This is a genomic window from Nonomuraea sp. NPDC052634, assembly GCF_040678535.1.
Taxonomy (GTDB): Bacteria; Actinomycetota; Actinomycetes; order Streptosporangiales; family Streptosporangiaceae; genus Nonomuraea; species Nonomuraea fastidiosa.
Window position 1 is genome coordinate 2,312,269 of sequence record NZ_JBFATY010000001.1, and the last position, 115,343, is coordinate 2,427,611.

The 115,343-nt window shown below is 71.8% G+C and carries 84 protein-coding genes (1 of these 84 running past the window's edge); 60 read left to right on the plus strand and 24 right to left on the minus strand.

All coding sequences use genetic code 11. The features are described from left to right. Positions 1 to 1,658: 1,658 nt before the first annotated feature. The gene (locus AB0K67_RS10405; RefSeq protein WP_364056083.1) at positions 1,659 to 2,186 is read left to right on the plus strand and encodes an NBR1-Ig-like domain-containing protein; all 528 of its coding nucleotides are present in this window, start codon (positions 1,659 to 1,661) and stop codon (positions 2,184 to 2,186) included. A gap of 9 nt (positions 2,187 to 2,195) precedes the next feature. Here AB0K67_RS10405 and AB0K67_RS10410 read toward each other — a convergent pair whose 3' ends face one another. After that, positions 2,196 to 4,058 (minus strand): ABC transporter ATP-binding protein, encoded by a 1,863-nt coding sequence (locus AB0K67_RS10410; protein ID WP_364056086.1) that lies wholly within the window; start codon positions 4,056 to 4,058, stop codon positions 2,196 to 2,198. Positions 4,059 to 4,291: 233 nt separating this feature from the next. Here AB0K67_RS10410 and AB0K67_RS10415 point away from each other — a divergent pair, with 233 nt between their 5' ends. Further along, the gene (locus AB0K67_RS10415) at positions 4,292 to 5,452 is read left to right on the plus strand and encodes a hypothetical protein (protein WP_364056089.1); all 1,161 of its coding nucleotides are present in this window, start codon (positions 4,292 to 4,294) and stop codon (positions 5,450 to 5,452) included. Positions 5,453 to 5,552: 100 nt separating this feature from the next. After that, positions 5,553 to 6,074 (plus strand): snapalysin family zinc-dependent metalloprotease, encoded by a 522-nt coding sequence (locus tag AB0K67_RS10420; RefSeq protein ID WP_364056092.1) that lies wholly within the window; start codon positions 5,553 to 5,555, stop codon positions 6,072 to 6,074. A 258-nt stretch (positions 6,075 to 6,332) separates the two neighbouring features. Here AB0K67_RS10420 and AB0K67_RS10425 read toward each other — a convergent pair whose 3' ends face one another. After that, positions 6,333 to 8,936: a glycoside hydrolase family 3 N-terminal domain-containing protein gene (locus tag AB0K67_RS10425; RefSeq protein ID WP_364056095.1), complete on the minus strand. Its 2,604-nt coding sequence runs from the start codon at positions 8,934 to 8,936 to the stop codon at positions 6,333 to 6,335. A gap of 251 nt (positions 8,937 to 9,187) precedes the next feature. Between AB0K67_RS10425 and AB0K67_RS10430 the strand changes: the two genes are divergently transcribed. The 3 genes from AB0K67_RS10430 (at position 9,188) to AB0K67_RS10440 (ending at position 11,191) form a co-directional block, all read left to right on the plus strand. Beyond that, entirely contained in the window at positions 9,188 to 9,349 is a 162-nt protein-coding gene (locus tag AB0K67_RS10430; RefSeq protein WP_364056098.1) for a hypothetical protein, read from the plus strand. After that, the gene (locus AB0K67_RS10435; RefSeq protein ID WP_364056101.1) at positions 9,346 to 10,707 is read left to right on the plus strand and encodes a glycosyltransferase family 2 protein; all 1,362 of its coding nucleotides are present in this window, start codon (positions 9,346 to 9,348) and stop codon (positions 10,705 to 10,707) included. The genes AB0K67_RS10430 and AB0K67_RS10435 overlap by 4 nt, the downstream gene beginning before the upstream one ends. A gap of 85 nt (positions 10,708 to 10,792) precedes the next feature. Further along, positions 10,793 to 11,191, plus strand: coding sequence for a peptidase inhibitor family I36 protein (locus AB0K67_RS10440; RefSeq protein WP_364056104.1), 399 nt, complete (start codon positions 10,793 to 10,795; stop codon positions 11,189 to 11,191). A 73-nt stretch (positions 11,192 to 11,264) separates the two neighbouring features. Here the strand turns inward: AB0K67_RS10440 and AB0K67_RS10445 are convergent, their stop codons facing one another. From AB0K67_RS10445 to AB0K67_RS10480, 8 genes are all read right to left on the minus strand, one after another. Next, positions 11,265 to 12,971 carry an ABC transporter family substrate-binding protein gene (locus AB0K67_RS10445; RefSeq protein ID WP_364056107.1) on the minus strand — a complete coding sequence of 569 codons (1,707 nt, stop codon included), beginning with the start codon at positions 12,969 to 12,971 and terminating at the stop codon, positions 11,265 to 11,267. After that, the gene (locus AB0K67_RS10450; protein WP_364056110.1) at positions 12,968 to 15,037 is read right to left on the minus strand and encodes an ABC transporter ATP-binding protein; all 2,070 of its coding nucleotides are present in this window, start codon (positions 15,035 to 15,037) and stop codon (positions 12,968 to 12,970) included. The genes AB0K67_RS10445 and AB0K67_RS10450 overlap by 4 nt, the downstream gene beginning before the upstream one ends. Continuing rightward, a complete protein-coding gene (locus AB0K67_RS10455; RefSeq protein ID WP_364056113.1) occupies positions 15,034 to 15,876 on the minus strand; it encodes an ABC transporter permease in 843 nt (280 codons plus the stop codon). Before AB0K67_RS10455 ends, AB0K67_RS10450 begins: the two co-directional genes overlap by 4 nt. 1 nt (position 15,877) lies before the next feature. Continuing rightward, the gene (locus AB0K67_RS10460) at positions 15,878 to 16,855 is read right to left on the minus strand and encodes an ABC transporter permease (protein WP_364056116.1); all 978 of its coding nucleotides are present in this window, start codon (positions 16,853 to 16,855) and stop codon (positions 15,878 to 15,880) included. Between the two features lie 354 nt (positions 16,856 to 17,209). Beyond that, the gene (locus tag AB0K67_RS10465; protein WP_364056119.1) at positions 17,210 to 18,190 is read right to left on the minus strand and encodes an aminoglycoside phosphotransferase family protein; all 981 of its coding nucleotides are present in this window, start codon (positions 18,188 to 18,190) and stop codon (positions 17,210 to 17,212) included. Between the two features lie 174 nt (positions 18,191 to 18,364). Next, positions 18,365 to 20,017 carry a four-carbon acid sugar kinase family protein gene (locus tag AB0K67_RS10470; protein ID WP_364056122.1) on the minus strand — a complete coding sequence of 551 codons (1,653 nt, stop codon included), beginning with the start codon at positions 20,015 to 20,017 and terminating at the stop codon, positions 18,365 to 18,367. A gap of 132 nt (positions 20,018 to 20,149) precedes the next feature. Beyond that, positions 20,150 to 21,397 carry a RuBisCO large subunit C-terminal-like domain-containing protein gene (locus AB0K67_RS10475; protein WP_364056125.1) on the minus strand — a complete coding sequence of 416 codons (1,248 nt, stop codon included), beginning with the start codon at positions 21,395 to 21,397 and terminating at the stop codon, positions 20,150 to 20,152. Continuing rightward, positions 21,390 to 22,040: an aspartate/glutamate racemase family protein gene (locus tag AB0K67_RS10480; RefSeq protein WP_364056128.1), complete on the minus strand. Its 651-nt coding sequence runs from the start codon at positions 22,038 to 22,040 to the stop codon at positions 21,390 to 21,392. Before AB0K67_RS10480 ends, AB0K67_RS10475 begins: the two co-directional genes overlap by 8 nt. A 206-nt stretch (positions 22,041 to 22,246) precedes the next feature. On the opposite strand from AB0K67_RS10480, the gene AB0K67_RS10485 reads away from it, so the two are divergent. The 6 genes from AB0K67_RS10485 to AB0K67_RS10510 are packed head-to-tail and all read left to right on the plus strand — an operon-like array spanning position 22,247 to position 27,711. Next, entirely contained in the window at positions 22,247 to 22,963 is a 717-nt protein-coding gene (locus tag AB0K67_RS10485; RefSeq protein WP_364056131.1) for a FadR/GntR family transcriptional regulator, read from the plus strand. A 13-nt stretch (positions 22,964 to 22,976) separates the two neighbouring features. Further along, complete coding sequence (locus tag AB0K67_RS10490; RefSeq protein WP_364056134.1) at positions 22,977 to 23,741, plus strand: enoyl-CoA hydratase/isomerase family protein; 765 nt, start codon at positions 22,977 to 22,979, stop codon at positions 23,739 to 23,741. Between the two features lies 1 nt (position 23,742). Then, positions 23,743 to 24,933, plus strand: coding sequence for a CoA transferase (locus AB0K67_RS10495; protein WP_364056137.1), 1,191 nt, complete (start codon positions 23,743 to 23,745; stop codon positions 24,931 to 24,933). Next, a complete protein-coding gene (locus tag AB0K67_RS10500) occupies positions 24,921 to 25,955 on the plus strand; it encodes a hypothetical protein (protein ID WP_364056140.1) in 1,035 nt (344 codons plus the stop codon). Before AB0K67_RS10495 ends, AB0K67_RS10500 begins: the two co-directional genes overlap by 13 nt. After that, positions 25,952 to 26,656: an SDR family oxidoreductase gene (locus AB0K67_RS10505; RefSeq protein ID WP_364056143.1), complete on the plus strand. Its 705-nt coding sequence runs from the start codon at positions 25,952 to 25,954 to the stop codon at positions 26,654 to 26,656. The genes AB0K67_RS10500 and AB0K67_RS10505 overlap by 4 nt, the downstream gene beginning before the upstream one ends. After that, positions 26,653 to 27,711 (plus strand): aldose 1-epimerase family protein, encoded by a 1,059-nt coding sequence (locus AB0K67_RS10510; protein ID WP_364056146.1) that lies wholly within the window; start codon positions 26,653 to 26,655, stop codon positions 27,709 to 27,711. The genes AB0K67_RS10505 and AB0K67_RS10510 overlap by 4 nt, the downstream gene beginning before the upstream one ends. On the opposite strand, the gene AB0K67_RS10515 is transcribed toward AB0K67_RS10510, so the two are convergent. Next, positions 27,708 to 28,544 carry an amidohydrolase family protein gene (locus tag AB0K67_RS10515; RefSeq protein ID WP_364056149.1) on the minus strand — a complete coding sequence of 279 codons (837 nt, stop codon included), beginning with the start codon at positions 28,542 to 28,544 and terminating at the stop codon, positions 27,708 to 27,710. The two genes, AB0K67_RS10510 and AB0K67_RS10515, sit on opposite strands and share 4 nt — an antisense overlap. Before the next feature lie 202 nt (positions 28,545 to 28,746). Here AB0K67_RS10515 and AB0K67_RS10520 point away from each other — a divergent pair, with 202 nt between their 5' ends. Beyond that, entirely contained in the window at positions 28,747 to 31,161 is a 2,415-nt protein-coding gene (locus AB0K67_RS10520; protein ID WP_364056152.1) for a glycoside hydrolase family 95 protein, read from the plus strand. Here AB0K67_RS10520 and AB0K67_RS10525 read toward each other — a convergent pair. Continuing rightward, positions 31,137 to 32,486, minus strand: coding sequence for an FCD domain-containing protein (locus AB0K67_RS10525; RefSeq protein ID WP_364056155.1), 1,350 nt, complete (start codon positions 32,484 to 32,486; stop codon positions 31,137 to 31,139). The genes AB0K67_RS10520 and AB0K67_RS10525 overlap by 25 nt on opposite strands. A 161-nt stretch (positions 32,487 to 32,647) precedes the next feature. On the opposite strand from AB0K67_RS10525, the gene AB0K67_RS10530 reads away from it, so the two are divergent. The 9 genes from AB0K67_RS10530 to AB0K67_RS10570 all read left to right on the plus strand — a co-directional run bounded on the left by AB0K67_RS10530 (position 32,648) and on the right by AB0K67_RS10570 (position 47,381). Further along, on the plus strand, positions 32,648 to 33,919 hold the full coding sequence (locus AB0K67_RS10530; RefSeq protein WP_364056158.1) for an extracellular solute-binding protein: 1,272 nt from the start codon (positions 32,648 to 32,650) through the stop codon (positions 33,917 to 33,919). Between the two features lie 26 nt (positions 33,920 to 33,945). Further along, the gene (locus AB0K67_RS10535; protein ID WP_364056161.1) at positions 33,946 to 34,851 is read left to right on the plus strand and encodes a sugar ABC transporter permease; all 906 of its coding nucleotides are present in this window, start codon (positions 33,946 to 33,948) and stop codon (positions 34,849 to 34,851) included. Next, positions 34,848 to 35,654, plus strand: a complete 807-nt coding sequence (locus AB0K67_RS10540) for a carbohydrate ABC transporter permease (RefSeq protein ID WP_364056164.1) — start codon at positions 34,848 to 34,850, stop codon at positions 35,652 to 35,654. Before AB0K67_RS10535 ends, AB0K67_RS10540 begins: the two co-directional genes overlap by 4 nt. Positions 35,655 to 35,656: 2 nt before the next feature. After that, the gene (locus tag AB0K67_RS10545; protein ID WP_364056167.1) at positions 35,657 to 37,570 is read left to right on the plus strand and encodes a hypothetical protein; all 1,914 of its coding nucleotides are present in this window, start codon (positions 35,657 to 35,659) and stop codon (positions 37,568 to 37,570) included. 8 nt (positions 37,571 to 37,578) lie between these two features. Next, complete coding sequence (locus tag AB0K67_RS10550) at positions 37,579 to 38,346, plus strand: hypothetical protein (protein WP_364056170.1); 768 nt, start codon at positions 37,579 to 37,581, stop codon at positions 38,344 to 38,346. Further along, positions 38,343 to 40,163: a right-handed parallel beta-helix repeat-containing protein gene (locus AB0K67_RS10555; RefSeq protein WP_364056173.1), complete on the plus strand. Its 1,821-nt coding sequence runs from the start codon at positions 38,343 to 38,345 to the stop codon at positions 40,161 to 40,163. Before AB0K67_RS10550 ends, AB0K67_RS10555 begins: the two co-directional genes overlap by 4 nt. 177 nt (positions 40,164 to 40,340) lie before the next feature. Continuing rightward, on the plus strand, positions 40,341 to 43,307 hold the full coding sequence (locus AB0K67_RS10560) for a glycosyl hydrolase (RefSeq protein ID WP_364056175.1): 2,967 nt from the start codon (positions 40,341 to 40,343) through the stop codon (positions 43,305 to 43,307). A 170-nt stretch (positions 43,308 to 43,477) separates the two neighbouring features. Beyond that, a complete protein-coding gene (locus AB0K67_RS10565) occupies positions 43,478 to 45,358 on the plus strand; it encodes a DUF2075 domain-containing protein (protein ID WP_364056178.1) in 1,881 nt (626 codons plus the stop codon). 94 nt (positions 45,359 to 45,452) lie between these two features. Continuing rightward, positions 45,453 to 47,381 (plus strand): DUF2075 domain-containing protein, encoded by a 1,929-nt coding sequence (locus tag AB0K67_RS10570; protein ID WP_364056181.1) that lies wholly within the window; start codon positions 45,453 to 45,455, stop codon positions 47,379 to 47,381. 14 nt (positions 47,382 to 47,395) lie between these two features. Here the strand turns inward: AB0K67_RS10570 and AB0K67_RS10575 are convergent, their stop codons facing one another. After that, on the minus strand, positions 47,396 to 47,794 hold the full coding sequence (locus AB0K67_RS10575) for a hypothetical protein (RefSeq protein WP_364056184.1): 399 nt from the start codon (positions 47,792 to 47,794) through the stop codon (positions 47,396 to 47,398). A gap of 174 nt (positions 47,795 to 47,968) precedes the next feature. Here AB0K67_RS10575 and AB0K67_RS10580 point away from each other — a divergent pair, with 174 nt between their 5' ends. From AB0K67_RS10580 to AB0K67_RS10680, 21 genes are all read left to right on the plus strand, one after another. Next, positions 47,969 to 49,411 (plus strand): pectinesterase family protein, encoded by a 1,443-nt coding sequence (locus AB0K67_RS10580; protein ID WP_364056187.1) that lies wholly within the window; start codon positions 47,969 to 47,971, stop codon positions 49,409 to 49,411. Positions 49,412 to 49,428: 17 nt separating this feature from the next. After that, entirely contained in the window at positions 49,429 to 50,799 is a 1,371-nt protein-coding gene (locus tag AB0K67_RS10585) for a hypothetical protein (protein WP_364056190.1), read from the plus strand. A gap of 58 nt (positions 50,800 to 50,857) precedes the next feature. After that, entirely contained in the window at positions 50,858 to 51,763 is a 906-nt protein-coding gene (locus AB0K67_RS10590; RefSeq protein WP_364056193.1) for a nucleoside hydrolase, read from the plus strand. Between the two features lie 31 nt (positions 51,764 to 51,794). Next, positions 51,795 to 52,781: a TIM barrel protein gene (locus AB0K67_RS10595; RefSeq protein ID WP_364056196.1), complete on the plus strand. Its 987-nt coding sequence runs from the start codon at positions 51,795 to 51,797 to the stop codon at positions 52,779 to 52,781. Positions 52,782 to 52,806: 25 nt separating this feature from the next. Continuing rightward, on the plus strand, positions 52,807 to 53,721 hold the full coding sequence (locus AB0K67_RS10600; protein ID WP_364056199.1) for a transketolase: 915 nt from the start codon (positions 52,807 to 52,809) through the stop codon (positions 53,719 to 53,721). Between the two features lie 2 nt (positions 53,722 to 53,723). Continuing rightward, the gene (locus AB0K67_RS10605; protein ID WP_364057536.1) at positions 53,724 to 54,668 is read left to right on the plus strand and encodes a transketolase C-terminal domain-containing protein; all 945 of its coding nucleotides are present in this window, start codon (positions 53,724 to 53,726) and stop codon (positions 54,666 to 54,668) included. Beyond that, positions 54,655 to 56,238, plus strand: a complete 1,584-nt coding sequence (locus tag AB0K67_RS10610; protein WP_364056202.1) for an FGGY family carbohydrate kinase — start codon at positions 54,655 to 54,657, stop codon at positions 56,236 to 56,238. Before AB0K67_RS10605 ends, AB0K67_RS10610 begins: the two co-directional genes overlap by 14 nt. Next, positions 56,228 to 57,244 carry a sugar-binding transcriptional regulator gene (locus AB0K67_RS10615; RefSeq protein WP_364056205.1) on the plus strand — a complete coding sequence of 339 codons (1,017 nt, stop codon included), beginning with the start codon at positions 56,228 to 56,230 and terminating at the stop codon, positions 57,242 to 57,244. Before AB0K67_RS10610 ends, AB0K67_RS10615 begins: the two co-directional genes overlap by 11 nt. Before the next feature lie 738 nt (positions 57,245 to 57,982). Continuing rightward, positions 57,983 to 60,310 carry an Ig-like domain-containing protein gene (locus AB0K67_RS10620; RefSeq protein WP_364056208.1) on the plus strand — a complete coding sequence of 776 codons (2,328 nt, stop codon included), beginning with the start codon at positions 57,983 to 57,985 and terminating at the stop codon, positions 60,308 to 60,310. 21 nt (positions 60,311 to 60,331) lie between these two features. Next, positions 60,332 to 62,323, plus strand: coding sequence for an ABC transporter substrate-binding protein (locus AB0K67_RS10625; protein WP_364056211.1), 1,992 nt, complete (start codon positions 60,332 to 60,334; stop codon positions 62,321 to 62,323). Positions 62,324 to 62,333: 10 nt separating this feature from the next. Further along, entirely contained in the window at positions 62,334 to 63,332 is a 999-nt protein-coding gene (locus AB0K67_RS10630) for an ABC transporter permease (RefSeq protein WP_364056214.1), read from the plus strand. Positions 63,333 to 63,338: 6 nt separating this feature from the next. Then, positions 63,339 to 64,490 (plus strand): ABC transporter permease, encoded by a 1,152-nt coding sequence (locus AB0K67_RS10635; RefSeq protein WP_364056217.1) that lies wholly within the window; start codon positions 63,339 to 63,341, stop codon positions 64,488 to 64,490. Between the two features lie 38 nt (positions 64,491 to 64,528). Further along, positions 64,529 to 65,578, plus strand: a complete 1,050-nt coding sequence (locus tag AB0K67_RS10640; protein WP_364056220.1) for an ABC transporter ATP-binding protein — start codon at positions 64,529 to 64,531, stop codon at positions 65,576 to 65,578. Then, the gene (locus tag AB0K67_RS10645) at positions 65,575 to 66,615 is read left to right on the plus strand and encodes an oligopeptide/dipeptide ABC transporter ATP-binding protein (protein ID WP_364056223.1); all 1,041 of its coding nucleotides are present in this window, start codon (positions 65,575 to 65,577) and stop codon (positions 66,613 to 66,615) included. The genes AB0K67_RS10640 and AB0K67_RS10645 overlap by 4 nt, the downstream gene beginning before the upstream one ends. Continuing rightward, positions 66,612 to 67,652 (plus strand): sialidase family protein, encoded by a 1,041-nt coding sequence (locus AB0K67_RS10650; RefSeq protein WP_364056226.1) that lies wholly within the window; start codon positions 66,612 to 66,614, stop codon positions 67,650 to 67,652. The genes AB0K67_RS10645 and AB0K67_RS10650 overlap by 4 nt, the downstream gene beginning before the upstream one ends. After that, entirely contained in the window at positions 67,652 to 68,848 is a 1,197-nt protein-coding gene (locus tag AB0K67_RS10655) for a sialidase family protein (RefSeq protein ID WP_364056229.1), read from the plus strand. The genes AB0K67_RS10650 and AB0K67_RS10655 overlap by 1 nt, the downstream gene beginning before the upstream one ends. A gap of 8 nt (positions 68,849 to 68,856) precedes the next feature. After that, positions 68,857 to 70,296, plus strand: a complete 1,440-nt coding sequence (locus tag AB0K67_RS10660; RefSeq protein WP_364056232.1) for an extracellular solute-binding protein — start codon at positions 68,857 to 68,859, stop codon at positions 70,294 to 70,296. Positions 70,297 to 70,310: 14 nt separating this feature from the next. After that, positions 70,311 to 71,690, plus strand: coding sequence for a DUF5060 domain-containing protein (locus AB0K67_RS10665; RefSeq protein ID WP_364056235.1), 1,380 nt, complete (start codon positions 70,311 to 70,313; stop codon positions 71,688 to 71,690). Then, positions 71,687 to 72,688 (plus strand): DUF5605 domain-containing protein, encoded by a 1,002-nt coding sequence (locus tag AB0K67_RS10670; protein ID WP_364056238.1) that lies wholly within the window; start codon positions 71,687 to 71,689, stop codon positions 72,686 to 72,688. Before AB0K67_RS10665 ends, AB0K67_RS10670 begins: the two co-directional genes overlap by 4 nt. Then, positions 72,685 to 74,844, plus strand: a complete 2,160-nt coding sequence (locus AB0K67_RS10675; RefSeq protein ID WP_364056241.1) for a hypothetical protein — start codon at positions 72,685 to 72,687, stop codon at positions 74,842 to 74,844. The genes AB0K67_RS10670 and AB0K67_RS10675 overlap by 4 nt, the downstream gene beginning before the upstream one ends. Next, positions 74,832 to 76,169: a glycoside hydrolase family 28 protein gene (locus tag AB0K67_RS10680; RefSeq protein WP_364056244.1), complete on the plus strand. Its 1,338-nt coding sequence runs from the start codon at positions 74,832 to 74,834 to the stop codon at positions 76,167 to 76,169. The genes AB0K67_RS10675 and AB0K67_RS10680 overlap by 13 nt, the downstream gene beginning before the upstream one ends. A gap of 106 nt (positions 76,170 to 76,275) precedes the next feature. On the opposite strand, the gene AB0K67_RS10685 is transcribed toward AB0K67_RS10680, so the two are convergent. Then, a complete protein-coding gene (locus AB0K67_RS10685) occupies positions 76,276 to 78,162 on the minus strand; it encodes a beta-L-arabinofuranosidase domain-containing protein (RefSeq protein WP_364056247.1) in 1,887 nt (628 codons plus the stop codon). A 131-nt stretch (positions 78,163 to 78,293) separates the two neighbouring features. On the opposite strand from AB0K67_RS10685, the gene AB0K67_RS10690 reads away from it, so the two are divergent. Beyond that, positions 78,294 to 80,090, plus strand: a complete 1,797-nt coding sequence (locus tag AB0K67_RS10690) for a hypothetical protein (RefSeq protein WP_364056250.1) — start codon at positions 78,294 to 78,296, stop codon at positions 80,088 to 80,090. Then, positions 80,087 to 81,427: a GDSL-type esterase/lipase family protein gene (locus tag AB0K67_RS10695; protein ID WP_364056253.1), complete on the plus strand. Its 1,341-nt coding sequence runs from the start codon at positions 80,087 to 80,089 to the stop codon at positions 81,425 to 81,427. Before AB0K67_RS10690 ends, AB0K67_RS10695 begins: the two co-directional genes overlap by 4 nt. 47 nt (positions 81,428 to 81,474) lie before the next feature. Here the strand turns inward: AB0K67_RS10695 and AB0K67_RS10700 are convergent, their stop codons facing one another. Further along, positions 81,475 to 83,193, minus strand: coding sequence for an acyltransferase (locus AB0K67_RS10700; protein ID WP_364056256.1), 1,719 nt, complete (start codon positions 83,191 to 83,193; stop codon positions 81,475 to 81,477). A gap of 36 nt (positions 83,194 to 83,229) precedes the next feature. After that, entirely contained in the window at positions 83,230 to 86,154 is a 2,925-nt protein-coding gene (locus tag AB0K67_RS10705; protein ID WP_364056259.1) for a glycoside hydrolase family 2 TIM barrel-domain containing protein, read from the minus strand. A gap of 141 nt (positions 86,155 to 86,295) precedes the next feature. Between AB0K67_RS10705 and AB0K67_RS10710 the strand changes: the two genes are divergently transcribed. From AB0K67_RS10710 to AB0K67_RS10735, 6 genes are all read left to right on the plus strand, one after another. After that, on the plus strand, positions 86,296 to 88,356 hold the full coding sequence (locus tag AB0K67_RS10710; RefSeq protein ID WP_364056262.1) for a beta-galactosidase: 2,061 nt from the start codon (positions 86,296 to 86,298) through the stop codon (positions 88,354 to 88,356). Continuing rightward, the gene (locus tag AB0K67_RS10715) at positions 88,353 to 89,849 is read left to right on the plus strand and encodes an alpha-L-fucosidase (RefSeq protein ID WP_364056265.1); all 1,497 of its coding nucleotides are present in this window, start codon (positions 88,353 to 88,355) and stop codon (positions 89,847 to 89,849) included. The genes AB0K67_RS10710 and AB0K67_RS10715 overlap by 4 nt, the downstream gene beginning before the upstream one ends. A gap of 12 nt (positions 89,850 to 89,861) precedes the next feature. Then, on the plus strand, positions 89,862 to 92,408 hold the full coding sequence (locus AB0K67_RS10720) for a family 78 glycoside hydrolase catalytic domain (protein WP_364056268.1): 2,547 nt from the start codon (positions 89,862 to 89,864) through the stop codon (positions 92,406 to 92,408). Continuing rightward, a complete protein-coding gene (locus AB0K67_RS10725; protein ID WP_364056271.1) occupies positions 92,405 to 93,397 on the plus strand; it encodes a hypothetical protein in 993 nt (330 codons plus the stop codon). The genes AB0K67_RS10720 and AB0K67_RS10725 overlap by 4 nt, the downstream gene beginning before the upstream one ends. Positions 93,398 to 93,482: 85 nt before the next feature. Next, positions 93,483 to 94,859 (plus strand): glycoside hydrolase family 28 protein, encoded by a 1,377-nt coding sequence (locus AB0K67_RS10730; RefSeq protein ID WP_364056274.1) that lies wholly within the window; start codon positions 93,483 to 93,485, stop codon positions 94,857 to 94,859. A gap of 42 nt (positions 94,860 to 94,901) precedes the next feature. Then, positions 94,902 to 98,660, plus strand: coding sequence for a serine/threonine-protein kinase (locus tag AB0K67_RS10735; protein WP_364056277.1), 3,759 nt, complete (start codon positions 94,902 to 94,904; stop codon positions 98,658 to 98,660). 66 nt (positions 98,661 to 98,726) lie between these two features. On the opposite strand, the gene AB0K67_RS10740 is transcribed toward AB0K67_RS10735, so the two are convergent. From AB0K67_RS10740 to AB0K67_RS10750, 3 genes are all read right to left on the minus strand, one after another. Beyond that, on the minus strand, positions 98,727 to 99,362 hold the full coding sequence (locus tag AB0K67_RS10740; protein ID WP_364056280.1) for a hypothetical protein: 636 nt from the start codon (positions 99,360 to 99,362) through the stop codon (positions 98,727 to 98,729). A gap of 83 nt (positions 99,363 to 99,445) precedes the next feature. Continuing rightward, the gene (locus AB0K67_RS10745; protein ID WP_364056283.1) at positions 99,446 to 100,732 is read right to left on the minus strand and encodes an ArsB/NhaD family transporter; all 1,287 of its coding nucleotides are present in this window, start codon (positions 100,730 to 100,732) and stop codon (positions 99,446 to 99,448) included. Between the two features lie 224 nt (positions 100,733 to 100,956). Beyond that, a complete protein-coding gene (locus AB0K67_RS10750) occupies positions 100,957 to 101,412 on the minus strand; it encodes a CBS domain-containing protein (RefSeq protein WP_364056286.1) in 456 nt (151 codons plus the stop codon). A 170-nt stretch (positions 101,413 to 101,582) separates the two neighbouring features. On the opposite strand from AB0K67_RS10750, the gene AB0K67_RS10755 reads away from it, so the two are divergent. Both AB0K67_RS10755 and AB0K67_RS10760 read left to right on the plus strand, forming a co-directional pair. After that, entirely contained in the window at positions 101,583 to 102,605 is a 1,023-nt protein-coding gene (locus AB0K67_RS10755; protein ID WP_364056288.1) for a histidine kinase, read from the plus strand. Beyond that, the gene (locus AB0K67_RS10760) at positions 102,575 to 103,252 is read left to right on the plus strand and encodes a response regulator transcription factor (protein WP_364056291.1); all 678 of its coding nucleotides are present in this window, start codon (positions 102,575 to 102,577) and stop codon (positions 103,250 to 103,252) included. The genes AB0K67_RS10755 and AB0K67_RS10760 overlap by 31 nt, the downstream gene beginning before the upstream one ends. 178 nt (positions 103,253 to 103,430) lie before the next feature. On the opposite strand, the gene AB0K67_RS10765 is transcribed toward AB0K67_RS10760, so the two are convergent. Next, complete coding sequence (locus AB0K67_RS10765; protein WP_364056294.1) at positions 103,431 to 104,543, minus strand: FAD-dependent oxidoreductase; 1,113 nt, start codon at positions 104,541 to 104,543, stop codon at positions 103,431 to 103,433. Positions 104,544 to 104,636: 93 nt separating this feature from the next. Here AB0K67_RS10765 and AB0K67_RS10770 point away from each other — a divergent pair, with 93 nt between their 5' ends. Continuing rightward, positions 104,637 to 104,981, plus strand: coding sequence for a helix-turn-helix domain-containing protein (locus tag AB0K67_RS10770; protein ID WP_364056297.1), 345 nt, complete (start codon positions 104,637 to 104,639; stop codon positions 104,979 to 104,981). Positions 104,982 to 105,074: 93 nt separating this feature from the next. Beyond that, entirely contained in the window at positions 105,075 to 105,608 is a 534-nt protein-coding gene (locus AB0K67_RS10775) for a hypothetical protein (protein WP_364056300.1), read from the plus strand. 367 nt (positions 105,609 to 105,975) lie between these two features. Here the strand turns inward: AB0K67_RS10775 and AB0K67_RS10780 are convergent, their stop codons facing one another. Then, positions 105,976 to 106,869 (minus strand): MurR/RpiR family transcriptional regulator, encoded by an 894-nt coding sequence (locus AB0K67_RS10780; RefSeq protein ID WP_364056303.1) that lies wholly within the window; start codon positions 106,867 to 106,869, stop codon positions 105,976 to 105,978. A gap of 172 nt (positions 106,870 to 107,041) precedes the next feature. On the opposite strand from AB0K67_RS10780, the gene AB0K67_RS10785 reads away from it, so the two are divergent. From AB0K67_RS10785 to AB0K67_RS10800, 4 genes are all read left to right on the plus strand, one after another. Next, on the plus strand, positions 107,042 to 108,313 hold the full coding sequence (locus AB0K67_RS10785) for an MFS transporter (protein WP_364056306.1): 1,272 nt from the start codon (positions 107,042 to 107,044) through the stop codon (positions 108,311 to 108,313). Continuing rightward, on the plus strand, positions 108,310 to 108,732 hold the full coding sequence (locus tag AB0K67_RS10790; protein ID WP_364056309.1) for a GAF domain-containing protein: 423 nt from the start codon (positions 108,310 to 108,312) through the stop codon (positions 108,730 to 108,732). Before AB0K67_RS10785 ends, AB0K67_RS10790 begins: the two co-directional genes overlap by 4 nt. Further along, complete coding sequence (locus AB0K67_RS10795; RefSeq protein WP_364056312.1) at positions 108,729 to 109,946, plus strand: amidohydrolase family protein; 1,218 nt, start codon at positions 108,729 to 108,731, stop codon at positions 109,944 to 109,946. Before AB0K67_RS10790 ends, AB0K67_RS10795 begins: the two co-directional genes overlap by 4 nt. Before the next feature lie 362 nt (positions 109,947 to 110,308). Further along, positions 110,309 to 111,097: an alpha/beta fold hydrolase gene (locus tag AB0K67_RS10800; RefSeq protein WP_364056315.1), complete on the plus strand. Its 789-nt coding sequence runs from the start codon at positions 110,309 to 110,311 to the stop codon at positions 111,095 to 111,097. A gap of 218 nt (positions 111,098 to 111,315) precedes the next feature. On the opposite strand, the gene AB0K67_RS10805 is transcribed toward AB0K67_RS10800, so the two are convergent. After that, on the minus strand, positions 111,316 to 111,978 hold the full coding sequence (locus AB0K67_RS10805; RefSeq protein ID WP_364056318.1) for a GntR family transcriptional regulator: 663 nt from the start codon (positions 111,976 to 111,978) through the stop codon (positions 111,316 to 111,318). Then, the gene (locus AB0K67_RS10810; protein ID WP_364056321.1) at positions 111,975 to 113,096 is read right to left on the minus strand and encodes a CoA transferase; all 1,122 of its coding nucleotides are present in this window, start codon (positions 113,094 to 113,096) and stop codon (positions 111,975 to 111,977) included. Before AB0K67_RS10810 ends, AB0K67_RS10805 begins: the two co-directional genes overlap by 4 nt. 138 nt (positions 113,097 to 113,234) lie before the next feature. Here AB0K67_RS10810 and AB0K67_RS10815 point away from each other — a divergent pair, with 138 nt between their 5' ends. Further along, positions 113,235 to 114,398 (plus strand): acyl-CoA dehydrogenase family protein, encoded by a 1,164-nt coding sequence (locus AB0K67_RS10815; RefSeq protein WP_364056324.1) that lies wholly within the window; start codon positions 113,235 to 113,237, stop codon positions 114,396 to 114,398. Between the two features lie 3 nt (positions 114,399 to 114,401). Here AB0K67_RS10815 and AB0K67_RS10820 read toward each other — a convergent pair whose 3' ends face one another. Beyond that, positions 114,402 to 115,343: the 3' portion of a C45 family peptidase gene (locus AB0K67_RS10820; protein ID WP_364056327.1), read on the minus strand. It continues 132 nt past the right edge of the window; only the last 942 of its 1,074 coding nucleotides appear in the window; the start codon falls outside the window, past its right edge — the gene reads right to left on this strand; the stop codon is at positions 114,402 to 114,404.

The window sequence follows — 115,343 nt, forward strand, 5'->3', positions numbered from 1 at the left end:
CGACCGGTACGGCTACCCCACACTGGCCACCGACCATGCGGCCGATCCAGCGCCGGCCATGTCGGCTGTGCGGCTGATAGCGCGAGCCTCCGGGCGGCTGCTCAGGTCCTCCGGGCGGCTGCTCAGGTGGGGCCTGCCAGTCGTGCCAGGCCCAGTCCGCTGACCTGCACTTTCCTGCACCCGCTGCGCTACTGGAAATGCCCGCACAATTGCAGGACCGCCGACTCGCGCCGTTTACCGGAAGGCCGCTTTTCGACCAGCCGATTCGCAATCCGGAAGGTTTTACGGTCTGGCCATGGATGGAACGGTCCGAGCCGAAAATGTTCCGGAGCCGCCCTCAGAGGCGACACCGCATGCCCCAGTTCATCACTATAAGAGCAATTCATCCCTTTCTGCCGTTCCCCGATTGGGGCATTTCGTCCGCCGAAGGGCCTTTTGGTAACCTCCCTTGGTCTTGATGTGATGCGGCGATCGCCGTACATGCGACTGACCGAAATAGGGGTGGGATGGCGCAGTCACCTGGACATCAAGGCGAAGGCACGGCCAGCACGCGACGGGGGCGCAGGCCGATCCGTCCGGATCCGGCATCGGGGCCCGTCGCGCTCTTCGCACACCTTCTCTGGGAGCTCAAGAAGGAGGCGGGCGACCCGTCCTTCGCGGACATGGCCTCCAAGCTCGGCGCGGCGGCCTCCAAGTCGTCCCTGGCAGCGGCCGCCCGAGGGAAAGCGCTGCCAAGCTGGGAGACGACGTGGGAGTTCGTCCGCGTACTCGCCGTCGATCGCCTCGGCCGCGACCCTGACGAGGTACGCCGCGAGTGGCGCGCCCGCTGGGAAGAGGCCGGCCGGCCTTCGAGCCCTCAGAAACCGTCGGCCGCCGACGCCACGGCCGCGGACAACGCCGCCGCTCTCCCTGCACCGGCTCATGACAAGAACGCTCCCGACGAGGACGCGTTCGCCGAGCGTCCGGACGACAGCAGGAGCACGCCCACCGTGCGCCCCGACAACGCAGGCAACCCGGTGCCCGCGACCACTCCGTCCGGGGACGCACCCGCCGGAACTGCTGCTCCCGGAGACCACGCCGCTCCGTCTGAGAACGCTGCGGAAGCAGCCGCCTCCCCCGTCGACGTGGCCACCCAGGCAGACGACAGGCCCGCGTCCTCGAGCGGCACGCCCGCGCCCACCGCGCCGTCCGCGCACCCAACCCCTGCCCCCAACAACCCAGTCACCGCCCCAGACGCCACAACCACGCCTGCGGGCGGCACAATTGCGCCAACCACACCCTCCGCGCACGCAGTCGGCGCATGCGGAGAGGCGACCACTGCACCAGGCAACACGGCCGCACCCTCGGGCGACGCCACCACCGCCCAAGGGAAAACGACCGCCCCCTCCGGCGACACCACCACCGCCCAAGGGAAAACGACCGCCCCCTCCGGCGACACCACCACCGCCCCAGGAAACGCGACCGCACCTCCCGGACACACGACCACGCCCTCCGGACACGCGTCCGCGTCCACCGCGGACACGACTGCGGCGACCGCATCCTCGGCAGCCCCGGTCACCGCGCCCGAGGCCGCGACCGCGGAGGCCGCTTCGCCAGCCGACCCCCATCCGCAGCCCGACCCCCACCCGCAGCCGGTGCCGCGCCGCAGGACGGCGCTGGTGACCGCCGTCGTGGCGGTGGCAGGGGTGGCGGCCGTCGTCCTGGGGTGGCTGGTGCCGACGGTGGCCGGCGACCGGCAGGAGCACGCGGCCCCGCACGCCGCCCCGACCAGCACCACGCCGGACACCCCGATCCCCCCGACCGCGCCCGCCTCGCCGCACCCGGCCACACCGACCGTGCCCGCCTCCCCGCACGACGACTCCGCGTTCGAGCGGGACGTCACCTACCCCGACGGCAGCGTCGTACGGGCGGGCGAGCGGTTCGACAAGACCTGGCGCATCCGGAACGCGGGCAACGTGCACTGGCACGACCGCTACCTCACCCGCATGAACGACACCCCCTGCAAGGCCCCCAAGCGGGTGGCGATCGGCCCGGTACGTGCGGGCGAATCGGTGGACATCACCGTACGGGTGCGCGCCCCCGACTCGCCCGGCCGCTGCAAGATCTATTGGAAGATGACCGACGAGGACGGCGCGCCGCTGCTGGCCGACAAGCGGCCCATCTTCCTCGACGTCACCGTCGCCTGAACGCGGCGGTCATCGATAGGCGGCCGCCTGGAGGGTATAGAGGTCGGCGTAGAGGCCGTTCAGCGCCATGAGCGTGTCGTGGTCGCCTTGCTCGGTGACCTCGCCGTGGTCGAGCACGTAGATGCGGTCGGCGTAGCGCACGCTGGCCAGCCGGTGGGTGATGAGCAGCACCGTACGGCCGTCGGAGTGAGCGCGTACCCGCTCGAAGAGGGCGTGTTCGGCGCGGGCGTCGAGGGCGGCGGTGGGCTCGTCGCAGATGAGCAGGAGAGCGTCGCGATGGAACCCCCGGGCCACGGCGATGCGCTGCCACTGGCCGCCGGACAGCTCGTGACCGTCCTTGAATCGGCGGTCGAGCAGGGTGCGGTAGCCGTGGGGCAGCTCGGCGATGACCTCGTCGGCCCCGGCGACCGAGGCGGCGGCGTGGAGGGCGGGCTCGCCCTTGTCGGTGCCCATCGTGATGTTGTAGCGGGCGGCGAGCGGCCAGCGGGTGTGGTCCTGCGCGATGACGGCGGTGCGCAGGCGCAGCTCGTCGGGGCCGACCTCGCGCAGGTCGGTGTCGTCCCACCGCACGGTGCCGCTGTCGGGCTCGTAGAGCCCGGCGAGGATCTTGGCCAGGGTGGTCTTGCCGGAGCCGTTCTCGCCGACGAACGCGATCACCTCCCCCTGCTTGATCTCGACCGACACCCCGCGCAGGGCCGGGCCGTCGGCGCCGGGATAGGTGAAGGTGACGTTGTCGGCCGTGATGGCCGAGAAGCGGTCGGGGGCGGGCCGGGAGCGGGGGCGGGTGACCCGGCGTTCGGCCTCGGCGCAGAAGTCGAGGAAGTCGGTGAAGTAGAGGCCCTGCTCGTAGAGGTGGTTGGTGGCGTACATGAGGTTGGCCAGCGAGGTCTGGCCGGAACGGATGGCGAGGACGGCGGTGCCGGCGACGGCGAGCGGGATGGCGCCGATCGCCAGCAGGACGCCCAGCGCGACGTAGACGAGCGCGGTGCCGATGCCGCCGAGCGCGTCGCCGACCAGCCTGGTCACCGTCTGGCGGCGGGCCAGGCGCAGCAGGACGTCCTGCTGGGCGCGGGCCACGACGTCGTACATGCGCAGCAGGAAGCCGCGCATGGAGAACGAGCGCACCTCGGCGGCGCAGGACCGGCTGGCCATGAGATCGCCGATGATCCACTTGCGGCGGGCCACCGGGATCAGGGAGTACATGGCGGTGTAACGCATGCGGGCGCTGCGCACCGCCGCCCAGGCGTCGGGCAGGACGGCGAGCAGCAGCAGCGGGAGCAGAACGGGGTGGAGCACGCCGAGCACACCGGCGGCGGCGCCGATGCCGATGACGGCGGTGACGACGTCGATGGCCGAGCTGACCACGGAGCCGGGCACGGCCACGCCGCGCGATGTGGCGCGTTCCAAAGAGTCGTGGAAGTCGGGGTCGTCGTAGGAGACGAGCTCCACCCGGCTGGTCAGCCCGTAGAGGCGCTCCTCGGTGTGGCGGGCGATCTGGGGGGTGAGCCGGGACTGCGCCCAGCCCGCCCCCGCCTGGACGGAGCTGCGCAGCACCGCGGCGGCGCCGACGAGGGCGAGGCTGGGCAGCGCCGCCATGACGCGGTCGGGGGTGGGGCCCTCGCTGAACAGCGCGGTCAGCACGCCGGTGGTGGCCAGCAGGCCGAACGCGGTGAACAGGCCGCCGAGCAGGTTGAGCACGACGGTGGCCAGGGTGTCGCGGGGGCTCGCCTGCCAGGCCATGCGCAGGGCCTGACCGACGAGCGACGGCAGCCGTCTGGCGATGGTCAGGAAACCGACCTCCGCCATCTTGTCGGTGTGGACGCTCCAACTGGGGAGGGCTAGTTCGCCGATGTCGAGCGACTCGTTCTGCATGCTCCGAGTGTGCACGCGGCCACTGACAGTTTTCGATGACCGCAGAGCGCGGCTTTTGTGAGGAGATCGCCAGGAGTCAGAGGGCTTGTCATGTAAGTTTCACGCTCGGTTGACGGCCGATTTGAACGTTGTGATACTCCGTGCGATTCAACCCCCGTTCCACCCGCTTGCTGCCGAGCAAATGTGCAGGTCAGGAGCTTTGTCGCGAATGAATCGATTCATGGGAGCGGAGCATGTTACGCAGCAGCACGAGGAAACTCATCACGGGCCTCGCCGCACTCGCGCTCGCGGCGACCGCGCTGTCCGGCCCCGCCGCCGCGCAAACGCCCCCCAGTAAGGCGCTGGCCTGCGGCGACGGCTCGTACAACGCCGAGGCCGTGCTGAGCGGCGGCACCTGGACCGCGCGCAACGGCAGCAGGACCGTCTACACGGGAAGCAGCATGCTGTCGGCCATGCAGGCCGCCGTGAACAGCCTCACCGCCGGCCGCACCTCCAAGCAGCGCGTCGTCGTACGCGGCTCCGGCTCGATCAGCGCCGGCTCGCGGCTGTCGCTGCCGAGCTACACGGTGCTGGACGTCTGCGGCACCGTGAACGTGACCGGCTCCGGCTCCGGCGACCAGGCCGTCGTGTACGCACGAGGCGTCACCGACGTCGAGGTCCAGCACCTGAACGTCACCGGCACCCCGCTGTACGGCATCTTCGTCCGCAACGGCACCGACATCACCCTCGGCCAGATCGATCTGCGCCTGTCCAGCGGGCTCGGCATCCGCATCGACAACCACGGCGACCGCAGCGTACGGACCAGGAACGTACGCATCGACAACGTCTACGTCTCGGGCACCAGCACGCACGGCGTGGAGACGTACGGCGTGGACGGCCTCACCGTCGGCACCGTCGTCGCCCGCGACACCGGCCACTCCGGCCTGCTGCTGAACGACACCATCAACGCCACGGTCGACACGGTGGACGCGCAGAACGCCGGCACCGGCACCGGGTACGCCGCCTTCCGCATGGCCAACAGGAACGGCAGGATCGGCTCCGGCTATCCCACCAACATCCGCGTCAACCAGGTCATCGCGCGGGGCGGCGGCAGGGGCGTGTTCTGCGTCTCGGAGAGCGGCGGCGCCGTCATCAACCGGGTCGACATCGCCCAGACCGGCAACAACGCGATCCTCATCGAGAACTGCTACAACGTGAACATCGCCGCCCAGGGCGGCAGCGTCCAGGGCCCGGGCGACATCCGGATCGCCGCCCGCTCGGAGTTCCCCAACACCGCCGACATCACCATCCAGAACCTGACCGTCACGAACTCCGCCCTCGTGGAGAACCCGTGCGGCGTCAACATCACGTTCAGGAACAACACGCTGGTCAACAGCCGCCAGTCGATCTGCTGAGCGGGGCCATATCACGGTGATAGGAGCAACTTGGTACCTCTTCCGGGGGTTGGTGGTGCGCATACCGTCACAACACCCCCAACTTTCCGGAGGAGGCTCCGTGACCAAACGCCTTCGCATCGTCCTGTCCGCCGTACTCAGCCTGGCGTTCCTGCTCATCACCGCCCCCGCGCAGGCCGCCGCCCTCGTCACGGTCATCCGGTACGACGCGAGCCGCGCCGCCGAGTTCAGCGCCACCATCGATCAGGCGGCGCAGGTCTGGAACGCCAACGTGTCGAACGTACGGCTGGTCCGCGGCACGCCCGCCCACTTCGTGGTGATCGCCGACAACGGCTGGCCCCGCGCCCTGCCCACCAGCCTGGGGCGCGGCACCGTGTGGATGGGCCGGCAGGCCGTGGACCAGGGCTACTACCCCCTGCGCATCGCCACCCACGAGATCGGGCACATCCTCGGCCTGCCCGACCGGCGTACGGGCCTGTGCAGCGACCTGATGTCGGGCTCGAGCGCGCCGGTGAGCTGCCAGAACGCCGCCCCGAGCGCGGCCGAACGCGCCGAGGTCGACCGTAACTTCGCGGGTGCGACACCCCAGGTGACGTTCGGCACCCTCCACGTGGACCGCTGACCTTGCGGGTGGCGCGCCGCCCTCGGCGAACCGCTCCGCCGGTGGTGGCGCGCCGCCCGTAGCGGCGAGCGGACCGCTCCGCCGGGAGGGCGCGTCGCCCGGGACGACGAGCGAACCGCTCCGCCGGAGGCGGCGCGCCGCCGGAGGCGGCGCGCCGCCGGAGGCTCTCTGGGTTCGGCAACGCCAGCGCGCCCGGTTTCGGGCCCAGCGGCACAGCACCGGCTCCGCGGGCGGGACCCGGGCCCGGGGCGGCCCGGGTCAGCTGCAGGTGTACGACGTGGGCAGGGAGGTGTCGCCGTCGGGGCGGGTGGCCTGGAAGCCGAACGACGTGCTCTCCCCCGCCCCCAGCGTGCCGTTGTGCGGGGCGTTGCGGGCGGTGACGGTACGGCCGCTGACGCTCACCTCGGCGTTCCACGAACCGGTGATGGTGTGCCCGGCGGGAAGGGTGAAGGTGACCGTCCAGGACGTTCTGGAAGATGTGCCGGTGTTGGCGACCGTGGCCTGGATGACGTACCCGGTGCCCCACTGGCTCTGCGTGGACGGTGTGACCGTGCAGCCGGATCCGGTGCCGTCGCCGGACGTGGTGACCGTCACGGTGCCGGAGCGGGGTGAGCGGTTGCCGGCGGCGTCCCTGGCGTAGACGGCGAAGGTGTAGGAGGTGTCCGGCGACAGGCCGGTGATGGTGACGGAGGTGGAGGTGACGGAGGCCGCCGGTGTCTCGGCGGAGCCCTGTAAGCGGACCACGTCGTACCCGGTCACGCCGACGTCGTCGGTGGCGGCGGACCAGGTGAGGGTGGCCGAGGTGGAGGTGACGCCGGAGGCGGTGGGGGTGCCGGGCGCGGTGGGCGGGGTGGTGTCGTCCTCTCCGCCCGGCTCGTACGTCAGCCCGAACCCCTGCGGGAACAGCGGCGTCTTGCCGTCACCCGCGTTGATGGGCTGCTGGGAGGCGCTGTTCATCCAGGTCATGGGCAGCTTCCCGGTCGGCTGGACGACGCCGAACAGCACGTCGGCCACGCCCTGCCCCTCGGTGCCCGGCAGCCAGGCGGCGACCAGGGCGTCCCAGCCGGGGAGTTGCGCGGCGATGTCGAGGGGCCGTCCCGAGACGAGGACCACGACGACGGGGACGCCGGAGGCCCGCAGGTTGGCCAGGGTGTTCAGGTCGGTGCTGTCGAGGCCGAGGTCGCCCGGCCGGTCGCCCTGCGTCTCGGCGTACGGGGTCTCGCCGACGACCGCGATGGCGACCCGGTACGAGCCGTCGATGCCGCTGCCGTCGCGGCTGTAGGTGACGGTGGCGCCGGAGCCGACGGTGTTCCTGATGCCCTCCAGGATGGTGGTGCCGGGCGTGATGTCGCCGGAGGAGCCCTGCCAGGAGATCGTCCAGCCGCCGCTCTGGTTGCCGATGTCGTCGGCGCTCTTACCGGCCACGAAGATCTTCCCGCCGGTCCTGGCGAGCGGCAGCAGCCCGCCTTCGTTCTTCAGCACGACCTGCGACTTGGCGACGGCCTCGCGGGCCAGTGCCCGGTGCTCGGCGCTGCCCACGGTGGAGGTGTACGACCGGTCGGTCAGCGGCTTCTCGAACAGCCCGAGCTCGAACTTCTTGGTCAGGATGCGGCGTACCGCGTCGTCGATCCGTTCCATGCTGATGCGCCCTGCCTGCACCTCGGCGCGCAGCAGCTCGATGAAGCTCCGCCACTCGGTGGGCACCATCGCCATGTCGATGCCGGCGTTGATGGCGGTGCGCACGTCGAGCGCGGAGGTGCCGGGCGCGCCGTCGATCTGGTCGATGCCGTTCCAGTCGGAGACCACGAACCCGTCGAAGCCCAGCTCGCCCTTGAGCACGTCGGTGATGAGGTAGCGGTGGCCGTGCACCTTGGTGCCGTTCCAGCTGCTGAACGAGATCATCACCGAGCCGACGCCGCGCTCCACGGCCTCCTCGAACGGCGGCAGGTGGATCGCCCGCAGCTCGGCCTCCGACAGCCGGGTGTCGCCCTGGTCGACGCCGCCCTCGGTGCCGCCGTCGCCGACGTAGTGCTTGGCGGTGGCGAGCACGGAGGCGGGGCCGTTCAGCGCGTCGCCCTGCAACCCGGTGATGATGGAGGTCATCGACGAGGGCAGGTCGGGGGTCTCGCCGAAGGACTCGTACGTGCGGCCCCACCGGTCGTTGCGGGCCACGCACAGGCAGGGGGCGAAGTTCCAGTCGATGCCGGTGCCCGACACCTCCTCGGCGACGGCGCGGCCGATGCGCTGGACAAGGTCGGGGTCGCGGGTGGCGCCGAGGCCGATGTTGTGCGGGAAGATCGTGGCGCCGACGACGTTGTTGTGGCCGTGTACGGCGTCCACGCCGTAGATGAGCGGGATGCCGAGCGGGGTGGCCAGGGCGGCGTTCTGGAAGCCGTCGTACATGTCGGCCCAGGAGGCGGGCGTGTTCGGTGTGGGGGCCGAGCCGCCGCCCGACAGCACCGAGCCCAGCCGGTACGTGGTGATGTCGGACGCGCTGACCGAGCCGCGCTCGGCCTGGGTCATCTGGCCCAGCTTCTCCTCCAGCGACATCCTGGACATGAGGTCGTCGACCCGGGCGCCGACAGGGAGGCTCGGGTCCTGGTACGGCAGGGCCGCCGCCCCGGTCGCGGGGACCGTAGCCGCGATCGCCGTGGCGGGCACGGTCAGGGTCGCGGCGACCAGGGCGAGAACGGCGGCGAATCCCGTCCGTCTGCGGCTCGCCCGCCATCCGCCCGGCGGCGCGTCGCCCGGTGGCGGGTCGCCCGGTGGCGGGTCCGTCCGCATGAGGGCCCGCCGCAGACCGGTCCGCCATCGGCCGGCCCACGTCGGAACCGTCCGCTTCCTGCTCGGGTTGCTGCTCATCGCACGCTGCTCCGGCTGGCTCGAAGGGATGTGGGAGCGCTCCCAGAGGCACTGTAGGTCACGATCCCCGAGTTTCGCCGCCGCGTGCGAGGCGCCGCCCCGGCGAGGGCAGGCACCAGCGGAAACGGGCCGTACTCCGGTGAAACTTTCAGCTCCTCTTGACCGGCGGGGAGGTTGCCGCGCCCCGGATCCGGCGACATTCCCGCCGTCACCCCTCGCCTTCGTCACCCCTCGCCTTCAGGAGGCCCTTCATGGCGTACGGATCCCTCGCCGGCTACGGCGGCGGCGTGGCGGTGGCCGCGCTGGCCGGCGGGCACCCGTGGCTGGTCGTGCTCTGCGCGTCGATCGCGCTCGGCACGGCCTTCCTGGTACGCGCCCGCTTCCGCCCCGGCCGCGACCCCCTCTGCCCATGACGCGAGACGGGCGCCCCCGGCGGCTCCCATCCGCCGACTACGCCGCCGGTCCCAAGCTCCAAGCATGCGCCGCACTCCTCACCACCGCCGTCGCCGCCTGGGGCGTGACCCATGTGATGGCCGCCCTGCCGAACGGCGGCGGCGAGGCGGCCTGGCCGCTCGCCGCGATCCTGCTGTGGTGGCTGCCGCTGTCGTGGTGCGAGCGCCCGATCAGAGCACGGCGCGACGACCAGGCGAGGCTGGACGCGTTGCGGGTGACCGTACAGATCCCGGTCTACAACGAGGATCCGGAGGCGTTGCGCGCCTGCCTGCGCTCGGTGCTGGCGCAGAGCCGCCCGGTCACGCGGGTGCGGGTGGTGGACGACGGCTCGGACCTGCCGTACGACGACGTACGCACGGAATTCGAGCAGGAGGCGGCGGCGCGCGGCATCGAGACGACCTGGGACCGCACCCCGAACCGGGGCAAGCGCCACGCCCAGATGCACGCACTCGCCGGCGACGACGGGGACGTCTTCGTCACCCTCGACAGCGACTCGGTGCTCGACCGGCACGCCGTCAGGGAGGGGCTGGCCCCGTTCGCGGACCCGCGCGTGCAGTCGGTGGCCGGTCAGGTGCTGGTGCTGAACCGGGCCGATGGCGTGCTCGCCCGCCTGAGCCCCCTGCTGTACCTGCCGTTCACGCTCGGCCTGCGCAGCGCCACCTCGGCATTGAGGCAGGTGCGGCTGAACTCGGGCGCGCTGGCGTTCTACCGGGCGGGCGTGGTGCGAAGGTGCGCGGGCGCGTACGGAAGCGAGCGCTTCCGCGGCCGTCCGATGCAGATGAACGACGACTCGCTGCTCACCTTGCACGCCCTGCTGGCGGGGCGGACCGTGCACCAGCCGTCGGCGATGGTGTTCACGCTCGCCCCGGCCCGGCTCGGCCATCACGTGCGGCAGCAGGTGCGGTGGATGCGCGGCACGGCCGTACGTCATCTGTGGTGGCTGCGCTACCTGCCCCTGACCGGCGCCGCCTTCTGGACCGCGGTGGCCGAGCTCCTGCACCTGCTGCTGGTCGTGGCCGTCCCGGTGGCGCTGGTGGCCGGCCCGGACCACCGGGCTCACCTGGGCGCGGCGGCGGTCGCGACGGGGCAGGCCGCGCTGGCCATGAACTACGCGATGGCGCTGCGGCTGTTCACGGTGCGGCGCAGCGACGAGAGCACACGGGCGCGGCTGGTGCTGTTCGCGCTCGCCCCGCTGGCCGCGCTCTGGCGGCTGCTGGTGCTGCGCCCGCTCCTGGCGTACGCGGTGCTGACGTGCCACCGGGTGGGCCGCTGGGGCACCAGGGCGGGCGTGGAGGTCGGTCTGGCGGCGCGAAATTGATCCCTTTCCCTACAAGATCGCGCCGTGTATGTTCGGGGTGAAAGAAAGTTTCACCCTTGGAGGAAGTGTGGGCAAGAAGCTTCAGATGCTGGCGTTACCGCTCGCCGCCGCCGTCGTGGCCGCGCTCGGAACGCCGGCTCAGGCCGCCGAGGGCTACGACCGGTGCCAGGAGGGCTACTACTGCATGTTCTCCGGCCTCGACGGCACCGGGGACATCATCCAGATCAACGCCGACACCCCCGACCTGGCCGCGCTGGGCATGGCCGACCGCGCCAAGTCCGACTGGAACCGTACCGACTCGTTCATCTACCTCTTCTCCGAGGCGGACTACGACGGCTGCACCGCCGTCACCCAGCCCAGGGACAAGGGCAACTTCTTCCCCACCTTCCGCGACTTCTTCGACTCCGTACGCTTCGACGGCCCCGGCGGCCCGTCCTGCGGCATCACGCTCAAGGGCGGCGCGGCCGACTCGCACGGCGGCTGAAGACCTCCAGAAACGGGGCGACCCCCGGCCTGAGGAGTTCCGGCCGGGGGTCGCCCGTTCACGTGAGAGGGGCTCACTCGGTGAAGCCGACCTCGGTCCAGTCGTAGGTCTTGTAACCCTCAGCGCCCAGGTTGGCCAGCGTCTTCTTGGCCGCCTGGATGTCGGGACGCTGGTACAGCGGGATCGTGTGCACCATGTCCCAGATCATCTTGTCGGCGATGTTCGCCTTCTCGATGGCCTTCTGCGGGTCCATCTCGCCGACGGCATCGTCGATCGCGGCGTCGAGCTCAGGGTTCTCCGACTTCGGGAAGTTGCTCTCGGAGCCGGTCTTGTAGATCTGCGGCAGCGCGCCGAGCGGCAGCGGCGTGCCGATCCACGAGAACGGCACCAGGTCGAAGTCGCCCTTGATGATGTAGTCGGTGAAGAACTTGTCGTCCGGCACCGCGCGGATGTTGAGCTTGATGCCGACCTCCTGGAGCATCGCCTGGGTCAGCTCGCCCTCGGTCTTGGCGTACGGCACGCCGGCGGGCACCACGAAGGTCAGCTCGAACTCCTTGCCGTCCTTCTTGCGGGTCGCGCCCTCGCTCTCCTGCTTCCAGCCGGCCGCGTCGAGCAGCTGCTTGGCCTTCTCAGGGTTGTACTTGCCGAGGTCGCCGGAGTTGTCGACGTACCCCTTGTGGTTGTTCATGAAGACGTGGTTGCCGAGCGTCTGCAGCGGCCAGTCCATGTCCTTCAGGTCGGACTGCGTGATCACGTCACGGTTGATGGCGTACTGCACGGCCTGGCGGACCGACTTGTCCTTCAGGAACTCGCTCTGGTTGTTGACGGTGATGTGCCGCCAGTTGGGGCTGAGCGCCTTGCGGATGTCCGCGTTCGGGACCTCCTTGGCGCGCTTGAGGTCGGCGGGGCTGCCCGGCGGGATCTCCACCATGTCGAGCTCGCCGTTGGCGAAGGCGTTGACCTGCGCGGCGGGCGTCTCGATGGTACGGAAGATGACCTTGTCGAGCTTGGCCTTCCTTCCCCACCACTTGTCGTCGCGCACGACGGTCAGCGTCTTGGTGCCCTCGTCGATCTTCTCGATCTTGAAGGGACCCGCGGTGACCGGGACCTTCTGCAGGTAGTCCTTCTCGAACGCCTCGGGCGAGTCCATGTGCTTGGCCGGCATGAGCGGCGTGAACAGGCCCTGCCACTCCGGGTACGTCTTGGCGAAGGTGACGACGACGACCTTGTCGGAGTCGCCCTTCTCGACCGACTCGATGCGGTCGTAGCCGTCGGTGGAGGTCGGCTTGTACTTCTTGTTCTCGCCGTTGCTGGACTTCCAGATCGCCTCGAAGTCCTTCCACGTGATCGGCGTGCCGTCCGACCACTGGGCCTTGTCGTTGATCGTGTAGGTGATGACCTGCTTGCCCGACGACTGGTCGAGCTTGACGTCGGTCACGTAGTCCTTGTTCGGCGTGAAGTTGGCCTCCGCGTCCGACACCATCACCGACGGCAGGAAGGTGTCACGCATCTCCGAGGTGTCGGCCTGGTTGCCGTCGACGTGGTAGGGGTTCCACTGGCTCGGCCACTGACCAATCGGCAGGGTGAGCGTGCCGCCGTCCTTCACCTGCTCGTACGGGACGGGGTTGATGCTGATGGACGGGGTCTCCGCCATCTGCTGCTGGGCCTGCTGCGACTGCTCGGCGCTCGGCTGCTTGCTCTCCGAGCCGCCGCCGCCGCAGGCCGCCACTGCCATGGCCAGGACCGCGAGCCCAGCGGCCGCACGGTGATGAACCTTCACTCTTCCTCCTGATTGTCCGAGGCCGTGATGACCTCGACTTCCTCCGCGTAGTGGCAGGCGGCACCGTGGTCGACGGCGCTCGTCAGCCGGGCGACCGAAGGCTCCTCCTCCACACACCGCCGTCGCTCGGCCTCGCTGAGCCGGGCGAACTTGGGGCAGCGGGTGCGGAACCTGCAGCCAGACGGCGGGTCGGCCGGACTGGGCAGGTCGCCTTCGAGCAGGATCCGCTTGCGGGTGCGTTCCTTCTCGGGGTCGGGGAGCGGGATCGCCGACAGCAGTGCCTGCGTGTACGGATGCGCGGGCCGGTCGTAGACGTTCTCGACCGCGCCGATCTCGGCGATCCTTCCGAGGTACATGACGGCCACCCGGTCGGCCAGGTGCCGTACCACCGCCAAGTCGTGTGCCACGAACAGGTAGGACAGGCCCAACCTGTTCTTCAGCTCCTCCAGCAGGTTGATCACACCTGCCTGGATGGAGACGTCGAGTGCCGAGACGGGCTCGTCGAGGACGAGCAGCTTCGGCTCCAGGGCCAGTGCGCGGGCGATGCCGATGCGCTGGCGCTGACCGCCGGAGAACTGCTGCGGGTAGCGCTCGGCGTGCTCCGGTGCGAGGCCGACGAGCTGCAGCAGCTCGGCGACCTTGGCGGAGACGTCCTTCTTGCCGTGCGCGCGCAGCGGCTCGGCGATGATGTCACCGATCGGCATGCGCGGGTCGAGCGCCGCCATCGGGTCCTGGAAGACGATCTGCAGGTCGCGGCGGAGCGCCTGGCGCGCGGCCTTGTCCAGCTTGGCGCTGTCCTTGCCGAGCACCACGATGCGGCCGTCCTGCGGCGGCGCGAGCTGCATGATCTGCTGCAGCGTGGTGGTCTTGCCGCAGCCGGACTCGCCGACCAGGGCCAGCGTCTCGCCTTCGGCGATGTCGAAGCTGATGCCGTCCACGGCGTAGACCGTGCCGACGCGGCGCTTGAAGATGGCGCCCTTCATCAGCGGGTAGTGCCGCTTGAGCCCGTCCAGCTCCAGCACCGTGGGGCGCTGCTCGCGCGGCACGCGGACGACGTCGCTCGGCGGGATGACCGGGACCGGGAACACGTCCGCGCCGGTCAGGCCCTTGTGCTCGATCTCGTGCGCGCGGATGCAGGCCACGTGGCGTCCCCCGTCGATCGGGGTCAGCGGCGGCTCCTCCTCCTCGCACATGTCCACCTTCATCGGGCAGCGCGGTGCGAACGGGCAGCCCGGCGGCAGCGAGGCGGGCGAGGGCGGGTTGCCCTCGATGGGCACCAGCGGCCCCTCCTCGCCGTCCACCCTGGGGATCGAGGCGAGCAGGCCCATCGTGTACGGCATGCGCGGCCGGTAGTAGATGTCGTCCACCGAGCCCTGCTCGACCGGGCGGCCCGCGTACATGACGAGCACCCGGTCGGCCATGCCGGCGACGACGCCGAGGTCGTGGGTGATCATCACGATGCCGGCGCCGGTCTCCTGCTGCGCGGTCTTGAGCACCTCCAGGACCTGCGCCTGGATGGTGACGTCGAGCGCGGTGGTCGGCTCGTCGCAGATCAGCAGGTCGGGGTCGTTGGCGATGGCCATGGCGATCATCGCGCGCTGGCGCATGCCGCCGGAGAACTCGTGCGGGAACGCCTTGGCCCGCAGCTGCGGGTTGGGGATGCCGACCAGGTCGAGCAGGTCCACCGCGCGCTTGGCCGCCTTGTCCTTGGGCATCTTCTGGTGGATGCGGACGGCCTCGGCGATCTGGTCGCCGATCGTGTAGACGGGGGTGAAGGCGGACAGCGGATCCTGGAAGATCATGCTGATCGCCTTGCCGCGTACCTTGACCAGCTCGTCTTCCGGCATGCCGAGCAGCTCTTGGCCGTGCAGCTTGACCGAGCCGTCCACCACCGCGTCGCGCGGCAGCAGGCCCATCACGGCCAGCGACGTCACGGACTTGCCCGAGCCGGACTCGCCCACGATGCCGAGCACCTCGCCGCGCTCGACCTCGTAGCTGACGCCGCGCACGGCCTCGATGCCGCCGGGGAAGGTGACGGTGAGGTCCTTGACCTCCAAGATGCTCACGAGTTGCTCCCCGGGTCGAGTGCGTCACGCAGCCCGTCGCCGATCAGGTTCACGCTGAGCACCAACGCGACCAGCAGGCCGGCGGGGAAGGCGAACAGCCACGGGTAGCCGGTGGCGTTGCCGGAGCCGAGCGCGATCAGCGTGCCGAGCGAGACGTCGGGCGGCTGGATGCCGAAGCCGAAGAAGGACAGCGCCGCCTCACCGATGATCGCGCCACTGACGTTCAGCGTGGCGTCGATGATCAGCAGGGACGACAGGTTGGGGACGATATGCCGGAAGATGATCTTCCAGCGCGGGATGCCCATGTAGACGGCGGCCAGGACGTACTCGCGCTCGCGCAGCGAGAGCGTCATGCTCCGCACCACCCGCGAGGTGATCATCCAGGAGAACGCGGCCAGCAGCACCACGAACCACAGCCAGGAGGCGCCCTCCTTGAGCCGGGGCGAGACGATCGCGATGATCAGGAAGCTGGGCAGGACGAGGAGCAGGTCCACGCCCCACATGAGCACCTTGTCCACCCAGCCGCCGAAGTAGCCGGCGAACGCGCCGACCAGGGCGGCCAGGGCCGTGGAGATCAGCGCCACCAGCAGGCCGATGACGATCGACTTCTGCATGCCGCGCAGCGTGACGGCGTACACGTCCTGGCCGATCGAGGTGGTGCCCCACCAGTGGTCGGCGCTCGGCGGCTGCAGGAAGGCGAGGAAGTCCTTCTCGGTCCAGTCGTACGGGCCGAAGTACGGCCCGATGTAGGCCAGCGCCACCAGCAGGATCAGCGCGATGATCCCGTAGCGGGCCTGCTTGTTGCGGTAGAGGCGCCGCAGGACGACTTTCGATCGCATCTCAGCTCACCCGCACCCGTGGATCGAGGGCCGCCACCAGCACGTCCGACAGGAACGACGCGACGAGGACGCACACCGCGGCGAAGAAGGTCACCGCGGCCACGGAGTTGACGTCGTTCTGGTTGATCGAGTCGACCAGCCACGCGCCCATGCCGTGCCAGGCGAAGATCTTCTCGGTGAACGTGGCTCCGGTGAACATGGTCCCGAACGCGAACGCGAAGTACGTCGCCGACGGGATCAGCGCGGTGCGCAGCGCGTGCTTGATGAGCGCCGTCCTGCGCCGCAGGCCCTTGGCCATCGCGGTGCGGACGAAGTCCTGGTTCAGCACGTCGAGCATCATGTTGCGCTGGATCCGGCTGTAGAAGGCGATCGAGCCGAGGCTCAGCGAGATCGTCGGCAGGATGAGATGGTTCAGCCGGTTGAGGAACTGGTCCCAGCCCGACAGGCGCGGGTTGTACTCGCCGGTGTACTCGATCAGCGTGAACCCGAGCCCTCTGTTGAGGTTGTAGGTTGCGATCGCCAGCAGCGTGGCCAGCACGAACACCGGGATGGCCATGATCACGAAGGAGCTGACACCTATTAACCGGTCAGTGATCTTGTACTGCTTCACCGCGGATATCGCGCCAAGTGCCACGCCCACCGCGAACCCCAGCAGGGTGCCGATGAACAGGAGCCGGAGACTGACCATGATGCGGCGGCCCATCTCGTCGTTGACCGAACCGCCGTTCCAGGTCTTGCCGAAGTCTCCGGTGATGACCCCGGAAGCCCAGGTCACGTAGCGCTGCAGCACGGGAGTCTTGTCGTTCAGGTTGTAGGCGTCCAATGTGGCGTCGATGGTCGCCTCGGGGACCGGGGGCTGCCGCCCCTGGTACGACGCCCGCGGGTTCAGCGTGGTCGCCGCGAGCATGTACGCCAGGCTAGCCGCGATAGCGACCAAGATCACATTTATCGCCAACCTGCGGAGCAGGTACTTGCCCATCACTCTCCGTTCGCGCTGACCGAGGGCGCGAACTCCACGCGGAGCGGCGCCCCCTCAACGGAAAACCCATCTCACATCGCGAAATTCACGTGACGTCAAGATGACTGATCAACGCGCAATATATAAGGAAAGGGATAACAGTCAGAATCGCGGCATATAACGTTAAGGTCACTCGCAATAGATCGCCGGACGCGGCGCCCGGTCGCGGATTTCCCGGGCCCACCTGCGGAAACGCGGATGATCAGATGGCCGTCGCGGCGCCCGCGGGGTGCGCTTGTGTCACAGAATCCGGACATTAATTGACGGCTCAGGCCGGTGATCCACATCATATTCGGTGACGCCTCTGTGTGAGCGTCAATCGATCTCCGCGAGCGCGGCCGCCACGTCGTCATAGGAGCGGCTCACGCCGTCGGTCTGCCCGTGCCGGTGCCGCTCCAGCCGGATGGCGCCAAGATGGCGGATCTCGTAGATCACGGAGCGCCAGACCGCCGCGGGGGTGCGGTCCGGCTCTCCATACGCCTCCCAGAACGCCAGCCGCTCGTCCTTTTTGGCGTTCGCCATCCTGATCGTCCAGTCGGCGGCCGGGTCGCCCCACCACGTACGGTCCAGGTCGAGCACCCCCGTGAGCGTCGGCTCCGGCGCGTCCGCCGCGACCATCGTGTTCACCGTCCACAGGTCGCCGGTGAGCAGGCGCGGCTCGGTGATCTCGTCGAGTACGTCACTGCGGCTCTCCGCCAGCGCGGCGGCCTTGCGCAGGTCTGCGCCGTGCAGGCCGGCGTCCTCGGCGTCGGCGGCAAGCTCGTGCAGCGCGCCCGCCACGGCCTCGCTCCACGTGCGGTACGTGGGCGCCGCCACCGGGCCGAACCCCGGGCCGCGGATGTCGTGGACCGTCCTGGTGATCTCGCCGAGCCTGCGGAAGAAGCCTGTCCAGGTGGGGCGCGGGTAGCTCGGCAGGCGGTCGGGCGCGGGCACGCCGTCCAGGAACGTCTGCACCATGTAGTCGCGGCCGATCAGCTCGTGCGACCAGTCGGCGGCGATGATGCGCGGCATCAGCGGGGCGATCGGCGCGAGGTAGGGGGCGGTGGCGTACTCGTTGCGCATCAGCTCACGCTCCGAGCGGGCCTGACGGGCGGGGTCCGGCGCGAACCGCATCACCACCGGCCGGTCCCGCCCCTCGATCGTCACCTTGTACGTGGTGTTGTACATGCCGAGCCCCAGCTCGGCCGCCGAGACGGCGTCACGGCCGAAGACCCGGCGCGCGATCCGCTGGATGTGGTCGGGGGTCACGGACTGCTGGAATGCCTGGGCTGGACGGTCGATCGGCTCGAAGCGCATGCCGACCATCATCCCGCTTCCCCACGATCCCCCCATCCACGACCTTCCTCCCCGCCCCTTCCCGCCACCGGCGCTTCGGCCGGGCCGACGCCTCGGAGCAGCCCGATGCCGCAGAGCGGGCCGGCGCAGCAGAGCGGGCCGGCGCCGCAGGGCAGGCCGATGCCTCGGGGCGGGCTAGTGCAGGCGGCGCGCGGAGCCGGCGGCGGCGCGGAGGAAGAAGTCGTCGCCGCCCACCTGACCGCCCTTGAGCGCCACCTCCAGTCCGTCGAACGCGGGATCGTCGGCGGCGAGCACGCACACAGGCCCGCCCACCGCCAGGGAGGCGACCACGTCCAGCGCGTGCGCCCCGAGCGCGGTCACCACCTGCCCTGAGGTGTCGCCGCCCGCCACCACCAGCCGCCGTGTCAGCCCGGCAGCCACCGACGCGGCGGCCACCCGGCCGAGCAGGTCGCCGATGCCGTCCGGGTCGCGCTCCGGGCCCAGCGTGGTCTGCACGATGGTGTGGCGACCGGCGCGCAGGCTCACCTCGGCCGCCGCGATCGCCGCCATCCCCTCGGACGCGTCCACGACCGCCCAACCCGCCTCCGCCGCCGTGGCGATCTGCCGCGCGGTCACCGGAGACCGGCTCCCCAACACCACCAGTACGGGTCCCGCGGGCCCGAGTTCCGGTCCCGCTGGCACGAGCCCCGCATCGGCGGGCGCGAGTCCCGGCCCGGTGGGCGCAAGCCCCGGCCCGGTGGGCGCAAGCCCCGGACCGGTGAGCGCTGGTCCCGGCCCGGCGGGTCCGCGTTCCGGACCGGCGGGCTGGGGTTCCGGATCGGCGGGTCCGCGTTCCGGACCGGGTTCCGACCAGGCAGGCTCAGCCGGCGCTGCCGTACCCGACCGCCACCACGCCGCTGCCGAGGCCAGCGCCTGGCTCATCCCGCCGGACCCCACGCACCAGAGCACGCGTCGGCCGGCCCCGGAGGGTGCCCCGCCCGAAAGCGCCTCGGAGCCGGTGGAGGCCCCGGCCGGGTGAGCGCTCGCGGCGAAGGCAGAGCCGCCGGGAGCAGAGCCGCCGGGAAGCGCCTCCGACAGCGTGGAGGACCCAGCGCTCGCGACCGGAGACGAGCCCGCGGAAGACGCCGCGAAGGCCGAACGACCGGTGCCTCTAGCCCCTGACGCGGAAGGAGCACCCTCGGGCAACGTCGTCAGGGCATCGGCGAGGAGGAGGCGGCCGAGGGCGTGCACGTGGTCGTCCGTGGTGGCGTCGGCGACGAAGGCGGCGTGGCCGCGCAGCGCGAGGTAGCGGTCGCGGGTCGCCCCCGCGGGGAGCCGGCCGACCGGGCCCGCGCCCTGTTCGGCGAGCCGGATTCGCAGGTCGGCCTCCCTGGCGGGCGTGACGGGGTGGTCGCGGGCGGGCGGGTAGCGGTCGAGGCGGAGCACGTCGTCGCCGGAGCGGACGAAGTGGTTGGCGTACCAGGTGTAGCGGCCGAACTCGGGCTGGGCGGCCAGCACCGGCACCGGCCCGTCGGCGAGACCGGCGCGGTGCAGGGCGGCGATGACCGCGCCGATGCTGCCCCGCTCGGGTGCGGAGTCGAAGGTCGAGCAGATCTTGTACTGGACGGCGAGGGGGCACAGCGCCGCCACGGCCCGGAGCGCGGGGAGCGCGATCGGCACCGGGTCGTCCGCGGCCCTGGCGGTGGTGGCCAGGCCGATGACGTCGGCGCGATCGTGCAGGCGGCGCGCGTCGGTGACCAGCGACCCGGTCAGCCCGTAACGCCGGAACTGCCACAGCGCGTCCGTCGCCCCGGTGAAGTCGTCGGCCACGAAGGCGAAGAGCGTCACCGCCCGGCCTCGCAATCGCTCATCGGGTCATCACCGAACCGCAGCGCTCCCGGGCCGAGCCGGCTGCGTCAAGGGTCATCGGGCCACCGCCCAACCGGGAGCACTCCAGGGCGCCTCCACCTCCGTCAAGGGTCATCGGGCCACCGCCGTACCGAAGTGCTCCAAGGCGCGGGCCAGCTCGGGCGCGTCCACCTCGGAAAGCGGCACGCCCGCAGCCGCGGCCTGCCACGCCTGCCGGATGCTGGTGATGCCGGCGGCGGGCCCGTCGGGGTGGCCGAGCACGCCGCCGCCGGCCAGGACGAGCAGGTCGTCGGTCCCCGTACGGTCGAGGGTGACGGGCGCGGTCCCCGCCCACTGCGCCGACGACAGCACGGGCAGGCAGGCGAAACCGCCCAGCAGGGGCGCGCGGACGGCCGCGACCGTGTCGGCCACCTCGTCGTCGGTGACGTAGAACTTGCTGTGGAAGCCGCCGCAGTGCAGGTGGTCGGCCCCGGCGAGGCGGGCCAGCTTCTGGTACGCCACCAGCCCGATGCCGATCCCGGGATGCCGGGCGAGCGCGCCGACCCCGGCGAGGTGGCCGTGGATGGGCACCTCGGCGTGCCGCCGCAGCATGGCGACGGCGGGCAGGCCGACGGCGTTGAGGTTGACCATCACGCAGGTCCCGCCCGCCGCCACCACCAGGTCGTGGTTGCGCAGCATGCGGTCGGGCTCGTCGCTGATGTTGAAGGCGTACATGGGCCGCCGCCCGGTGCGGCGTTCGACCTCGTCGAGCGCGGCGGTGACGGCTTCGACGCGCTGGGCGAGCGGCGCGGGCGGGCAGTCGGCGTTGACCTCGTCGTCCTTGATGAAGTCGGCCCCGGCAAGCCCCAGCTCCCGCACGAGCGGGACGTAGTCGGCGGGGCGCAGCCCGACGTTGGGCTTGACGATGGTGCCGATCAGCACGCCTTCCGGCCGGCCGACGAGCCGCCTGGTGCCTTCGACGGCGTACGCGGGCGGCAGGTACGCCTCACCGAACGCGGCGGCCGGCTCCAGGTCGACGAGCTTGAGCCCGGCCGCCTCGCGCAGCTCGTAGAGGTTGCCCGCGACGACGGGCAGCAGGTTCGTCAGCGACGGCCCGGTGTTGTCCAGCGGGAACCCGATGCGGACGAGCGCGGCGCGCAGCGGCCCGTCGCCGCGCGCGCCGGGCAGCGGCTCGGTGATCGGCGGCGGGATCTCGGTGATGCCGAGCACGACGGCGGCGTGGCGGGCGCGTAGCTCGTCGGTCTCGCCGGCGACGCTGACGAACGTCCCGGTGCTCTGCTCGCCGGCGATCGCGCTGACGGCCCGCTCAAGCGGCAGCCGGGTGACGACCCGGTACGTGGCGACGGTCAGCTCAGCCATGCAGCTCCTTCGCCAGGTACTCCATGGCCAGCGGCGGGCTGGCGAGGATGGGGACGGGCGAGGGGACGGCGCCGGCGACCCTGGCCATGGACGCCTGGGCGAGCACGATGACGTCCACCTCCCCGGCCAGCTCGGTGAGCGCGGCGGAGACGCGGGCGTCGTGGGTGGCGGCGTCGCCGCTCATCAGCGCCTCGAACGCGCCCTCGCACAGCCGGGCGGTCAGCGCGATCTCGGCGCCCGCCGCTTCTGCGCGGCGGCGTACGAGGTCGGCGGTGGGTTCGAGGGTGGTGGCGAGGGTGGCGATGACGCCGATCCTGGCTCCGATGGCGACGGCGCGGTCGGCCATGGGCCGGTCGACGCGGGTGACGGGCACGCCGGTCAGCGGCTCGGCGGCCTCGACGGCGGCGCCGATCGACGAGCAGGTGACGAGGATGCGGTCGGCCCCTGCGGCCTCCGCGCTGGCGATGTGCCCGGCGACGCGGCGGGCGGTATCGGGGGTGAGCCGCCCGGCGGCGACGGTGTTCTTGATCAGGCTGTCGTCGACGATGTTGAACGTCTCGACGCCCGGCAGGTGCCGCGTGCACAGGTCGGCGAAGACCGGCACGAGCGTCGCCGAGGTGTGGATGAGTCCCAGGGTCGTCATGGCCGCTCCCTCGCGGGCGAGCAGGGGGTGGACGTGGGTCGAGGTCGGCAGGAGGTGGGCGGGTCTCTCGGTGATCGTCGCCGGCGGCGTCCCTGGGAAAGCTACTACCGTGCCGCCGCCCTGTGAAGACTTCATCTGATGAAATCCGAACTTCATCCGATGAAGGGTCTAGGAATTCCGGCGCGCTCGGGATACCGTGCGGAGCCGTGGCTACAGATCCCCGCAGTGACGCGGCCCGTCACGTCCAGGTCGTACGCGCACTCGGCGCCCGCATCGTCAACGGCGAGCTCGCCCCCGGCACGTCCATCCCCATCGAGGAGGAGCTGGTCGGCGAGCTGGGCGTGGGCCGCTCGGCGGTCCGCGAGGGCGTGAAGGTGCTGGCCGGCAAGGGCCTGCTGGAGACCAGGAGGAGTGCGGGCACCATCGTGCGCCCGCGCGAGTCGTGGAGCCTGCTCGACGCCGACGTGCTGAGCTGGCGCTTCGAGCCCGAGCCGCGTCCCGAGGACATCAGGGTGCTGGCCGACCTGCGGGTCGCGCTTGAGCCCGGCGCCGCGAGGGTGGCGGCAGAGCGGGCCGACGCGGCGGCCGTGCGCCGCATCGACGAGGCCCTGGCCGCGCTGTACGCCACGGCCGACGACCCCGAGCCGTTCATCGAGGCCGACCTGGCCTTCCATCAGGCGGTCTTCGCCGCCGCCGACAACGACCTGCTGCTCTACCTCTACGACATGATCAGCATCGCCCTGCGGTCGGTGCGCCAGGTGCACACCCGCTCGGTGGCGCACAACAAGGAAACGCTGCCCAACCACGAGCGCGTGGCCCAGGCGATCAGACGCCGCCACCACCGCAAGGCCGAAGAGGCCATGCGCACGGTGGTCGAGGTGGCCCGCGCCGACGCCGAACAGCACATACGTCTCTGCTGCTAGAAATGAGCCTCCCTTGGACGTCCTCCTCGACGTCGACGGCCCGGTCGCCGTCGTCACACTCAACAGACCCGCCAAGCTCAACGCCGTCACCCCCGACATGGCCGCCGCGCTGCGCGCCTGCCTGGCCCGGGTGGACGCCGACCCGGAGATCAGGGCGGCCGTCCTGACCGGCGCGGGCGAGCGCGCGTTCTGCGTCGGCAGCGACATCCGCGAGCTGGACGCGTACGACACGCCGTGGGAGTTCCGCAACCGCGACGACTACGGCGACGCGGTCCGCGCGCTGCGCAAGCCGATCATCGCGGCGGTCAACGGCTACGCCTATGGCGGCGGCCTGGAGCTGGCGCTGGCCTGCGACATCCGGCTCGCGGCCGAGACCGCCACGTTCGCCGCGCCGGAGATCAAGCTGGGCTGGATCGGCGGCAGCGGCCAGTCGGCGCTGCTCGCGCACGCGGTCGGCCCGAGCAACGCGGCCACGATGCTGCTGACCGGCGACCCGATCGACGCGGTCCGCGCCCTGCAGTGGGGCCTGGTCACCGCGGTCCACCCGCCCGGGGAGCTGGCGGCGGCGGCCAAGGAGCTGGCCGCGACCATCGCCAAGCGGGCGCCGATCGCCGCGCAGACCGCCAAGTCGAACCTCAGGGCGGCCTACTCGATGCCGCTCGATCAGGCCATCAGGTACGAGCGCGACCTGCAGACCGTCTGCTTCGCCACGGCCGACGCCGCCGAGGGCAGGGCCGCGTTCGCCGCCCGCCGCGAGCCGGTCTTCGAGGGGCGCTGACATGGGCGTGCTCGACGGCTACCGGGTGGTGGACCTGTCCATCGCGATGGCGGGCCCGCTGGCCGCGATGCGCCTCGGCGACCTGGGCGCGGACGTCGTCAAGGTGGAGCCGGTGACCGGCGAGTGGCAGCGGCACGCACCCGCGGGCGGCGCCACCGGCAACCGGATCAACGCCTCGTTCCTGTCGCTCAACCGCAACAAGCGCAGCCTCGCGGTGAACCTGAAGTCGGACGCGGGCCGGGAGATCGTGCACCGGCTGGCCGCGACGGCGGATGTGTTCCTGCAGAACTACCGGCCGGGCGTGGCCGAGCGGCTGGGCATGGACTACGAGACGATCCGCGGGCTCAACCCGTCCATCGTGTACGTCTCCATGTCCGGCTACGGCGAGACCGGCCCCTACGCCTCGCGCCCCGGCCAGGACCTGCTGCTGCAGGCGATGAGCGGGGCCATGCTGAGCACGGGCAGGGAGGGCGACCCGCCGGTGCCCGCCGGCTCGTACGCGATCGACGCCATCACCGCCTACAGCGCCTTCGAAGGCGCGCTCGCCGCGCTGCTGCACCGTGAGCGGACCGGTGAGGGCCAGCGGGTGAGCGTGAACATGCTCGATGCGGCGGTCGCCGTGCAGATGCAGGAGCTGTCGATCTTCACGGTCGGGGGGGTGCCGCAGCGGCGCGGCCGCGAGCCGCACGGCCACACCTATATCAGGGCCCCGTACGGCGTCTTCACCACCAAGGACGGCTACATCGCGCTCGGCATGCCCCGGCTGGACGGCCTGGCGGCGGCGATGGACCTGCCCGCCCTGGCCGAGATGGACGGCGACGCCGACGGCCACACCAGGCGCGACGAGATCACCGCGATGGTGGCGGCCAGGCTGCCCGAGCGCACGACGGCCGAGTGGCTGGAGATCTTCGCCCGTCACGACCTGTGGGCGGGCCCGGTGTACGGCTACGCCGACCTGGTGGCCGATCCGCAGGTGCGGCACAACGGCTCGTTCGTCACCTACGAGCACCGCACGGAGGGCACGGTGACCACGCCCGGCTTCCCGTACGGGCTGAGCGCCTCGCCGCCGCGGGTGCGCAGGGGCGCGCCGCTGGTGGGCGAGCACACCAGGGAGCTGCTGGCGGAGCTGGGCTATCCGGAGGAGCGCACCGCCGAGCTGCTGGCGGAGGGCGTGCTGGCATGCGAGGACTGACCTGGGACCACCCCCGCGGGTACGCGCCGCTGGACGAGCTGACCCGGCTCGACAAGGCGGGCGAGCATCCGTACGGGCCGGTGCCCGAGCCGATCGAGTGGGACCGGCAGCCCCTGGAGGGGTTCGAGTCTGAGCCGATCGCGAAGCTGGCCGAGACCTACGACGTGCTGGTGATCGACCATCCGGGGCTGGGCGCGGCGGTGGACGCGCTGGTGCCGATGGAGGAGCTGTTCGCACCGCACGAGCCGGCCGGGCTGCGGTTCGCGGGCCGCTCCTGGGAGAGCTACCGGCTGGACGGCCGCCAGTGGGCGCTGCCGCTCGACGCCGCCACGCAGGTCGCCGCCGCCCGCCCCGGCCTGCGGGCACCGGGAACCTGGCCGGAGGTCGCCGAGCGGGCGCGGGACTCGCGGATGGCGCTGTGCCTGGGCGGGCCGCACGCGTTCCTCATGTTCTGCGCGCTGACCTGCGGCGACTTCCTCGACGAGACGGCCGGTGAGCGGGCGCTCGAGCTGATGGCCGAGCTGCTCGCGCACGCCGATCGCGAAGTGTCGCTGCTCAACCCCATCGGCGTGCTGGACGCCATCGCGGCGGGCCGGGTGGACTGGTGCCCCCTGCTGTACGGCTACGTCACCTACCCGCTGGCCTTCTCCGACGCGCCCGCATGGCCGGGCCGCCCGCCGGGCAGCGTGCTCGGCGGGACCGGGCTCGCGGTGTCCAGACGCGCCATGGACAAGCGCGAAGCGGTGCGCGCCCACCTGCTGCGGCTGACGTCCGAGCCGGTGCAGACCCGGCTGTTCCCGGCCACCGGCGGTCAGCCCGCCGCCCGCTCGGTCTGGGAGGCCGGCGACGGCTTCTACCGCGACACCCGCACCACTCTGGAGGCCGCCTGGATCAGGCCGCGCTTCCCCGGCTACATCGCGCTGCAGCGGCGCTCGTCCGCGCTCGTCCGCGACGGGCTGCTGGCCGGCACGCCGCCCCGGCGCCTGCTGAACGACCTGCACGAGGAATGGAGGACGACATGACCACGGCGCTCGTCACGGGAGCCGCCGGGGCGCTCGGCCGCGCGATCGTCGGCCGGCTGACCGCCGACGGCCACCAGGTCGCCGCGCTCGACGTCGCGACCGACGGCCTGGAAGGCGCGCTCAACCTGAAGACCGACCTGCGCGACCCGGCCGCGATCGAGGCCGCGTTCGCCGAGACGGCCGAGCGGCTCGGCCCGGTCGGCATCCTCGTCAACAACGCCGCCGTCTACCCGGCACGGCCGTTCCTCGAGGTGCCGCAGGCCGAGTACGACGAGGTGGTGGCGGTCAACCAGCGCGGCTACTGGCTGTGCGTGCAGCACGCGGCCAGGCAGATGCTCGGGCTCGGCGGCGGCGCGATCGTCAACATCGCCTCGATCACCATGCACGGCGGCTGGTCCGACCTGGCCGCGTACGTCTCCACCAAGGGTGCCGCGGCGGCGCTCACCCGGGCGCTGGCCCGCGAGCTGGGCCCGCACGAGATCAGGGTCAACTGCGTCTCGCCGGGCGCGTTCGCCACGAAGGCCGAGGAGATCCACGAGGACCTGGAGTCCTACAACCGCATGGTGCTGGAGCGGCAGGCGCTGAAGAGGCGCGGCACGCCGGACGAGCTGGCCGCCGTGGTGTCGTTCCTGACCGGCCCCGACGCCTCCTTCGTCACGGGCCAGACCATCGAAGTCAACGGAGGGTGGGTGATGGCATGATGCCGAACCGCGGCCGGCTGGCCGAGCTGACGGGCGATCTGAGCGCGGCCGGCGGGGTCCGGCTGGTGACCCTGGGCGACGGCGTCGAGCGCGGCATCAGGACGCTGGAGTTCCGCACCGGCTCGGGGCTCGCGTTCGACGTGCTGGTCGACCGGTGCATGGACATCGGACACGCCGAGCACGCGGGGCGCGCGTTCGGCTGGCGCTCCCCCACCGGCTTTCGCCACCCGGGCCTGCACGAGAACAACGACGAGGACGGGCTGTCGTGGCTGCGCTCGTTCTCCGGGCTGATCGTGACGGCCGGGCTGGACCACACGCTGTTCGGCGGCGACGTGCCGGCCGGCACCTACCGGTATCCGCCGCGCACGTCCGTACGGCACGGGCTGCACGGCAGGGCGGGCAACCTGCCCGCCCGGCTGACCGGCTACGGCGAGCGGTGGGACGGCGAGCGCTGCGTGCTGTGGGCGGAGGGCGAGATGCGGCAGGCGGCGGTCTTCGCCGAGAACCTGCGCCTGGTCCGCCGTATCGAGGCCGACCTGGGCGGCGACGAGATCCGGCTCGTCGACACGGTGACGAACGCCGGGTTCGAGCCGACGCCGCACATGTACCTGTACCACATCAACCTGGGCTGGCCGCTGCTCGACGAGGGCGCGCGGCTGGAGGCCGACATCCGCGAGACGGTGTGGCAGAGCGACAGCGTCGCCGAGCAGAAGGCCGATCACATCGTGTTCCCCGGCCCGGCGCCGGGGTTCGTGGAGCAGGTGTACGAGCACGTGCTGGCCCCGGTGTCCGACGGGCTGCATCGGGTGGCCGTGGTCAACGACCGGCTCGGCATGCGGGTGACCGTCGAGTGGCGGGCGGCGGAGTTCCCGTACTTCTTCGAGTGGCTGAACCTGCGCTCGGGCAACTACGCGGTCGGGCTGGAGCCGTCCACCCACCACGTGTCGGGCGACGCGGCGGCCAGGGCGGACGGCAGCATGATCTGGCTGGGCCCGCAGGAGTCGCGCAGCTACCACACGACGTTCCGGGTGGAGGCCGTGCCCCAGAGTCCCTAGAGCTCCCCGAGCTTGTAGGCGCGGCGGGCGGTGCCGCCGAAGACGGCGGCGCGCTCGCTCTCCGACAGGCCGGCGCACAGCTCGTCGGCCGCCGCCACGACCTGGTCATAGCGGGCGGCGAGCAGGCAGACCGGCCAGTCGGAGCCGAACATCACCCGCTCGGGCCCGAACTCCTCCAGCACGACCTCGGCGTACGGCCGCAGGTCGGCGACCTGCCAGGCCGCCCAGTCGGCCTCGGTGACCATGCCGGACAGCTTGCAGAAGACGTTCGGGTGCGCGGCCAGCTCCTTGATCCGGCCGCGCCACGGCTCCAGCTCGCCGCTCGCGATCGGCGGCTTGGACAGGTGGTCGAGCACGAACGTCAGCTCGGGCAGCGCGGCCACCGTCCTGATCGCGGACGGAAGCTGGTGCGGCAGCGTGAGCAGGTCGTAGGCGAGCCCGGCCGCGGCCACGTCGGCCAGGCCGCGCCGCACGTCGGGGCGGTCGAGCCAGTCGGGGTCGGGCTCCGACTGCACGCCGTGGCGCACGCCCACGAGCCCGGGCGGCAGCTCGGCCAGCGTGTCCGCGACGCCGGGCGCGGTGAGGTCCACCCACCCGACCACGCCCGCGACCAGCTCGGACGCGGCGGCGATGGCGAGGAACTCGCGCGTCTCGTCCAGGTCGGCGAGTACCTGCACGAGCACCGTGCGCTCGACGCCGGCCGCCGCGGCCTCGCCCGCGAGGTCGTCCAGCGTGTACGTGCGCCGCACCGGCGCCATCGGCTCGGGGTCGAGCCAGGCGTGCGGGCGGGCCGCCAGATCCCAGACGTGATGGTGAGCATCGATACGACGCACGACTTACCTCCGATGTTTCAGCGAAATTACGTGAGGTCTGGACAGATATCGGCAGTGTGACGTAAAGATACATCCCATGTATAGGGCGTTTCGGCCCTTGGTTCGTGCTCACGGCAGTGCGCACCCGGCATCGGCCCGGGGCAGCCCGCTCGTCGCCCCCGGGCGAGCGCCATCCCCCACCCCCCTTCGAACAGGAGCAACCGTGACCAACGACGGCTACACGCGCCGAGGCGTGCTCGCGACCGGTCTGACCGCCGCGGCCGGAACCCTGCTCGTGAACGGCGTCTCGGCCGGCCCCGCGCGGGCCGAGGCCCGCGACGACGCCCTGACCCTCTGGTACACCCGCCCGGCCGCCGAGTGGCTGGAGGCGCTGCCCGTCGGCTGCGGCCGGCTGGGCGCGATGGTCTTCGGCGGCGTGACCTCCGAACGCCTCCAGCTCAACGAGGACAGCATCTGGGCCGGCGGCCCGCACACCTACGACAGCCCCGAGGCGCTGGAGGCGCTCCCCCAGATCCGGCAGTGGGTGTGGGAGGACAAGTGGAAGCTCGCCCAGAACCTCGCCGACGAGAAGTTCCTCGGCCGGCCCAGCGAGCAGGCGCCGTACCAGGTGCTCGGCGACCTGACGCTGACCTTCCCCGGCTCGGATGAGTTCACCGGCTACCGCCGCGAGCTGGACCTGAACACGGCCGTCACCTCGGTGAGCTTCGTCCGCGACGGCGTGCGGCACACCCGCGAGGTCTTCGCCAGCAACCCCGACCAGGTCATCGTGGTCCGGCTCACCGCCGACAAGCCGGGCTCGGTGACGTTCCAGGCCGCCTTCTCCAGCCCGCAGCAGACCACCGCGTCGGCGGCCGGGCGCGACACGATCGCGCTCGACGGCGTCAGCGGCGAGACCCAGGGCATGCCGGGCGAGGTGCGCTTCCGCGCCCTGGTCAAGGCGCAGGCCAAGGGCGGCGCCGTGCGCACCGACGGCGGCACGCTGTCGGTCGAGGCCGCCGACGAGGTCACGCTGCTCATCTCCATGGGCTCCAGCTACCGCAACTATCGCGACGTCAGCGGCGACCCCGATGAGGTGGCGGGGAAGTACCTGAAGCGGGCGAGCGGGCAGCCGTACGAGGTGCTGCGCCGCAAGCACGTCACCGACTACCGCAAGCTGTTCGGCCGGGTGGAGATCGACCTCGGCACCTCCGAGGCGGCCGCGCTGCCCACCGACGAGCGCATCGCCCGCCAGCAGCTCGACACCGACCCGGCGCTCGCCGCGCTCTACTTCCAGTACGGCCGCTACCTGCTCATCTCCTGCTCCCGCGCACCCGGCCACGCGGCGAACCTCCAGGGCATCTGGAACGACTCGATGACCCCCGCGTGGGAGTCGAAGTACACGATCAACATCAACCTGGAGATGAACTACTGGCCGGCCGCGCCAGGCAACCTCATCGAGTGCATGGACCCGCTCTTCGACCTCATCAAGGACCTGTCGGAGACCGGTGCGAAGACCGCGAAGACCCAGTACGGCGCGAAGGGCTGGGTGGCGCACCACAACACCGACGGCTGGCGCGGCACCGCGCCGGTGGACTTCGCCTTCTACGGCGTCTGGCCGACCGGCGGCGCCTGGCTCTGCCTCATCCTGTGGGAGCACTACCTCTACACCGGCGACGAACGGCGGCTGCGCGAGCACTTCCCGCTGATCAAGGGCTCGGTGGAGTTCTTCCTCGACACGCTGCAGACCGACCCCAGGACCGGCTACCTGGTGACGAACCCGTCGCACTCGCCCGAGGTCGGCCACCACGAGGACGACGACGAGAACGTCAGCATCTGCGCCGGCCCGACCATGGACATGCAGATCCTGCGCGACCTGTTCGGCGCGTTCGCCGAGGCGTCGAAGGTGCTGGGGCAGGACGAGGAGCTGGCGGCCAAGGCCACCGAGGCGCGCGGGCGGCTGGTGCCCAACCAGATCGGGCACCTCGGGCAGATCCAGGAGTGGCAGGAGGACTACCGGGGCGACGCGGCGCTGTCGCGCAGCCGGCACACCTCCCACCTGTGGGGGCTGTTCCCCGGGCACCAGATCGACCCGCGGCTCTCGCCCGAGCTGGCCGCCGCCGCGCGCCGCTCGCTGGAGCTGCGCGGCGAGGCCGGTGCCGGGTGGTCGCTGGCCTGGAAGATCAACTTCTCGGCGCGGCTGCTCGACGCCGCCGAGGCGTACAAGCGGCTGTCGAACCTGCTGGTCCCGGCGCGCACCGCGCCCAACATGTTCGACCTGCACCCGCCGTTCCAAATCGACGGCAACTTCGGCGGCACCTCGGGCATCGTCGAGATGCTGCTGCAGAGCCACGCCGATCAGGTGCACCTGCTGCCCGCCCTGCCCGCGGCCTGGCCCGCCGGGTCGGTCCGCGGGCTGCGGGCCAGGGGCGGGTTCGAGGTGGACGTGGAGTGGGCGGGCGGCGCGCTGCGGCGCGGCCGGATCCGCTCCGACCTCGGACGCCCGCTGACGCTGCGGACGGCGGGCCCGGTGACGGTCACCGAGCGCGGCCGTCCCGTCGAGGTCGAACGGCCGGAGGCCGGCGTGGTGGTGCTGGAGACCCGGCGCGGCGCCACCTACGAGATCGCGCCGTCGGCCTGAGCCGTCACACCGTCCGCCGCCCGGACCGTCACGCCGTCCGGATGAACCGGCACGGCGTCTCCGGCGTCCGTCAGGGCGTCTCCGGCGTCCGTCAGGGCGCCTTCGGTGTCCGTCAGGGCGCCTTCGGTGTCCGTCAGGGCGCCTTCGGTGTCCGTCAGGGCGCCTTCGGTGTCCGTCAGGGCGCCTCTGGCGTCCGCCGTGGCGCATTCCGCGCCCTCCGGGGCTCCGGCCGCCGCCGCGCCTCCCGTGCTCGCCGCGTTCTTCGGGCGGGTACGGGAGGCCTCGCCGCGGGCGTGCGCGGCGAAGAGCCGGGCCGCCTCGTCGGGGTCGCCCGCGGCCAGCGCCGCCACCAGGTCGTCGTGGTGGCCGGCCATCGCGCTCCAGTCGCCGTCGTAGAGGGGGTTGCCCACGACGTGCAGGCTCCACAGGTTCGACTCGATCGTCCGCCACAACCGCAGCAGGAAGGAGTTTCCGCAGGCCGCGCAGACCCGGCGGTGGAAAGCGAGGTCGGCGTCGCGGAAGGCGCCGATGTCGCCGTCCTTCGCCGCCTTGCGCATGGCCAGGACATCGGCCGAGAGCTGGCGCAACGTCTCAGGCTGGATGCGGACGGCCGCCCGGCGTGCGGCATACTCCTCCAGCAATACCCTGATGTCGCGAACCTCCCGGGCCTGCTCGTCCGAGATCTCGGCGACATAGCTGCCCCGGTTCGGATAGGAGATGACCAGGCCCTCGTGCGCCAATCGTTTGATCGCCTCGCGTGCCGGCGCCTGACTGGTGCCGACCCGGCGGGCGATCTCGGCCTCCACCAGGCGCTGCCCGGCCTTCAGCTCGCCGGAGACGATCCAGCCGCGCAGCAGCGCGTAGACGCGGTCGGAGAGCAGCTCCCTGGGCAGCACGCGGGCGGCGGGCGGCGCGATCTGGTGCTCCTGCCAGATGCGCGCGACCGTGGACTGCGACAGCCCGAGCTGGGCGGCCATCGTCCTGGTGGACGGCACGGCGGCGCCGCCGGCCGCGGCGGCGATCACCCGCTCGGCCTCGATGCGCTCGGGACTGCGGGGGCGGCCCGGCCTGGGCGCGTCGGCGAGCCCGTCGAGCCCGCGCTCGACGAAGCGGGCCCGCCACTTGGCCACCGTGGCGGGGCTGACGCCGAGCCGGGCCGCGACCTCCTTGCGCGGCAGCCCCTCGGCACAGGCCAGGATGATGCGGCTGCGCAGCGCCATACCTCTGCCCGGCCCCTTCGCCGGCTCGCGCGCGGCCCACTCGCGCAGCGTGGCGAGCTCCTCGTCGCCCACGACCAGCCGCTTGTCGTCATCGGGTGCGTTCACGGGCTTACTTTAACGTACTTATGACTCAGTAAGCCGCTGGAAACGTATTTGTAGCACCACATATCCCCTTGACGACCCCATGTGACCAACGTATTAAATAATCGCTAATCGAGTACCGACCCATTAAAAGGCGTCGCAAATCTCGCCCCCTTGGAGGTGCGATGCGTTCCCCCCGACCGTCCCTCGCCCTATCGGCCCTCGGCTGCCTGCTCGTCCTGACCGGCTGCGGCGGGGGCGGCTTCGCCGGCGACTCCCAGGCACGCCAATCCGAGGGCGGCAAGGTCACCGTCCGCATGCTGGTCAACATCAGCCCGAACCTCACCCAGACGTACTGGGAGGGCCTGGTCAAGCCGTTCGAGCAGGCCAACCCCGGCATCGACGTCAAGATCGAGGCGCCCACCGGCAAGGGCGTGGCCGACACGCTCCCGCAGCAGCTCGCCGCCGGCAACGCGCCCGACGTGGTCGAGACGCTGATGGCCGACGAGACACTGGCCGAGCAGCTGCTCGACCTGACCGACCAGCCGTGGGCGAAGGACACGCCGCTGGCCGAGCAGGCGAAGCTGGGCGGGAAGATCTACACGGTCGGCGTGGGGGTGCAGGCCCAGTCGCTGGTCTTCTACAACAAGACCGCCTTCGACAAGGCCGGGATCAAGGAGCCGCCGAAGACGTTCGACGACTTCGACGCCGCCATGGCCAGGCTCAAGGACGCGGGCTATCTGCCGCTGCAGACCGGCGGCGACTTCCTCACCGGGCTGCAGGTGCTCCAGCTGTCCAATCCGAGCAGGGCGCAGCTCTACCCGAACTGGCAGCAGGACGTGAAGGCGGGCAAGCTCAAGGCGGGCGAGTCGCTGCTGCCCTACCTGGAGCGCTACCGCACCTGGATCGACAAGGGCTACGTCGACAAGAACGCGCTCGGCATGAAGTACGCCGACGCCGAGACCGCCTTCCTGTCCGGCAAGTCCGGCATGTACATCACGGGAAGCTGGTTCACCGCCTCCGAGGCCAAGGCGAAGAAGGACTTCGAGGTCGGCGTCTTCCCCGCCCCCGTCAACAAGGGCCAGACCTACCCCGGGCCGCAGGGCGAGACGCTGGCGGCCCCGTACATGATCCTCAAGTCCACCCCCCACAAGGACGCGGCGCTCAAGCTCGTCCAGTGGCTGGTCACCGACCCCGAGGCGGTCAAGAGCCAGCTCGCCCAGGACGGCAACTTCCGCTCCGGCGTCGAGCGCGACTTCACCCCGCTGGAGAAGGAGGTGCAGAAGATCCTCGACGAGGCGCCACAGGGCGTCCCGCAGGGTGAGGGCTACGGCGACGCCACCCTGCCCAAGGGCTTCAACGCCGCGTGGAACACCGAGGTCCAGGGCCTGTACGTGGGCAAGTCGCCCAAGGAGGTCGCCGAGGGCGTCGACCGCTGGCTGGCCGGCAAGTCATGACGCTCACCCGGGAGGCACCCCCCGCGGTGCGACGCCCCCTCGTACGCGAGCGCGTGAGGCGCCGCCACGAGGGCCTGGCCACCACGCTGATGGTGGCCCCGGCCACCGTCCTGTACGTGGTGATGCTGATCGTCCCGGTCTGCCTGGCCTTCTGGCTGAGCCTGACCGACTGGGACGGCTTCAGCGCCGACCCCGCCTTCGTCGGCGCCGCCAACTACCTCGACCTGCTCGACGATCCCGAGCTGCGCCGCGCCGCGCTGGTGACCCTGCTCATCGCCGTGGCCGGCACCGCCGGGCTCAACCTCTGCGGGCTCGGCTTCGCCCTCCTGGTGAACGGCTCCTCCCGGCTCAACACGTTTTTCCGGATCGTGCTGTTCTACCCGCACGTGCTGAGCGCCCTCGTGGTCGGCTTCCTCTGGTCGGCCATCCTGGGCACCACCGGCGCGGTCAACAACCTCGTCACCACGTGGGGCGGTGAGGTGCTGCCGTTCCTGTCCGACCCGGCCTGGGCCACCGTCACCATGATCGCGGTGCTGGTGTGGGCGGGCTTCGGCGTCAACGTCGTGCTCTACCTGGCCGGGCTGCAGGCGGTGCCGCACTCGCTGATCGAGGCGGCCCGCATCGACGGGGCCACCCGGTGGCAGGTGTTCAGGAACGTCACGCTGCCCGCGCTCGGGCCGTCGGTGACGGTGAACATCGTGCTGTCGCTGGTGACGCTGCTGAAGACGTACGACCTGGTCGTCTCGCTGACGGCGGGCGGCCCGGCCGGTCAGACGCAGACCGTCGCCTACCTCATCCTCTGGAACTCCTTCCACGACGCCAGGCTCGGCTTCGGCTCGGCGCAGTCGGTGATCCTCATGCTGGTCACAGGCGCGCTGGCGTTCGTGGTGACGAAGCTGCGCAGGCGCGGAGAGCTGGCGGTGCACCAGTGAGAAAGACGTTCCTGTGGGCGGCCACCGCCTTCATGCTCATCCCCCTGTACGTGCTGACCGTCAACGCGTTCAAGGGCCAGCAGGACATCCTGTCCAGCCCGTTCGGCCTGAGCGGGCTGACCCTCGAACCGCTCGGCAGGGCGCTCACCAACCCGAACTTCAACGTGGCCAAGGGCTATGCGATCACGCTGCTGTTCGTGGTGGCGGTCAACGTGCTGTCGGTGGGGCTGGCCGCGCCCGCCGCGTACGTGATCGCGCGCAGCCCCAAGCGCCGCTTCCGCGTCCTCATGCTGTTCTTCCTCGCCGGCACCTTCATCCCCGGCCAGGTGCTGGTCATCCCCGTCGTGTACGTGCTCAAGACCCTCGGCCTGATGGGCACCATCCGCGGGTTCGTGCTGTTCGAGACCACGCTCACGCTGCCGTTCTCGATCTTCCTGTACGCCGGCTACATCGCCACCATCCCCGCCGTGCTCGACCAGGCGGCGGCGGTGGACGGAGCCGGCCGGCTGCGGACGTTCTGGCGCATCGTCTTCCCGCTCATGCGGCCGGCGGTCGCCACGATGGTCATTCTCAACACCTTCTCGGTGTGGAACGACTTCGTGAACCCGCAGATCATCCTCGGCCCGGGCAGCGGCCTCTACACCGTCACCACCGGCGTCTACGCGGCGGTCAGCCAGTACTCCACCGACTACTCCGTGGTCTTCCCGACGCTGCTGCTGGCCATCGCTCCCCTGCTCGTCTTCTTCGTCTTCATGCAACGGCACATCATCAGCGGCCTCACGGCAGGAGCTACGAAAGGGTGACCATGCGCGAGATCAGAGCGACCGTACCGCTCGGCGCGCCCCCGGCCTGGGCGGTGCTGGAACGCCGGCTGTTCGACGCCCTCGACGAGGCCTGGCGGGCCTTCGCCGCCCGCTACTGCGCCCCGGACGGGCGGCTGATCTACCACGGCCCGGCCGCGGACCGCGACGGAGCCGACGACTTCTACGAGGCGTTCTTCAACTGGCCGACCCTCTACCAGCTCGGCGGCGCCGACGACCTGCTGGAGGCCGCCAAGCACCACTGGGAGGGCGTCACCGCCCAGCTCACCGAGCTGGGCTACCTGGTGGACGAGTACGAGCGCGGCTACGACTGGTTCCACCAGGGCGAGTCGATGCTGCTGTTCTACGGCATCTGCGCCGCCGACCCGCGCGACGAGCGGTTCGCCGCGCGCGCCCGCCGCTTCGCCGAGCTGTACCTGCCGGGCTCGGCCAACTACGACTCCGAGCACGACATCATCCGCGCCCCGCACAACGGCGCCGTCGGCCCCCGCTACGGCCTGCAGTGGGAGTGGGCGTCGTACCACACCGACCTGGTCAGCATGCGGCCGTTCGGCCTGCCGCTGCGCGACCTGCCCGGCATCACCCGCTGGGAGGACCTCGCCGACCCGTGCAACGCCGCCCGCATGGGCGCCGCCATGCGCGAGCGCATCGGACGGGGCGACGTGGCCGTCAACCTGGCCGCGACCAGCCTCGCGGTCAACGCCTGGCTGTACGACGGCGAGGACCGCTACCGCGACTGGGCGCTGCGCTACATCGGCGCCTGGCAGCGCAGGGCCGAGGCCAACAACGGCGTCATCCCCGACAACGTCGGCCCGTCCGGCATCGTCGGCGAGCTGCACGGCGGCCGCTGGTACGGCGGCAACTACGGCTGGCAGTGGCCGCACGGCCTCTACAGCGTGGGCGCCGCCGCCGCGATCGCCGCCGTCAACGCCCACCTGCTGACCGGCGACGACGCCGCGCTCGCCATCGGCCGCGACCCGCTCGAGGCCGTGTACGAGCACGCCAGGCAGGCCGCCGTCACCGAGACGGAGATGAGCATCAGCGACCGCTGGCTCGCCGAGCTGGGCGACGAGGCGGGCAAGCCCACCATGCTGGTGCCCAACCGGCACGACGACTCCGGCTGGTTCGACTTCCAGCCGCCGCAGCTCGGCTTCCCCGTCTGGCTCTGGCACCGGTCGCTCGGCCGGCCCGACGCCGACCGGCTGGAGCGGCTGCGCCGCGCGTCCGGCTACGACTGGACGGTCGTGCGGCCGTTCCGCAACAAGGAGGAGGCCGGGCACGAGGCGCCCTGGCTCGAGTACCTGCGCGGCGCCAACCCCGCCTACCCCGAGCGGATGCTCACCACCGCGCTCGGGCAGGTGCAGCGGCGCATGGCGCTGATCGAGGCCGACGACGCCGACCTCGCCACCATCCACGTGCACCACTGGCAGCGGCTCAACCCGGTGCTCACCGAGGCGCTGCTGCAGCTCGTCACCGGCACCCCGCAGGTGCTCTACAACGGCGGCCTGCTGCCCACCCGCCTGGCCTACTTCGACGCCGACAAGCACCGCCCCGGCCTGCCGCCCGACGTGGCCGCCCTGGTCGGCGCGGTCCGCGCCGACGGCACCGAGCTCGAGCTGGTCAACCTCAGCCTGAGCAGGACCAGGCGGGTCGTGGTGCAGGCGGGCCAGTTCGCCGAGCACGACTTCGACCACGCCACCGTCACCGCCGCCCCGGCATCCGGCGACGGATACCCGGGCGATCCCCGCGACTACACCGCACCTCCCATCCACGAAAGCGAGCAGGAGGTGGCTGTGCACGGCCCGCGGCTGCTCGTGGAGCTGCCGCCCGGCCGCCGCATCCGGCTCGACCTGCACACGACCGCGCGCGTTCGCACGCCGTCCCACCAGCACTACTGAGGAGTCACATGGACGAGGCCATCTGGGATCTCCCCGTTCGCGGGTCGCTGCCCGCCGACCCCGATCCCGCGCTCGTGGCGGGGCTGTCCCGGATCAGCTCGGCCACCGCCTGCGCCAAGCTGCACGCCCAGGGAATCCGGCGGACCTTCATCGAGGGGCCGCGCCCCATCGCCGCCGGGCAGAAGATCGCCGGACGGGTCCGCACGCTGCAGTTCATGCCGCAGCGCGAGGACATCGCCTCCGGACTCGGGCAGGAGTACGTCGAGCGGCACACGGCCCTGTGGCACGTGCTCGAGGACATCCGGCCCGGCGACGTGCTCGTGGTGCAGGCGTACGGCAGCGCCTACACCGGCTGCTTCGGCGACATGCTGGTCCGCTACTTCAAGCGCAGGGGCGGCGCGGGCATCGTCGTGGACGGCCGGATCAGGGACCTGCCGCGCGTGAGCGGCATCGGCCTGCCGATCTGGTGCACCGGCGCCACCCCGCACTACGCCTCGCAGGCCGAGCTGTTCCCCTGGGCGTACGACGTGCCGGTGGCCGTGGGCGGAGCGCTCGCGCTGCCCGGCGACCTGTGCGTGGCCGACGACGACGGCGCGGTCATCGTGCCGCTGCGCCGGGCCGCGAAGGTGCTGGAGGCGGCGGCCGACCACGAGCAGTGGGAGCGCTACAGCAGGGCCCGCATCGAGGAGGGCGGCGCGCTGTCCGACTACTACCCCCTCACCCCCGAGACCCGCGCCGAGTACGAACGGTGGCGGGAGGTTAAGGAGAGCCAGTGATCCTCAGGTCCATCGGCGCCGTCGCGTTACTCCTGGGCGGCCTGACCGCCCCCGCGACCACGTCCGCCACCGCCGGCGCCAAGACGTGCGACTACTACGTGGCCACCGACGGCAGCGACCGCGGCGACGGCAGCGCCAGGAACCCGTGGAAGTCCATCGAGCAGGCCCGCGACCAGCTCAGGAAGCCGAACTACCGCAAGAACTGCGACATCGTGGTCAACATCAAGGCCGGCGACTACGTGGTGGACAAGACGATCGAGTTCACCGACGCCGACTCCGGCCCGGACGGCCACACCATCACCTATCGCAGCGCCGACGGCCCAGGCAAGGCCCGCCTGGTCGGCGCCCGGCCGCTCACCGGCTGGGAGAAGTACAAGGACGACATCTACAAGACAAAGGTCGACCGCACCTTCTACACGCTCTTCGAGGACGGCGTACGCGCCACCACCGCCCGCTACCCCAACAGGACCGCCGACGACCTGTGGTCGCCGTACCTGTTCTCGGTGACCCCAGAGGCCGAATACCAGGCCGTGCACAACTGGCTGTTCTTCGACCCCGAGGACATCCCGCAGGAGTGGGACCCCGACTTCGACAAGAACGCCCAGATGGTCGTCTGGTCGGGCGGGTCGTGGAGCTGGTTCACCGACCACGTGCCGCTCGGCGGCGCCGACTTCCGCAAGCACTTCTTCACGCTCAACCACGACGCCCGCTTCGCCCTGGTGAACAGCCGCAGCGGCTCGCGCTACTTCCTGCAGAACACGCTGCGCTTCCTCGACCAGCCCGGTGAGTACTACTTCGACTTCGAAAACAGCGAGGTCTACTACTGGCCGAAGACCTCCATCGACAAGGTCATGGCCCCCACGGTCAAGACGATCATCTCGCTGCACGGGTCGTCGCCTGACAAGCGGGTCGAGCGCCTCGCCTTCGACGGGCTCGCGCTGCAGTACTCCGATTTCGTCGAGTGGTACCGCTACGGCTGGAACTCCTCCGGCGACTCCGGGTACGAGCACAAGTACCCCATCTACGACCGGCAGATCGAGATGCCGCGCAACCGGTTCGGCATGATCACCCTGGAGAACACCCGCGACATCGACCTGACCAGGCTGCACATCTCCGACACCGGCTTCACCGGCATCTTCATGCTGTTCGCCAACGAGCGCGTCAAGGTGGCCGACAGCCTGCTCGCCAACCTCGGCGGCGACGGCATCAAGGTCGAGGGCGGCTACCCCGGCGAGGGCGACATCTCCGGCCACCACACGATCTCCAACGTCTACATCGACCACGTCGGCGAGATCGTGCCCGGCGACGCCTCCGGCATCGAGCTGATGAGCACCGGCAACAACCAGGTCAGCAACGTCGTGGTCAAGCACAGCGCCCGCTACGGCATCAGCCTGGAGGTCCGCCCCGAGATCGCCAACGCCGACAACTACGCGAGGAACAACCGCTTCTCCTACATCCGCCTGGAGGAGACCGGCCTCGACAGCGGCGACATGGGCGCGTTCTACACCTACGGCGTGCACAACACCGAGCCCCACGCCATCGACAACTACGTGGACCAGATGGTCATCGGCGACGTGCTCAACGACCCCGCGGGCCAGATGCCCGACTCGGGGACGCGCGGCGTGCACATGGACGCCGGCGGCTGCGGGTTCGCCATCTCCAATGTGGAGGTGGGCGAGGTCAGCGACGACAAGTACCAGGCGTACCAGTGCAACGAGGTGACCAACGCCAACTGGCAGGACGGGTTCGACCGCTCGAAGATGGAGTACGACAAGATCGGCGTGACCAGCGCGTTCCCGTACCCCGTCCCCGCCTGACCGATCAGGGATCCCGGCCGGTCCCCGCGTGGGGCCGGCCCCGCAGACCGGGGCGCCGGTCCCGCCGGCCCGGCGCCCCTTCCAGTCCCGCGCCTGTCCGCAGGACCTCGCCCTGGACGGGCGGCTCGCCGTCCCCCTCCGCACCACCCCCGCAGGACCTCGTCTCCTGGAGCGCCCGTGCCCGCATCCACCCCCCACGGCAACCCTCCTCTCCCCCGCTCCCGCCCGGCCGCCTCCGTGACGCGGCGCGGGTTTCTCGTGCTCTCCGGGGCCGCCACCGCCTCGGCCGCGCTCGCCGGACGCCCGCTCATCTCCCCCGCCGTCGCCGCCCCCGTACCGTCGGCCGGCTGGTTCGCCGAGCCCGGCGCGGCCGCGCGGCCGATGGTGCGCTGGTGGTGGCCGGACGCGCTGGTGGACCCGGCCGAGATCCGGCGCGAGGTGGACCAGCTCGCCGACGCCGGGTTCGGCGGCGCGGAGATCGCGGCCGTGCACCACAGCATCGCCGACAAGTCCGTGCTCGACCCCGAAGGGCACGGCTGGGGCACGCCCGCATGGAACGCGGCCGTCGCAGCGGCGCTCGACCAGGCGGCGAGGCGCGGCCTCACCATCGACCTGACCATCGGCCCCGCCTGGCCGGCCGCCGTACCGACGATCACGCCCGAGAGCGAGGCCGCCTGCAAGGAGCTGGCCTACGGCTCGGTGGCGGTGGCGGGCGGCACGACGTACCGGGGGCCTGTGCCGCCGCCCGCCGTGCCCGGACGTGCGGCGCGCACGCTGCTGCTCGTCCAGGCGGCCAGGGTCGAGCCCGCGCACTCGACCCGCGACGAGACCGGCCTCGACCCCGCCTCCCTGCGGACCGTCCCCGTGGACGGCGAGACCGTCACCTGGACGGCGCCCGGCGACGGCGAATGGCTGCTGATCTCCTACTGGCAGCGCGGCTCCGGCCAGCGGCCCGAGTCCGGCCCGCACACCGCTCCCGAGTCGTACGTCGTTGACCACTTCAGCCGCGCCGGCACCCAGGCGGTCATCGGCTTCTGGGAGTCACGGCTGCTCACCCCCGCCATCCGCGGACTGCTCAAGCGGGCGGGCGGCGCGCTGTTCGAGGACTCGATCGAGATCGAGAGCGACGCGCTGCCGTGGACGCCCGAGCTGCCCGCCGAGTTCGAGCGACGGCGCGGATATCCCCTCACCGACGTGCTGCCGGTGGTCGTGCTGGCCGACGAGGACCCGGTGTTCGCCTTCGACCCCGTGCTGACCAGGCACGCCCGCAAGGACTACTGGGACACGGTGTCCGAGCTGTTCAACGAGCACCACTTCACGGCGCTGCGCGACTGGGCCCACTCGCTGGGACTGCGGCTGCGGGCGCAGCCGTACGGGCTGCAGACCGACGCCATCGAGGCGGCGGCCATCCTCGACGTACCGGAAGGCGAGTCGCTCGGCTTCAAGAACCTCGACGACTACCGCTGCCTGGCCGGGGGGCGGGACATGGCGGGGCGCGAGGTGCTGTCCTGCGAGGCGGGCGCGTACGCGGGCGGCGCCTACACGACCACGTGGCGCAAGCTGCTGCTGACGATGGGCGGCGCGTACGCGGCGGGGCTCAACCAGACGGTGCTGCACGGCTTCTCGTACGCGAGCGCGCCGGGCGCGGCGTGGCCGGGGTTCGCGGCGTTCACGCCGTACGGCGGGTCGGTGGGGTACTCGGAGTCGTGGGGGCCGCGCCAGCCCACCTGGGAGCATGTCACCGACATCTCCCGATATTTCGCGCGAATTCATCTGATCATGCGGCAAGGGGTGCCGCGGGTGGACGTGGCGGTGTTCCGGCAGACCGGCTACACCAAGACCGGCATCGGCGCCACGTGGTTCACCGGGACCGGCGTGCCCTCCGGCTGGACCCACCAGTTCGTCAGCGGGCCGCTGCTCGGCCTGCCCGGCGCCCGGGTCACGGACGGGCGGCTGGGGCGGCCGGCGTACAAGGCGCTGTTCGTCGAAGGCGACCGCTTCGGCGGCAACGAGTGCACGATGACGCTCCACGTCGCCGAACGGCTGCTCGGGTTCGCCCGCGCGGGGCTGCCGATCGTGCTGCTCGGCGCCTGGGAGTCGGCCTCGGTGCCGGGCGTGCCGCGCGACGGCGAGAACGACCGCCTGCGCGCGCTCGTCGCCGACCTGCTGGCCGAGCCCACCGTACGCAGGATCGACAGCGCCGACGAGGTGCCCGGCGCGCTCGAAGCGCTCGGCGTCCGCCCCGACGTCCGGTACGCGGCCCCGTCCACCCTGCTCACCATGCGCCGCGTGGCCGGCCGGGTGGACTACTACTACCTGTGCAACGGCAAGCACCAGGAGAACGTCAAGCCGCCGGTCACCGCCATCGACCACGAGGTGACGCTGGCGCGCACCGACCGGGGCGGAGTGCCGTACCTGCTCGACCCGTGGACCGGGCGGGCCGAGCGCATCGCCCGCTACATCGAGGACGGCGACGCCATCCGGCTGCGCGTCACGCTGCGGCCCGGGCAGGCCCGCATCGTCGCCGTCGGGCGTCCCGGGCTGTTCGGCGACCGTACGGGAAAGCGCCCGCACGCCACCGCCACCACCGCCGACCTGGTGCGCTACGAGGACGGCCGGCTCGTCGTCCGCGCCACCGCGCCCGGCACGTACACCACCACCCTGTCCACCGGCCGCACCGTCACCAGCCGCATCGGCCCGCTCCCCGAGCCCGCCGAGCTGCGGGCCTGGCGGCTCACCGTGCGCGACCGCCGCCCGGACGGCGAGCGGACTCACACGCTCGACCTCGACGGGCTCGCGCCGTGGCACGACCTTCCCGGGCTTGAGGACGTCTCCGGTGTGGGGACGTACGCGGCCACGGTGGAGCTGGACGGGCCCGCGTACCTGGAGCTCGGCGAGGTCACCGACACCTGCAGGGTCCGCGTCAACGGCCGCGCGCTCGACCCCGTCGACCTGCTGCATCCCGTCGTGGACCTCGGCCCGCACGTCAAGCGCGGCAGGAACACCATCGAGGTGGAGGTCGCCACCCCGCTCGGCAACCGCCTCCGCCAGTCCGACCCGTCCGTCTACGGCTCGCTCCCCCGCCAGCCGTACGGCCTCCTGGGCCCGGTCCGCCTGGTCCCGTACGGCGAGGCGCGGATCTAGCACATCGCCATCGAAGCCTTGTATAGGGCGCCCTTCCAGCCGAGAACGTCGGTCGATCGAGGTAATCTGCCTGTCGTAGTCATGCGGCCCGACGGGCTTCCGCAGATCATCTGAGCTCCGGACACGCCCCCACACCGCACGAGTCCTTCGTGCTGCCTGGGGGTAGGTCTGTGACGGCATTTCGGTGCCCCGCCGAAGAACTGGCCAAGCTCGCGAGCTGCGGTTCGCTTCCGGAGCAGCGACTCAGCCAAGCCATCGCCGAGCATCTCGGGAGGACCGCGCGCATCAGTCCCTCCGCAGCGGAGCGGCGATCGTGGGATCGCAGCCTTCCGATGCTCGCCCGCGACCTGGTCGACGCCGGGTTGGGTGACGTCGAGATGCTGGTCGAGTTCCAGCTTCCGCTGACTAGCAAGCGCGCCGACGCCGTACTCGCGGGAGTGGACCGGCTCACCGGGCACGACGCGTACGTGGTCGTGGAGCTGAAGCAGTGGAGCCGGGCGGAGCTCTATGAGCACGACCCCGATCTCGTGCTCGTTGAAGGCGTCCCGCATGCGCCGCGGCTGCACCCGGCGGTGCAGGTGCGCACGTACCGCGACTACCTCGCCGACTTCATCGAGGTGCTGGACGACCGGAGCGACGTCGTGGACGGCGTGGCGTACCTGCATAATGCAGCAGATCCCGACATCCGCGACCTCTACTCCACAGCGCGCGGCAAGCATGTTCACCTGTTCGGCAGGACCCGGCGTGCCGCCTTCCTCGACTACCTCCGGAATCGTTTCGCACCCAGGCCGGGTTTCGACGCCGCCGAGCGCTTACTCGCCAGCGCGATCCGCCCGTCCAAACAGCTTCTCGCGCTCGCAGCACGGGAGATCAAAGAGCGCGAGCAGTTCGTGCTGCTCGATGAGCAGCGCCTGGCGTACGAGATCGTCCTGCACAGTGTCGACCGTGCCCGGAAGGACGGCACCAAGGAGGTCGTCATCGTCACCGGCGGGCCCGGCAGCGGCAAGAGCGTCATCGCGCTTTCGCTGCTGGGAGAGCTGTCGAGGCGAGGCCGCGCGGTCCTGCACGCCACCGGCTCCCGCTCGTTCACCGAGACGCTGCGCCGGGTGCCCGGGAAGGGCTCGTCGAAGGTGAAGAGCCTGTTCAAGTACTTCAACAGCTTCACACAGGCCCAGCCCGACGGCCTCGACGTCCTCATCTGTGACGAAGCGCACCGGCTGCGGGAGACCTCCCAATACCGCTTCACCCCGGCTCATCTGCGCAGCGACCGTCGCCAGGTCGACGAGTTGATCGACGCCGCGCGCGTCCCCGTCTTCCTCCTCGACGAGCATCAGGTCGTACGGCCGGGAGAGATGGGTACGGTCACCGCCATCAGGGCCCACGCCCAGGCCCGGGGCATCCGCGTGCGGGAGATCTCCCTCAACGAGCAATTCCGCTGTGGCGGCAGCCGCGCTTACGAGTCCTGGGTGCTGCGCCTCCTCGGCCTGGGAGGAGGCGCACCCGAACCGTGGGAGGGCGACGATCACTTCTCGGTCGCCCTGGCCGGATCTCCGGAGGAGCTCGAAGCCGTGCTCCGCTCGCAGCTGGGCCTGGGGTATTCCGCCCGGATCACGGCCGGGTTCTGCTGGCCATGGAGCGAGCCCAGGAAGGACGACACGCTCGTCCATGATGTCCGGATCGGTGACTGGAGCCGACCCTGGAATGTCAAAGGCGAACGGGCCGTCGGGCAAGCCCCCGCGAGTGCCTTGTGGGCGACCGCTGACGGCGGTTTCGAACAGGTCGGCTGTGTCTACACCGCCCAGGGTTTCGAGTACGACTGGAACGGCGTGATCATCGGCCCCGACCTGGTCGCCCGTGACGGCCGGCTGGTCACTGTCCGGGCGGCGAACAGGGATCCTGCGCTCACCCGCGGTGCCGACGACGAGGAAGCGGACAGGTTGATCCGCAATACGTACAAGGTCCTTCTGACTCGCGGCATGGCCGGCACCGTCATCTACGCGGTGGACGCCGAAACCCGGCAGTTCCTGAGCCGGCTGCTTCCACCTCTTTAGTTCCGCACCACCTGTCAGATCGCGGTCCGACGGGCTTCCGGGTCACCGGACACGCCCCCACACCGCACGAGTTCTTCGTGCCCTGGGGGTATGCATGGCCAAGCAGCACGGCCCCGCGTTCGTCGGGTCTGTGGAGACGCTCTTCGCGACGCTGTCCGCGCCCGCATCGGAGATGGAGAAGTCGTTCACCGCGGCGCTCGCAGAATCGACCAAGAGGGCGACGGGACGGCCGGTCGGCAAGAGCCAGATGCGGGCGTGGACCAACAGCCTGTCCGCGCTGGCGCGTGACCTGCGCGAGGCCGGCCTGGACCACATCGCGGTGCTGGTGGAGTACCCGATGCCGCACAACAAGGCGAGTTCGGCCGATGCCGTGCTCGCCGGTCAGCACCGCCGCACGGGCAGGGACCTGTTCGTGGTGGTCGAGCTGAAGCAGTGGAGTGAGGCGGAGCTCTACGAGGACGACGAGAAGCTGGTGACCGTACCGGGCAGCAGGAAGGAGTACGAGACCCATCCCGCCATCCAGGTGTCCAACTACTGTCAGAAGATCATCGAGAATTGCAGCGCCGTCGACGGGCACCCCGAATCCGTCGAAGGGATCGTCTACCTCCACAACGCCACGCGGCAGAGCGTGGCAGGACTGTTCGAGCTGACCCTCGACCACAACGTCAAGCTGTTCACCAAAACCGAGCGCAGCGCGTTTATCGACCATCTCCGCGGCCGCTTCGGAGACGAGGAAGGACGGCACGCGGCGGAACGACTGCTCAACGGACGTATCCAGCCCAATGAGCCGCTGCTCAGGAAGGCGGCGAATGTGCTCAAGGGCCGGGACACGTTCATCCTCCTCGATCAGCAGCAAGAAGCGTTCGAGACCGTCCGCCACGCCGTCGAGAGCGCCTTCGCCGCGAATACCAAGCGTGTGGTCACCATCACCGGCGGCCCCGGCAGCGGCAAGACCGCCGTCGCCATGGAGCTGCTGCGCTACATGACTCAGGCTCGGCGCCGCACCTGGTACGCCACCGGCTCCAGGGCTTTCACCGAGACGATGCGGCGTTTCGTCACCGGCAGCGACAAGGAGTTGAAGAACCTGTTCAAGTACTTCAACGACTTCGCCAACGCCGCGCCCAACGAGGCGGACATCCTGATCGCTGACGAAGCCCATCGTGCCCGGCTGAAGTCCTTCGACCGCTTTCGCCCGCACAAGTCCAGCGACCGGCCGCAGATCCAAGACCTCATCAACGCGGCCCGGGTCCCTATCTTCTTTCTCGACGAGCACCAGGTGGTCAAGCCCGGTGAGGTCGGCACCCTTGCCGCGATCAAGTCGTACGCGCAGCAACTGAACGTACGTCACCATCACGTGCCGCTCGACGGCCAGTGGCGGTGCGGCGGCAGCATCGCCTATGACCTCTGGGTCAAGCGGCTTCTCGGCTTGGGCAGCGAGGATGCCGAATGGGACGGGGACGCACCGCCGGTGCCGTGGGAAGGCGACGAGACCTTCGAGGTGATCGTCGCGGAATCGCCCGCGGCCATGGAAGCCATCCTCAGCGACAAGCTGGCCGAGGGCTGGAGCGCCCGGATGACCGCAGGCTACTGCTGGCCGTGGAACAGCCCCGGTGCCGACAAAAGCCTCCCGCTCGACGTGGAGATCGGCGATTGGCGACGCCCGTGGAACGCCAAGAGCACCGCCAGGGTCGGTGACGCGCCTCCCAGCCACATCTGGGCTATATCACCCGGCGGCTTCGGTCAGATCGGGTGTGTGTACACCGCGCAGGGCCTGGAGTTCGGCTGGGCCGGGGTGATCATCGGCCCTGATCTGCTCGCTCGCGGCGGCCGGATGGTCACCAATCGCGAAGGCAGCAAGGACAGAGACCTGACGAAGTCCACCGTCACCGACGAGCAGTTCGACCGCCTGGTACGCAACACGTACAAGGTCCTGCTGACGCGAGGGCTGGCCGGCGTGGTGCTGTACGCGGTGGACGCGGAAACGCAGGAGTTCCTGGCGGAACTGGTCAGCCCGCGAGCCTGACTCCCCTGCTGCTCTCAGCCGCGGTGCTGAGACGGGATAGCCGGGGCTCCGCTCCTGACCCTCAGGAGCGGAGCCTTCTCCATCCGCCTGGTGACCCCCGCCTCTGCCACGGACGCCTTGTCGATCCGGCGACAAGCCGTCCAGGAGGCTCCGTCGCCGGAGTCACGCGGCGACGGCCGTGCTGCGGCGGACAGAAAACACTGCTCGACCTCCCCCTTGAACGTTTGCCCCAGCGGCCCGGCCGCAGCGATGGCGGCCACGTCCGAGGCGTCCATGCGGACCGTCGTGGTGATCTCCAAGCCGGTGACGGTGATCGGCGCGCCGGAGCCGAGGACGAGCGCGGCGGCCTCGGGGTCGCTTGTGAACTCGTGCTCGGGCGGGCGTGTCAGCCCGCCCTGCCCGACGGCGACCACCGCCGCCGCTGCCGACCGGGCGCGCCTGCCCGCCCCCTACGCCCTTGCCCTGGGCGTCACCCGCCGCGGACGGAGCGGTGGGGGGACGACGGTCATCACACTTGACCGAGGGTTACCCGAGGTCTACATATATATTCACAGCCAACTATCCATTCGCGCAGAGAAGGGCCGAATGTGAAGGCATCGATCCCGGTTCTCGCCGCCGTCACCGCACTCGTCTTAGGCACCGTCCCAGCCGCCGCAACGGAGGCGGGCCCCCGGTTCTCCGTCCCCGGCCGTACCGGCGCGACCTGCGTGGACGCGCCGCTGACGATCACGTTCCCCGAGCCGGTGTCACTGGGCACGTCCGGGGCGATCGAGATCCGCACGGCCGACGGCACGCTCGCCGACCGCATCGAGGCGGCCACCGCCAAGGACGACAGGAAGAACATCGGACAGGCGGTCTCGGACACGGGCCTGCCGCACGACTTCTCGTACGAGTCGATCATGGTGGAGGGGAACACCGCCACCGTCTACCCGCACCACCGCCTCGACTACGGCCGCACGTACACGGTGACCGTGGAGGCCGGGGTCTTCCCCGGTCACGGCCCCGCGAGCTGGCGCTTCACCACCACCAAGCGCCGCCCGCACGACCAGCGCAGGCTGGCCGTCTCCGCCAAGGGGACCGGCGACTTCTGCACGGTGCAAGGAGCCATCGACGCCGTGCCGCTCGGCAACGACCGGCCGGTGACCATCGACGTCAAGCCAGGCGTCTACACCGAGATCGTCTACGTCCGCGAGGACCGCCCGCACATCACCGTCAAGGGCGCGGGCCCCGGCCGCACGGTGATCCAGTACCCGAACAACGACGTGCGCAACGGCGACAAGGCGCTGAGCGACGGCGGCCCCGAGGACGTGTGCCCGCGCCGCGTGCTGGAGACCTCAGACCTGCACAACTGCTGGCGGCAGACGTTCGGCGTGGACGCGGCCGACTTCCGGCTGACCAACCTCACCGTGCACAACACCACCCCGGACGGCGGCTCGCAGGCCGAGGCGTTCCGCGGCAACAACGACCGGATCGTGCTGGACCGGGTGCACCTCGTCAGCTTCCAGGACACGCTGCGGCTGCAGGGCAAGGGCTTCGTCACCCACAGCAAGATCAGCGGCGACACCGACTTCGTGTGGGGCACGGGCACGGTGTTCATTCAGGACTCGGAGCTGCAGTCCACCGACCGCGGCTACATCTCGCAGAGCCGCAGCGACGAGACGCGGCCCGGCTACGTGTTCGTGCGGACGAAGCTGACCAGGGCCCCCGGCGTGCCGGACGCGTCGGTGGTGCTCGGCCGCACCGCCGTGTGGCGCTTCACGCACAGCCAGACCGTGTTCATCGACACGAAGATGGACGCCCATGTGGCGCCGGTCAGCTGGCAGATCGACCCGGACGACTGCGCGCAGGCCCAGACGGCCGAGTTCTGGGAGTACGGCAGCACGGACCTGGCGGGCAACCCCATCGACACCTCGCAGCGGCTGGCCTGCTCCCGTCAGCTCACCCCCGAGGAGGCGGAGCGGTGGCGCGACCCGGCGTTCGTGCTGGGCGGCTGGAACCCGCTGCGCGACCGCCCGGCCGGGACGTCATGAAGGAACGGAGAGGCGAGATGACGGTACGGGACGCGGGCATGGAGCCTTCACACGACCCCGGTGCCCGAGCAGACGCCAGGCACGACTCCGGCACCCGCGCAGGAAGAGCGGGGCAGAGCAGGCGTGCGGTGCTCGGCGGCGTGCTGGGCGGCATCGGCGTCGCCCTCGCGGCGACGGGCCCGGCCGCGGCGGCGCCCACCCCGGGCGGCGATCCGGCCGGCTCCGCAGGCGGCACCCCGGCTGGTTCTTCAGGCGGCGTAGCGGGGGCGCGGGCGAAGGCCAGGCCGGTGGCGCCGGTGAACGCGGAGGTCGCGGCGAGGTTCGGCCCCGAGTACAAGACGCTGCCCGCCGCCGTGGCAGGCGTGGACATCGAGCCGCTCATCGGCATCACCAGCACCGAGGACATCGCGGCCCGGCGGCAGCGGATGATCGACTTCATCTGGAAGGGCGCCGGCCTGCCGCAGGGCCTGCCGGCCGTCGAAAAGGGCGTGGACGCCGCCGAGTTCGCCTCGCTCACCGGCGTGCGCAGGATCGACCTGCTGACGGTGCCGCTGCGCTACCGGATCTCCGCCAAGGTGTACGACCTGCTGCCCCGCAAGCCGTGGAACCGCCGCCTGGCCCTCTACCACAACGGCCACGGCGAGCCACCGGAGACGATGCTCCGCACCGTGCAGGCGCTGCTGGATCGGGGCTACCGGGTGATGGCGTACGCGATGCCGTTCCACCACTGGAACGGCGGCCAGCAGATCGAGGACCCCGCGAACCCGGGCACGATGCTGCCGAGCCCGTCGCACCGGGAGCTGGCGCCGTGGGAGAGCGAGTCGTTCTCGACGCTGGCGTTCTTCCTGGAGCCGCTGGTCGTCACCCTCAACTACGCAGAGGCGACCTACCGCCCGGCCTCGGTCGAGATGCTGGGCCTGTCGGGCGGCGGCTGGACGACCACCGTGTACGCGGCGCTCGACCCGCGCATCAACCACAGCTATCCGGTGGCCGGGTCGCTGCCGTTCTTCCTGCGCCCCGCATCGCCGAAGCCGAGCCCCACGGTGGGCGACTGGGAGCAGACCAAGGAGTCGTTCCCCGGCTTCTACTCCTCGATCACCGCCGGCACGGCGGACGACTACCTGCAGATGTACGTGATGGCCTCGATCGGCGAGAACCGTGGCCAGCTCCAGATCCTCAACAGGTTCGACGACTGCTGCTTCAACGGCGTGAGCCATCGGGTGTACGCGGCGCCGCTGCGCGACCGGGTGCGGCTGCTCGCGGGCGGGCGGCCGGAGCACGGCCGCTGGGACCTGCTGGAGGACGCCACCCATGGCGATCACACGATCTCGCCGTACGCGCTTTCCGTCATCCTCTGGGATCTTGACAGCACAAATGTCACAACCTAATATCAGAATATAGATACATTAGCGAATAAATATTCACCGGCCATTTGTGGAGGGCCGCATGGCGGGCAGGATTTTCTCTCACCGGCGCCGCGTCATCATCAACAGCGATGCGAAGAACGAAGCGGACGACCAATTCGCGATCGTGCACGCCCTGCTCTCTCCGAGCCTCGACATCAGGGGCCTGATTCCCGCGCATTTCGGCAACCGCCGTACCCGGCACAGCCTTGAGGAGAGCCGCGCGGAGATCGAGCTGCTGCTGCGGCTGATGAAGCTGGATGGCCAGGTGCCGGTGGCGGACGGCGCGCCGTACGCGCTGCCCGACGCCGGCACCCCGGTCCCCTCGCCGGGCGCCGAGCTCATCATCGAGGAGGCCATGCGCGAGGGCGCCGAGCCCCTCTACGTCGCCTTCCTCGGCCCGCTCACCGACATGGCCTCGGCCCTGCTGCTGGAGCCGCGCATCGCCGAGCGGGACGTCACCGTCATCTGGATCGGCGGCGGCGGTTACGACGGGCGCGGCCCCCAGGACGGCCGTCCCGAGTTCAACCTGTCCAACGACATCGTGGCGGCCAACCTCGTCTTCTCGTCGGCGCTGAAGGTGTGGCAGGTGCCCGCGCCGACGTACCGGATGATGGCCGTCGGCTACGCCGAGCTTGACGCCAAGGTCGCGCCGTGCGGCGAGATCGGCGAATACCTCGTACGCCAGCTCGTCGAGTGGAACGAGCGGCGGCACCGCGGCTCCATCGAGTTCCGCGTGCTCGGCGACTCGCCCGCGATCGGCCTGATGCTGCACCCCGACTGCGGCACCTGGGTCGAGCGGCCGGCGCCGAACTTCCGCTACGACGGCACCCTCGACTTCTCCAGCGCCAACCGGCCCATCCGCACGTACGACTCCATCGACGCGCGCTTCATCCACGAGGACTTCTTCGCCAAGCTGCGCGCCTTCGCAGACGGCGCGGGCCGTTGAGCACACCCATCAGAGCAGGAGGCGATGCGCCATGAGTGCGCTGACGTTCGGCGCCGGGATATGGGCGTTCGGGCAGATCGTGGACCGGTACGCCACGGACGGCTACGGTCCGGCGAGGACGATGACCGAGATGCTCGATCTCGCGGCCGCCGTTGACGGGCTGGAGTGCCTGGACGTCAACGTGCCGTTCGCCGAGGGCGTCACCAAGGCGTCGGAGGTGGCCGGGCTGCTGGCCGAGCGCGGGCTGCGGGCCAGGGCGATCACCCCGCACGTCTACACCAGGGAGTTCGCCAGGGGCGCCTTCACCAACCCCGACCCCGCCGTACGCCGGAAGGCCGCCGAGCGCGTGCACGAGGCCGTCGCGGTCGCGCGCGAGCTGGGCGCCGACTACGTGAAGTTCTGGCCCGGCCAGGACGGCTTCGACCTGCCGGGGCAGGCCGACTACGCGCGGCTGTGGGACCTGACCGTGACCGCGATCAGGGAGCTCGCGTCCGCCCACCCCGACGTGCAGTTCGCGATCGAGTACAAGGCCAAGGAGCCGCGGGTGCGCATCACGCTCGCCGACGCGGCCCGCACCCTGCTGGCCATCGAGGAGGCCGGGCAGCCGAACGTCGGCATCGTCATGGACTTCGGCCACTCGCTGCTGGCCGGCGAGACGCCCGCCGAGGCCGTGCAGCTCGTGCACCGGCGCGGGCGGCTGGTCTCGGTCGAGCTGAACGACAACTGGCGCGGCTGGGACGACGACCTGCCGGTGGCCTCGGTGCACCTGTTCGAGACCATCGAGTATGTGCTGGCCGTGCGGCGCATCGGCTGGGACAAGCCGATCCTGCTCGACCAGTTCCCGTACCGGGAGGATCCGGTGCGCGCGCTGTCGCAGAGCATCCGGACGATCAGGATGCTGGAGGAGGTGTGCGACCGGGTCGATCTGGACGCGCTCAGGGACGCGCAGGAACGGCAGGACGCGCTGGCCGCGCAGGCGGTGCTCTGGTCGGCGATCGGGACGGCACGTGCGACCTAGCGACACCACACTCCCCCACCCGCCGGTGAGCACCGGCGCCGAGCTGCGCCCCGACCATCAGGCCATCGCCGAGTGGCGGCGGCTGCGCGAGCGGCTGGCCCGCGCCGACCGCGCGGGCCGCGCCGCCGCGCTCGCCGCGCTGGCCGGCGGCATCAGGCGCACGGTCATCGGCACCATCGCGGACGCCGGTCTCGGCCACACCGGCGGCGACCTGTCGGTGACCGACATCCTCACCACCCTGTACGCCGCCGTGCTGCGCCTCGACCCCGCCGACCCCTCCTGGCCGGAGCGCGACCGGCTCATCCTGAGCAAGGGCCACTGCTCGGTCGCCCTCTACACCACGCTCACGACCTGCGGCTTCTTCCCCGCCGAGCACCTGAGCACGTTCGCCGCCCCGCTGTCGCCGCTCAACGGCCATCCCAGCCGCCGCTCGGTGCCGGGCGTGGAGACCAGCACGGGTCCGCTCGGCCACGGCCTGCCGGTCGGCGTCGGCGTCGCGATCGGGCTGCGGCTGCGCGGGTCGGCGGCGCGGACGGTGGTGGTGCTGGGCGACGGCGAGCTGCAGGAGGGCAGCAACTGGGAGGCCGCGATGACGGCGGGCCACCGGCGGCTGTCGTCGCTGACGGCGATCGTGGACCGCAACGGGCTGCAGCAGGGCGCGCGCACCAGCGACACCAACGACCTGGAGCCGCTGGCCGACAAGTGGCGGGCCTTCGGGTGGGAGGCGGTCGAGGTGGACGGGCACGACCACCTGGCGCTGCTCGACGCCGTCACGGCACCGCGCGACGAGGGCCGGCCGCGCTGCGTGATCGCCAGGACAGTGAAGGGACGGGGCGTTTCGTTCATGGAGGACCGGGTGGAGTGGCATCACCGGGTGCCGGACGCCGAGCAGACCCGCGCCGCGCTCGCCGAGCTGGCCGAGTCAGGGGACGCACGTTGATCGTGAAAGCGGCGCACGACTGCCGCGACGCCTTCGCCGACGAGCTGGTCGGCCTGGCCCGCGCCGACGACCGGATCGTGGCCGTGTGCAACGACTCGGTCGGGTCGAGCAAGCTGGCCGCCTTCGCCGCCGAGTTCCCCGACCGGCTGGTGAACGTGGGCATCGCGGAGCAGGACATGGTGGGCATCGGGGCGGGCCTCGCCAACGCGGGACTGGTGCCGTTCGTGTGCGGGGCGGCGACGTTCCTCACGGCCCGGGCGTTGGAGCAGATCAAGGCGGACGTGGCCTACAGCGCGGCGAACGTCAAGCTGTGCGGGATGAGCCCCGGGCTGTCGTACGGCGCGCTGGGGCCCACCCACCACTCGACCGAGGACCTGTCGTGGCTGCGCGCCATCGCCGACCTGCCCGTCGTGGTGCCCGCCGACCCGGCGCAGACGCGCGCGGCGGTGCGGTGGGCGGCGCGGACGGCCGGCCCGGCGTTCCTGCGCATCGGCAGGTTCCCGGTGCCGGACGTCTCGCCGCCGGACGGGCCCGCGTTCACCTACGGGCGGGCGGCCCGGCTGCGCGAGGGCTCGGACGCGACGATCGTGGCGACCGGCACGCTGGTCAGCCGCGCGCTCGAGGCCGCGGAGCTGCTGGCCGGGCGCGGCGTGCAGGCCAGGGTGGTGAACGTCTCGACCGTCTCCCCGCTGGACCGCGAGGAGATCGCGGCGGCGGCCACGCAGACAGGGGCGGTCGTCACGGCGGAGGAGGCGGTGCCCACCGGCGGGCTCGGGGCGGCGGTGGCGGAGGTGGTGCTGGAGACGCGCCCGGTGCCGATGCGGCTGCTCGGCCCGCGTACGTTCGCGCCCACCGGCGAGCCGGAGTTCCTCCTCGAACACTTCGGGCTCACCGCGGACGGCATCGCCCGCGCGACGCTGGAGGTGCTGGGCCGTGCCGGCGCGTGACGTGCGGGCGGGACCGCCGCCCGGTCTGAACGCCGGGGACGCTCGCGGCGCGCCCGTACGGCGGGACGCCGGAGAGGGCTCGGCCGGGCCGTTCGTCCTGGGCGTCGATCAGGGCACGAGCGCGACCAAGGCGATCCTGGTCGACGCGGCGGGTGAGGTGGTGGCGCGGGCGTCCGCGCCGCTCGCCCGGCGGGACCCGGGTCCCGGGCTGGTCGAGCAGGACGCCGCCGAGCTGTGGCGGAGCGTCCTCGACGCGGTCGCGGCCTGCCTGCGCGACGCGCCGCCCGGCCGGGTCGCGGCCGTCGGGCTGAGCGTCCAGCGCGAGTCGATCATGCTGTGGGACGGCGGCACGGGCGAGCCGCTCGGGCCGCTGGTGAGCTGGCAGGACCGCAGGGGCGGCGAGCTGTGCGCCCGCCTGGCCGGCGCCGCCTCCCTGGTACGCGAGCTGAGCGGCCTGCCGCTCGACCCGATGTTCTCGGCGTCCAAGGCGGCCTGGCTGCTCGACCGGCACGGCAGGAAGGGCGTGCGGCTCGGCACGGTGGACTCCTGGCTGCTGTACAGGCTGGGCGGCGGCCACGTGATCGAGGCCGGCTGCGCATCGCGTACCCAGCTTCTCGACGTGCGGCGGCGGGCGTGGAGCCCGGAGCTGTGCGAGCTGTTCGGGATCCCCGATGAGGCGCTGCCCGAGGTGGTGCCGTCCACGGGGGCGCACGCCGGCGCGGGCGCCCTGCACCCCTCGCTGGCCGGGGTGCCGGTCGCGGCCGTGCTCGGCGACTCGCACGCCGCCCTGTACGCGCACACGGCGGGCCGCCCAGGCGGGGTGAAGGTCACCTACGGGACGGGCTCGTCCATCATGGCCCTGGCGGGCGCCGACATGTGCGAGAACACGGCCCGTGAGGCGGGGCTGTGCCTGACGATCGCCTGGGACGACGGCGCGCCCGCGTACGCGCTGGAGGGCAACATCCTGGCCGCCGGCGCCACCGTCACCTGGCTGTCCGGGGTGCTCGGCGTCGAGCCTGACGAGCTGGCGCGGCTCGCGGCCCGCGGCGAGCGGGGTAGGCTGCACATCGTGCCGGCGTTCGGTGGTCTGGGCGCGCCGTGGTGGGACGACGGAGCAGAAGCGATCATGACGGGTTTCGGCCTGGGCACGCGCAGGGAGGACCTCGCGCGGGCCGCGGTCGACTCGATCGGCCTGCAGGTCGCCGACGTCGTGGCGGCCATGCGGCGGGCCGCGGGGCCCGTCACCGAGCTGCTGGCCGACGGCGGGCCGGCGGCCAACACCGACCTCATGCGGTGGCAGGCCGACATCACCGGGCTGCCGGTGCGGGTGGCGGCGCGTCCCGAGCTGTCCGCGCTGGGTGCCGCGCACCTGGCCGGGCTCGAAACCGGTGTATGGTCCCGCGGGGAGCTGTCGGGGCTGCCGCGCCACGGCCGGCGACACCCGCCCGTGCTGCCGGTGTGCGAGCGGCGCCGCGCGCTAGCACAATGGCACTCGGCAGTGGCCCGGGCTCGCCACCGGACCAGCAGGAGCGGCGAAGCCGAAGCGGAGGCCAGCGATCGTGGGAGCTGACAGTGGGTTCGACAAGGGCCGCGCGGGCGAGGTGAGGCTCGGCGGTCGCCGGCTCGGCCAGGAGTCCGAGCGCATGCGGCTGCTCGTCCGCGTCGCCCGGCTCTACCACGAGCACGGCGTGCGCCAGCCGCAGATCGCCGCCCAGCTGCGCATCTCGCAGCCCAGGGTGTCGCGGCTGCTCAAGGAGGCCGCGGAGATCGGCATCGTGCGCACGGTGGTCGTGGTGCCGTCCGGCGTGCACGCGCTGCTGGAGGAGGACCTCGAGCGCAAGTACGGCGCGGAGCAGATCATCGTCGTGGACGCCGCGGGCGAGAACCACGACGTGGTGGCCGCGCTGGGCTCGGCCGGGGCGACGTACCTCGACGCCACGCTGATCGGCGGCGAGCACCTCGGCATCTCCTCGTGGAGCGCGAGCCTGCTGGCCACGGTCGAGGCGATGCAGCGCCGTCCGGTGCGGGTGGCCGAGGAGGTCGTGCAGCTCATCGGCGGGGTCGGCAAGGGCTCCGCGCAGGTGCAGGCGACCCGGCTGGCCGCTCATCTGGCCGACCTGACCGGCGCCGAGCCGGTCTTCCTGCCCGCTCCCGGGCTCGTGGGCTCGGCGGTGGCGCGGCAGGCGCTGGAAGAGGACCACGTGGTGCGGCAGGTGATCGATGCCTGGTCGCGGCTGACCACCGTGCTGGTCGGCATCGGCAGCCTCAACCCGTCGCCGCTGCTGCAGGAGAGCGGCAACGCGATCTCCGAGGACGAGCTGGAGACGCTGCGCGGGCTCGGCGCGGTGGGCGATGTGTGCCTGCGCTTCTTCGATGCCGAAGGCCGGCTGATCGACTCGCCGCTGGAGGAGCGCATCCTCGGCATCCCCGCCGCCGACCTGCGGCGGGTGCCGCGCCGCATCGCCATCGCCGGCGGACGCCGTAAGACCGCCGCCATCAGGGCCGCACTCAAGGGCGGCTGGGTCAACACCCTCATCACGGACGTCGGCGTCGCCGAGGAGCTCCTGAAGGACTGACCCGGCCCTCCTGGCAGAGAAAGCCTCCCGCAGGACGACCGGCCTCCTCGCCGAGGAGCTGAGGAACTTTCCTCGCCGAGGAGCCGGGGACCTCTCCTCGCCGGGAGCCGGGGAACTCTCCCGGAGGACCGACCGGCCGAGGAGCTTCTTTCCAGGGCCACCCTCGGTTCTCCTCGTCAAGGAGCCGCTCAGGGCTGCCCCGAGCCTCCCCGCCACCACGCCCGTGCCCCGGCGCCCGGATGCCGCGCCGACGTGCGGCGGATGCCGCACCCACCCGGCCGGCGAGGTTCTGCGCCGGCACACGCGAACCTCGCGGGCCCCGCCCGCTCCTCCAGGCCCCCGCACCCCACCCAGCTCCCCCACGCTCCCCGCCCGCCGCCGGCTTCCATGTGCTCTCCCACCGCCGCCGCGCGTTCGGCGTGGCGGCCGTCGTGCCTTCGCGCGGGCGGCCGTCGTGCCTTCGCGCGGGCGGCCGTCGTGCCTTCGCGCGGGCGGCCGTCGTGCCTTCGCGCGGCGGTCTTCGTGCCGTCCCGTGGCGGTCTTCGCGCGTTCGCCGGAACTCGAAAGATGACCGCCGGAGAAACCGCTCTTGACAGTCACATCCGTGTCGTTCACGATGTGATGAATCCACTCCATTCATGCCTGAATAAAAATTCTCACCGACAGCAGCGTGGTCCGGAGTGTGCCGATCAGACGGCACGGCCCTGCCTATTCCCGGGGCGGAAAGAGAGCGTTTCGATGACCGAGGCCCTTGGCTTCGATCCCCAAAGATCAGGATTCGGCCGCCGCGCTTTACTGCGCTCGGCGGCATTGGTCACACCCGCCGTGGCCTGGGGGCCGGCTGCGGGTCATGCCGCCGCTGCGGCGGTGCCCACGCCGTCGCCGGCACCGGCTCAGACGGCGCAGGCCGCCGCGAAGAAGGTGCCCGCCTTCCCCGGCGCCGAGGGCGCGGGCATGTACGTCACCGGCGGCCGCGGCGGCAAGGTGTACGAGGTGACGACCCTCGACGACGACGGCCCCGGCTCGCTGCGCGCGGCGGCCGCCAAGTCGAACGGCACGATCGTCTTCCGGGTGGCCGGCACCATCAGGCTCAAGAGCGGGCTCGACATCACCGGCTCCAACCTGACGATCGCCGGCCAGACCGCGCCCGGCCACGGCATCACCGTCATCGGCAACGAGACGGCGATCAAGGGCAACAACATCATCCTGCGCCACCTGCGCTTCCGCGGCGGTGACGAGCTCGGCACCCCCATCGACACCTTCGCCGCCAGGGGCGTGCGCGACGTCATCATCGACCACTGCTCGTTCAGCTGGGGCGTGGACGAGTGCTTCTCCGTCTACGGCAACGCCAACGTGACCGTTCAGTGGTGCGTCATCTCCGAGGGCCTGGTCAACTCGGTGCACGACAAGGGCCGGCACGGCATGGGCGGCCTGTGGGGCGGCGACACGGTCACGTACCACCACAACCTGCTCATCCACCAGAACGGCCGTAACCCGCGCTTCAGCTTCGAAGAGGGCATGGCGCTGGTGGTGGACCACCGCAACAACGTGATCTACAACCCGGGCATCACGTCCTGCTACGGCGGCGAGTGGTCCAACGGCATCAACCTGGTGGGCAACTACTACAAACCGGGCCCCAACACGCTGCCCGGCATCGCCAGGGAGATCGTCGCCCCCGGACGCTTCGGCCAGTGGCACGTCAGCGGCAACGAGATCGAGGGGCACGCCGACGTCACGGCCGACAACAGCAAGGGCATCACATTCCCGGTCGGCGGCATCACGCTGCTGCCCAGGCCGGTGGAGTTCGACAACGGCATCACCGAGCAGACGGCGCGCGAGGCGTTCGCGACGGTCCTGGAGCAGGCGGGGGCCACGCTGCCGCGCCGGGACGCCATCGACGCGCGGCTGGTGAACGAGGCCCGCACCGGCACGGGACGGCACATCAACTCGCAGAAGGACGTGGGCGGCTTCGTGCCCCTGCCCACCGAGGTGGAGCCCCCGGCAGACGGCGACCACGACGGCATCCCCGACGAGTGGGAGACCGCGAACGGCCTCGACCCCGCCGACCCCGAGGACGCGCAGACGGCCGGCCCCGACGGGTACACGAACCTGGAGCGCTACCTCAACTCCATCCAGCGGGCCGGCGCCCGCAACCCGGAGGTGGCGATCACCTCCCCCGCGATCGACCAGGTGTTCGCGGCGGCCAAGAACAAGCAGTCCATCACGATCACGGCCGACGCCAAGGCGCTCGACGGCGCGACGATCGCGAAGGTCGAGTTCTTCCACGGCGACACGAAGATCGGCGAGGCGACGGCGGCGCCGTACACGGTGACGTGGGAGGGGGTCAAGGACGGCAGCTACTGCCTGACGGCCAGGGCCACCGACAGCACCGGATCGGCGACCACGTCCTCGCTGGTGCCGATCCACGTCAACCGCACCAGGACGCACAGCGGCTGGCAGGTCAGGGACATCGGCGAGGTGCCGATCCCCGGCAACACGGCGCTCAAGGACGGCGTCTTCACGATGAAGGGCTCCGGCAAGATCGCCGGCTGGAACGACTCCTTCCACTTCGCGTACAAGGCGGTCGGCTTCAGCAGGCGCGGCGAGGTCCTGGAGATCACCGCCCGGCTCGACGGCATCAGCAGGAACCACATCGGCGCGGTGGCCGGCGTCATGGTGCGGCAGGACCTGGAGCCGGACTCGCCGTTCATGCTGGCCGGCATCGGCTACTCAGCCAGCAGTGAGGACGGCTCCGGCCGGCGGGCGATGGCGATCAGGGTCGCCTCGCACGGCACCCGGCCGAGCGTCGGCGAGTGGCCCGACGGCCTGGGCGAGAAGCCGTACTGGCTGCGCCTGGTCGCGAGGAGCCTGCCGACCGGCAACGACACCGAGTTCGAGGCGTTCCTGTCGGACAACTCCCTCAACTGGGACCGCATCGGCTACGAGCGCATCGCGATGCGCACCAGCCGCTTCTACGTCGGTCTCGTCGTGGACGGCAACCAGGAGGCCAACGGCGTCCACAACTACATCACCGCGACCTTCAGCCAGGTCAAGGTCAATCGTTAGACCCCCGGAAACGGAGCACCGATGACAGAGCACGCCTTCACGAGGAGGAGCCTGCTCCGCGGCGGCGGAGGGCTTCTGCTGCTGGCCACGGCCGGTGGCTGCGGCTTCTTCGACACCAGCCCCGCCAAGGACGCGGGCGGCCCGGCGGCGGCCGCCGACCTGTCGGCCAAGGAGGCGCCGCAGCTGGCCGAGCTGGTCAAAGCCGGCAAACTGCCGCCGCTCGAGCAGCGTCTGCCGAAGAACCCCATGGTCGTCACGCCGCTGAAGGAGCCCGGCCGCTACGGCGGCACGTGGGCCTCGGCGATCGTGGGCGAGGACGACTTCGACTGGCTGTACTACTCGCTCGGCTACGAGCCGCTGGTCCGGCTCAAGCCCGGCACCAACGGGCAGAAGGGCCCCGACGACATCGTCCCGAACGTGGCCGAGTTCGAGGTCCAGGACGACGGCCGGGTGTACGTGTTCCGGCTGCGCGAGGGCCTGAAGTGGTCCGACGGCCAGCCGTGCACGGCCGACGACATGCTGTTCGCCTTCGAGGACGTGGCCACCTACCACGACCTGCACACGACCGGCGTCTACGACCTCTACCTGGAGAACGGCACCACGGACGAGCTGGTCAAGGTGGAGAAGGTGGACGAGCGGACGGTCCGCTACGTCTACAAGCAGCCGAAGGCGGGCCTGCTGTTCCAGATCGCGGTCTCGACGTTCGAGCGCGGCGGCGCGGCCGGGTTCCTGCTGCCCAAGCACTACCTCAAGCAGTTCCACAAGAAGTACAACCCGGACGCCGACAAGCTGGCCAAGGAGCGGCAGCTGGAGGACTGGACCCAGCTGTTCATGAACAGGAACGACGTCGCGCACAACGCCGACATGCCGACGCTGCACCCGTGGAAGATCACGAACCCGGTCGGCAAGGGCACGGCGGTGGTGGCCGAGCGCAACCCGTACTACTGGAAGGTCGATGACAAGGGGCGGCAGCTTCCGTACATCGACCGGTTCAGGGCCGAGGTGCTCGGCGACGTCGAGGTCGAGCTGCTGAAGATCATGAACGGCGAGATCGGCCTGCAGCTGCGCAACTTCAACACGCCGGAGAACAAGCCGCTGATCGCGCAGAACGCCGAGAAGGGCAAGTACCGGCTGTTCGACGTGCCGAGCCGGCTGAGCAACACGATGATCCTGCAGTTCAACCAGACGATCAAGGACGACGGACTGCGGGAGCTGTTCCAGAAGAAGGACTTCAGGATCGGCCTGTCGTACGCGATCAACCGGCAGGAGATCATCGACGGCGTGTACGCCGGCCAGGGCGAGCCGTGGCAGGCCGCGCCGTCGAAGAACAACGCGCTCTACGACCCGGAGTTCGCCAAGCAGTACACCGAGTACGACGTCGCCAAGGCCGACGAGTTCCTCGACAAGGCGGGCCTGACGGAGAAGGACTCCGACGGGCGGCGGCTCGGCCCCGACGGCAAGCCGCTGATCATCACGGTCATGGCGAGCACGGAGTTCCCGCACCACGTCGAGGCGCTGGAGTTCGTCAAGAAGGGCTGGGAGGCGGTCGGCGTCGGGCTGCGCGTGGACCCGGTCGCGGGCACGCTGTTCACCGAGCGCACGATGGGCAACCAGCCGCAGTGCTCGACGTACACGTGCAGCGACTTCGACGTGATCACCGGCACCGGCGGCGACCACTACTACGTGCCGAGCAACTCCGGCAGCGCCCGCTACGCCATCCGCTGGGCGCAGTGGTACGGCAGCAAGGGCAAGAGCGGCGACGAGCCGCCGGCCCCGGTGCGCGCGCAGCTCGAGGCGTTCACCAAGATGCGCACGGAGCCGGACTTCACCAAGGCGCTGGAGCACGCCAAGGAGGTGGTGAAGGCGGCCAAGGAGCAGTTCTACGCGATCGGCATCAGCTCGTACCCGGACGAGTACGGCATCGTCTCCACCGCGTTCAAGAACGTGCCGGACTCGATGGCGTCCGCGCCGGTGAACCCCGGGCCGACCCAGCCCGAGCAGTACTCGCTCTGAGGGGCACGGCGTGCTGGCTTACTTCGGGCGCCGCCTGATCTACGTGGTGGTGACGCTGTGGGCGATCTCGATCGTCGCGTTCGTCATCATCAACCTGCCGCCGGGCGACTACGTCTCGACACTGGTCGCGAACGCGCAGGCGGGCGGCGAGGGCATCACCCCCGCCGAGATCGCGAACCTGCGGCAGCGCTATGGGCTCGACGATCCGCTGCTCGTGCAGTACTGGCGCTGGTTCTCCGCCATCCTGTTCCACGGCGACTTCGGTCAATCGTTTGCCTGGAACCAGGCGGTCTCCACGCTGATCGGCGAGCGCATCGCGCTGTCGGCGGTGCTGTCGCTCAGCTCGCTGCTGATGGTCTGGGCGATCGCGTTCCCCATCGGCATCTACAGCGCGGTCAAGCAGTACTCCTGGGGCGACTACGGCTTTTCGTTCCTCGGCTTCATCGGGATGGCGGTCCCGGAGTTCATGCTGGCGCTGGTCCTCATGTACATCGGGTTCCGCTACTTCGGGCAGAGCGTGGGCGGGCTGTTCTCGCCGGAGTTCCAGGACGCGGCCTGGAACCTCGGCAAGGTGCTCGACCTGCTGAGCCACCTGTGGGTGCCGATCGTGGTCATCGGGGTCTCCGGCACGGCCGGCATGATCCGGGTGACCAGGGCCAACCTGCTGGACGAGCTCTACCGCCCGTACGTGGTGACCGCCAGGGCCAAGGGCCTGCCGGAGTGGAAGCTGCTGCTGAAGTACCCGGTGCGGATGTCGCTCAGCCCGTTCTTCAGCACCGTCGGCTGGCTGCTGCCCGGCCTGATCGGCGGCGAGACGATCGTCTCGGTCGTCATGAGCCTGCCCACCGGCGGCCCGCTGCTGCTCAGCGGCGTGCTGAACCAGGACATGTATCTCGTCGGCAGCTTCGTGCTGATCCTCAGCACGCTGACCGTGATCGGCACCGTGATCAGCGACCTGGCGCTGGCCTGGTGGGACCCGCGAATTCGCAAACGGTACAAGAGAGAGTAGCGCCAGATGTTCCTCAGGCGACCGACGGCGAGGGAAGCAGGGACGCTGCCGCAGTGGCGGCTGATGTGGCGGCAGTTCCGCCGGCACCGGCTCGCGATGGTCGGCGCGGCGATCCTGATCCCGGTCTACTTCGTGGCGATCTTCGCGGAGTTCTTCGCGCCGATGTCCAGCTCGACGGCGAACACGCAGATGACGTACGCGCCGCCGCAGGTGCTGCGCATCTCCGCCGAGCACGGCCTGCACGTGTACGGGTACACCAGCGAGCGCGACCCGCGCACGTACGCGCAGACCTACACCGAGGATCCGTCGCAGGTGATCGAGGTCGGGCTGTTCGTGCACGGCGATCCGTACAAGCTGCTGGGGCTGATCCCGTCCGACATCCACCTCATCGGCCCGGTGCGGCACGGCGATCCCTTCTACCTGCTGGGCACCGACCAGAACGGCCGTGACCTGCTGTCGCGGCTCATCCACGGCGCACGCGTGTCGCTGTCCATCGGGCTGGTGGGCGTGGCGGCGAGCTTCCTGCTCGGCATGCTGATCGGCGGCGTCTCCGGCTATTTCGGCGGCGGTGTCGACAACGTGGTGCAGCGCGTCATCGAGTTCCTGATGGCGATACCGACGCTGCCGCTGTGGATGGCGCTGTCGGCGGCGCTGCCCACCGACTGGGGGCCGCTCACCCGATATTTCGCCATCACGGTGCTGCTGTCGCTGATCGGGTGGACGGGTCTGGCCAGGGACGTCCGCGGCCGGTTCCTGGCGCTGCGCGAGGAGGACTTCGTCACCGCGGCCAGGCTGGACGGCGTGGGCCGGCTGTCGATCATCTTCCGGCACATGATCCCCTCGTTCGCCAGCCACATCATCGCCTCGTTGTCGCTGGCCATCCCCGGGATGATCCTCGGCGAGACCAGCCTGAGCTTCCTCGGGCTCGGCCTGCAGGCGCCCGCCGTGAGCTGGGGCGTGCTGCTGGAGGGCGCCCAGAACGTGCGCGTCGTCGCCAACGCCCCGTGGCTGCTCGCGCCCGGCGTCGCGGTGGTGGTCGTGGTGGTCGCCATGAACTTCTTCGGGGACGGGCTGCGCGACGCCGCCGACCCGTACGGAGCGGCGAGCGGAGGCCGGAGAAGGAAGCCGTTCAGGCGTAACCGCGTAGGCCGACAGTGAGCGCGACCATCAACACCGCAATAAGGGGGTGGGCAGGCGTGGCCGCAGGCGACGTGCTGCTTGAGATCGAGGACCTGCACACGCACTTCCACATGGACGACGGCGTCGTGCACGCCGTGGACGGCGTGGACCTGCGGATGCGCAAGGGCGAGACGCTGGCCATCGTCGGCGAGTCCGGCTGCGGCAAGAGCGTCATGGCCCGCTCGATCCTGCACCTGGTGGACCCGCCGGGCCGGATCGAGGGCGGCAAGGTCACCCTGCACCGCCCCGACGGCCCGGTGGAGCTGGTCGGCGCGCACAAGCGGCTGCTGCGCCAGGTCAGGTGGAAGGACATCGCGATGGTCTTCCAGGAGCCGATGGCCTCGCTGAGCCTGGTGCACACGATCGGCAGCCAGATCATCGAGGCGGTGCGGCTGCACGAGAACGTCGGCAAGGCCGAGGCCCGCAAGCGCGCCATCGAGATGCTGGACCGGGTCGGCATCCCGATGCCGCAGCGGCGGGTGGACGCCTACCCGTTCGAGCTGAGCGGCGGCATGCGGCAGCGGGCGATGATCGCGATGGCGCTGTCGTGCCGGCCGAGCCTGCTCATCGCCGACGAGCCGACCACCGCGCTCGACGTGACCACGCAGGCGCAGATCCTGGAGCTGCTGCGCGATCTGCAGGACGAGCTGGGCATGGCGATCATGCTGATCACCCACGACCTCGGCGTGGCCGCGCAGGTGGCCGACACGATGGCGGTGATGTACCTGGGCCGGGTCGTCGAGTACGGCTCCGCCGAGCAGGTGCTGTCGCAGCCGCGCCACCCGTACGCGCAGGCGCTGCTGCGCTCGATGCCCCGGCTCGGCCAGGCCAGGCAGCGGCGGCTGGCGGCGATCAGGGGCTCGGTGCCGCCCCCGTACGCGCGGCCCGAAGGCTGCTCCTTCCACCCGCGCTGCGACCACGCCGTCGAGGGGCGGTGCGACGTGGTGACGCCGCGCCTGACCGAAGTGGGCGGCCGCGAGGTGGCGTGCCTGCTCTACCAGGACGAGCCGGAACCGCAGCGGGGCGGCGCCCCGGACGACACCCCGGATGACAGGGAGGAATCGTGAGCACGGAGCCTCTGCTCCGGATCGAAGGGCTGACCAAGCACTTCCCCGTCCGCAGCGGCCTGCTGGGCCGGCAGGTGGGCGCGGTGCGCGCGGTGGACGAGGTCGATCTGGACATCGCCCCGGGCAGCACGCTCGGGCTGGTCGGCGAGTCGGGCTGCGGCAAGACGACGCTCGGCCGGTGCATCGTGCGCGCGCACGACCCGACCAGCGGCCGCATGCTCTACCGGCGGCCCGACGGTTCGGTGATCGACGTGGCGACGCTGAAGGAGAAGGAGCTCAAGCCGTACCGGGCCGAGGTGCGGATGATCTTCCAGGACCCGCACTCGTCGCTCAACCCGCGCAAGACGCTGCGCGAGATCATCGGCGAGCCGATGCGGGTGCACGGCTACGGCACGCCGGACGAGATCGCCGAGCGCGTGGGCGACCTGCTCGAACGGGTGGGCCTGCGCCGCGAGTACGCGAGCCGCTACCCGCACGCCTTCAGCGGCGGCCAGCGGCAGCGGGTCGGCATCGCGCGGGCGCTGGCGCTGTCGCCCCGGCTGGTGGTGGCCGACGAGGCGGTCAGCGCGCTGGACGTGTCGGTCCGCGCGCAGATCCTCAACCTGCTCATGGACCTGCAGGAGGAGTCGGGGCTTGGCTTCCTGTTCGTCAGCCACGACCTCGGCATCATCGAGCACGTCGCGGACGTGGTGGCGGTGATGTACCTCGGCCGGGTGGTCGAGCAGGCCCCCACGGAGGAGCTGTACCGGCGGCCGCTGCACCCCTACACCGAGGCGCTGCTGTCGGCGGTGCCCGACCCCGACCCGGCGGCCAAGCGGCACCGGGAGCGGATCAAGCTGCTCGGCGACATCGCCGACCCGGCGAACGTGCCGCCGGGCTGCCCGTTCCACCCCCGCTGCGTGTACGCCAAGGACGAGTGCCGCGCCGACCGGCCGCCGCTGCGCGAGGTCGGCGGGCGGCGGGTGGCCTGCCACTTCGCCGAGGATCTCGACCTGCGCGGCGTGCCCGGCCCCGAGATCCGGGAGGTGACCGCGTGAGCGACCCGCGTTTCGACGGCGTCGTACGCCCGTCCGCCACGCTGGAGGACGCCGAGGAGGCGCTGCTGCCGGCCCCGCACGGCGTCGACAACCACGCCGCCAACCTGCTGCGCACCTCGTCGGGTGAGCTGCTGTGCACCTGGTTCAGCGGCCCGCAGGAGGGCGACCCCGGCACGAACGTGGTGGTGTCGCGGCTCGCGGGCGGGCGCTGGGAGAAGCCCGCGCTGGTGGCCGCCGACCCCGAGCGCACCGAGCAGAACCCGGTGCTGTTCGAGGTGGACGGGCGGGTGTGGCTGCTGCACACCTCCGGCGAGCCGCACGACCAGACCAGCGCGCACGTGGTGGCCCGCACCTCCGGAGACGGCGGCCGTACGTGGAGCGCGCCGCGCGTGATGCTCGCCAAGCCGGGCAGCTTCGTCCGGCACCCGCCGCTGGTCCTGGACGACGGCACCTGGCTGCTGCCCGCCTACCACTGCGCGCCGACGGGCGACCACAGCGTGGTCCACCTCAGCGCGGACGGCGGCGACACCTGGACCGCGCACGACGTGCCGGACAGCGCGGGCCTGGTGCAGATGACGGTCGTGCCACGGCCCGGCGGCGGGCTGCTGGCCTTCTTCCGCGACCGGCGGGCGGGGCGCATCCACGCCTCGTTCTCGGCCGACGGCCGTAGCTGGTCCGCGCCGGAGCGGACCGAGCTGCCCAGCAACGACTCCTCCGTCCAGCTCACGAGGCTCGGCGACGGACGGCTCGCGCTCGTCTACAACGACGCGAGCCTGGAGCGCGACCGGTTCCGGTGGGTGACCAAGAACGGGAAGCCGCGTAAGAAGGCGCTGCGCACCCCGCTGTCACTCGCCCTGTCCGAGGACGGCGGTGCGACCTGGCCGCACCGGCGCGTCCTGCAGGAAGCCGACTCCGAGTATTGGCAGAACGAGCTCGGCTACTCGTATCCGAGCGTGATCGACGGCGGCGGAGGCCGGGTCCACGTCGCCTACTCCTACCTGCGCAAGACCATCAAGTATCTAGAGATTGGCGTGTGATGAAAGTACGGCAGAGCCTGTTATACGGCGCTCTGGCGGTGGCGGTCGCGGTGCCGTCGTACGTCGCGGGCGACCGCGACGCCGCCGGCGGCGACAGCGGCACGGTACGGGTGCAGCCCACCGGCGCGTACGCCTGCCGCCAGGACGTGGCACCGCCCGACCCCGACGTGCCCAAGGTGCACGCGGCGACGATCGCGCAGGCCCCGCAGGGCGACCTGCTCACCGTCTACTACGGCGGCGCCACCGAGGGGGCGCCGGACCAGGCGCTCTACATGTCGCGGCTGGCGGCCGGCGAGCACACCTGGTCGGAGCCCGAGGTGGTGTTCGACGAGCCGGGCAAGGCCGACGGCAACCCGGTGCTGTGGTCGGACGGCAAGCGCCTCTACCTGTTCTTCGTCACGATCGAGGGGCACGGCTGGGAGCAGGCGCCGATCCGGCTGATCACCTCCGACGACGGCGGCCACGCCTGGAGCGAGCCCGTCACCATCCGCAAGGAATGGGGGTGGATGGTCGGCACCAACCCGATCCGCATGTCGAACGGCGAGGTGCTGCTGCCCATCTACGACGAGGGCGGCTCCCGCTCCGGGTTCTACGTCTTCAGCGAGGACATGAGCTCGTGGCAGGCGTACCCGGAGAACACCGAGGACTGGATCAGGACGCCGCGCGGCTCGATCCAGGCGAGCGTGGTCGAGGTGGAGCCGGGGCGGCTGGTCGCGTACGTGCGCACCGGTGACGCCGCGATCTACACCAGCCAGTCCACCGACTTCGGCCGCACCTGGAGCGAGCCGGTGGCCGAGCCGATCGGCAACCCGAACTCGCGGGTCGCCGCGCTCAAGCTCGACACCGGCAAGCTCGTGCTGGCCTACAACCCGTGGGTGGAGCACCGCTCCCCCATGCGGCTGTCGCTCTCGCCCGACAAGGGCCGCACCTGGGAGCACTCGGTGGACGTCGAGGCGCAGTCGGGCCCGCAGTTCACGTACCCGATGCTGACGCAGAGCGCCGACGGCTTCATCCACATGGTCTACAGCTACAACCGCAACAACATCCGGCACGTCGTCTTCAACGAGCAGTACCTGCGTGACGCCGTGGGCCTGCTGTCGAACTACCCCGAGCACACGATCACCGAGTTCAAGAACGGCGTCCGGCGCAACGTCGTGCGTCAGTGCCACTACACCCCCGCGAAACAGCCCCGCTGAGGAGAGAGATGCACAAGGTGCGCGGTATCGCGCTGCTCGCGCTCGCGCTGTCCCTGACCACCGTCCCGGCCCAGGCGTCCGTCGCGGCGGAGACCGCTGCTTGCAAGGACGTGCCGAACAAGTACAACCAGCCGTTCCAGGTCTGCGACGACGAGCTGTTCATCTTCGCCGCCAACTACAAGCCGTTCGAGTCGACCGTCGACGAGCAGCGGCAGGGCACCCGCGTCTTCGACGAGATCATCGGTAACAGGCTGCGGGCGGCGTTCCCCGGCGTGAAGATCAAGTACGCGACGTGGGACCTGCCCATCCGCTACGAGGACCTGAAGAACGCGGGCGTCACGCCGGACATCGTCATCGAGGACCCGAAGTCCCGCATCGACCGCGACCTCGAACCGCTGGGCTGGGTCGGCGACATGACCGCCGACATCGAGCGGGCCGGCATCGACCTGAGCACGCTCAACAAGGCCGCCGTCGAGCTGACGAAGTCGCGCTCCGACGGCGGGATCTACGGGGTGCCGATCTTCATCGACGAGCACGTGCTGCTCTACAACAAGAAGATCTTCGACAAGTTCCGGGTGAAGTACCCCAAGCCCGGCATGACGTACGACGACGCGTACAAGCTGGCCAAGAAGCTCACCAGGGACGACGGGCTGGACCACTACAAGGGGTACATGCAGCATCCCGACCAGTACCTGGAGTTCAACCAGCTCGGGCTCTACCCGTTCCAGCCGACGACGAGCGAGGAGCCGGAACCCGAGGAGGTCAAGGTCGATATCACGGGTGAGGGGTGGAGGGAGTACACCGAGAACCTGTACCGCTTCCTGATGATCCCGCGCAACGGGTTCACCACCGTCACCGACTTCCTCAAGGGCGACATGAGCCGGCCCGGCCACCTGGCCATGGCGGTGGAGACGCTGTCGCGGCTCACCATGTACGCCGGCAGCGAGCTGTTCATCGAGGACGGCGACGAGGACTCGTTCGCGCAGTACCGCGAGAGCGTCGACATCGGCGTCAGCGCGCTCCCGGTGTTCGAGCGCGGCTCGAAGACCATCTACCAGCCGAACACCAGGGCCGCGTTCGTCCCGCCCGCCGCCCCGCACCGCGAGCAGGCGCTGCAGGTGGTGAAGTGGCTGGTGTCGGAGGAGGCGCAGACCGAGATCTCCCGCCACGGCATCAAGGCCGTGCTGCAGACCGACGAGGTCGTGGAGAGCTTCGGCAAGGCCATCCCCGAGCTGGCCGGCATCGACACCTCCGCGGTCTACTGGGGCGAGAACGCCACCATCGGCGACTACGAGAACACCGAGTTCTGGGACCTGCCGCTGTGGACGGTCTTCCGCCAGCACGTGCTGCGTGACGGCATGACCCCCGAGCAGTCGCTGACCGTGTCCCAGCAGGAGGACATCCCCGCCTACATCAAGGCGCAGGCGGACGCAGGGAAGGACTGGTAACCCTGACTTCCACCGTGGAACGCTGGGGCGTCCACGAGATCGAGCTGGCCGGGCCGGCCGGCGGCAACCCCTTCGCGGAGGTTCGCCTGGCGGCCCGGTTCCGCTTCCGTCACCGCATCGTCGAGGCCGGCGGCTTCTACGACGGTGACGGCGTCTACCGCGTCCGGTTCATGCCGGACGCGGTCGGCTCGTGGACCTACACCACCGTGAGCAACGTGCCCGAGCTGGACGGCGTGACCGGGGAGTTCACCGTGACCCCCGCCACGCCGGGCAACCACGGCCCGGTGCGCGCCGAGGGCACCGGCTTCGTGTACGCCGACGGCACGCCGTACCTGCCGTGGGGCACCACCGCCTACCACTGGACGCACGACCTGGACGAGGAACGGGAGCGGCGCACGCTGCGCACGCTGGCCGCCTCGCCGTTCAACAAGCTGCGCATGTGCGTGCTGCCCACCGGGGCCATGCGGCCGCCGCTGGTGCCGTTCGCCGGCACCGACCCGGACGGGCTCGACTTCACGCGCTACGACCCGGCCTTCTTCCGCCACCTGGAGTCGCGGGTACGCGACCTGCGCGACATCGGCGTCGAGGCCGACATCATCCTGTTCCACCCGTACGACGGGGGCCTGCGCGGCATCGAGGACATGGGCCGCGAGGCCGACCACGCCTACCTGCGCTACGTCATCGCCCGCCTGGCGGCCTTCCGCAACGTGTGGTGGTCGGCGGCCAACGAGTACGACTTCAACAAGGCGAAGACCGTCGAGGACTGGGACGACATCCTGCGCACGATCGCCAGGCTGGACCCGTACGAGCATCTGCGCTCGATCCACAACGGGACCCGCATGTACGAGGTCGCCTCGCTCTACGACTTCACCAAGCCGTGGGTGACGCACCAGAGCATCCAGCACTGGGACGCCACCCCCACCGACGCCTGGCTGCGCGCCTGCCCCAAGCCGGTGGTGATCGACGAGATCTCCTACGAGGGCGACCTGGGCAAGCGTTGGGGCAACGTGACCGGCCAGGAGCTGGTGGACCGCTTCTGGGAGGGGGTGACGCGGGGCGGCTACGTCGGGCACGGCGAGTCGCTGATGGGCCACCAGCCGCGCGCCTGGGTCAGCAACGGCGGCGAGCTGTTCGGCGAGAGCCCCGCCAGGATCGCGTTCCTGCGGCGCGTGGTGGAGGAGAGCCCCGCCGGGTCGTTCCTGCGCTACCTGGGCCGGCGGCAGCAGGCCCACGTGACGGTGGAGCTGCCGGACGACGGCGCGTACCGGGTGGAGCTGATCGACACCTGGAACATGACCATCAGCCCGGTGGACGGCGAGCACAAGGGGCGGGTGCGGGTCGCGCTGCCGGGCCGGCCGTATCTGGCGCTGCGGATGACGAAGGTGACTTCATGATCGACAAGGGGTTGGCGACGACCGCGCTCGGCTGGCACCTGCACGACGAGCGGCGGCGGGCGCGGACGCTGGCCACGCTGAAGTCGTCGCCGTTCGACCGGGTGCGGATGGCGGCGCTGGCCTCCCGCTGCTCGCTCGACGCGCTGGAGGAGCGGGTGGAGGAGCTGGCCGGGATCGGCGTGACGGCCGAGCTGGTGCTGCTGCGGCCGGGCGAGGGCATCGAGGACGTGGACGGCGCCGCCCGCTACCTGAGCGAGGTCGTGCCCAGGCTGGCGCCGCATCAGAACGTGTGGTGGTCGCTCACCGACGACCCCGGCGCCTTTCCCGCCTTCACCGAGCACGACTGGGTGAGCCTCGGGAACCTGGTCGCCGAGGAGGACCCGCTGCACCATCCGCTGTCCATCACCGTCGATGCCGGCTCGCCGCTGCTGTGGCGGCGGGTGTGGACGCACGGCAGCGTACGGGCGCGCAGCCCGCGCGACGCCTGGGTGCGGACGCGCCACCACCACAAGCCGGTGCGGATGGACTTCTGCGGGTACGAGGGCGACGCCGACGACCCGTGGCACAGCCTGACCCCCGAGGAGGTGGTGGTCCAGGCGTGGGACGGCGTCGTGCGGCGGCGCTGCGTGACGCACGGCGAGTCGTACGCGGGCGACGACGGGCTGACCTGGTCGCAGGACGGCGGGACGCTGAAGGGGGCCGCCGTGCCCAGGCTCGCGCTGCTGCGCCAGGTGCTCGCGGCCATCCCCGACGAGGCCGCATACCGCGACAGGGACGCGCCGATGCTGGAGCTGACCGGGGAGTTCTACCTGGAGTTCTGCGGCGAGCACCGGTTCCCCGAGCGGTCGTTCGAGGTGCCGGACGGGCGGTACGAGGCCGAGGTGATCGACACGTGGGAGATGACCGTGACGCCGCTCGGCATCATGAAGGGCCCGGCGGTCACGGTGCCGCTGCCCGGCACGGTCGGCCAGGCCATCCGCCTGCGCCGCGTCCCATGACGGCCCGCCACGGCACCGGCCCCCGGCGCTCCGATGCTCCGGGCGAGCGGCCGGTTCCGCCGCTCGCCCGGCTGGCCGGCCCGGGCGGGAAGCTGGTCGAGATCGTGAGCGGCGCCGGAGTGGCGGGCGATCCCCCGGTGGGCGGCGCTCCAGTGGGCGGCGCTCCAGTGGGCGGCGCTCCAGTGGGCGGCGCGGAGGTGCGGCTCGGGCGTGACGGCGCCGCCGAGCCGCACCTCCGCGTGCCGCTGCACGTCCTGTTCACCGCCTCGACCGGCCGTCCCTGGCGGTTCCGGCCCGCCGACCCGGCGAGCGTGCGCGTCCTGCCGCCCGGCTCCGGCGGCGACGGGATCGTGGCGACGGCGCGGGCCGGGGAGCTGAGCGTGCGGCTGGAGCTGGGCTTCGGCCGGGAGGGCATGCTGGAGCTGCGCACCACCTGGCGCAACGACACCGGCGAGCGGCTCGTAGACGTGGCGGCCGGGCTGCTGCTCCCGCTGCCGGTCCAGGACGCCTGCCTGACCATGCCGGGCGTGCTCTACAACGACAACCCGTCATCCGACCCGGCCCGCGAGGTGCCGCACATCGGCTTCGTCTGCGAGGAGCACCGCCTGCCCATCCCGGCCGTCAACGCCGCGTGGGACGGCCGCTACCTCAGCCTCTTCGCGCATCCCGGCCCGGTGCGCGACGAGGAGGACGGCTCGGTCGCCTACGGCTCGCTCGGCGCGGTCCGCGCGCCCGGCCTGGCGGTGACGGCGATGACCGGCGTGATCGCGTTCAACGGCCGGCCTGACGTCTGCTACGTCAGCAAGGCGGAGACGGCCGGCCGCCCGCTCGGCTACCGCGACCTCGCGCCGGGCGCGGAGATCACCACCCGGCACAGCCTCGACTGGGGCGAGGTCGCGCCGCGCGGCTTCGGCTTCAGGACGCTGGTGCACACCCGCCTCTACCGGGACGAGGGGGCCGCCCCGCTGAGCGTGGACGAGATCGTCCGGCTCAAGACCGACGCGATGGACTCCCGCTGGAACGGCGACGGCCACCTCGCCTACGAGGGCGTGCGCCACGGCCGCCCGCGCTCCTACCTGTACGGCTGGACCGGCCAGGCCATGAAGCTGGCCCTGTGCGAGGCCATCCTGGGCGTCGAGGACGGCCAGGACGAGCGGATCGAGCGGGCCCGCCGCGCCGCCGACTTCTACGTCCACGGCGGCAGGACGCCCGTGCGCGGCCTGCACGCCGCCCGCTACCTGGTGGACGAGGACCGCTGGGAGTCGTTCCGCAAGGACGGCTGGGGCGACTTCGTCTCCAGCCGGGCACACGGCGAGACCATCACCGACCTGGCCGCGCTCGCGCTGCTGTTCAGACAGGCCGGGCTGGAGGTGCCGCACGCCTGGGAGGAGGCGGTGACGGACGCCGCCTCCGTCTTCTGGCACACCAGGCTGCCCGAGGGCGTCGTGCCCGTCGGCTGGAGCCCGTGGGGCACGCCGGTCTCCGGCATGGTCAGCGCGGCCGGGGTGGCGTGCGTCCTCGCGATGCTGGGCGCGTACCGGCTGAGCGGGGAGCGGGTGTGGCTGCTGCGCGCCGAGGAGGTGCTGGCCGCCTACCACCGGGAGCACGCGGCCACGTACGAGCGGCCGTTCGCGCACGCCACGCTCGACGCCTCGGGCGAGGACAAGGAGGCCGGGATGTACTTCTTCCTGGCCGCGTACGAGCTGCACCGGCTGACCGGCGACGAGCGCTACGCCGGCTGGGCGGAGGCGGCCGCCGACTGGCTGCTGACCTTCGTGTACGTGTGGTCGCCCGAGTTCGCCGCGGGCAGCACGTTCGCCCGGCGCGGCTTCAAGGCGGCCGGCTGGCCGGCGGTCAGCGTGCAGAACCACCACCTCGACGTGTTCTTCCCGACGTCGGAGCTGCTGGAGTTCGGCCTGTCCACGGGCCGGCCGCGCTACGCCGAGCGGGCCGTGCGGATCCTGCACGCCATGGGCCAGGGCATCTGCCGCGAGCCCGGCGACTGGGGGTTCCGGACGCCGGGCGAACAGGGCGAGGGGTTCTTCCAGACCAACTGGCAGCGCACGGGCGAGGCGAACACGTGGAACCCGTCCTGGGTGATCGCGCTGCCGCTCTATCACGCGCTGCGCATGAGGAAGGTGAGATGGACAGGCTGACCGAGCCCATGACCGAGCCCATGACGGAGGCCGCGGCGTGGCGGTACGCCGACGAGCTGCGGGAGCGGGTGCGCCCGCCGGAGTTCCCCGACCGCTGGTTCGACGTGACCGAGTACGGCGGCGGCGACGGTCTGTGGACGGAGGCGTTCCGCGCGGCGATCGCCGCCTGCCACAAGGCGGGCGGCGGGCACGTGCGGGTGCCGCCGGGGACGTATGACACGGGCGCCATCCACCTGCTGAGCAACGTGGACCTGCACGTCGAGGAGGGGGCCGTGATCCGGTTCTCCACCGACCCCGCCGACTACCTGCCGGCCGTCTACACCCGGTTCTCGGCCATCGAGTGCTACAACTACTCGCCCTTCATCTACGCCTACGAGCAGGAGAACATCGCGATCACCGGCGGCGGCACGCTCGACGGCTCCGCGGGGCCCGAGCACTGGTGGCCGTGGGTGGGCACGCCGGAGTTCGGCTGGCGGCCGGGCACGCCGCACGAGGCCGCCGACTGGGAGGCACTGCAGCGCATGGCCGCCGACGGCGTGCCGGTGGCGGAGCGCGTGTTCGGTGCCGGGCACTACCTGCGGCCGAACATGATCCAGCCGTACCTGTGCCGCAACGTGCTGGTCGAGGGCGTGCGGATCGTGCGCTCGCCGATGTGGGAGATCCACCCGGTGCGCTGCGAGAACGTCCTGGTCAGGAACGTGTCGATCTACTCGCGCGGCCCGAACAACGACGGCTGCGACCCCGAGTCGTGCCGCGACGTCGTCATCTCGGGCTGCGTGTTCGACGTCGGCGACGACTGCATCGCGATCAAGGCGGGCCGTGGCCCCGACGGCCGCCGCGTCGGCGTGCCGTGCGAGAACGTGCTGATCGAGGACTGCGACATGCGCTACCGGTACGGGTCCGTCGCGATCGGCACCGACACGACGGGCGGCATCCGCAACGTGTTCGTGCGCCGCTGCCGCTGGGGCGGCCCCGGGCTGTACTTCGGCCTGTACGTCAAGACGAACTCGGTGCGCGGCGGCTTCGTGGAGAACGTCTTCGTCAAGGACGTGACGATCAGCGAGCTGACCAAGGAGGCCGTCTCCATCGACCTCTACCACGGAGACGGCCACAACGGCGACGACCCTCCCCCGATCCGCAACGTGCACGTGTCGGGACTGCGCAGCGACCGGACGCGCAGCGCGTACCTGCTGCGCGGCTACCCCGAGCAGCCGCTGCGGGACATCGCGATCAGGGACAGCACGTTCGCGCACGTGCTGCGCTCCGACGTGGTGAGCGACGTCGAGGGGCTGTCGGTGACCGGAGTGCGGATCGGCGGCGGCTGAGGCTCTGAAAGAGATGGCCGCTGAAAGGGGGCCCGAGGGGGTGCGGCCCGCCGCACAGCCCACCTGAGGGGCCGCAGCCGAGGGGGTGCGGCCCGTGTCGCGGTGCTCAGTGCATCGGGGTCCAGATCGTCATGGGCCCCAGGTCGCGGTTGGCCCAGGCGTAGTACGGGATGAAGGTCAGATCGACCGGGCCCTCGTGCTCCGGCTCCAGCGGGGCGGCTGCGGTGCGGTAGGGGTATCCGCCGTCCTCCTCGCGGTGCACGTGGACCCGGCCGCGCGCGTGGACCGGCACCACCTCGGCGGGCAGGCCGGTCAGGGGCCTGCCGTCGGTCAGCTCGGCACCGGCGAGGCACAGGTCGTCCACGCCGGCGTCCGGGTGGTCGGCCTGTTCCAGGCAGTAGACGAGCGGGCCGCGCTCGACGGCGACCTGGCCGCGGGCCACGTCGAGCCGGGGCACGGCGGCGGTGAGCCGGGGGCGTACGGCGAGGTCGAGCACGACGCGGTCGCCCGGCCGCCAGGTGCGGCGGGCGCGGTAGTACGAGCCGGGCCGCGCGGGCAGGCCGGTGCCGGACAGGCCGTCCACGGTGGCGCCGTCGGCCCACGACGGGATGCGGGCGGCGAGCGTCCACGGAGTGCCGGGGGTCTCGACGACGGTGATCTCGACGCGGCCGTCCCACGGGTAGCCGGTCTCGACGCGCAGCACCACGTCACCGGCCCTGAGGGTGCCGGGGGCGTACAGGTGGAGCTGGACGCCGCCGCCGTCGCGGGTGACGAGGTAGCGGTCGAGCGAGGACAGCAGGCGCATGACGTTGGGCGGGCAGCAGGCGGTGCCGTACCAGTCCTGGCGGCCGCGCGCGGCGGCGCGGCGGTCGTCGGGGTTGGCGCCCGCGCGGACGCGCAGCGCGTTGACGTAGAAGAAGCGGTCGCCGGAGAGCGAGACGCCGGGCAGGACGGCGTTGTAGAGGGTGCGCTCCATGAGGTCGGCGTAGGCGGACTCGCCGGTGGCGAGCAGCATCCGGTACGACCACTGGACGCTGCCGACGGCGGCGCACGTCTCGCAGTAGGCGGTCTCGGGCGTCAGCTCGTACGGGCCGCCGAACTGCTCGCCGTACCAGACGGAGCCGAGCCCGCCGGTGAGGTACGTCTTGGTGGCCACCATGTGCCGCCACTGCCGGGTGAGTGCGGCGAGCAGCTCGCGGTCGCCGGTCTCGGCGGCGACGTCGGCGGCTCCCGCGGCGAGGTACATGGCGCGGACGGCGTGCCCCTCGACGGTGGTGGCCTGGCGCAGCGGGACGCGGTCCTGGCGGATGCCGGGCCCGTGGTGGCCCTTGAGCGGCAGCGTCTCGTGGCCCCTGCCGTCGATCATGCGGGTGGCCAGGTCGAGGTACGCGCGCACGCCGGTCTCGCGGTAGAGCTCGACCAGCGCGGTCTCGATCTCGGGGTGCCCGTCGAGCGCGTCCGGCGGCAGGTCCTTGACGAGGTGGTCGGCGAAGCGGCCCGCGACGCTCAGCAGGCGTTCGTCGCCGGTGGCGCGGCGTCCTGCGACGGCGGCCTGCATGAGGTGGCCGGCGCAGTAGAGCTCGTGGCTGGATGCGAGGTCGCTGTAGCGGGCGCGGCCGGTGAGCTGGGTGTGGGTGTGCAGGTAGCCGTCGGGGGCCTGGGCGGCGGCGACGAGGGCCGAGGCGTCGTCGTACGCGCGGGCCAGGTCTGCGGACGGCGCGCGGCCGCGCTCCCAGGCGAGGGCTTCGAGCCACTTGTAGACGTCGGAGTCGGCGAAGACCTTGCCGCGGTGCCGCCCGCCGCCGCGTGCGGCCTGTTCGAGATTGGCGAAGGCGCCGGACTCGCGGATGCGCTCGCCGCCCAGGGGAATGGTGACCTCGCGGTTGACCCGCTGCCGTGCTGCCCAGAAGCCGCCGTCGATCCGCATGCCGGGGGCGGGTCGCAGGGTCACGGCGGCTTCCGGGCGGGGTCGTACCACCGAATCATCGCTCATGCGGACATCCTGCCTCAGTGTTTATATATCCAACAAGATACGAATATCTATGCTCACCTTGACGCCACAGGAGAGGCGTCGGAGGCTGGGGTGCAAGGTTTATGCGCGCGTGAATATTTATGAGGGGAACGATGCCTGAGATTCCCGACACGGTCGTGCTCGAAGAGCGGGCCGCGCTGGCGATGAACGCCGTGGCCGGGCTGCCGGACGAGAGCATGGGCGGCATCCCGTACTTCAGCGCCGACCTGCTCGCCCGCCCTGCGGTGCTGCGGCACGGCGACTGGGACTGGGGCTCCAGCCACGGACGGCTGCTCGACGCCTGCGTGCTGGCCAGGCACATGACGGGCAAGGACACCTGGCGGGAGGTCGAGGACGGCTACCGGCGGCGACTTGCGACCTTCTTCGGCCCCGACGGGCTCAGTTACCGCCAGGCCCGCCCCGAGGCCGGCTGGCCGGCCAACGCCAACCTCATCGACCAGCGGGCCGTGATCCTCTCCCTGACCACCTCGTACCTGTCGGACGGCGACCCCGAGGTCAGGAAGCTGGCCGACGCGCACGTAGCCGCGCTCAAGCGCATCGCCATCAAGGAGCGCGACGTCTGGTTCTATCCCGCCTCCGAGTACACCCCCGACGGCTGGCCGTCCCCCAACGCGATCGCGCTGCACCTCGCCCCCGACCCGGCCTCCTTCAGCGGCCGGCTCATCATGCCACTGCTCCGCTACCACCAGGCCACCGGCAACGACGACGCACTGGAGCTGTGCGGCTGGTTCGCCCGGCTCATCGTCGAGAAGAGCGGCGTCTACCTCGAGGACGGCGGCTTCAACGCCGCCCGTGCCTACCGCAGCGGCCACTTCCACACCCGGCTCGGCACCCTCGAAGGGCTCGCCAGGTACGCCCTGCACACCTGCGACCACGAGCTGACCGCGTTCGTGCGCCGCTCCTACGACTGGGCGCTCGGGCAGGCCACCGCGTTCGGCTGGACCCCCGGCGACCTCGCCGACCAGCGGTACGAGCACGAGAGCTGCTCCCTGGTCGACCTCATCGGCCTCGGCACCACGCTGGCCCGCGCCGGGCACACCGGCTACTGGGGCGTCGCCGAGCGCTTCCTGCGCAACCACCTCGTCGAGTCGCAGCTGCTCGACCTGAGCTGGGTCGAGTCCGCCCCCGACGACTCGCTCGACGAACCCGGCTGGACCACGCACGTACGGGTGGGCGAGCGCGTCCTCGGCGCCTTCGCCGGGTACGGCGCGCCCAACGACTTCGTCTGCGACGTCGAGCTGGGCCGTGGCCACACCGCCGACGTGCAGGCGTGCTGCGTGGGCTCCGGCGTGCGCGGCCTGTTCTGGGGCTGGAACAACGTCGTCACCGCCGACGACCGGGTGACCCGCGTCAACCTGCTGCTCAACCGGGCCACCCGCCAGGTGACCGTGCTCAGCCACCTGCCGCACGAGGGCCGCGTGGACCTGGAGGTGCACGAGGACCTGCGGGAGCTGCGGATGCGGGTGCCGGAGTGGGCCGGTTACGCGAAGGTCCGCGTCACGCGCGCATTGGGCGGCTCGGGGGGCTTGGGGGGCTCAGGCGGCTCGGACGGCGCGGACGGCTCCGCGGCTCCCGACGGCTCCGAAGACCCCGGAGCCGTGGAGACCTTCGACGGCACCAGGACCGGGGCCTGGGCTCCCGACGGTTACCTGTCGATCCCCGCGCCGCGCCGGGGCGAGCGCGTCACCGTCACCTTCCCCGTCCCCGAGACGACCAGCACGGAGGTGGCGGCGGGCCGCGAGTACCGGGTGCGCTGGCGGGGCGACGACGTGATCGGGATCAGCCCCGAGGGCACGGCCCGGCCGATGTACAGCGGCCGACGGGTGCATCCGGTGGCGCCGCGCCGTACGTACGAGCTGAACCGGCCCGCCACCGAATGGACGTGGTGACGGCCTGGTCGGCCGCATCCGAGGCGCTCGGCGGTGACCTGTGCGAGGTGACGGTGCGCAACGTCGTCCGTCCCGTCGTGAGCGGGACCGGGCTGCGGGTGCGGCTGACCAACGCGCTCGGCGACCGCACGGTGCATTTCGGCCACGTGTACGTGGGCGTGCCCCGCGAAGGCCCGGCCCTGGAGCCCGGCTCGAACCGCCTGGTCACCTTCTCCGGCTCCCCGGAGGTGCGCCTCCCGCCTGGGGCGACGGCACTCAGCGACCCGATATCCGAGGCCGCACCCCAGGGCACGTCCCAGGACGTGCCGCACACCACCGCCCGGAACACGATCGCCCGAAACATGATCGCCCGGAACACGATCGCTCGCTACACGGTGCGAGGTCCGACGCCGCACCCAGGACGGGATCCCGGACAGACCCCGGCCTCGGACCTGGTGCGGGCCGGGCGCCGGCTCGCCGTCAGCGTCTACCTGCGCGGCCCCGGCGGCGTCCTGACCGGCCGCAACCGCGCCACCGCCCCCGCTCATCCGCCTCCCACGCTCCCGACCGGGGTACGGGAGACGGCCGGTGTGCAGGAGGCTGCCGGTGTGCAGGAGGCGGCCGGTGTGCGGGAAGCGGCCGGGATGCGGGAACCCGCAGGGGCGCCCTCCTACCGTTCGGTGCGCGGTGACCACGCCGGGGACGAGAGCGGAGAGGCGTTCGTCGAGGAGACGACGGTATGGCACTGGCTGGACGCGCTGACCGTGGTCCCCGCCGAGCCACCGGTGCGGGTGGTGGCGGCGCTGGGCGACTCGATCACCACCGGCGTCGGCTCGCGGACCGGCCACGGCTGGCCCGACTTCCTCTCAGCCGGTACGGGGCTCGCCGTGGTGAACGAGGGCGTGTCCGGCGGGAAGGTCCTGACGGCGGGGACCGGACGGCCGGCGGAAGCACGGCTGACCGCCGAGGTGCTGATCAAGCCGGGCATCACCACCGTCATCGTGCAGGCCGGGATCAACGACCTCGGCGCGGGCGCTCGGGCGGAGGACCTGATCGCCGCGTACCGGCGCATGGCCGCAGCCGCCCGCGCCGCCGGGGTGCGGCTGGTCGGCGGCACGATCACGCCGTACGAGGGCGCGGAGTACCACACGGCGTCCGGCGAACGGGCCCGCCAGGAGGTGAACGCGTGCCTCCGGCGAGGCGGCGTGTTCGACGCGGTGGCCGACTTCGACGCCGCCCTCCGCGACCCCGCCCACCCGGCCCGCCTCCTCCCGGCTTACGACAGCGGCGACCACCTCCACCCCAGCACCGCAGGCCACCACGCCATGGCCACCGCCGTCCCCCTGCCTCACCTCTGACCACCCCGCCCGCCGTGACACCTCCCACCACCTCACGCGGCGGCGCCTCAGCCCACCGGGTACGTGATGGCGGGTTCGGGGCGGTGGACGCCTCGGGGGCGGTAGCCGAGGGTGTCGGAGAGGCCGAGGTAGTCGGCGAGCAGCCAGATGATGGCGAGCCACATCTCCGTCCCCTGGAGGCCGGGCGTGCGGGTCGCGCCGGTGCCGCTGGTGAGGGCGAAGCTGAGGCCGGCGCCGTCGTGCCAGCCGCCGAGCGCCCGTTCCAGGTGCTCCCGCGCCCAGGCCTCACCCTCGGCGCGCCGGTGCCGGGTCTGGCGTCCGGCGAGCCAGAGCGGGTGGATGACGTCGAGCACGTTGCAGGCGTTGCCGGTGTCCGGGCCGAAGTAGCGGGGGTCGCGGGCCTGGGCGAGCACGGTGTCGACGGCCCGCTCCGGATACGGCAGCGGCAGCCCGAACTGCGCGTACGTGCCCCGCGTGAGCCGGTAGAAGCCGTTGACCACCTGCAGCCACCCGGCGTCGGAGTCGGGCTCGCCCCACATGCCGTGGGCAGGACGGCACCGGCTGAGCAGCCAGCCGTACAGGGTCTCGAACTGCGGGCCGGTCAGGCCGAAGTCGGCGAGGTTGCGGTAGAGAGCGGTGCCGATGGCGTCCACGACGGAGCCGGCCGTCCAGGCGTTGCGCGTCCAGTCGAGGCCGTCGAGCAGGGCGATGAGGTCGGCGGGCGGAAGCTCGGAGACGGCTCTGATCGGGTGGCGGCAGCGGGTGCCGAGCAGGTCCAGCGCGTAGCCGACGGAGAGGATGTGGTACGCGGTGATGCCCTCGAGCTGCAAAGGGCTCCCGGTGCCCGCCGCCTCGCCGGTCCTTCCGGCGGTGTCCTCGCCCCCGTCGTTCCCTCCCCCGTGAGAGGCCGCCTCGGGTGAGCCGGGGGCGCCGATCTCCGGGACGAGGCCGGTGATGGGGTCCTGGCGGTCGCGGAGGAAGGCGATGATCTCGTCGCGGGAGGGCGTGGGCGGCGGTCCGCCGAGCAGCAGGTCGGCGATCTCGACGGCGTCGGCCCAGGCCCGTACGGTGGGCGCGGCGCCGGGCCGGTCCAGGTAGCGCTCGCCGTCCCAGCAGCGGGCCAAGACGTCGTGCGCCTGCTGCCTGGCCCGCTCGGCGAACGCGACGAGCCGCCCCTCCAGGTCACGCGGTGCGGACGGGCGGCTCGCCCCGTCTCGCGGGGTGCGGCGGTCGCGGATCAGGCGGGCCGGGTTGCCGGCGACCATCGCCCAGGCGGGCACGTCCTTGGTGACGACGGAGCCGGCTCCGATGACGGCGTGGTCGCCGATGGTGACGCCGTCGAGGACGACGACGTTCGAGCCGATCCACACGTCGTCGCCGACACGGATGCCCTTGCTGGTGATCGGCTGGCGGAAGACCGGCCGGTCGGGGGCGGTGCCGTGGTTGAAGCCCAGCAGGGAGGTGTGGGCCCCGATCCGTACGGCGTCGCCCAGCGAGACCGTGCCCCGGACGACGGCGTACGGGTTGACGGTGCAGTCGCGTCCCATGGAGATGTCGCCGGTCACGTACGCGTGGGCGGCGAGGTAGCAGAAGTCGCCCATGCGCAGCCGGTCGGTGTGCACGGCGGCCAGCGGCGAGATGAACACCTTCTCCGCCGGCTCGAGCCCGATGCTCTCACGCAGCCCGGCGATGTGGGCCTCCTGGGCGCGGCGGTCGTCGTCGGTGGCGTGGTCCCAGTACAGCCATGGACAGTAGTCGAACGTCATGGCGGCTGATTCCTCTCGGCTCGTAGGGGGTTCACGTCACGGATGCACCGGGGCCAGCGTCATCGACCAGGTGTAGGGGCGCACCTGGAGCCGGTGACGCTCGGGCAGGGCGGGCCCGCAGGAGGCGCTGCCGATGCCCTGCTGTCCGTGGTCGAGGTTGAGCCACACGCGCCCGGAGTCGGTGAGGTCGTGCGGGTGGCGGGCGGCCCGCAGCGCCTCGCTGGTCCAGCGGCGGGCGGTGAAGTCGACGTACGGCTCGCCGTCCACGCGCAGGGTGGGCAGGCCGGGGCCGGACACCTCCAGCCAGCGGGTCTCGACGTGGTTGCCGTTCTCCTGGGGGACGACGTACGGGGTCTGCAGCGCGTCGATGGAGCCGCTGAACCTGCCGACGCGGGCGGCGGCCCTGCTGTCCACGTACGACTCGCCGGGCCCGAGGCCGAACCACGTGACGTCGGTGTAGCCGCCGGGCAGCGCGAACCTCGCGCCCATGCGGGGCGGCCGGACGGTGAGGTGGCCGTAGGCGGTGTCGTCCCAGTCGCCCACGGGTTCGGCGTCGATCCGCAGGTGCAGGGTGCCGTCGTCGCGCAGCCGGTACGTGTACGCGGTGCGGAAGCCGAGCGTGCGGGTGGCGGGGCCGCTGCGCCCGCGGACGACGAGCGTGCGTTCGTCGGGACGTTCGATGCCGCCGGTGCGGTGCACGAACCTGTCGATGCCGGCGGCCTCCCAGTCGGCGGCGAGGTCGTTGGCGCCGCCGATGCCGTGGTCGTTCGAGATGGGGGCGCGCCACACGTCGAGCACGGGGCCGTCGAGTTCGAGGTCGCCGATGCGCAGCAGCCGGCCGGTCCTGCCATCGAACACCGCCGCCCCCAGCCGCAGCTCTCCCTCCGCCTGTCGCGAGGGGGTGGCCGGTGTCACGCCGGATGCGCGGCGGCGGTGGGTGCCGTTTCCGAGCCTGGCCTGGGTGAAGGCGACCACGTGCCCGGCCGGCGCCCAGCGGGCGTCCCCGGCCAGGACCGCCTCCACGGTCAGCCACGTCTCGCCCTCGTCGGCGGGCTCGACGGGCGGCAGCGGCACGCGTACGGACGAGCGCGCGGGACAGTGCGGCACGGAAAGCGTCCCGGAAACGCCGCGCTCCCCGTCGGTCTCCGCGAACCACCGGAACGCCAGATGCCCGAGCGCGGCGAAGTCGTACTTGTTGGTGACGACCAGCTCGCCGCCCGACACCTCCATCGCCACCGGCTCGATGGCCTTGCGCAGCTCCAGCAGCCCGGGAGAGGGCGTGCGGTCGGGGAAGACCAGGCCGTCGATGCAGAACCGCCCGCCGTTGGGCCGGGCGTCGATGTCGCCGCCGTGCCGGTGGTAACGGCGGCCCAGCTCGTCGTACCCGGCGAGGCCGTGGTCGATCCACTCCCACACGAACGCGCCGCAGAACCGCTCGTACGACTCCAGGATGCGCTGATAGTCCACCAGCGACCCGGGTCCGTTGCCCATGGCGTGCGCGTACTCGCACAAAAGGAACGGCAGCCCGCGACGCCGCACGTCATCAGGCGAGCCGGGCTCGACGCCGTCGGGCGTGTCCTCCTTGCGCTGCCCGATGCGCTCCAGGACGTCCTGTGCCGGATACATGAGGCTGTAGAAGTCGGAGTGCCGGTAGGAGGGGTCGCGCTCGTAGTGCAGCGGCCTGGTGGGGTCGCGCTCGCGGATCCACTTCTCGATCTCGCCGAACGCGGCGCCGCTGCCGCTCTCGTTGCCCAGCGACCAGATGATGACGCTGGGGTGGTTCTTGTCGCGCTCGACCATCCGCCGGGCGCGGTCGAGCAGGGCGTCGCGCCACATGGGCTCGGCGGGCGGGTTGCCCTCCCAGCCGGAGTAGATGAAGCCGTGCGTCTCGATGTCGCACTCGTCCACGACCCACAGGCCGTACTCGTCGCACAGCCGCAGGAACTCGGGGTGCGGCGGGTAGTGGGAGGTGCGGACGGCGTTGACGTTGTGCCGCTTCATCAGCTCGATGTCGCGGATCATGGTGGCGCGGTCGAGCGCGCGGCCGCGGTCGGGGTCGTGCTCGTGCCGGTTGACGCCGCGTAGCAGCACGGGCCTGCCGTTGACGAGCAGCCGCCCGCCGGCGATCTCGACGGTCCTGAAGCCGACGGCGAGCTCGATGGTCTCGCCGGCGGCGCGCAGCGTGCCCCGGTAGAGGTGGGGGTCCTCGGCGCTCCACGGCCGCACGTCCGGCACGGTGACCTGTTCGCCGGTGGGGACGGCGAGGCCCAGCGCGGGCAGCTCGACCAGGCCGGGGGCGTCGGCGGTGACGAGGAGGGTGCCGGTGCCGTCGCGGTAGGAGGCGTGCACGGTGAAATCGTCGATGCCGCCTTCGGGCCGCGACAGCAGCTCGACGTCGCGGAAGATGCCGGGCAGCCACCACATGTCCTGGTCTTCGAGGTAGCTGCCGGACGACCAGCGGTGGACGCGGACGGCCAGCACGTTGCCGCGCTCGCGCAGCCGCCCTGTGACGTCGAACTCGAACGGCAGCCTGCTGCCTTTGGAGTGGCCGAGCAGCTCGCCGTTCAGCCAAACCGTGCCGCAGGAGTCGACGCCCTGGAAGCGCAGCACGTCGCGGGCGGCGGGCCAGCCGTCGGGCAGGTCGAAGCGGAGGCGGTAGTCACCGGTGGGGTTGTCGTCCGGCAGGTACGGCGGGTCGATCGGGAACGGGTAGGCGGTGTTGGTGTAGAGCGGCTTGTCGTGACCTTCCAGCACCCAGTGCGAGGGCACCCGGATGGTGTCCCATGCGCTGTCGTCGAGGCCGGGGTCGGGCAGGCCGGGGCCGGTGCCCGCGGCGGTGCCGGAGAGCCGGAAGCGCCATTGCCCGTTGAGCGAGAGTCTGGGAGCGTCGGAGACGAAGTCCGCACGCGGTGCCCGCCGTCCCGTGCCGGGTGCCGGGTCCTCGTGGAAGTCGGCGATCACGTACGTCCCTCCGGAGGAGTCGCCAAAACGTTTTAACCCTAATGGTCCGGACTCCACGACACCAGATCTCAGATGCATTGACATGGGGGCATGAATAAATATATCATCTGGTAAATCGTTTTAAAATCATTGGGTAACTCCATGGCTCCTTCTCCCCCCACGAGTCCGGCCCATGTCCGCTTCGGCACCGCGTACTACTGGGAGTACCAGCGCACCCCCGATCTGAAGCTCGATCTCGACCTCATGGCCCAGGCGAGGATCGACACGATCCGCGTGGGCGAGTCCGTCTGGTCCACCTGGGAGCCGCGCGACGGCGTCTTCGACCTCGACTGGCTGACGCCCGTCCTCGACGGCGCCCACGAGCGCGGCATGAAGGTACTGCTCGGCACCCCCACCTACGCCATACCGCCGTGGCTGCAGCGCAAGCACCCCGAGCTGGCGATCGTGCGGGCGGGCGGCGGCCGGATCCCGTGGGGCGCGCGCCAGGAGATCGACTTCACCTCCCCCACGTTCCTGCACTACGCCGAGCGCGTCATCCGCCAGGTCGTCGGCCGCCACGGAAGCCACCCGGCGGTGCTCGGCGTCCAGCTCGACAACGAGCCTGGCCTGCACCTCATCCACAACGAGCCGGTGTTCGAGCGGTTCAAGGCGTGGCTGGCCGACCGGTACGGCGACGTCGAGCGGCTCAACGAGGAGTGGGGGCTGACGTACTGGTCGCACCGCATCGGCGACTGGAACGAGCTGTGGCCGCCCTCCGGCAACACCACGCCCTCCTACGACCTGGCCTGGCGGCGCTTCCAGGCCGAGCTGACCACCGAGTTCATCGCCTGGCAGGCCCGGCTGGTGCGCGAGCTGGTGCCGGAGGACCGCGAGCTGACCACGTGCCTGGCCTACCAGCGCCCGGCGCTGCACGACGTGCGGCTCTCCGAGCACCTGACGGTCACCAGCGGCAACGCCTACTACCTGCCGCAGGACCACCTCGTGCACGACCCGGCCGACACGCCGATCGAGGTCTCCTGGTTCAGCACCACACCGGAGGGCCTGTTCCAGGCGGCCGACCGCATGTACGCCTCCAAGGGGCGCCGCTTCTGGGTGACCGAGACCAACGCCACCTCGATCGCCGGCTCCCAGCTCAACCTCACCCCGTACGACGGGCAGCTCCGCCAGGCGGCATGGGCCCTGGTGGCACGCGGCGCGGAGATGATCTCGTACTGGCACTGGCACACGCTGCCGTACGGCGCGGAGACCCACTGGGGCGGCATCCTCGGCCACGCGATGGAGCCGGGCCGGATCTACCGCGAGATCGCGGCGCTGGGCGCGGAGCTGGCGCACGCGGGCGACGACGTGGCGGGGCTGACGCCGGACGCCGACGTCGGCTTCCTCTACTCGCACGAGAGCAAGTGGGCGCTGTCCTTCCAGCCGCCGCTCACCCTCGACGGGCGCAACCCGGACAAGGACTCCTACGAGCGGATCCTGGCCACGTTCTACCGGGGCGCGGCCGACGCGGGCCTGCAAGCGGCGTTCGTGACACCCGCACAGGTCAATCGTTTGCCCATCGCGGTGGCGCCCGCGTTCCACTGCCTGCCGGACGCCGCCGCCGAGGCGCTGGCCGGGTACGTCGAGGGCGGCGGCCACCTCATCCTGACCTTCCTGACCGGCTACGCCGACGAGGAGGCGAGGGCGCGCACCGAGGTCGCGCCGGGCACGCTGCGCGCGCTGGCCGGCGTGCGCTACCTGGAGTACGCGACGCTGCTCTCGCCGCTCCCCGTGCACGGGCTCGGCATCCAGGACGTGGCCAGGCACTGGGCCGACGCCCTTGAGCCCGAGGGCGCCGAGGTGCTGGCCCGCTACGACCACCACCACTACGGCCGCTGGCCTGCGATCACCCGTCACCGCGCCGGCGCGGGCACCGTGACGTACGTCGGCACGCTGCCGGGCCGCAAGCTGGCCGCCGAGCTGTTCCGCCAGGCGAGCACCCGCATGACCCGCCCGGAGCCGCTGGTCGTGGCGACCGTGCCGCAGGTCAGCATCCGCTCGGCGGTCAACGCGCGGGGCGAGCGCCTGTGGTTCGTGCACAACTGGTCCGGCCGCGCGAGCACGGTGACGCTCACCGACCGGGCGACCGAGGTCACCGGATCCCGCGAGAGGCTGCCGCCGGGCCCGCTGCGCCTGGCGCCCTTCGACGTACGGGTGGTGAGATGAGCGCGTTCCGGCCTGACTGGGAGTCGCTGCGCGCCCACCGGATCCCGAAGTGGTTCGGCGCGGCGAAGTTCGGCATCTGGTCGCACTGGGGCCCGCAGTCGGTGGGCCGCTCAGGCGACTGGTACGCCCGCCACCTGTACGGCATGCAGCCCTGGTCGGAGCCGTGGGAGCGCAAGCGGGCCACCAGGCAGCACGCCCATCACCGAGCCCACTTCGGCAAGGGCGGCGCGAAGGACCTGTTCCCGCGCTGGCGGGCCGAGCGCTTCGACCCCGACGAGCTGATCGACCTCTACGTGGGCAGCGGCGCCCGCTACTTCGTGGCGCTGGCCACCCACTGCGACAACTTCGACCTGTGGGACTCCACGCTGCACGCCTGGAACGCCGCCCGCATCGGCCCGCGCCGCGACATCGTGGGCGCGTGGGAGCGCGCGGCGCGGGCGGCCGGGCTGCCGTTCGGGCTGAGCTTCCACCAGAACTGGACGTGGCGCTGGCTCGACGTGGCCCACGGCGCGGACCCGGAGACGGGCGAACCGTACGACGGAGGGCTCACCACCGCCGACGGCGCGGGCACCTGGTGGGACGGGCTCGACCCGGCCCAGCTCTACCCGGAGCGGCACGAGCCGGGCGCCAAGCCGCCGGCCCGGGTGGCCGAGCGCTTCTACGCCCGCGTCCGCGAGGCGCTCGACCGCTACCGCCCCGACCTGGTCTATCTGGACGACGGGCGGCTGCCGTTCGACGAGGGCAGCGTGGTGGAGTCGGAGCCGGCCAGCAAGGAAGGACTGGCGCTGCTCGCCCACTACTACGACACCTGCCCGACCGGCGGCGTGGTCACGATCAAGGACGTGCCGGACGCCGACCGCACGGCCGTGCTGCTGGACTGCGAGCGCCGCCAGCTCGACACCGCGCAGCCGCACCCGTGGCAGTTCGACACCAGCGACGGCGAGTGGTTCGACTGCGCCGGCGACGACCCGATGTTCCACCCGCGCAAGAGCGCCCAGCAGGTGATCCACACGCTGATCGACGTGGTGAGCAAGAACGGCTGCCTGCTGCTGAACGTGCCGCAGCGCGCCGACGGCACGGTGGACGACCATGCCCGCGAGCTGCTGGCCGGGGTGGGCGCGTGGCTGCGGGTGTGCGGCGAGGGCGTCTACGGCACCACGCCCTGGGTGCGCGCCGCCGAGGGCTCGACCGGGCTGGGCGAGACCAAGGGCTACGAGGGCTACAACGAGGCCGACCGCGCCTACACCCCCGGCGACATCCGCTTCACCAGGCGCGGCGAGGCCGTCTACGCCACGCTGCTGGCCTGGCCGCACGACAGGACCGCGGTCGTGACCAGCCTGGGCACCGCCGCCGGGCTGCTTGAGCGCCGCCCGCAGCGGGTCGAGCTGCTGGGCCACGGCCCGGTCCCCTGGACGCTGTCCTCCGACGCGCTGCGCGCCGAGCTGCCACCCGAGCCGCCGACGACCGCCGCGTACATGCTGAAGATCATCTGAGGAGTGTCTTCGTTGCCGACGAACCTGCGAACGTGCGACCTGACCGACCCACTCGGCATCGAGGCCACCCGGCCCGTCCTGAGCTGGCGGCTTACCGGCGCCGCCGCGCAGACCGCCTACCACGTGCGGGTGGACGGCCTGTGGGACAGCGGCGAGGTCGAGTCGGCCGACCAGCGCGTGGTCTACGGCGGCGAGCCGCTGGCCGGCCGCACCGCCGCGATCTGGCGGGTCAGGACGCGCGACGAGACGGGCCGCTGGTCGGAGTGGAGCGAGCCGGCCCGCTTCGAGCTGGGCCTGCTGGAGCCCGAGGACTGGTCGGCGTCGTGGATCACCCACCCCGACTGGTACGACGAGGGCGGCGACCCCCGCGTGGGCGAGGGCCGCCCGCTGCCGCTGCTGGCCGGCGAGTTCACCCTCGTCGGGCAGGTGGCCGCGGCCCGCCTGTACGTGGCCGGGCTCGGCGTGTACGTGGCCTCGCTGAACGGCGCCCCGGTGACGGACGCCGTGCTGGAGCCGGCGTACACGGACTTCACCCGGCGGGTCGCGTACGCCACGCACGACGTGACGGCGCTGCTGCGGGAGGGACGCAACGCGCTGGGGCTGACGCTCGGCCCCGGCATCGCGCACGTCTTCCCGCACCAGGACCGCTACATGAAGTTCTACGGCTCGAAAGCCGCGCCGAAGGCGATCGCGCAGCTCGAAGTGCGTTACGCCGACGGCACGACCGAGCGGTTCGGCACGGACTCCGGCTGGCTGGCGACCGAAGGCCCGACCACCCGCTCCCACTGGTACGGCGGCGAGGACCACGACGCCCGCCTGCGGCTTCCGGACTGGGACGTCCCCGGCGCGGACCGCTCGGGCTGGCGGCCGGTCGTCGTCCTGCCCGGCGGCACGGAGCTGCTGCGGGCCCGCTCCTGCCCGCCGATCAGGGTCACCGAGGAGCTGCCCGCCGTGGAGAAGCGGCCGGCCAAGGACGGCACGCCCGTCTTCGACGTGGGCACGGTGATCGCGGGCTGGGCGGAGCTGCGGCTCGACCTGCCGGCCGGGCGCTACCTGCGGGTGCTGCCCGGCGACCAGCTCGACGACTACGGCCGCGTGGTGCAGTCGAAGCCGGCGACCGGCGCGCCGATCTTCAACACGTACGTCACCAAGGACGGCCCGCAGACCTGGCATCCGGACTTCCGCTACGACGGCTTCCGCTACGTCGAGGTGCAGGGCCTGCCCGAGCACGTCGGCCGCGAGGCGGTGGCGGGGCTGGCGCTGCGCGCCGCCAACGACGCGATCGGCCGGTTCGAGACCTCGAACCCGCTGCTCAACGACATCCACCGGATCATCGACCGCGCGGTGCGCGGCAACATGTACAGCGTCCTGACCGACTGCCCGCACCGGGAGAAGCTGGGCTGGCTCGAGCAGACCCACCTGCTGTTCGACGTGGTGGCCTACAACTACGACGTGGCCGCCTACCTGCGCGAGCTGCTGGTCACCATCGCCGAGGCGCAGACCCCCGAGGGCCTGGTGCCGGACATCGCACCCGAGTACGTCGTCTTCGACGGGCCCTTCAGGGACGACCCGAACTGGGGCGGCGCGATGGTGCGCATCCCATGGCAGATCTACCGCTGGTACGGCGACACCTCGGCGCTGGAGCGGCACTACGACGCGATGGCCCGCTATGTCGGCTACCTGACGGGCAAGGCCGACGGCGGCATCGTGCGGCACGGGCTCGGCGACTGGTTCGGCCTGGACGGCAGCACGCCGGTGCCGCTGGTGTCCACCTGGGGTTACTGGCGGGCGGCGGGCACGCTGGCACGGGCGGCCGAGGTGCTGGGCCGCGACGACGACGCCAAGCGGTACCGCGCGCTGACGGACGAGATCTCCGCCGCGTTCACCGATGCGTTCCTGAAGGACGGGCGCTTCGGCGGCGGCGGTCAGGCGTCGCAGGTGTTCGCGCTGGACATGGGCGTCGTCCCCGCCGACCTGGCGCAGGGCGCGCTCGACGAGCTGAGCGCGGCCGTGCGGGCGGGCGAGATCACGGTCGGCGAGGTCGCGCTGCCCGCGCTCTACCAGGTGCTGACCAGGGCCGGGCGGCACGACGCGCTCTACGGCTTCGCCACCTCCACCAGCCACCCGAGCTACGGCTACCAGGTGCGCCACGGCGCGACCGCGCTCACCGAGGCGTGGGACGGCCCGACCCGCGGCCTGTCGCAGAACCACTACATGCTGGGCGCCATCGACGCCTGGTTCTACCGGGGGCTCGGCGGCATCGGCCAGGCGCCCGGCTCGACCGGGTTCCGCCGGCTGCTCATCGCGCCGGCCGCGCCCGGCGACCTCGCGTCCGTGACCGCCCGCACCGAGACCCCGTACGGCGAGGTGGGCGTGGCCTGGCAGCGGGCGGACGGCGCGTACGAGCTACAGGTGGAGGTGCCGCCGGGCTCGACGGCCGAGGTGCGGCTGCCCGACCTCGGTCTGCCCCGCTGCACCGCGCCCGGCGCGGCGACCGCCGTGGGTGAGCGGGCCTGGCAGGTGCCCGCGGGCCGCTGGACGTTCGGGGCGGGCCGATGACCGGCTACGACCCCGCGCCGCTGCGCACACCGCACAAGGCCGACCGGCTGCTCATCAGCCCGTCGGGCGAGCCGGGCGCGTTCGACGCGCTCTTCGTGGACTGCCCGTTCGTCTGCTCCGACGGCGGCGAGTACCTCATGACGTACGTGGGCTTCGACGGCACCGGTTACCAGACCGCGCTCAGCCGCTCGCGCGACCTGACGACGTGGAGCCCCGGCGAGGTCGTGTTCCCGCGCGACCCCGGCCACCCCTACCGGCGCTACAACGCCGCGCTCACCTCGATCGTGCGCGACAACCGGCTCGGCTCCGACGGGCAGGTCACCTGGCTGGACGGGCGGGCGATCGGCACCTACCACGCCTACCCCGAGCCGGGCATGGAGTCGGGCGCGGCGATCATCGGGTTCGTCGTCAGCGAGGACCTGCGTACCTGGAAGGACACCGGGTCGGTGCTGCGCCCGCAGGACGGCGGCGCATGGGAGCGCGGCGGCCTGTACAAGTCGTGGCTGCTGCGCCACGACGGCCTGTTCCACTGCTTCTACAACGCCAAGAACCGCACCTACGACGGCTGGCGCGAGCAGATCGGCTACGCCGTCTCCCCCGACCTCGAGCACTGGGAGCGCCCCGGCTCCGAGCCGGTCGTGCCGAACGGCGGGCCGGGCGCGTTCGACGAGCGCTTCGCCTCCGACCCGTGCGTGCTGCGCGACGGCGACTGGTGGGTGATGTTCTACTTCGGGCTCTCCTTCGACGGGCACGCCCGCGAGGGGTACGCGGTCTCGCGCGACCTGCGCACCTGGAAGAAGGGCGGCGAGATCCTGGTCGACGTGGGGCCGCCGGGCAGCGTGGACGACACCTACGCGCACAAGCCCGCCGTCGTGACCCACGAGGGACGCCTGCACCACTTCTACACGGCGGTGCGGCGGGCCGAGCCGTACCTGGTGGGCGAGCACCGCATGACCGAGCACAGGGGCGTCGGCGTGGCATGGGCGTGACCAGGCGCGCGGCGCCCCTTCATCCAGGCATCACGCTCACCGGCGTGACGGGCCGACCCCCGCTTTCCGTATCCGGAGGACATCGATGCAGCACTCTCGCAGGACGTTCCTGGGCGCCGCGGTCGGCGGCTTCGTCATCGCGCCGGCCCTGGCCGGGCCCGCCGAGGCGGGCACCGCGTGGAGCCGGGTGCCCGCGATCAGGCGGCGGATCAGGCCGCCGCGCTTCCCCGCCCGCACGTTCCCCATCACCCGCTACGGCGCGACCGGTGACGGGACCGCCCTGTGCACCGAGGCGTTCCGCCGGGCCGTCGAGGCGTGCTCGGCGGCGGGCGGCGGCCGGGTGCTGGTGCCCGCGGGGACGTACCTGACCGGCGCAATCCACCTGGCCGACGATGTCGAGCTGCACCTGGAGGAGGGCGCGGTCATCCGCTTCAGCCGCGACCCCGCCGACTACCTGCCGGTCGTGCCGACCCGGTACGAGGGCATCGAGCTGATGAACTACTCGCCGTTCATCTACGCCTACGGCCGCACCAACGTCGCCATCACCGGCTCCGGCGTGATCGACGGCCAGGCCGACGCCACGCACTGGTGGGACTGGTCGAACGACCCGCCGCCGTCGGAGGGCCCCGACAAGCAGCTGCTCGCCCGCATGGCGGAGGAGGGCGTGCCGGTCGCGGAGCGGGTCTTCGGCGAGGGCCACTACCTGCGGCCCAACCTCATCCAGCTCTACCGCTGCCGCAACGTGCTCATCGAGGGCGTCACGGTCAAGGACTCCCCCATGTGGAACATCCACCCCGTCCTGTGTACGAACGTGACGATCCGCGGCGTCACCGTGGACAGCCCGCACGGCCCCAACAACGACGGCTGCGACCCCGAGTCCTGCGTGGACGTGCTCATCGAGAACTGCACGTTCGACACCGGCGACGACTGCGTGGCGCTGAAGGCGGGCAAGAACGCCGACGGCCGCCGGGTGAACGCGCCCTGCCTGAACGTCCTGGTCACCGGCTGCGTCATGCGCGACGGCAACGGCGGCGTGACCGCGGGCAGCGAGACGACCGGCGGCGTGCGCTGGGTGTTCGCCTGGGACTGCACGATGAGCAGCCCCCACCTGGAGCGCGCGATCCGGATCAAGACCAACCCTGACAGAGGCGGCTACGTCAGGGACTTCCACGTCAGGAACGTCACGGTCGGGCAGGCCGCCGACGCGGTGATCGAGGTGGCGCTCAACTACGAGAACAAGCACACCGGCCCCTACTTCCCGTACGTCGGCGACATCGAGATCACCAGGCTGCGGGCCGGGACGGCGCCCAGGGCCTTCACCCTCATCGGCAACCCCGGCAACCCGATCCGGGGCGTGAAGGTGACCAACAGCGTCTTCGAGAACATGACCGAGGACGACGTTGTGTCCGATGTGACCGGGTTCGTGCTGCGGAATGTGCGGGTCAACGGACACAGAGTGTGACCTTTACCCAACCACTGCGTCACCGTCGCCGTCCAACCTGGCATGAGCAGTCCACTGATCGACGGTGACCCGCAGCGACTCGGCGGCTACTGGCTGGCCGGCCGGCTCGGCGAAGGCGGCCAGGGAGTCGTCTACGAGGGCTATGACGAGGACGGCACGCGGGTCGCGGTCAAGGTGCTGCGCGGCGACCCCGACGGGCAGCCCCGGCTGCGCGAACGGCTGGCCAGGGAGGCCGCCGCCGCGCAGCGGGTCGCGCCGTTCTGCACCGCCAGGGTGCTGGACGCCGATCTCGAGGGACCCAGGCCGTACATCGTCAGCGCGTACGTCGAAGGGCCCAGCCTGCGCGCCGCCGGGCGCACCTTCGGCGGCGACGACCTGCACCGCCTGGCCACCGCGATCGCCACGGCGCTGACCGCGGTGCACGACGCCGGCGTCGTGCACCGCGACCTCAAGCCGGACAACGTGCTGCTCGGCCCCGACGGGCCCCGGGTGATCGACTTCGGCATCGCCCGTACGCAGGAGATGACGCTCAGCTCCACCGGCTCGGTCACGGGCACGCCCGGCTACCTCGCGCCCGAGGTGCTCTCCGGCGAGCGGGCCGGTCCCGCCGCCGACGTGTTCGCCTGGGGCGCGGTCGTCCTGTACGCCGCCACCGGCGAGGACCCGTTCACCGGCGACTCGGTCGCCGCGGTCATGCACCGCGTGCTCGCCCACGAGCCCGACCTGTCGGTGCTGCCCGCGTCGCTGCGCCGCCCGGTGGGCGCCGCGCTGGCCAAGGACCCCGCGGAGCGTCCGACCTCCCGCGATCTGCTGCTCGCCCTGCTGACCGGTACCGATCCCGTGCTGCCCGCCCGTCTGCTGACCAGGACCGGCGACGCCGTACGCCCGCTCGCCTCCGGCGGCGCGCACCCTCAGGACACCCCGGGCCCCGCACGGAGGCGCGCACACCGCACCATGGACACCACGCGGCGGCACGTCCGGGGCGCCGCGGGCTCCGTGGACACCGAGCAGCTCCTCGCGCTGGGCGCCGGTGACGGGCGGCGGGTCACCGCCGCGTTCGCTGTCGCGGCCGACCCGGCGCTCGACGTGATCGCCGAGGACGCCTACGCCGCGCTCCCGCCGGAGGACCGGCTCCTCGTGCCTGAGCTGTTCCTGCGGCTGGTCACCGTGACCGACGAAGGCGAGCTGGCGCTGCGCGAGGCCCGCAGGTCCGAGCTGCCCGCCGGGATCGACCGGGTGCTGTCGGCGTTCTCGTACCTGGTGTCCGGCGGCGACCCCGTACGCCTGCTGCGCCCCGCGCTGCCGCTGGCCTGGCCCCGGCTGCGCGGCTGGATCGAGGCCGACCGCGACGGCCTGGCCGTGCACCGCCGCATCACGGCGGCCACCGGACGCTGGCAGCGGCACGGCCGCAAGGACGCCGACCTGTTCCACGGCAGCACCCTCGACGACGCGCTGCGCTGGGCCGCCGCCGAGCGCAAGCACCTCACGCTCACCCCCGCCGAGCGGGACTTCCTGGCCGCGTCCGCCACGCTCACCCGGCGGCGCACGCGCCGCATCCGGCTGCTGTCGGTGGGCCTCGCCGCGCTGCTCGCGCTCGCCGTGGGCGCGGGCGGGCTGGCCTGGCGGCAGAGCACCACGCTGGCCGGGCAGCGCGACGCGGCCGACTCGGCCCGGCTGGCCGCCGCGTCCCACACCGTACGCGGGCGCGACCCCGTGCTCGGCATGCTGCTCGCCGCCGCCGCGGGGAAGCTGTCGCCCACGGGCGCGGCCAGGTCGAGCCTGATCGCGGCGGCCTCCGACCCGGCGACCACGGCCTTCCACGACCCGGCGCTCGGCCCCGACATCGTGCGCACGCTGACCGCCGACGGGCGCTCGCTGGTGAGCGTCACCCCCGGCGCGGTCACGGTGTGGGACGTCGCCACCGGCCGCCGCACCGGCGGCTTCACCGCCGCCATCACCGGCCCTCCGCCCGCCGCCGCGGGCTCCGGCTCCACCGCGACAGGCTCTGGATCCGCCACGACGGGCTCTGAGGCCGCCGGAGCCGGAAGCGAGGCCAAATCCGGGGCGGCCGGCGGAGCCGGAAGCGCGGCCGGAGCCGGATCTGGGGCCGGCGCCGGGGCTGGGGCCGGGCGGATGCGGGAGGCGGCCAGGGCCGCCGCCGACGGCTACGACACCGACCCCGAGAGCGGACGGCTGCGGGGAGCGGCGGTCAGCGAGGACGGCAAGGTGCTTGCCGTGGCCGACGACACGGGCGTGGGCCTGTGGGAGCTGGCCACGGGACGCCCGCTCGGCCGCCGGCTGCCCGCACCCGGCGCGGTGGACCTGTCGATCGCGTTCAGCGGCGGCCGGCTGCTGGTGACGGCCGGGCAGGGCACGCGCGTCTACGACTGGCGTACCGGGAAGACGACGTCGCTGCCCACCATGCGGCGGCCCGCCGTGCACCCGAGCGGCCGGTACGCGGTGGCGGGCCCCGACATCTACCTGCTGCCGTCGGGCAAGCGCCGCCCCGGCTACCCGGGCGTGTGCGCCGACTGCGACAGCGCCGCCGCCTTCAGCCCGGATGGCGCGCGGCTGGCGATCAGCGACGACGACGGCCTGACCGTGTACGACACCCGCACCCGCGAGGAGATCGACGTCCTGTACGGCTGGGAGGCGCACGCCGTGCCCGTGTTCAGCGCGGACGGCGAGCTGGTCGCGGGCGTCGGCAGGTCGATCAAGGTGTGGCGGCCGGGCGCCGGCGAGCCGCTGCTGCTGCAGCGCCGCCCGCGCGACCCGGTGACGGCCGCCGCGTTCGGCCCCGGCGGGCTGCGCTACCTCAGCGACGACACGGTGGTGACGCTGGTGCCCGCCCCGCCGTCCGACGAGCCGATGGACGCCGTACGGCTGAGCGGCGACGGCCGCACGGTGGCCATGCACGCGCTCGGCAGCACCGACATCACGCTGAACGGCCGCCACAGGAAGGTGGGCCACTTCGACGACTACGACAGCGAGCTGGCCTTCAGCCCCGACGACCGGCTGCTCGCGGTGCGGCGGGCGGACCACGTCACGGTCCACGAGACCGCCTCGTGGCGGAAGCTCGCCGCGCTCACCCCGGAGTTCGCCGCCGAGGTCGAGGCGAGATCGGTGCTGCCGACCGCGAAGGGCCTGTGGACGGCGGGCGAGCGGACGTTCACGCTCTGGGGGCTGCCCGGCGGGCGGCGGCTCAAGCAGGTGCCGAGGCCGGAGCGGCTGCTCGGCTGGACCGCCACCGCCGACGGGCGGCTCGTCGGGCTCGACGGCGCCGGGTCGCGGCTGGTGGACCTGGAGACCGGCACGCCGCTCGGCGCCCGGCTGTCGCTGCCGGGGCAGGCCGACGACGTGTGGTTCGGCGCGGAGCTCGACCTGGTCGCGGCGAACTTCTCCGGCAAGGTCGGCGTCTGGGACACCGCGACGGGCATGCAGGTGGGCAACTGGATGCGGATGGAGGGCCCGCCGTGGGACGCGGCGTTCTCGTCCGACGGCCGGCTGTTCGCCTTCGCCTCGCAGGACAACACGCTCAGCCTGTGGGACGTGCGTCAGGGACGGCGGATCGGCCCGCCGGTGGGGCTCACCGGCAGCGCCCGCTCGGTGGCCTTCACCGCCGGCTCCGCCGAGGTGCTGGCCATCGGCAGGGGCGGGCGGCTGACCCGGCTGCCGACCACGGTGCCGGCGCTGGCCGAGACCGTGTGCATGCGGGCGGGCCGGAGCCTGACCCAGGAGGAGTGGCGGCACTACCTGCCGGACCGCCCGTACGAGCCGGTCTGCCCGCCCCGCGAACGCTGACCGTCGCGCCGGAGCCGGCCCGCGCGCCGCCCATCGCACCGTGGCCGCGCCTGGCGCGCACCGACGTCAGGCCCGGGTCGGGGTGGTCGCGGGGAGGCCGTCGCCGGACGGCCCGCGGCCGAGCAGCAGCGTGCCGAGCCACATGACCGCCATGCCGACGGCGGCCAGCGCGGTGCCGGCGCCCTCCTGGAGCGTGGCCACGCCCAGCAGGACCACGCCGGCGGCGGTGACGCCGGCGCTGACCGTGGTGACCCGGCGCAGCAGGGCGAGGACGGCCGCCATCGCGAGCACCGCGAAGAAGAACAGCTGCGCACCCGGCGTGTAGACGACCAGCTCGATCCCCGGGTAGGCGCGCGCCTGGCTCAGCAGCGCCCGCATCTGCTCGCCGTCGGAGGCGGTGAACCCGGCGTGCAGGGCGATGGCGAGCTGGGCGAGGTTGGCGGCCACGCCGAGCAGCGCGACGACGGTCGCCGCCTCCACCGCCGCCCGGCGGCCGCCGCGTACCGGTCCGGCCAGGCCGCGCATGGCGAAGATCATGAGGCCGAACATCGCGAATCCGGCCAGCCAGGCGAGGTGCCCTGCCGTCCACCAGGGACCGGGCTCCGCCTCACCGTGGATGGGACGGAGGAGGAACCAGCCGGCGAGCAAGGCGGCGGGGCCGGCGGTGAAGGAGATCTGGGCCAGGCGGCTTGCGGGGTTCATACGGGCCACGATGCCCCGTTCCGCCCGGCCCGCTCATCGGTGATCGCCCCTGATCTGACCCTGAGGCCGCCAGGGGCGCGGGATCAGGTGAAGTAGCGCAGCCAGACGTACAGCCAGGCGAGCGCGATGCTCAGCGCGGTGACGATGATGCCGTACCGGGTGAACTGCCAGAAGCTGATCTTGTGTCCGTTGCGCGCGGCGATGCCGAGCGCGACCACGTTGGGGCTGGCCGCGACCGCGGTGCCGTTGCCGCCGAAGTCGGCGCCGAGCGCGAAGGCCCACCACAGCGCCTGCCCGGCCTGCGGGTCGGTCGCGGCCTCGACGACGCCTTCCACGATGGGCGCGGTCGTGGCGACGTAGGGGATGTTGTCGAAGAACGCGCCGAGCGCGCCAGAGCCGAACAGCAGCGCCGTCGCGGCGACCAGGTAGTTGTCGCCCAGCACGTCCAGCGCCCAGGTGCCGATGGCGGCGATCACGCCGGTGTGCACGAGCCCCGCCACCATGACGAACAGGCCCATGAAGAACACCAGCGTCGGCCACTCGACCTCGCGCAGCACGTCGTCGACGTTCGCGCGGGAGACCAGCAGCATGACGCCGGCGCCGACGAGCGCCACGATCGACGGCTCGACGTGCACCACCGCGTGCAGCCCGAACCCGGCGATCACCGCACCGAGCACCACCAGGCAGCGCACCAGCAGCCGCGGGTCGGTGATGGCCCGCCGCTCCTGCAGCGCCATCACCTCGGCCACGTGCTCGGCGTTGTACTGGAACGAGTTGCGGAACAGCACCCTGGTGAACAGCACGAACACGGTGAAGATGAGCACCACGATCGGCGTCATGTGCACGAGGAAGTCGTTGAACGTCAGCCCGCCGCGGCTGCCGATGATGATGTTGGGCGGGTCGCCGATGAGCGTGGCCGCGCCGCCGATGTTGGAGGCCAGCACCTCGGCGATCAGGTACGGCCGCGCGCTGATCCGCAGCCGGTTGCACACCACGATCGTGACGGGCGCCACCAGCATGATGGTGGTGACGTTGTCGAGGAACGGCGAGGCGATGGCGGTGATGCCCATCAGCATCACCATCAGCCGGTAGGGCCGTCCTTTGGCGCGTTTGGCCGCCCAGATGGCCAGGTAATCGAAGACGCCTGTCTGCTTGATGATCCCGACGATGATCATCATGCCGAACAGCAGGAAGATGACGTTCCAGTCGATGCCCTCGTGCTCGGAGTAGAACACCTCCGCGCCCGGGATCAGGCCGAGCACGGCCATCAGCCCCGCGGCGATGAGGACGACTTTGACCTTGTTGACCTTCTCCGTGGCGATGAAGAAGAACGCCACGATGAAGATGGCCAGTGCGAGGAAGGCGCTCATCCGTGCCGCCCCGGCGGGCCGGCCTGCCCGTCGGCGGAGAGCCCGCGTTCAGCGGGTACGTATCGACAAAGCAGACATTCAACGCATGACGGAACAACGCAGTGAAGGGCGAACATGGCGAAGACCTTTCGGAGATGGGTGAACCGCCGCGGCGACACCGGCGGAGCACGCCCGGAAGGTCGAGGCGTGGCCGCGCGGCACACGCCGGGCGGGCCAAGGTTCTGTCAGTCGTCTGAAGCGAGGGCCAGGCAGGTGAGCAGGCGTTCGAGGGTGATGGCCCCCTCGAGCGCGCCGTCGCGGCCGACGACGGCGACGATGGGGCTGCGCAGCCGCGCCATCAGCGCGGCCACCTCCAGCAGCGTCGCCTCCAAGCGCACGGTCGCGGGGGTGACCGGATGCCGGGGCAGGCAGTCACCGACCGTCCGCTCGCCCAGCTCTCCCCAGAACACGTCGGCGTGGGCCTCGTCGATGGCCCGGCACAGGGCCGGGTCCTCCTGGTACGCCCCCGGCACCGCCAGCCGCAGGACCTGCGTCCCCGGCAGGACGCAGGAGGGCCGTCCCTGCTCGTCCACCACGATCAGGCCGGGCATGCGGCCCAGGGCCATGAGGCGGACCGCCTTGGTGACAGGGTCGCCGGCGGTGACGGTGGGCAGGTTCACGGCGATTTCGCTGGCATGCATGACATCCGCTATCTCTCCAATCCGGCTCCGCTCAAGTGTCGTGGCGGAAAGGGGGCCCGAACCATCGGGTCCGTCACCCATCTCCGCGGGGATACAACATGTAGGCGTGGGCTACGGATGAGGGTCAGCCCGGATGGACAACGAAGGCCCTAGACGAAGAGGCTGAGGCTATGAACGACCGCGTGGCCGAGGGGGCGGCGCACCGGGCGGTGCAACTGCCGCGCACACCGGCTCAGGCGCTGTTCCGGCGGCTGGTTGTCATCAACGGGCTGGTGTTCACGATCGGCACGCTCGTGCTGGCGTTCTCTCCCGCCACCATCTCATCGCCGATCGTCCTCGCGGAAGTGCCGGTGCTGCTCGTGGGGCTCGCGGTGATGCTGGGCGCGAACGCGCTGCTGCTGCGGCGCAGCCTGGCCCCGCTCGACGCGCTCACCTCGCTCATGCAGCGCGTCGACCTGCTGGGCACCGGCGACCGCCTGTCCGACGGGGGCAACAGCGACCTCACCCACCTGATCGACACGTTCAACGCGATGCTCGACAGGCTGGAGGCCGAGCGCAGCGCGAGCAGCGCGCACGCGCTGGCCGCGCAGGAGGGCGAGCGCCGGCGCATCGCCCGCGAGCTGCACGACGAGATCGGCCAGAGCCTGACCGTGGTGCTGCTCGGGCTGAAGCGTGTGGTGGACCGCGCGCCCGACGACCTGCGCGAGGAGCTCCACGCCGTGCAGGAGACCGTGCGCGCCAGCCTCGACGAGGTCCGCCAGGTCGCCCGGCGGCTGCGGCCCGGCGTCCTGGAGGACCTCGGCCTGCACAGCGCGCTCAACGCCCTGGCCGTGGACGTCTCGCAGATGAGCGGCGTGAAGGTGACCCGGTGCGTCGAGGCCGACCTGCCCGACCTCGGCTCGGACGTCGAGCTGGTGCTGTACCGGATCGCGCAGGAGAGCCTGACCAACATCGCCAGGCACGCCCACGCCGAGCATGCCGAGCTGTCGCTCAAGGCCGAGAACGGCCGGCTGGTGCTGCGGATCACCGACGACGGGCAGGGCGGCGCGCGCCAGGACGGCGCCGGGATCCGCGGCATGCGCGAGCGTGCCCTGCTGATCGGCGCCCGCCTGACCGTCGACTCACCGCCAGGCGAGGGCACGCGCGTGAGCCTGGTCATCCCATGTCCCGCGAATCGGAGCGCAACCTCGTGAACAAGACCCGGATCCTGCTGGCCGACGATCACGCCCTCGTACGGCGGGGGCTGCGCCTGATCCTCGACGCCGAGCCCGACCTCGAGGTGGTCGCGGAGGCCGCGGACGGCGCCGAGGCGGTGGCCGCCGCCGACGACGACAAGGTGGATCTGGCCATCCTCGACATCGCGATGCCCCGCATGACCGGGCTCCAGGCGGCCAGGGAGATCAACCGCCGGGCGCCCGGCATCCGCATCCTGATGCTCTCGATGTACGACAACGAGCAGTACTTCTTCGAGTCGCTCAAGGTCGGGGCGTCCGGTTATGTGCTCAAGTCGGTCGCCGACCAGGACCTGCTGGAGGCGTGCCGGGCCACCATGCGGGGCGAGCCCTTCCTGTACCCCGGGGCGATCACCGCGCTCATCCGCGACTACCTCCAGCGCGACCGCGAGGGCGAGCGCCTGCCCGAGAGCATCCTGACGCCTCGGGAGGAGGAGATCGTCAAGCTGATCGCGGAGGGCAACTCGGCCAAGGAGATCGCCGAGACGCTGGTCATCAGCGTGAAGACGGTCGATCGGCACCGGGCGAACATCCTGCAGAAGCTCGGGATGCGCGACCGGCTCGAACTCACCCGCTACGCCATCCGCGCCGGCCTCGTCGAACCCTGACCCGCGCCCGCCCGGGCCTCTGGGGCACGCCCCCGCTCTGGCCCGCGCCGGGGCTCCGGGGGCGCGCCCCCGCCACGGGCCCTCGCGGCCCTGACCCGCGTCCCCCGCCTGCGGATCCGGGGCCGCATGGCCCGCCCCCTCATCCCGGGTCATGCGGCCGGCCGGCCCCTGATCCGGCTCAGGCGGTGGCGTCCGTGACGTCGAAGTGCGCGCTCGCGTACGTGGCGAGCATGTCGCGGCCCTTGATCTCCGCGGCGGCCTCGGCGCCGACGACCCCCTGGTCGGGGAGCTGGCCGGCGCCGCCCGCGGGGCCGAGCGGGACGAGGATCATCGGCGGCTGCTTCTCGTACGGGACCGGCTCGCCCTCGCCGGTGATGAGCGCGCGCAGGTTGCCCGCCAGCAGCTCGCCCTGCCGCCCGGCGTACGCGGCCATGTCGCGGTCGGCGTCGGCGATGTCGCCGATCGCGAACACCCGCTCCTGACCGCGCACCCGCAGCATCTCGTCCACCTGTACGTAGCCGCGCGCGTCACGGGCGGCGGCCAGCTCGCCGCGCAGGTAGTCGGTGCGCAGCTGCACGCCGAAGCAGCGGAACCACATGTCGGCGACGAGTTTCTCCCCCGATCCGGTCGCGATCGCGATGGGCGCCACCGTGGCGGGCGCGGCGGCGGGCAGCTCCCGCAGCGGGCTGCCGAGCTTGAGCTCCACGCCGATGTCGTCGAGCTGGCGGCGCAGCTCCGCGCGCAGCGACGGCTGGAACGGGCCGGGCAGGATGTCGTCGGACATGTCGGCGAGCGTGACGTGCTTGCGGGGGAAAGCCGCCTTGATCTCACCCGCCAGCTCGAGCCCGACCGGGCCGGCGCCGATCAGCAGCACCCGCTCCGCCTCCTTCAGCGCGTCGTGCGCGCGGCGCACCTCGGCCTTGGCGGCGGCCGCGTCCGGAGTGGCGATCTTGGCGGGGAACGGGTAGGCCGACCCCGTGGCCAGCACCAGGTAGTCGGGCTCCAGCGTGGTCCCCGACGCGAGCGTCACGCGGCGGCCGTCGGCGGCGACCGCCCTGTCACGCAGGAACCGGCCGTGCTTCAGCAGCCGGCTGTACGGCAGGAAGATCCGGTCCAGCCACTCGGGCTCGACCAGCGCCCGCCATGAGGCCACGTTGTGCACGAAGGCGTCAGACGGGTCGACGAGCGTCACGTCGGCGACATCGTCGAGCAGCTTGGCGACCTTGTGGCCGCCGTAACCACCGCCGAGCACCACGACGGACGGGCGGCTGCCCGCAGGCTTCTGGCTCATCAGCGAACTCCTTGCTAGGTATCGAGATGCGGCTAGGTTATTCATACCTACTTCGAAAATCAAAGCAGCAGTATTTCTGCTAGCGTTGAAGGCATGGCGGCACCGACGACCCACAACGTGGAAGCCTGTAATCGCCGCGACGAGGCGCTCACCCGCGCCTTCACCCTGCTCGGCAAGCGCTGGATCGCCGTCGTGCTGGGCAGCCTGCGCTCGGGACCGGCCGGGTTCCGCGAGCTGTCACGGGCCATCGACGGGGTCAGCGACTCCGTGCTGTCCGACCGGCTCTCCGAGCTGACCAAGGCGGGGCTGGTCGCCCGCAAGGTCGACGAGGGGCCGCCGGTCGCGGTGTCGTACGAGCTGACCGAGGCGGGCTGGGCGCTCATGCCGGCGCTCGAGCAGATCTCCCAGTGGGCTCACGACCACCTGCCACCCCGCTGACCACGCCCTGGCGCCGCGCCCTTGAACGCCCGGTTCTCGGTGTTACGTTGAGTCGAGGAGCGTGCCCGACACCCGCGAAGGACGTGGTCTCCCGTGCTCTACCTCTTCGGCTTCGATCGCATCGGCGTGGCCGTCAGCGACATCTTCTTCGTCGATCCCCAGCCCATGAAGGGGCAGGAGGGCGCCGAGCGCGGAGTGCGGCTCGAGCTGCGCAGGCTGGAGACGGGCGAGCTGAAGGGGTCGATCTACTCCGCCCGCCCGATCACCGTCGATCGGCCGATCTGGCGGGTGGACCTGCTGGAGTCGGTCTCGGGGACGCCCGGCAGCTTCGACCGTACGCACCACCACCCGGGCGTGAACGGCTGGGAGCCGGGGCGGCGGGTGTTCGACCCGCAGCTGTCGCAGGAGCCGCTGAAGTGGCTGCAGGAGCGGCTGTCGGACCTGGAAGGCGTGCTCGACCAGGCCGGCGAGCCGCGCGACACGGTGAGCGAGGCCGACGTCAAGGGGCTGCGCGAGCGCGCGCCCGAGATCGTGGAGACGGTCGCGCGGCTGCTCGACGCCGTCCGTTCCTCGCCCGTGCCCGAGGGCGCCGAAGTCGCGACCAGCGTACGCGCGAGCTGGCTCTGACCCGCCCGCACCCCATCGACCCGCGCCCATAGTGCGCCCACGGCCCGGCCTCCGCAATCAGCCGCCCGCCCCGTGACCGCAGCCCGCCGGGCCGCCGCCCGCATGCGCCCGCAGCCGCCCCTGCGGAGCGGCGCGCATCCGGAGCACCTGCCCCCTGCGGCCGGCCCTCGTTCTCAGCCGCCCGCCCCGTGACCGCAGCCCGCCGGGCCGCGGCCGTATGCGCCCATAGCCGCTCCCGCGTGACCAGCGTGCGCTTCTGAGCAGTTCTCATGCGGCTCGCTCGGGGCGGCGGGCCGATCCGCGAAGTCAGGCGGGGCAGCGGGCCGGTCCTTTGGAGCCAGGCGGGGCGGCGGGGCGGTCCTTGGAGTCAGGCGGGGCGGTCCGTGGAGCTGGGCGCGGGAGCGGGGCGGCGGTGCAGGAGTGAGAACTTCCCCCACATGGCCTCCGCCGCCTCGATGGAGGCCCCCGTACGCGCCGGGTCCACGGCGGCGAGCTGGGTGACCAGGGCCTGGGCGACGGCGATGCCGGCGGTCAGCGACGGGAAGAACGCCTCGCCCTCCGCCGGCACCATGACGACCTCCTCGGCGGCCTTGGCCAGGGCAGGGCTGGCGGCGTCGGTGACGGCGAAGACGCGCACGCCGCGCGCGCGGGCCTCGTTGGCGGCCAGGACGGTGCTCTCGTACAGACGCCAGAAGCTGATCGCGATCAGCACGTCGCCCTCGCCGATGGCGGCCATGGTGTTGGCGAGCTCGGCATCTCCCCCGGTGACGGCGGTGACCGGGTAGCCGGCCAGGCGGGCGTTGTGCGCGAGCGCGAGGCCCACGGCGGCGTAGCTGCCGTCGGCGACGATCACCGTATGCCGGGCCGCCGCGACCGCCTCGGCGATGGTGACGAGGACGCGCTCGTCGAGCCGCCGGTTGAGCAGGGCCAGGCTGTCGAGGTCGCGGCGCAGCGAGCGGGCGCTGGGCGAGCCGGCGCCCCGGTGCTCGGCGGCGACCTGGCCGGCGCTGAGCGAGGAGAGGTAGCGGGCGCGCAGCTCCTGCTGGAGCGCGGGCCAGCCGGCGAAGCCGAGCGCCTGCGCCGTGCGGGTGACGGTGGCCACGTTGACCCCGGCGAGCTGGGCCAGCTCCTGCGCCGACCCGAACGAGGCCCGGCGCGGCTGGGAGAGCAGCACTTCGAGCACGGCGGCCGACTTGCCGCGCAGCCCGCGCGCCGGCAGCCGCTCGCGCAGCCACTCCTCGAAGCTGTCGGTGCCTGTCACCCGTTCTCTCTCCTCACCGGCCGCTCGGCCGCTCTGTGGGCCTTCAGCCGGGAGCATCCTACGTGCTCCGGCTCCGCGAGTTTTGCAAAGAACATTGCAATTTTAGCGAAACGCACTATATGTTGCTGCGCAATCGACCTGCAGGGCCACAACCTGGTGAAAGGTGTGTTCGATGACCTTGTTGGCCCGTCTGGACCGGCTCCCGCTGAGCCGTCCTCACTACCTCCTCCTCCTGATCGGCGGCCTCGGATACACCTTCGACGGCATGGACTCCGCGGTCGTCGCGTTCCTGCTGCCGAGCGCGCAGGAGGCATGGAACCTGTCCAACGGGCAGCTCGGCATCATCGGATCGGCGACGCCGTTCGGGTTCCTGTTCGGCGCGACGGCGGCCGGGCTGCTCGGCGACAGGATCGGGCGCAAGAAGGTCATGATGTACGCGCTCGCCTTCTACGCCGCCTTCTCGGTGGTCGCCGCGTCCGCCCCCAACTACGAGGTGTTCCTGGCCGCCCGCGTGCTGGCCGGGGCGGGCGCCGGCGCGGAGAGCGCGATCATCGCGCCGTTCCTGTCGGAGTTCGTACCGGCCAAGCGGCGCGGCTGGTTCGTCGGCGCACTGTCGGGGTTCTTCTCGTTCGGCTTCGTGGCGGCGGCGCTGATCGGCCGGTTCGTGGTGCCGACGTTCGACGAGGGCTGGCGCATCGCGCAGATCATCACCGCGGTGCCCATCGTCATGCTGCTGTGGTGGCGGCGCTCGCTGCCCGAGTCGCCCAGGTACGCCGTCGCCCCTGCCGCGGAGACCCCCAAGGTGAACCTGCTCAGCGCCCTGCGCTACCTGTGGAGCCGGGCCATGGCCAAGCGCACGGCGGTCATCTGGCTGATCTGGTTCGTGATCACGTTCTCGTACTACGGGTTCTTCTCCTGGATCCCGACGCTGCTCGTGCAGCGCGGCATCACGGTCACCAAGAGCTTCGAGTTCTCGATCATCATCTACCTGGCGCAGATCCCCGGCTACTTCTCCGCGGCCTGGCTGTCGGAGCGGCTCGACCGCAAGAACACCATCGCCATCTACCTGGCGGGCTCGGCGGTCAGCGCGTTCTGGCTGTCGCAGATGGACTCGCCCGTCACGATCACGCTCGCGGGCGCGGTGCTGTCGTTCTTCCTGAACGGCACGTACGCCGGCGTCTACTCCTACACCCCCGAGGTCTTCCCGACCTGGATCCGCGCCACCGGCACCGGGCTGTCCAGCGCGTTCGGCCGGGTCGGCAGCATCCTGGCCCCGACGATCATCGGTGTGTCCGCGGCCGGCCTCGGCTTCGCCGGGGTGTTCGGCCTCACCACCGCCGTGCTGGTGGCCGGGGTGGTCTGCGTGATGGTGTTCGGGCTGGCCACCGCGGGCCGATCGCTGGAAGAGCTCACCGAACCCGCCACCGAGGAGGCGACCACGTGAACGACCTGGACGAGCTGGAGCGGCGCGTACGGGAGGAGGTGGGCGTGCGGCTGTTCACCGTGCTGGCCTGGGTGCCGCAGCGGCGCGCGCTGCGCCGCGTCCACAGCAGCCACCCCGCCGAGTATCCGGTGGGCGGCGAGAAGACCGTCGAAGTGGCCCAGCGGTGGCTGGCCACCTGCATCGAGCGGCGCGAGCCGTACTTCGGCCGCGACAAGGCCGCCGTACGGGAGATCTTCGCCGACCACGAGCTCATCGAGAGCCTCGGCTGCGGCTCGATCATCAACGTGCCCGTGCTCGGCCCGGACGGCGAGGTCGCCGCCGTGCTGAACATCCTCGACGCCGAGGGCGCCTACGACGACGCCTCGGTGGCCGCCGCCCAGAAGATCGCCAAGGATTTCACGTTCGGAGGTACCGCATGACCCTGCTGCTGCGCAACGCGCTGCTGCTCGACGTCGAGACCGGCGAGTACGCCGAGGCCGACCTGCGCTGCGCCGACGGCAGGATCGCCGAGACCGGGCGCGGGCTCACCGCGCCGGACGGCACCCGGGTGATCGACGTGGCGGGCGCGCGGGTCGTGCCCGGCCTGATCGACGCGCACGTGCACGTCACCGCCTCCAGCGCCGACCTCGGTTCCCTGCGGTCGAAGCCGCCGTCGTATGTGACCGCGCACGCCGCCCGCATCATGGGCGACATGCTGAGCCGCGGCTTCACCACCGTGCGCGACGCGTCGGGCGCCGACTTCGGCCTCGCCGACGCGCAGGCCGAGGGCCTGATCAGGGGGCCGCGGCTGCTGTTCTGCGGCAAAGGGCTGAGCCAGACCGGCGGCCACGCCGACTTCCGCGGCCGGGGCGAGCACCTCGACGACGACCACCCGTGCTGCGCGGGCGTCGGACGGGTGGCCGACGGCGTGGACGCCGTACGCACCGCCGCCCGCGACGAGCTGCGCAAGGGCGCGCACCACATCAAGGTGATGGCGTCCGGCGGCGTCGCCTCCCCCACCGACCGCATCGACTCCACCCAGTACTCCATGGACGAGCTGCGCGCCGCCGTCGAGGAGGCCGAGGCCGCGGGCCGGTACGTCGCCGCCCACGCCTACACCGCCCGCGCCGTCAACCGGGCGCTGGAGGCCGGGGTGCGCTCCATCGAGCACGGCAACCTCATCGACGACTCCAGCGTGGAGCTGTTCCTGCGGCACGACGCCTTCCTGGTGCCGACGCTGGTGACGTACTGGGCGCTGAAGGAGGAGGGCCGCGAGTTCGGGCTGTCGGAGAGCAGCTGGCGCAAGGTGGACGACGTGCTCGAAGCCGGCATCGTCGCGCTCGAACGCGCCGCGCGCGGCGGGGTGCGGCTGGCCTACGGGACGGACCTGCTCGGCGGCATGCACCGGCACCAGAACCAGGAGTTCCGGCTCCGCGCCGAGGTGCAGCGGCCGCTCGACGTGCTGCGCGCCGCCACCACGGGCGCGGCGGAGCTGGTCGGGATGTCCGGCGAGATCGGCACTCTCGCCGTGGGCGCCCGCGCCGACCTGCTGGTGCTCGACGGCGACCCGCTGGAGGACATCGGCGTGCTCGCCGACCCCGCCCACATCCGCCACGTGATCCAGTCCGGCACGCTCGCCGCATCCGCCACGTGATCCGGTCCGGCACCCTTGCCGCAGCCACCGCATGATCCGGTCCGGCACCCTTGCCGCAGCCACCGCATGATCCGGTCCGGCACCCTCGTCTGACCGACCGCCATCACCATCACCCCTCATCAGGGCCTGCGCCTCGACGGCACCTCCCGCCCTCCCCGGCTGGGCGCCTGCGGTGAATCGGGCGTGCCGGAAGGGTGCGGACGCGGAGGGAGGGGCGCGGGCGTGAAGCGAGGGGCCGGGGCCGGAGATGGCTGGGCCGACACGCGAAACCCTCCATGGGCGCGGAGCGCGGAGATCACCAGACCGACGTGCGAAGCCGTTCACGGGTGCGAGGCCGGGAGTGCGTGCGTACCGTGAAGGGCGTGACGACGCTCATGCGCACCGTCCTGGTCGTCGCCGCGGTGGCGGTCCTGCTCCTCGCCCTGCTGTGGGCGTTCCAGCGGCGGCTGATCTACCTGCCCGACGGCTCGCCCGCGCCTCCGGCGGCGTCGGTGCTGCCGGACGGGCGCGACGTCACGTTCACCACGAGCGACGGCCTGACGCTGTCGGCCTGGTACGTGCCGGGACGGCGCGACGTGACCGTGCTGGTGATGGGCGGCAACGCGGGCAACCGGCTGCACCGGGCGCCGCTGGCGAGCGCGCTGGCGGAGCACGGGCTCGGGGTGCTGCTCATGGACTACCGCGGCTACGGCGGCAACCCGGGCGGCCCCGACGAGGAGGGCCTGTTCCGCGACGCGCTGGCCGCGCGCGACTGGCTCGGCGACCGGCGGGTGGTGTACTTCGGCGAGAGCCTGGGCGCGGCGGTCGCGACCCGCCTGGCCGTGGAGCGCCCGCCGCTCGGGCTGGTGCTGCGCTCACCGTTCACCGACCTGGCGGCGGCCGGTCAGGTCAACTACCCCTTCCTTCCGGTACGCGCTCTCCTGCGCGACCGCTTCCCCGTCGCCGAGCGGGTCGGCCGGGTGCGCGCCCCGGTCGTCGTCGTGTACGGCACCGCCGACACGATCGTCCCCGCCCGCCTGAGCCGCGCGGTCGCCGAGGCCGCCGGCGCCACCGTCGTCGAAATCCCGGGCGCGGGGCACAACGACCTCGTCATGCTGAACGGCCGCGAGCTGGTGAACGCCGTGCTCACCCTGGCCGGCCGTTCCGCCTGAACGTCGCGGGGCCCGCCTGAGCATCGCGAGACGGCGGGGCGTCACGGGAAGGTTCTCCTCCCGGCATCGCCAGGGGCCGGGTGCCGCCGTACGATCCGCTGCTGAGCGCCTGACCCGGCAAGCGCCTCTCGACGCCGACCCCGTGCGGAAAGCCCCCCCGCGCCGAAAAGCCCGGCGCCGGCGCTGGAAAGCGCCCCGAGCGGATGCGCGCCTGCGGGTCAGGTGTCGAGCAGCGGGGCGAGGGCGGTGACGGCGTGGGCGCGGTGCACGTCGAGCGTGGCCACGGCGTCGTCGGCGGAGCGGCGGCGCAGCGCGTCGAGCGTGGCGCGGTGCTCCTTGATCACCCGCTCCCTGTTGCCCGGCTCGCCGTAGTACATCGACCGGTAGGCGTCGGTGGAGTCCCACAGCGTACGGATCAGCCGGACCAGGCGCGGCATCCCCGAGCAGTCGAACAACATCATGTGGAACGCCCGGTTGGCGGCGGCCATGGCCGCGACGTCGCCGGCGGCGGCGGCCCGCTCGACGTCGTCCTGCGCGGCCTCGAGCCGGGCGAGGTCGTCGTCCGTCAGCCGGGGCACCGCCCGGCGCACGGCCTCCTCTTCCAGCAGCTCCCTGATGCGGTAGACCTCGCGCAGGTCGTCGAGTGAGAGCGTCTCGACGAAGTAGCCGCGATGGGCCTCGTAGGTGACCAGCCCTTCGCCCTGCAGCGTCTTGAGCGCCTCGCGCAGCGGGACCCGGCTGACCTGAAGCTCCTCGGCCAGCGCGTCCTGCCGGATGGGCGCGCCGGGGCGCAGCCTGCCGGTGGTGATGGCCCGCCGCAGCTCGCCCAGCACGAACTGCTGGGCCGTGGGCGGCCTGCGTCGTGCCTCGTCCGGACTCACCGCCCCAATATCTCACGAACCCACGCCTCGTCCTGCCCGAGCGCGGGCGGCCTGCGGCGGTAGGAGGGCGGGGTGGCGCTGAGCCGCAGCGGGTTCGCGACCTGGCCGACGCCGTCGATGTCCACGGCGGGTTCGAGTCCGAGACCGGCGGCGAGCGAGAACGCGGCGGCCAGGTCGTTGATCGGGCCGCACGGCACCCCGGCCTCGGTGAGCCGGGCGAACCACTCGTCGGCCGTGCGCTCGGCGAGCGCCGCGTTGAGCTCGGCGACGAGCGGCTCGCGGGCGGCGACGCGATCGGCGTTGGTGGCGTAGCGGGGGTCGCCGGCGAGATCGGGCCGGTCGAGGGCGGCGCACAGGGCGCGGAACTGGCGGTCGTTCCCCGCGGCGATGACGATCGGGCGGTCGGCGGCCTGGAACACCTCGTACGGCACGATGCTCGGATGCCGGTTGCCCATGGCGCGCGGCACGACCCCGGCGGCGGCGTACGCGGAGGAGTGGTTGGTGAGCGCCGACAGCAGCGACGACAGCAAGGACACCTCGATGCGCTGCCCTTCGCCTGACCGGTCGCGGTGGCGGAGGGCGGCGAGGATGCCGAGCGCGGCGTGCAGTCCGGTGATCACGTCCACCAGCGCGACGCCCGCCTTGGTGCCGGGGCCTTCCGGCTCGCCGGTGACGCTCATCAGCCCGCCGACGGCCTGGGCGATGAGGTCGTAGCCGGGCAGGCCGGCGCCCGCCCCGGACCCGAAGCCGGTGATGGAGCAGTAGACGAGCCCGGGGTTCAGCTCGCGCAGCGCCTCGTAGCCGAGCCCGAGCCGGTCCATGGTGCCCGGCTTGAAGTTCTCCACCAGCACGTCGGCCCGCGCGGCGAGGGCTCTGGCGACCTCGATGTCCTCCTTGAGGTCGAGCGCGATGGAGCGCTTGTTGCGGTTGACGCCCAGGAAGTACGTGGCCTCGCCGCCCGCGTACGGCGGCCCCCAGGCCCGCGTGTCGTCGCCGGTGCCGGGCCGCTCGACCTTGACCACCTCCGCGCCCAGGTCGGCGAGGAGCATGGTGGCGTAAGGACCGGCGAGCACCCGGCTGAAGTCGGCGATCAGCAGCCCCGACAGCGCCCCGCTCATGCCGGCGCCCCCAGGTAGACGGTGACGGCGCGGGTGCAGACCCGGCGGCCGGCGATGAGATGCAGAACGTCCATGGTCAACGCACCCTAACTATGCCATATTGGATTTTCAATATTGGATCCAAAATACGGAGACGCCATGTTCGCACCCACCGCTCTCTTCTCCCTCGACACCCTGCTGACCGAGGAGGAACGCGAGATCAGGAGCACGGTCAGGCGCGTGTGCGACCGCGAGATCCGGCCGCACGTCGCGGGCTGGTTCGAGGCCGGCGAGCTGCCCGCGCGCGAACTGGCCCGCACGCTCGGCTCGCTCGGCGTGCTCGGCATGCACCTCGACGGGTACGGCTGCGCCGGCATGGGCGCGGTCGCGTACGGGCTGGCCTGCCTGGAGCTGGAGGCCGCCGACTCGGGCCTGCGCAGCCTCGTCTCCGTGCAGGGCTCCCTGGCCATGTACGCGATCTGGAAGTACGGCAGCGAGGAGCAGAAGCAGGAGTGGCTGCCCGCGATGGCGGCCGGCGAGCGCATCGGCTGCTTCGGCCTGACCGAGCCCGACTTCGGCTCCGACCCCGGCGGCATGCGCACCACGGCCAAGCGGGAGGGCGGCGACTGGGTGCTGAACGGCACCAAGATGTGGATCACCAACGGCTCCGTGGCGGACGTGGCCGTGGTCTGGGCGCGTACGGACGAGGGCATCAGGGGCTTCCTGGTCCCGGCCGGCACACCCGGCTTCACCGTCAACGAGATCAAGCACAAGCTCTCCCTGCGCGCGAGCGTGACCAGCGAGCTGGCGCTGGAGGGCGTGCGGCTGCCCGCCGACGCGATGCTGCCCGGCTCGCGCGGCCTGTCGGGGCCGCTCGGCTGCCTGAACGAGGCCAGGTTCGGCATCGTGTTCGGCGCGATGGGGGCGGCGCTCGACTGCCTGGAGACGACGCTCGCGTACGTGGCCGACCGCGAGGTGTTCGCCAGGCCGCTGGCGTCGTACCAGCTCACCCAGGAGAAACTCGCGGACATGACGCTGGAGCTGGGCAAGGGGCTGCTGCTCGCGGTGCACCTGGGCCGGCTGAAGGAGGCCGGGACGCTCGCGCCCGAGCAGGTGAGCCTGGGCAAGCTCAACAACGTGCGGGAGGCCCTGGAGATCGCCAGGAAGTGCCGCACGCTGCTCGGCGCGAACGGCGTCACCCTCGAATACCCGGTGATCAGGCACGCGGTGAACCTGGAGTCGGTGCTCACCTACGAGGGCACCTCCGAAGTCCACACGCTGGTCATCGGCAAGGCGCTGACCGGCATCGGAGCCTTCAAGTGACGCTCAGAACGTCCGCCAGGTCGCCTCGGTGACCTGGCAGGGCCCGCCCTGATGCACCCGCAGATGCCCGGCGGGCAGGTCGAGCCCGATCGTGGCGAGCGTCTCCCACCGCTGGTTGAGCGGCTGGGTGAGGTCGGGGTGCGCGCAGACGGGCGCGTCCGGCGCGTGGCTGAGCATGGCGAGCGCCCGCGCGTGCTGGTCGGGGTCGCGCAGGTCGTCGACGTGGTCGCGCAGGTGGCGCAGCCGGTCGTAGGTGCCGGGCCGCGAGGTGGCGTGCCGCTCCCCCGCCGCGAGCGCGGCGTCGTGGAAGTGGTTGCAGTGCAGCAGCACGCCGTCGGGTTCCGGCGGGATGACGGCCACGCCCGCCGGGGAGATCTCGATGGACGCGGCGTCGTTCCCCTCGTCCGAGGCGGTGACCACGGTGATGACGGTCGAGGCCGAGACCCGGGCGGAGCGGGCGATCTCCGCCGCCTCCGCCACCGTGGCCGCCTCGTCGAGGATGCGGCGGGCGATCAGGTGCACGGGCACGCCGATGTCGTCGGTGTCGGAGTCGTGGCGCAGGATGTTGAAGTGCACGCCGAGCCCGGACGTGGCGGCTCCGATCTTGGCCAGCGCGCCCGCCTCGGTGAACGTGCGCACGACGTGACCGGGGCGCGGCTCCAGCTCCCACAGCATCGGCGCCTCGCGCAGGTGGTCGTGCCAGTCCCAGGTCTGCACCGTACGCGGCGGGCCGCTCTCGGGCAGCACCACCGAGGTCGAGCACTCGCCGTGCCCGGTCGCATCGATGGCGGCCAGGATCTCCGTGCGCGCGTTGACGACGGCGACCTGCCACGGCTCAAGGCCGGAGCCCGCGGCGATGCCCGTCATCTCCTCGGCCAGCTCGGGCGCCCAGTCCGCGCTCGCTTCGAGTGCCCGCTCGGCCCACGCGCGCACCTGTTCGGGGGT

What these genes read in the sequence shown, in the direction of transcription:
- AB0K67_RS10410 (WP_364056086.1), bottom strand. Translation starts at nt 4,058, where the DNA reads ATGCAGAACGAGTCGCTCGACATCGGCGAACTAGCCCTCCCCAGTTGG.
- AB0K67_RS10415 (WP_364056089.1), top strand. Translation starts at nt 4,292, where the DNA reads ATGTTACGCAGCAGCACGAGGAAACTCATCACGGGCCTCGCCGCACTC.
- AB0K67_RS10425 (WP_364056095.1), bottom strand. Translation starts at nt 8,936, where the DNA reads ATGAGCAGCAACCCGAGCAGGAAGCGGACGGTTCCGACGTGGGCCGGC.
- AB0K67_RS10430 (WP_364056098.1), top strand. Translation starts at nt 9,188, where the DNA reads ATGGCGTACGGATCCCTCGCCGGCTACGGCGGCGGCGTGGCGGTGGCC.
- AB0K67_RS10435 (WP_364056101.1), top strand. Translation starts at nt 9,346, where the DNA reads ATGACGCGAGACGGGCGCCCCCGGCGGCTCCCATCCGCCGACTACGCC.
- AB0K67_RS10440 (WP_364056104.1), top strand. Translation starts at nt 10,793, where the DNA reads ATGCTGGCGTTACCGCTCGCCGCCGCCGTCGTGGCCGCGCTCGGAACG.
- AB0K67_RS10455 (WP_364056113.1), bottom strand. Translation starts at nt 15,876, where the DNA reads ATGCGATCGAAAGTCGTCCTGCGGCGCCTCTACCGCAACAAGCAGGCC.
- AB0K67_RS10460 (WP_364056116.1), bottom strand. Translation starts at nt 16,855, where the DNA reads ATGGGCAAGTACCTGCTCCGCAGGTTGGCGATAAATGTGATCTTGGTC.
- AB0K67_RS10465 (WP_364056119.1), bottom strand. Translation starts at nt 18,190, where the DNA reads ATGCGCTTCGAGCCGATCGACCGTCCAGCCCAGGCATTCCAGCAGTCC.
- AB0K67_RS10475 (WP_364056125.1), bottom strand. Translation starts at nt 21,397, where the DNA reads ATGGCTGAGCTGACCGTCGCCACGTACCGGGTCGTCACCCGGCTGCCG.
- AB0K67_RS10480 (WP_364056128.1), bottom strand. Translation starts at nt 22,040, where the DNA reads ATGACGACCCTGGGACTCATCCACACCTCGGCGACGCTCGTGCCGGTC.
- AB0K67_RS10495 (WP_364056137.1), top strand. Translation starts at nt 23,743, where the DNA reads ATGGGCGTGCTCGACGGCTACCGGGTGGTGGACCTGTCCATCGCGATG.
- AB0K67_RS10500 (WP_364056140.1), top strand. Translation starts at nt 24,921, where the DNA reads ATGCGAGGACTGACCTGGGACCACCCCCGCGGGTACGCGCCGCTGGAC.
- AB0K67_RS10505 (WP_364056143.1), top strand. Translation starts at nt 25,952, where the DNA reads ATGACCACGGCGCTCGTCACGGGAGCCGCCGGGGCGCTCGGCCGCGCG.
- AB0K67_RS10510 (WP_364056146.1), top strand. Translation starts at nt 26,653, where the DNA reads ATGATGCCGAACCGCGGCCGGCTGGCCGAGCTGACGGGCGATCTGAGC.
- AB0K67_RS10530 (WP_364056158.1), top strand. Translation starts at nt 32,648, where the DNA reads ATGCGTTCCCCCCGACCGTCCCTCGCCCTATCGGCCCTCGGCTGCCTG.
- AB0K67_RS10545 (WP_364056167.1), top strand. Translation starts at nt 35,657, where the DNA reads ATGCGCGAGATCAGAGCGACCGTACCGCTCGGCGCGCCCCCGGCCTGG.
- AB0K67_RS10550 (WP_364056170.1), top strand. Translation starts at nt 37,579, where the DNA reads ATGGACGAGGCCATCTGGGATCTCCCCGTTCGCGGGTCGCTGCCCGCC.
- AB0K67_RS10570 (WP_364056181.1), top strand. Translation starts at nt 45,453, where the DNA reads ATGGCCAAGCAGCACGGCCCCGCGTTCGTCGGGTCTGTGGAGACGCTC.
- AB0K67_RS10585 (WP_364056190.1), top strand. Translation starts at nt 49,429, where the DNA reads ATGACGGTACGGGACGCGGGCATGGAGCCTTCACACGACCCCGGTGCC.
- AB0K67_RS10590 (WP_364056193.1), top strand. Translation starts at nt 50,858, where the DNA reads ATGGCGGGCAGGATTTTCTCTCACCGGCGCCGCGTCATCATCAACAGC.
- AB0K67_RS10595 (WP_364056196.1), top strand. Translation starts at nt 51,795, where the DNA reads ATGAGTGCGCTGACGTTCGGCGCCGGGATATGGGCGTTCGGGCAGATC.
- AB0K67_RS10620 (WP_364056208.1), top strand. Translation starts at nt 57,983, where the DNA reads ATGACCGAGGCCCTTGGCTTCGATCCCCAAAGATCAGGATTCGGCCGC.
- AB0K67_RS10625 (WP_364056211.1), top strand. Translation starts at nt 60,332, where the DNA reads ATGACAGAGCACGCCTTCACGAGGAGGAGCCTGCTCCGCGGCGGCGGA.
- AB0K67_RS10635 (WP_364056217.1), top strand. Translation starts at nt 63,339, where the DNA reads ATGTTCCTCAGGCGACCGACGGCGAGGGAAGCAGGGACGCTGCCGCAG.
- AB0K67_RS10655 (WP_364056229.1), top strand. Translation starts at nt 67,652, where the DNA reads ATGAAAGTACGGCAGAGCCTGTTATACGGCGCTCTGGCGGTGGCGGTC.
- AB0K67_RS10660 (WP_364056232.1), top strand. Translation starts at nt 68,857, where the DNA reads ATGCACAAGGTGCGCGGTATCGCGCTGCTCGCGCTCGCGCTGTCCCTG.
- AB0K67_RS10670 (WP_364056238.1), top strand. Translation starts at nt 71,687, where the DNA reads ATGATCGACAAGGGGTTGGCGACGACCGCGCTCGGCTGGCACCTGCAC.
- AB0K67_RS10675 (WP_364056241.1), top strand. Translation starts at nt 72,685, where the DNA reads ATGACGGCCCGCCACGGCACCGGCCCCCGGCGCTCCGATGCTCCGGGC.
- AB0K67_RS10680 (WP_364056244.1), top strand. Translation starts at nt 74,832, where the DNA reads ATGGACAGGCTGACCGAGCCCATGACCGAGCCCATGACGGAGGCCGCG.
- AB0K67_RS10685 (WP_364056247.1), bottom strand. Translation starts at nt 78,162, where the DNA reads ATGAGCGATGATTCGGTGGTACGACCCCGCCCGGAAGCCGCCGTGACC.
- AB0K67_RS10690 (WP_364056250.1), top strand. Translation starts at nt 78,294, where the DNA reads ATGCCTGAGATTCCCGACACGGTCGTGCTCGAAGAGCGGGCCGCGCTG.
- AB0K67_RS10700 (WP_364056256.1), bottom strand. Translation starts at nt 83,193, where the DNA reads ATGACGTTCGACTACTGTCCATGGCTGTACTGGGACCACGCCACCGAC.
- AB0K67_RS10710 (WP_364056262.1), top strand. Translation starts at nt 86,296, where the DNA reads ATGGCTCCTTCTCCCCCCACGAGTCCGGCCCATGTCCGCTTCGGCACC.
- AB0K67_RS10715 (WP_364056265.1), top strand. Translation starts at nt 88,353, where the DNA reads ATGAGCGCGTTCCGGCCTGACTGGGAGTCGCTGCGCGCCCACCGGATC.
- AB0K67_RS10725 (WP_364056271.1), top strand. Translation starts at nt 92,405, where the DNA reads ATGACCGGCTACGACCCCGCGCCGCTGCGCACACCGCACAAGGCCGAC.
- AB0K67_RS10730 (WP_364056274.1), top strand. Translation starts at nt 93,483, where the DNA reads ATGCAGCACTCTCGCAGGACGTTCCTGGGCGCCGCGGTCGGCGGCTTC.
- AB0K67_RS10735 (WP_364056277.1), top strand. Translation starts at nt 94,902, where the DNA reads ATGAGCAGTCCACTGATCGACGGTGACCCGCAGCGACTCGGCGGCTAC.
- AB0K67_RS10740 (WP_364056280.1), bottom strand. Translation starts at nt 99,362, where the DNA reads ATGAACCCCGCAAGCCGCCTGGCCCAGATCTCCTTCACCGCCGGCCCC.
- AB0K67_RS10745 (WP_364056283.1), bottom strand. Translation starts at nt 100,732, where the DNA reads ATGAGCGCCTTCCTCGCACTGGCCATCTTCATCGTGGCGTTCTTCTTC.
- AB0K67_RS10750 (WP_364056286.1), bottom strand. Translation starts at nt 101,412, where the DNA reads ATGCATGCCAGCGAAATCGCCGTGAACCTGCCCACCGTCACCGCCGGC.
- AB0K67_RS10755 (WP_364056288.1), top strand. Translation starts at nt 101,583, where the DNA reads ATGAACGACCGCGTGGCCGAGGGGGCGGCGCACCGGGCGGTGCAACTG.
- AB0K67_RS10760 (WP_364056291.1), top strand. Translation starts at nt 102,575, where the DNA reads ATGTCCCGCGAATCGGAGCGCAACCTCGTGAACAAGACCCGGATCCTG.
- AB0K67_RS10765 (WP_364056294.1), bottom strand. Translation starts at nt 104,543, where the DNA reads ATGAGCCAGAAGCCTGCGGGCAGCCGCCCGTCCGTCGTGGTGCTCGGC.
- AB0K67_RS10770 (WP_364056297.1), top strand. Translation starts at nt 104,637, where the DNA reads ATGGCGGCACCGACGACCCACAACGTGGAAGCCTGTAATCGCCGCGAC.
- AB0K67_RS10785 (WP_364056306.1), top strand. Translation starts at nt 107,042, where the DNA reads ATGACCTTGTTGGCCCGTCTGGACCGGCTCCCGCTGAGCCGTCCTCAC.
- AB0K67_RS10795 (WP_364056312.1), top strand. Translation starts at nt 108,729, where the DNA reads ATGACCCTGCTGCTGCGCAACGCGCTGCTGCTCGACGTCGAGACCGGC.
- AB0K67_RS10810 (WP_364056321.1), bottom strand. Translation starts at nt 113,096, where the DNA reads ATGAGCGGGGCGCTGTCGGGGCTGCTGATCGCCGACTTCAGCCGGGTG.
- AB0K67_RS10815 (WP_364056324.1), top strand. Translation starts at nt 113,235, where the DNA reads ATGTTCGCACCCACCGCTCTCTTCTCCCTCGACACCCTGCTGACCGAG.